This window comes from Fontibacillus forbon, from assembly GCF_046559655.1.
Lineage (GTDB): Bacteria > Bacillota > Bacilli > Paenibacillales > Paenibacillaceae > Fontibacillus.
Window position 1 is genome coordinate 459,274 of sequence record NZ_JBKGFV010000004.1, and the last position, 115,343, is coordinate 574,616.

Sequence of the window (115,343 nt, forward strand, 5' to 3'; positions counted from 1 at the left end):
CGAGGAGATTAGCATCGGCTTCTCTATGGGCATCAGCATTTTCCCGGATGACGGTCAGGATGTGCCTCAACTGTTGAAGCATGCGGAACTGGCCATGAAAGAAGCAAAAAGCGAATCGCTGAGCGATCCGCATTACTTTGATTACTATCTGGTAGACAAACTGCTGGAGCGCGTCCAAATCGAGAAAAAACTGCCTCGCGCGCTGGCGGAAGGCGAATTTGAGCTTTTCTACCAGCCTAAAATCGATCTCACTACCCACGCCCTTACCGGCCTGGAGGCGCTGATCCGCTGGAACGACCCGGAACACGGACGTGTCTCGCCCGCCTCCTTCATTCCGATTGCCGAGGATAGCGGCTTTATCGTAGAACTTGGGGAATGGGTGCTATGGGAAGCGTGCCGTACCAATAAAAAATGGCAGGATGCCGGTTACCCCAAACTGCCGGTTTCCGTGAACGTATCGGCGGTTCAGTTCAGACACCCGCAGTTCGTCCGTACCGTAGAGACGGTGCTGGAGCAAACCGGGCTGGAACCCCAGTATCTGGAGCTGGAGGTTACCGAGTCGCTTCTGAATGATCCGGTGTTGATCAAGGACCGTCTGGATTCCCTGAAACGCAGGGGTATTTCCTTATCGATCGATGACTTCGGAACAGGCTATTCATCCATCTACTACTTGAAAGAATTGCCGCTTCAGGTGCTCAAAATCGACCGGACTTTTATCCAGAATACGCCGACCTCACCGAGGGACAATTCGCTGCTTCAGTCGATTATCCAATTGGGCAAATCGTTAGGCTTGACTGTGCTGGCGGAAGGGGTCGAGACGAAAGAGCAGTTCGACTTCCTGCGTCAAAACGATTGCGATCAAATTCAGGGCTATTACTACAGCCGCCCTATTGATAGCGACACGATGGGAGAAATGCTCCGGATTAGCGTGATCTAAAGCGGATATTACAAAAAAACAGGCATCGGCGGTGATTAACCGCCGGTGCCTGTTGCCGTTTTGTGATAAATCTTGGTGAAGTCGGCTTGCCTTATGCCTATGATAGTTCATAAATAGACTTCATTTAGTAAAAGGGGGAATACCTTTGATCAGATTGAACGTGGAGGATTATAGCAAGGCTATAGAACCGTTGGAGCAAGTGCCGATCAATACCTTATTTGCCGAAAGCGTCCTTTCCGGAAAGGTTAAGGGAACCGTGTACGTGGATGATCCTATTCGTCCGGAAGCCTTTTATATCGCTCATTCCAATGGGATGTCCCTGCTGTTCGGAAATACGGAAAACCGTGCTTTTCTTGAAGGATTACGAAACTATCTGCTGAATGCAGGACAAATCCGGGAATCTGCGGAATGGCTGCAAGCATATCCGGACAACTGGAATACCTTCATCCGATCGCTCATCGGGCCCGGGCAGAGTAACAACGATACAGCATTGCGCAACACGTCTGACTTCAACCAACCCATAACGGAAAACAGCAGAATCAATTTCACGTTTGACCGGCAAAAGTATGAAGCCGCGGCCAGTCAATCTTCCGCCGAGTCCTTTCATATCATCCCTACGAACGGGGAGATCTTTCATAAATTGAATGGACGCGTCAGCCCCAATCTTTTCTGGATCGACGCGGAGCAGTTTCTCGCCGAAGGGTACGGCTTCAGCCTCCTTAAAAACGGTGAAGCGGTATCCACCGCATTTTCCGCCTACCGGAACGGAAACCAGTTGGAAATCGGCATCGAAACCGCCGAATCCGCCCGCGGTAAAGGCTACGCTTTTCACGTCAGCCTGGCTTTGATCGCCTACTGTCTGGAGCATGGCCTGGAACCTGTCTGGGCCTGCCGTAGAGAGAATGAAGGCTCTTATTATCTGGCCCAGAAGCTCGGATTCGTGCCTTCCATTAGTCTTCCGTACTATCGTTTGGAGGTAGTATAGCCGAATTAGGTAGGCATAAGCTAAGGCTCCTTATTTTCCCTGCCGTTGCAGTTGGCGCAGCTCCTTCCAGGTAATCATCTTGATCCCTTCCTGCTGAAGCGTCTCACGGATTTCGGGGTCGCGGAACAACTCGTAATCCCATTGTCTCTTTTCCCATTCGTTGTGGATGGAACGCAGTTCCTCGCCCGCCAAGGCAGGATGGATGATGATTTCCGACACCCCCGGCTGCAGGGATCGCAGCGCTCCAATCATATCCCGCTTGTAGGATTCATAGGTTTCCCCCGGTTGTTTGCCGAACGGAAGTCCGATCAAATGATCCAGGATCACGACGCCCAGGCTGTCCGCCAGCTCACCCACACGTCTTGCGATCTCGGCGGCTTCCGCAGGCAATTTATTCATATCGGGCAATGACCGCGGCATCCGGAAAGGAAGTCCGTACTGCACGCACACTTCGAATACGACGTCCAAAAAATGATTGCCGGTTGCCAGTCCGTACAAACTGCCCATGTGATTGTCCAGATGAGTAGGATCCACTCCCATGGAACGGGCCATCTCAATTTGGTTGATCATTTCTAACCGAACCTGTTCCCGGTCACCCTGCGGCTCGAAGGATGCGCAATCAGCCGGAAAGTAACCTTCCTTCGTAACCAGAGTGCTCACGTCTCCGTTACGGGTAACCGGCCCCCATTTATACCCTCCCCACTCGCTGGTAAAAGTAAGATGTACGCCCACTTGGTACTCGGGGTGAGCCGTGCTCCAAAGCGCCGCCTCTTTCGCCCAACCGCAGGGCGTCATCAAAGTAGCCGAGGAAATCACTTCCTCCGTAAACAGCTGTTGAATGGCAAGGTTCTCGGCATGGCACATCCCGAAATCGTCCGCATTGAGAATCAGCAGCTTGGCCTCGGGCTCATAGCCCAATCGTTGTCCCAGTGTCATTGCAAATCCTCCGTTCCGCCGTGATGGCATCCATTTAATAAAACGCTTTCAATTCAAGAGACAACAGCGAACTTACGTGCAAATGAAACGGATCATCTGTCCGCGAAACCGCAGAAATAGAAAAGGAAGCCTTTCGGTTATTTATCATATGTGGCATCCTTCCCTCTATTTCCTGGAATTGTTTTCGACGCTTATCGCGAAACTCCTCTTCCCTCGCTTTTTCCGGTATTAACTCAGCCAACGTTGGAAGAAGTCTTGATACCCCTTCCTCATGACCGAACTTGAAAATTTGGCGAAGGCATAATCCCGATTGTCCAAGGAAACCTTCAGCGGTGAAGCTGCCGCCATGTTGACCAGTTCAAACCAGTTCTTCTCATTGCCCGCAAAAGCATGACGGGAACTGATGTGATCGTAACAAGGATGCTCCGGCTTGACGACGATTTTCCCCATGGCAAGCGCCTCGGTCAGCGGCATGGCGAACGTATCGAATTTGGAGCAGCTCCAATACACTTTCGATGAGTTCATCAGCGCGAATATTTCATCCTGCGACAACGCAAACCGCAAGTTGACATTGGAAGGTATGTCGTATTTTTTCATGCTCTCTTTGTACCGCAATCCACCGAAAACCATAAACACTTCCTTATCCGGGTTCCGGCGGGCATATTCCAGCACGAGATCCGGTCGCCGGTTTTCCTCATCCCGGCCGATCCACAATATCCGGTTATCTACGACCGAAGCGGGATCAAAATGTCTCTCCGCCAGTTTCTCGCTGAACCCGATCGGAATCACGTCCACATCCCTGACTCCAAACACGGTATCCAGCTGTCTTTTCAAAAATTCCGTCTGCACGATCGCCTTGTCCACGATTCCATAGAACGGCTTCATCATTTCATATCCGGTCAAAGCGGGATCAGGAAAGCTGTGCGGGAACAGCACGCTTTTGGGGAGAAACATCTTTAGGAAGGTAAACCCGGATACCGTGTAAATGACATGCTCGATCTGATGCGCTTCAATTTGGTCCAGCACGACATCGTAATTAACCAGATCGCCTTTCTCGTGCTCGTAACCGGGAAGCCAATCGTGCCCGCTGACATGGCGCTCAGGGGAGATAAACACGATCTCTACTCCAAGTTCCCTGGCGATATCTCGCAATCTTTCGGCAAAAACCCGCGGTCCCTGGGATTCGGCAAACTGGATTTTTCGCATCACTAATCCGACTTTTGTCATATTGTAAATCTGCCCCTCCTCATAAATTTCCTCATTAGCGGCCTGAGGTGCTATGCCGGCTTGTCTCCTTCATCATTCACAAACAATAGCCTTGTTAAGCAACCGTTCAAATTGTCCTCAGTTTCGTTCTTTTGGGACAACAACCGGTCCCGGGGCCAGACACTGTCCCCCCGCTCCAAATCCCCTGATATGAGCAGGAGCATCCAGAGGGAAAATACCGCCGAAAACCGGCAATAATCGCGGATGAAACCTTCCCGGTTCCACTTGCGTCCGAAGTGATCACATTGCTTCAAGTAATAATCGAGTAGTATTTCCCTGTCCGGCATGCTCATCCGCTTCGGAAACAAAGGATGCGATATATCGATCAGGTGATACAAATCCCAAAACGGGGTATTCAAATGAGCGTGCTCCCAGTCGATGATATACATCCTACCGTCTGCCGCTCTGGCATAATTACCCAAATGAAGGTCCCCATGTGACATAACCCGGGGATAGGTCCGTACCAGACCTTCCGTAACTCCGCGTATCAACCAATCCATGCTCACCGATCCGCCGACTTTATTCAACGCAGCTTCGGCCTCGTCCCTCCGTGCCATCAAGTCTCCGACGATCACTTCGATCGGCGGTTTCGGTCCCGGGCCGGTTAAGCCGGACCAATGACCTTCCGGAAAAGCATGCCAACAGGCCATTTGTTCCGCCACTTCCCTGGCCAACTCCAAATCATACGAATGCCGCAGCGGTCCGAGATCCTCAAAAATCGACCAACCCGCCTCCCCTGCTCCTACCTCCGAGGAAGCGAACAACCGGGGATAAATCGGCGGAAATACATTCAGTACATGCTTGTAAATCCATGTCTCCCGATCCTTGCTCTCCCCGTTCGTCAGCGGTTTAAAAATATAGCTTGCTTCCGGAGAAAGATAGATCCGTTCCACGAACTTTCCGTTCATCCCTTTGTAAAGCGGCACTCTTTTCCATAAATTCCGCCCGTTTAAAGTACCGTCCGGCAGAACATATTCACTCCAATTCATGATAAGCTATCCCTTCGGCGGCCGTTTCCGTCCATGACATGCCCTGGGCCGATAGTCCAAATATAATTAGTTTTAGCGTACAAAAGGTTGCAAACTAATGTCAAATCAGGGACGGATGAAAATTCTTTAGAATACGCCATCGTCTGCCGATAACAAAATAGGGAGGTGTGAATATGGATATCGCAGCAGCATCCATGGCCATGAGCCAGGTCAGTCTTTCTCAAAGCGTAGGAATCCAGGTGTTAAGCATGGCCAAAAGCCAGGCGGAGACACAAGGACAGAATCTTGTTCAAATGCTGGAACAGAGCAGCGTTCATCCCAACCTGGGCAAAAATTTAGATATAAAAGTGTAGCAGCAAGCTTTAGCCCGCGGAGGTTCGTCCTTTCGCGGTTTTTTTCTTAAATGTGCGAATCTCCATGTCCATTTGCCCCAAGTCCCTCCTACTCATCTGCCATATATATAACCGAAGGGCAATAGTTGATTATATAATCGAGACGGAGGGTTCCAATGTATAAGGTACGCCATCAGAAGAATTGCAAACCGGGCAACAAAGACCTGTTCTTACTGAAACTCAGGCAGTTACAAAGGCAGGTCCAGCAGCAGGCTCAACAACAGGCTCAACAACAATCGCAAATTCAATCCCAGCTTCAAGCACAGACGCAACAACAGGCACAAATCCAATCTCAGATTCAGACACAGCTCCAGGCACAGGCGCAGCAGCAATCCCAAACACAATCCCAAATTCAATCCCAACTCCAGGCACAGGCACAAGCACAGCTCCAGGCACAGGCGCAACTTCAAGCTCAACTGCAGGCACAGGCACAGGCCCAGCTTCAAGCGCAAGCTCAATTACAAACGCAGCTGCAAAACCAGCAGGAAGCCATTACCGACACGATTACCAATTTCGGAAATCCGACGATCAATGTAAATAATAACGGAGATAGTTCAAGCCTTGTGCGGGCCTCCGCTTTTAGAGCTACTAATACCCAAGAACTCATCATCAATTCCGAGTTAAAGGTTCCGTTTCCAAGGGAACTTTTCGACCTGGCCGGTGAATATGATGCGGCAACATCCACGTTTACCCCCAAACAATCCGGCGTTTACATCATCATTGCAGCAGTGCAGTATACTCAAAATATCAGCGCGGCCACCCGAATCAGCGACGTCATAATCCGGCTTCTAGTGAACGGGACTATCGTTGGCTTGGATGACGACTTCATTCTCAACACGCCTAATTCAAGTACGTCCCAGAGCAATTTTGTAAGCGAGATTCTTCAACTTAATGCAGGGGATACGGTCGAAGTGACGTTTGCTCCCTCTCTGTTCATTCCGACCGAAGGAAGAATCCTGTCCCTCGGAACGAATACTATCTTCTCCGCGGCCAGATTGCCGTCTCCGGTATAAGGTGACTTGATATATTCACCGGTTTAACCGTTATAAAATTACAAAAACTGCCGATTCGTAATGAATCGGCAGTTTTTTTGGTGTTGTTACAGATGTGCTCCAATATTTATTATGGTTGCACTTTTGACGCCGGATCGGTTTCTTTCATTGGCTCGCCCGCCTGTGGATCAGCCTTTGGAAACTGATTTGAGGTAAACTTCCCGGACAAAGCGTACAGAGCGGAACGGGTGTCAGTAGGAATCGACAAGATGTAGATGTCATATACAGAATCTGTCGTGCTTAGAGCATTCCCCCAGATATCCTGTCTAACAGTACCTTGTTTTGTACCTGGCCCAACCACCTCGGACTTGCCGTTCGAGTATGCACCGATTGCAGTATCCAGATTCATAAACTCGCCTTGTTTTACAGCCACAATCGCATACGATGCAATATTGGCATTGTTACCGGGCTCGTAGAAGCTGACTGCAATCTCCGTGTTGTTTACTGCAACAGCACTCGCAGCATTAACCTTCTCTACCGGAACTGCTGCAGGTGGATTTACAGTCACTAGACCCGAAGCATCGGAAAGGGCATTTGTTAATCCATACCCCGACTTGGCTACCGACAAAACGAATACTTGGTAAGGAGTAGTGGTATTAATTGCGCGACCATATACATCATTCTGACTTCGTACCGAATAGTTAGTGATATTTCCTCCGGCTGGAGCAACAGAGGTATAGTTTTCCGGCGAAGTTACATTATTAGCGTCCCGTAGCGAAAAGCTTCCGGCTTGTGCCGATGGAACGACCAGAATGCGATATTCCGCGATATTGCTTTCGTTAGCCGGCTTGTTAAAGCTGACTTTGATATCGCCGGCGGTGCCGGTACTGTTAGCGGTCTCGGACCAAACACTCAACCCGGTAACACGCTGCACGTTCGAATTATCCGCCAGCGTAATTTCCGCCGACTCGGAAGACAGAGCGCTATCGCCGCTGTAATTGTTATTCTTTACGGATAGAACGAATACACGGTATTTGACGCCGTTCTGAATCAAAGCCCCATCCACGTCTCTTGCTCCGGACGGCAACGTTTGGGTCAGCGTATTTCCGCCCTTGTATACGGTGGTGAAGTACGGGCTGGCAGCTGCTTTAGCTAGCGTAAAGGCTGATGAGTTACCCGCTCTTACGACCAGAATCCGGTAGTGGTTGATATTGCTTTCATCGGACGCCCGATTGAACGTCACTTGCATATCTCGCCCATCGCCGATGTCGCCGATATCATTAACCACCGGGGTCGAAACCTTGCCTACGCTGTAGTTGTTCCCTAGCGTAATTGCCGATGAAGCAGCGGACAACGTGTTATCGCCTGCATAGCTGCCTCTGCCCACGGACAGAACGAATACGCGATAACTTACTCCGTTGCGGATGAGATCCCCGTCAACATCTACAGCGTTGGAAGCCAGCACCTTATTGAAATTCGTTCCCGTGCTGGCTTGCGTATATCTGCTGCTGGATACATTATTAGCCTTCGAAAGCGTAAAGCTTCCCGCATTAGCGGTCTTCACGACCATAATCCGATAATAGCTGATATTCGATTCATCGGACGCCCGATCATAAGAAACCAACAGGTCGCGGCCGTCATTATAATCATTTACATCGCTAACATACAGATTCGACACGGTGCCTACGCTGTAATTGTTCAACAAGGTAACGGCATTCGAAGCCGAGGACAAAGCGTTATTACCCGCATTGCTGCCGCTGCCGACCGCCATAACGAAGACGCGGTAGCTGACGCCGTTACGGATCAGGGCACCATCTACATCTCTGGATGTAGAATTCAACGGCTTGCTTTGGTTGTAACCCGTCTTGCTAATGTCCGTGTAATTCGAGCTTGATACTGCGTTTGCCCGGGACAGCGTGAAGTTCGAATAATCACTTGCTTTAACTACGAAAACGCGATATCCCGAAATCTTTGATTCGTCGGAAATCTTAGTGAAGCTCACACGTAAATCACGACCATCCCCGCTATCGCTGATATCTTCAACCAGCGTAATGATCGGTGCAGTCACCGTGCCCGCGCCAAGCGTGATCGACGACGAAGCCGAAGACAACTTGTTGGACGCGGTGCTCGTATTGCTCATGGAGAGCACGAACGACGTGTAGGCAACACCGTTTTTGATCAAATCGCCGGAAGTGTCCCGCGACGAAGAAGACAATGTTCCTGTCAGCGTAGTGCTGCTACCGGTCGATTTGTTCACCGTGGTGTAATATTGGTTGGCGTTTGCCGAAGCCAAATTGAAGCTGCCCGCATCTTTGGTCTTCACGACGAACACGCGGTAGTTCAAAATATTACTCTCCGTCGATGCACGGGTAAAGCCTACGGACATATCCCGTCCATCCCCGTAATCGCTGATATCACTGGATCTTACGTTCGTAACCGCAGCTACGGATACGCCGGTGTCCAGCGTGATCTTGGACGAAGCATTAGATAACGCGCTGCCTGCGTTGTTTTTTCCTACGGCCAATACGTAGGCAACATAGGGTTGATTGGATTGAATATTGGATCCGTCAACGTCCTTGGCACCCGAAGACAGCGTAACCGCCGGGTCAGATCCGCTTGGACGAACCGTCGTATAATTGGCCGAGCTCACTTTCAGGGCCGAGGACAGATTGAAGCCCGAAGCATTCGCCGCTTTTACTACCAAAATCCGGTAGTGATCGACAAGCGATTCATTCGAAGACCGCGAGAAGCTGACTTCCAAATCGCGTCCGTCTCCCGTGTTGCCTACATCTCGCAAAGTAACATACGAAACCGGGGTTAATGTTCCAGGTTCTTCAGAACTTCCGCCGGTGACGATCGAAACGGTCTTGGCACTGGAATTCCAGTTTACCGCCTCGCCGAGCGCTTCACTGACAAAGCGCACCGGAACCATCGTTCTGCCTTTGATGGCCTGTGCAGGCACATCAAGCGATACGGTCTGATTGTTAATCGTTGCCGTTTTCGATTTCAATTTTAAAACTACTGTCGTATTATCTTTACTTGCTGTCACCGTTTGCGTCCACTGGTTCCAGTTCACCGTTGCGTCCAGCGCTTCAAAAATCGCGCGAAGCGGAAGCAACACGCGGCCCTGCACGACCACCGGCGCCTGATCCGTTGCCAGCCGATTGCCGTCAATATACACGCTGATTGCCGGTGCGGCTTGCGCAGTGTTTGTTAGCAACATGGGAACGACCAGGATTGCCGCTAAAAGAGTAGTCCATATTTTCCTCACAGTTCCATCCTCCCTCAAATTAAACAAACCATGGATGTTTCATGACTATATGACGCATCAAGACCGATAAAAGTTTCTGCAATTTTACATCCCACCTAAAATTACCCTAAGCCAGATACTTAGAACCGGAAATTGGATTGAAACTATATCGCCCATTGATTCGTAATACCTGTAGATACACAGTTACATAAACTCCAGTAATGAGAGAGGAATCTTTTAATGAATATAAAACAGATCGTCATCGTAGGTACCATGGCCTGCGTGATTACCGTCATTCCCGGCATTTCGGGACATACATCGAATATAGCTTGCGCTGCTGCGATATCGGCCAAGTTGACGAGTTTAGATAATACGAAAGAGACCGGAAAGGACACTTTGATCGACTCCCTGGGTCTTTCCACCGACAAAGCGCTGTATGATGCTTTATTGGACGGCCAGTCGTTGTCTGAGATCGCAACATCAAATGATAAGCAAGTCGATTCGGTTATCTCACTGCAGACAACACAGCTGCAACAGCAATTGACACAGAGGTACAACGAGGGACAGTTGAGCGAAGCGTCCTATCTGCTGCAAATGGAGGAAGCCTCCGAAATTATTTCGGCAAGTGCCCACCAGCCATATCGTATTTTGGGATAACTGGATTTCCTCCAGCTATTTTCTCCGCTAACCTGCTTTAAAGTAGATTAACTGGAAAAACTACAGCTATTTTCGCTCAATTCGCCCACAAGAGGCCAAAACCCTAAAATTAGATGGAGGTTTTACAGTTAATTTCGTGAAAGTAGCCAATTCCCCAAAATTAGCTGTAGGTTATACAGTTATATTAATTGAAAAAAAGAGTTGTCCCTCAGTCATTGATATGACCACCGGGAACAACTCTTTTTTATATCCTAATGCCGCTTCGGTAGAAGCTTGACGTACTCGTCGGACAGCTTCATTAACCGGGTAATGTACTCATAGTCGCTGCGGTAAGCGGAGATGTCCGTCACCGGTTCCAGCGTGTCCAGCGATACGGCGGTGCCGTCATCGAATCCCTGGCCGGGAACGAACATGACCTCGTTGTTGAAAAACGAGCCTGTAGGCAGATAGTAACGCATGCCGATTACGTTGCGGTCGATGTTCAGCAGATCCTGGCCGAGCGCGGTAAACTTATCGTCCTTCAGGGACACCCCAAGCAGATTGGCTACCGTCGGCATCATGTCGACCTGACCTCCGGTCACGTCGGAGACGATGCCCAGCTTTTGCCCCGGAATATGCACAATGAACGGAATATTGAACCGGCTGATCCGGTCGTCATAAGGGATACCGAGCTTCTCCGTAATTTCGGCGGCCCCGGTCTCGCTCGGTTGAATGCCGAAGTGGTCGCCGTAAATCGCCAGCATCGTATGGTCCCACATTCCGGTTTCCTTCAACTGGTCGATCAGTTTCCCGATCGCGTAGTCCGTGTAATTCATTGCCGTGATATAATTGCCGAGATTCGTTCCCTTCAGGTTGTCGGGCAATTGGATTTTCACTTTATCCTCCGGCACCACGAACGGGGAATGGCTCGATGTCGTGACAAACTGGGCGTAGAAAGGCTTGCCCTGGTTTTGCAATTCCGTCAGTTTCTCTATCCCTACGCGGTACATCTCCTCGTCCGAAGCCCCGAAATCATTGAAATGATCATTCTTAAAGGACGGCTTGTCATAATACTTATCAAAGTTTAACGCCGGATACAGCTTATTGCGGTCCCAAAAAGTCACTTTGTTAATATGGAAAGTGTTCGCCACATAGCCATGCTGCTGAAGCAAGCGAGGCAAGCTTGGCAACTCTCGGCTTCCGAACCCCTTGGACATGGCCACCGCCGCCGTCGGGTAAATCGAGGTGTTGGACATGAATTCCGCATCCGAGGTGTTCCCCGGTCCGATTTGCTGGTACATATGCGGGAAGTAAGCCCCTTCCTCCGCCAACGAGTTCAACACCGGCGTTACTTCCTGGTCCCCCACCTTCAAATGAATGGGGAAGTTCTGAAACGACTCCATTTGAATCACGATCAGATTCATGCCTTGGGCGGCTCCGAAGTATTTCGGAGTTTCTCCCGCCGCTTCCTCCCGGTAAGGGTATCCCGCCTGCAGGCTTTGGATGCTTGCGATCGTTTCTTGAATATTGCCTTTTGCGATCATCTCTTCTTCTTCATGATTGCGAAGCGCGGCATCCACCTGGAAATTCAAAAAACCGATACTTTCCGCGCGAACCAGTTCGTTGTCGATTTTTTTACCGGAGCGTACAAACAGCCCGGAGATCACCACACTGATGATCAAAACACAGGCGACTCCGATTCTCCAGCCCCAGCCGGTGCGATAGCTCTGCCCCCAAGTGCTGCTCCGAAAGCTGAGCCTGCGGTTCCGGCGGTGTTCCCGGATGCGCGATGCGACCCTATATATCGCCAATACCGCAAAATCGGCAAAGAACAGGAACTGTTCCGGCCGGATCAGGGCATTGACGCTAGCCCGGATTTGCGGCACCTGGTTGAGCTCGCTCAGCACCGCATAGGTCGGCACCGTCCCAAAATGCGCAAAATACAATGTGGCCGCAAACAGCATGAATGAATAAACGAAATTAAAGCTCCAGTAGACTGGGCCTTTCTTTTTTATGGGGAAAATCAAATCCACCAGACATAGAAGAGCCAGTGCCGACAAAGCTTCGGCCGGCAAGCCTTTCCAATGAATCCCCTCATAAAAGAAGTAGCGCATCAGTCCGATTTTCAGCAGAAGCAGTATAATGGTTAGAATAAATTTGCTCTGATTGGATGACAGAGAACTCCTCATTGCTAGTTTCAACTCTTCTCTATGAAATAATGGCTTAACTAGATTTCCCGGCAAACCTCGCACGATCCGCGGATCACAAACTCGGTGGGTACAATCATTGCAGGCGGCGCAACATGCGGCGTGCGAATCATCTGATCCAGTAACTCGATCGACTGACGGCCAATTCTTCGAAAATCCTGGCGTATCGTCGTAAGAGGCGGCTGCGTATACTTGGAAATCTCGATATCATCGAATCCGATGACCGATAAATCCCGAGGCACATTCAGCCCTGCTTCCACCGCCGCTTCCATCACGCCGACCGCGCTCATATCCGAACTGCAGATCACCGCCGTGGGAAATTCGGAGCATTGCAGAAACTGCTTCATCGCCATGTACCCGCTCTCTTTCGTAAAATCGCCAAAATAAATATAATCCGATCTATAGGGCAGATCCGCTTCTTCAACGCCCTGGCGATAGCCTTCGAATCTTAGCTTACCTACATAGGAATCGAGATAACCGGCCACGAAAGCGATTTTCCGGTGTTTTAGCCCGATCAAATAACTTACGGCTTGTTTAATGCTGTTTATATTGTCCGAAGTAATATAACCCGCGCGGCGTCCCAACAAATCCAAATCAATAAACATCGTGGGAATTTCGGATTGAAGCATTTCCTCGAAATTGAGATCGTTCCGCTGAAAGCCGAAAATAAGCACCCCGTCCACTTGTCGGCTGCGGCAGTGACGGACCAGGCTGTAGTCCGGATTCCAGTCGATCTGGGCCAAATAGATCAGATCGTAGCCCGACTCTTTTAGCGATCGTTCCAAACCGGCAAGAAGCTGTACAAAAAAGGGATGCGATAATCCGGTCGTCAAAAAGAGCCCCAAAGTTTGGGAACTACCCTTGACCAAGCCCCGCGCCGTGGAATTCGGAACAAATTGTTCCTCCTGAACCACCTGCATTACGCGCTCTTTGGTTTTGGCGCTCACATTAGGATAATTGTTGATCACCTTGGAGACGGTTGAAACCGAAACCCCGGCGGATTTTGCAATATCGCGAATATTCCGAACCATAGCCCACCTTGCTTCTTCCTGAAGGTTTTTGAAATCTATTCAAGGATACTCTGTTTTTTTCAGGGATGCAACGAACCTTGCTTCATACAACAAGGCCGTCCCGAGTTCGGAAATCCAAGTTCCAATAAGAAAAACCGCCCGGAAATATCGCCGGACGGCTCTTTGCCCTATACCTATAACAACTGTATTTCTGCCAAAATTATGCCATAAAATCGCACATGGACCGCACGGATACGGTTCCCGGCGAGCCGGCGACAAAGGCTTCGTTTCCGGAACCGCTGCGGCGCCGGAACTCTACGGTAACCGGCCGCCCAGGAATCAAATCGAAGAAGTTATCCGAGAAGATGCCCTCTTCTTCGGCGTGCAGCCACACCCTTCTGGCGAGTGCGTCCGTCTTCAGCGTAAAGGCGCAGCCCTCGCTGCCAGGGACTTCTTCAACAGCGATTGCCGCCTGCGGCAGCTTCAGTTCTCTGAAGGAATCAAAGTAGAAATGCTGGCTGTCCAGCACGCGGCCGCCGCTCTCCAGACTGGCGAGCAATACGGCATTACTGCGGTCGTGCCCGTTCAGCAGCTCCGCCGCCGAGACGCGGTACACTTCCGCTGCCGAATCCGCGCCCAGGTTGACGGCCTTGGACTGTTCATGCAGCAGGGCGCCGCTGAAATCATAGAGCGACAGATGGAGTTCCGCCCGGAGCTCCTCCTGACGGTCGGACACGGCATGGAAGATGACGGCGTCCTTATCGGTATCCTTCTCCTTGCCCGCATCTCCCCCCACGACCGACAGCATGACTTCGCGGAAGCTGCGCCGCACAATATATTGCAGCGCTTTCCAGCGTCCGTAATAGTCCATTCCGGCCCAGGAAGCAACCGGCCAGCAATCGTTCATTTGCCAATACAACGTCCCCATGCAGAACGGCTTATTTCTGCGGTGCGCCTCAATCGCGATCTGAATCGCTTCGGCCTGCAATACCTGGCTCATATACAGGAACGATTTGAAATCCCGCGGCTCCGGCAAATACTGCTCCATGTATTCCTTGATGAGCTGATTGCCCCTGCCGTTCTTTTGATGGGCCAGCATCACATCCGACTCCAGTTCAAGCTGTTCTTCTGTTGCATAACGCAACACCGAAGAGAGCTCAGGGAAGGATTGGAATCCGTATTCGCTCATAAATCGCCCTATGCGTTCATTGTAATTCGAGAAGGGTTCAACCGCGTGCCATACGCCCCAATAATGCACGTCCCCTTCCCCGGTGACCTTCGTGGCATGCTGACGCTCGTCGCCGGTCAGTTCGCGCAGCGGCGATGAAGGCCAGTAAGCCACGCCTCCGCCCAAACGTTCCACGGCTTCCGGGAGCAGCTTATGGAAGACCGCCTCGTAATCGGCCCAGATATGCTCTCGCTGCTCCGGGGTATAGTTTTGCTTCCATCCCCATCCGCCATCTTCATCATAATGCGCCCAAGCCGAGTCCATCTCATTATTTCCGCACCATAAAGCGATGCTTGGATGATTCCGCAGGCGCTTCACATTATATTCCGCTTCCGCCGCGACGCTTTGCAAAAATACTTCATCGCCGGGATACATGCTGCAGGCGAACATGAAGTCCTGCCACACCAGCAACCCGTACTCGTCGCACAAATCGTAGAAGACGTCCTCCTCATAAAATCCGCCGCCCCAGACGCGCAACATGTTCATATTGGATTCGGCGGCGGAGGCAATTTCATGCCGGTAACGCTCGGCGGTGACTTCCGGAATAAAGCTGTCGTTCGGGATATGGTTCGCCCCTTTGGCAAACACGGGCACCCCGTTCAGCTCAAAGCTGAAGGACGCACCCGCAGCATCCTTTTCGCGGATTAATTTAATCTGCCGCAGACCCGTTTTGACAGACCGCTCCGCTACCTCTTTGCCGGCAGTATCCTTTAGGCTCGCGCTAAATTCATACATCTCCGGCTCGCCGAGTCCGCGACACCACCACAAGCGCGGTTCTGCAATTTCAAGCTCCAGTTCCACCGTCTGCCGTCCCTGCTGCAGAGCGACCTCTCTCTGCCAGGCCATTCCGTGAACCGCTATCGCCAAATTGCCTTGCCAAGCCTCATCGGCTTCGATTTCCGCCATCGCGGTAAGCTTCGCGACCTCTCCGCTCACCTCGTCCTGCCGGATAAACAAGTCGGTCAGCCGGGGGCCGGACCAACCGTTCAAACGCACCGGCCGCCAGATTCCACTGGTCACCAAGCGCGGACCCCAATCCCAGCCGTAGTGATACGGCGCCTTGCGTGCGAAGACGCTCAACCGGCGATCACCCAATCCGCCCAGCTCCGACTGGTCATTAGGAGCCGGAAGAGCGTAGCCCAGCTTCTCAAGTTTGGGCAAGTCCTCCGAAATCGGCGAACGAAAGACGATGTTCAAGATATTCTCATCCTGTATAACCAGTTCTTTGATCTCTGCGCTCCAGGCTCTAAACATATTATCCGCGGACAGAATAGGCTGCCCGTTCAGGAACACGTCCGCATACGTGTCCAACCCTTCGAATACAAGTTCGATATGAGAACAGGCATCCCAGCCGCCATCCAACTTAAACGTCGTTCGGTATTCCCAGTTTTTCTTATCGATCCACTGCAAATCATGCTCATTCGTTCCATAAAACGGATCCGATATTTTCCCCTGTCGCAGCAAATCGCTGTGTACCGTACCGGGGACGCGCGCCGCATTCCACTCCGTCTCGTCACAAGCCTTGAAGCTCCAATTGTTCAACTCCTGTTGTTTGCTCATATGCCCTCCATGAAAACGATGTCTTATCTCTCATTATCCCTGTTTCTCTTTAAATATCAACATTTTTGTTAGCGTTTTGTTAGATTAAGGTTAGAACAAATTACCCATTTCCTGATTGCTTTCTGTAATATAATATGAAAATACACCCTTAAAACAAGACAATCAAGGACAATAAAAAATAACTCAGCACATTTAAAGTCCACTAACAATTAGGTTACAATTTATGTGTAAGCGCTAACAAATACCATAAACGAGGGGCGATCGAAGCATGAAGAAGAGTGTGATACTCACATTTCTGATGGTTTTCGCATTATCCGCCATTCTGGCCGGCTGCGGCGGCAATAACGGCAATAACAAAGCCGGAAACGACGGAAATGCCGGGAACTCGGGCACGACCAATTCCGCAGGGGAAAATTCCGGCGGGAACAGCGGCGAAGGAACAGCCGAAAAGCTTAGCGGCAAGGTCACTTTCCTGACGAACCGCACGGATATGATCGGCAAGGAGTACGACGAATACGTCAAACGTTTTAACGAGAAATATCCCGACATTAAAATCGAGTTCGAAGCCAGCCAAACCGACTATAACCAGCAAATCAAAGTACGGATGGCCAGCGGCGAGTTGCCGGACCTGATGTTCATTCCGGACATTCCGAATTCCGATCTTCCGAAATATTTCGCTTCGCTCGATGACTTGCAGTTCAGCAGCGAGCTGACCTTCAAAGACTTCAAATCGTTCGACGGCAAACTTTACGGCATCACTACCGGCAACTCGACTTCGGGGATCGTATACAACAAAAAAGCGTTCGCGGATGCCGGTATTACGGAAGTTCCGAAAACCTGGGACGAATTCCTGGCAGCTTGTGAAAAGTTGAAACAAAACGGCGTCATCCCGCTCTCTTCCAACTTTAAAGACAAGTGGCCGCTGGGAAGCTGGGTATACGATATGCCGCGCATCATCGAGAACAACAAAGACTTCCCTAACGAAAGAATCAACATGGAAGCTCCGTTCTCCATGGATAACGGCTATGGTAAAGCGATGATGCTGCTGAGAACCTTGTCCGAAAAAGGCTATCTGGAAAAAGACATCAACTCCACAAACTGGGAGCAATCCAAAAAAGATATCGCCAGCGGCAAAATGGCCATGTACTTCCTTGGCAACTGGGTAATCAACCAAGTCATCGGCGTAGGTGCCGAATCCGACAACATCGGCTTCTTCCCGCTTCCTTATGATAATTCCGGCTCGAATCGCGCGCCGTTTAACCCTGACTTTTTCTACGCGGTGAACAAAGACAGCAAAAACCTGGAAGCGACCAAAGCTTTCCTGACCTGGATGATCGAAGAATCCGGTTATGAAGATTTCGCAGGCTTTATTTCCCCGCTTCAAGGCCGGGAATCCAAACTGTCCCAACTGGCCGAATTCCAGGCTACCGGCGTGGAGATGCAAGAAGGCGTAGCCGATGATCCGAAGGTAATCGAAATCTCGAACAAAGCACAAATCGACCTGCCTGCGATCGCACAGGAATTCGTACTTGCGAAAGACCCTCAAACGGTTCTCGACAAGTGGAACAAGGCGTGGGCCAAAGCTAAAAAAGATCTCGGTTATTAATCCTCTGGCAAAATGGGTTATCGGTGGCGATAATCCATTTTGCTTTCAATCATCAGACGCGGAAAGAAGGGATATAAGGAATGTTCAAGACTATGACCTACAATAAACAAAAAAATATCATCATTTTTACATTCCTGCTCATACCGGTAGCATTATTGCTGCTCTTCACCTATTACCCGGCCGCCAAGCTCGTTTTCTTCAGCTTTACGGATTGGGATGGTTACAGCCCGGAGAAGCCCTGGGTTGGCCTGGATAACTATAAAGAAGTATTTTCGAATCCCGATATTTTCGGGGTCTTTACGCATAACTTTGCTTACTTTGTCATGGGGCTGATCCAGAACGTCGTGGCCATTTATTTCGCCGTTGTTCTGAACGGCAGGCTGCGGGGAAGAAACGGCTTCCGGCTGCTCCTGTTCCTGCCCTATATTATGAATGGCGTTGCGGTAGCCTTCATGTTCGGCTATGTGTTTGATACTACGCAGGGTTCGCTGAACTTGTTCCTGAACAGTATCGGGCTGACCAAGCTGGGCGAAACCAGTTGGCTAGGCACCGCCGGACTCGTCAACTACTCCCTTGCATCGACGGGACTTTGGCGGTTCATGGGCTATAACATGGTCATCTATATCGCATCACTTCAGGCTATTCCGAAGGACATTTACGAGGCTTCCAAAATCGACGGCGCGAATGCCTGGCAAACCTTTTGGCGCATTACCTTACCCAACATGAAACCGGTCATCCAGTTAAACCTGTTCCTTACCGTAACGGGAGCGCTCGAAGTCTTCGACCTGCCGTTCGTTCTGACCAAGGGCGGACCTGCCGGAGCGAGCCAAACCTATGTGCAGCGCGTGGTTGAAACCGCATTCGCCTTCAACAATTACGGTCTTGCATCCGCCATGAGCATCATTCTACTGTTCTTTGTCATTGCCGTAGTAGGACTTCAGCAATTTGTGCTTAGCAGAGGAGGAAACAACAAATGAACGCGAGAAAATTTACGTTTACGGATGCGCTGAAGTACCTCACTTTGCTGATTGGGGTATTCGTCGTCTTGTTTCCTCCTTATGTGGTGATCGTGAACTCTTTCAAAGCGGACGCGGAATTCAACACGGCCAGCACCATGGCCCTGCCGAAAAGCTTTTTCAACTTCGAAAACTTTAAAGTTGTCTTTGAACGGGGCGGGCTCCTGAGCGGGTTCGGCAATACGTTGATCATTATCTGCGTAGCGCTCGTATTTAACATTATGTTTGGCACGATGGTAGCCTATGTGCTTGGCCGATTTAATTTTAGAATGAAAAAAGCGGTGTTCGGGCTTTATCTGTTTGCCACCGTCATTCCAAGCATCACGACCCAGGTAGCTACCTTCGGCATCATCAAATCGCTGGGACTGTACAATACGATGGGCGCTCCCATCATTTTGTATATCGGAGCCGACGTCATCCAGATCATTCTCTATTTGCAGTTCATCCGCAACATTCCGGTGGATCTCGATGAAAATGCCATGGTGGAAGGCGCATCGCTCTTCCGGATTTACCGGTCGATCATTTTCCCGCTGCTGACGCCGGCAACGTCGACGCTGATCATTTTGAAATCCATTAGCATTTACAATGACATGTACACTCCCTATCTTTACATGCCGAAGCAGAGCCTTGGCGTCGTAACGACTGTTCTTATGCGCTTTCAGGGCATCAACATCGCCAACTGGAATTTGATTAGCGCGGCGATTCTCCTCATTTTGCTGCCGACCGTAGTGCTGTATTTCTTCCTCCAAAAATATATCTTTGAAGGAGTTGCGAGCGGTGCGGTAAAATAGGAGGCAATCTGCAGGAAAGGACGAGGGGTTCTTTTGATTAAGCTGATCCGTAATCTATTCCGTAAATCCTGGATGATTTTTGCCAATCTGTCGATGCAGAAAAAACTGGTAGTCATTTTCGTATTTTTAATTACTCTGCCGATCACTTATGTCAGTTACTCTTCCTACCGAACCAATTCCAACTCGGTGCTCGCCAGCACGACGGCGTCGGCAGGCCAGATGACGGACAACGCGATGGATAAAGTCGACAGGTATATTGCGGATCTGAAGCGGTATACCATCCTTCCCCTGTATAACAAGGACGTTCAAAAATATCTCGACCAGAAGGGGACGGATTGGGACAAGAACTCAAGCGTCAATATGTTTCTTATGTATCTGGCGAACACGAAGGAAGAAATCTCCGCCGTCTACATGATCGATCATTACAATTCGATTTTTTACTATAACAAGCCTGGGATCAATGAGCTGTATCCTTACGAAAGATTGGAGGAATGGAGGGTTCGGACCGAGCAGGCCAGCACCGCTTCGGTACTGACCGGCACCCACCCGATTCGCGTCAACGTTTCCGAACAACGGCAAGTTTTTACCGTCATGCGTTCTATCCAGTCTGTCAGCACGCTCAAAAATATCGGAATGATCGTCATCGATGTCGACATCAGTTTGTTCGAGGGAATTATTCAGCCCCTGAATACGGTAACCCATGGAGACACGTTGATCGTGGATGACCTTGGAAAGGTCGTCTATAACAGCGATCCGGCCGAGCTAGGCAAAGATTTAAGCGGAAGCCCTCTGCTCGCCCAGGCGACTGCGCCGCGGGGCAACTTCCGGCTCGACATCGACGGCGAACCGTATATGGCGGTCTATTCCGTTTCCGAAAGCACGGGATGGAAGACGCTCGTCTATATCCCGCTCAAGGAACTGCTCGCTCCGATGAAGCAGAGCCGCAACGCTATGATGATCATGACGCTGTCGATCATTTCTTTTGCCTTGCTGGTGGCCATGATTATTTCCTATGCGCTTACCAAGCCGCTGAAACGCACGGTCCAGTTAATGAAGCAAGTACAGCGCGGCAAGCTGGATGTTCGGGTGAACGTCAAATATAACGACGAGATCGGAATGCTGGGCAGCCACTTCAACCGGATGCTCGGCCGAATCCGCGAACTGCTTCAGGAAGTTTACGAAACGGAAAAAAGCAAGCAAAAGGCGGATATCCTGGCGCTGCAAAACCAGATCAATCCGCATTTCATATACAATACGCTGGAATCCATCCGCATGCTGGCCGAACTGAACGACGACGACCGCGTCGCAGAGTTGACCTATTTATTAGGCCTGCTGCTTCGCTACAGCATTACCCGCCGCAGCGATGAAATCGTAACCGTCCGGCAGGAGCTGGAGCATGTTGAAAATTATTTGCAGCTTCTGCAACTCCGGTTTCCGGATAAAATCAGCTATCAATTTATGATTCCGGAAACCTATTACGCCTTGCCGATTATCAAGCTGGTGTTTCAGCCTATCGTGGAAAACGCCATTTTCCACGGATTGGAGAAACAAGCCGAACCTGGCGCCATCACGATAACAGCCTGGAACGAACGGGACGACGTGATGTTCTCCATCCATGACAACGGGGTCGGCATGAGCGAAGAAAGGCTGGATGCGCTTAACCAAAGCCTGACCGACGGGAAGACCGATAAATTCGGCATCGGCCTGCGCAATGTGAATGAACGCGTCAGGTTGCATTACGGGGATACTTCAAGTCTTGCGGTGAACAGTGCGCTTGGAGAAGGAACCACGGTCATCCTGCGTATCTCGGGCCTCATGAAAGCCGGGGAACCGTAAAGATATCAGTAAGGAGGAGTACGCTATGCTCAGGATCGTTATTGTCGATGATGAAACCTCCATTCGCGAAGGATTGGCGAAGATGATTGGCAAAGAGAGCGACCGGTTTCACATTGCCGGCTCTTTCTCTAACGGGCAAGAGGTGCTGGATTTTACGGCGGATTCCGAGTTTGACGTTGTCATTACCGATATCCGGATGCCCTTGGTTGACGGCCTGGAGTTGGCCCGGGAACTGAAACAAATCCGGCCGGATACCCGCTGCATTATCATGAGCGGATTCACCGATTTCGAATATGCCCGGCAAGCGCTTAGGTACTCTGCGGTAGATTATTTACTGAAGCCGATCAACAAAAAACAGCTGTTCGGGCTGCTATATCAATTGGACGATGAAAAGGAGCTGGCTTTGGGTAAAGAGCAACAATTGCGCTCAAAACTTCTCCTCACTTACCTAAGAAGCCTACCTTCCCTTTGCCAGCAAATGCCTGAACTGATCTTGCCCTTACCCCATTTTTCGGTAACGATTATTAAAGGCAGTGATTTGGAGGCCCTTCATTCCAGCATCACCCTGCTAAGGCGTCTGCCTCAAAACCGGTTTGACGTTATAGATACAAGGGAAAGGGAAATTATCCTGATTAACTATTACGAAAACCCGCCTGGACCGGAGGAAATAGCCCGTCTGGCGGAATCGCTGCGGCAGTTCCCCCATCCCGGCATCGTACAGGCCGGATCCAGCCCCGAATACACTGATCCTGCGGATCTCAGCAAGGCTTATTCTGAAGCGAGACGGGCCTGTGACCGCGGTATGTACTGCAAGGAGCCTTGGAGCTATTGCTCTTATATCCAGGAATTTGGGAAAGAGCCTGAAGTGAACGAGCTGTTTGCCCGAAACCGGGATGCACTCATTCAGTCCATGCAGGTATTGAATATTCCCCAAGCGCTTAAAAATCTGGAGTCCCAGCTTCATGAGCTCGAATTGGCAAAAGCCTCGCGCGAGGCGATACTCCGGTTTTGCGAACTGGCCTTTGAAGCCGCCGGTGCTGAATTACATGAATGGGGGAAAATCTTTGGGCCCGTCATCCCTGCCTGGTTGGAAGAACAACTCCAGTCTTGTCTAAGGTTTGATGAGATGAAAGACAGCTTTACAGGCGAGTTCTCCAAAGGCCTGCAACAAATCCGGGAGGGACGGCTTACTCAGGGTGGCAAGTCCGTAGAAATCGTCAAAAAATGGATCGCAGAGCATTACGACGAGCCGGCGGAGCTCGGTAACCTGGCCAGCATGGTATACTTGACGCCCAGTTATCTCAGCAAGCTGTTCAAGCATGAAACCGGCCTGACGATCACCGATTACCTGATCGAAGTGCGGATTCGCAAAGCCAAGCAACTGCTGCTCCATTCCAGCGAGCTGAAAATCCATGAAGTCGGCACCGAGGTCGGTTACCCCGATCCCGCCTACTTCAACAAATTGTTCAAGCGGATCGTCGGCGTTACTCCCAACGAATACAAGAAGATCAGCCATTCCTCCTAGCCTTTTGAACCGTTCATCGCTAGTGTTCGTGTATGACGGACAAATCCTAATAAAGTGTCTTCTATTAGGCGGACACTTTTCCGAAAAGGAAATTACTTGCCTTTAACATCGAAAATCAACATATTGAATCCAAAGCTTCAACACCGTCTATATATCGATCGAAATACTTCAATAAGGAAAAAGCCTTGGTGTCCACTTTTAGGTGGACATTAAGGCTTTTTTGTCTATCCGGAAAGTACATATTTAGAAAACGAAAAGGCACTGGAGTTCTGGGGGAGATTAAGTTGAGAGAGATGCCCGCTCTTGTTCTCCAGATACGGACAAAACAGAAAAGTGTCCACCTAAAAGTGGACACCAAGTGGTTTTCGGATGCACTATGCGAATGTCCATATATTGTGGAAAGAGACTATCCTAGGGCCCTAAATAAAGGATTTTTTCCGTGGACAATCCGGTATCGTACCTTTGCGAGTGTCCACTATTTGAAAGACAATCTCGCAAAAACTCCACCATACATGGACATATCGAATATCGTAATTAGACTTTCATATATCTATCTGCCCTATTTTTCACACGATATCTTTTCTCTCCACATTCCGGATCGCTAAATAGCCAACCAGGACGCCGGCCACTGCAACCGTAGCCGGGACATATATAATGGAATTCAAGGTGAACTCCGTACCGCTGCCGATATTCAAAACCGCCATAAGGAAAATTCCGGACACAATAGTTGCGGACACCGAGTACTTTCGCATTCCGAAGTAAAGCGGAACAAGACTGATGCAACTGGTCATAACCGTGCTCACCAAGAATCCGACTCCGTAGTCCACCAGCATCTTGCTCGTCAGATCCTCGTTTACTATAAGGGCGATCCGATTGAAAATATGAAATCCCGTGAAGATCAGTACCCGGGAAAGGATCCCGAAAACAAAAGTATACAGGAGGACGATCAGCATTTTTGCCTGCAGGAATTTTTTCCGGCTTAAAGGGTACATGAACAACACGGTCACGGTTTTGCTTTTGTATTCATCGATAATGAACTTTGATAACAGTACTGAAGCAAAAATGATGAATATGAACGAAGCGGAGTTCGTTAACACGTACGCCTCTTTGTAGCTTTTCAAAGGCTCGTCGTAATTCACCCCGATAAGGGAACCCATGAACACCAGAATGGCGATGAATCCGCCCAGAATGGTACCCTTGAGTTTATATTTCTTCAATTCCAGTTTCATTAAATTTATCATTTCAGGCTCCCACCTCCATTACATAACATCCTTAACCTCGACATTCCGGATAGATAAATACGCGATCAGAAGACCGATGACGCCAATGGTTGCAGGGATAATAAAAATCGAACTCAATGTAAAATCGGATCCATTGTTAGAATTCAGGATCGCTCCAATGATAATCGCGGTCACGATCGTAGTGGGAACCGAATGCTTGCGCATCCCGAAATAGAGCGGTACGAGACTGATACAGCTGGCCACGGCGGAGTTTACAAGGGTTTTAACACCTTGTTCCATAAGCAAGGAAGCCGCCGGGTCACCCGGAATAAAATGAGCATATTGATTATATAAATAAAACCCGGTAAAAATCAGGACTCGGGCGATAACCCCGAAAATAAAAGTAAACAGGACCACGATGATTATTTTGGCGGCCAAGAGCTTCTTCCGCTGGAGCGGATACATGAACAGCACGGTGATGGAGCCGCTTTTATATTCATCGATAATATATTTACATAGAAGCACCGAAGCGAAAATAATGAACGTTAAGGACACGAAGGTATCGCTGAATCCAAATACTTCTTCATAACTGGCGAAGGGGGTATCCGGTTTGTCGTAGTTCAACAGGATGATGAAAGCCATAATGATGAACGTAGCGATAAATCCGCCCTTAATGCTGCCCCGGATTTTATATTTTTTCAATTCCAGCTTCATTAAATTAAGCACTCAAGCCACCCCCGTTCAATAACGAGATAAAGTAATCTTCCAGCGAACTGTTCTTTTTGTGAATCGACTCAATCATCACATCGTTCATGATCAGCACTTTGCTGATTTCGTTCTGCGCCGCCCGGATATCGTAAACGCGAAGATTATGGTCGTCGATTACTTTGAAATTCGTTAAGCTCAAATCATTCGACAGAATAAATGCGGCCTTCTTGCTGTCGCTCACCGTAATCTCGATATATTCGGTGTTCCGCTCCCGAACCCGTTCCATCGGAACTTCTTCGATCAACCGTCCGTGATTGATTACGCCGATCGTGTCCGCCATGAGCTCCATTTCCCCTAAAATATGACTGGATATGAGCAGCGTCATCCCGTATTCTTTGGACAGCATTTTGAACAGGTCGCGGATTTCCTTGATCCCTACCGGATCCAGCCCGTTAATGGGCTCATCCAGGATCAGCAGTTCGGGCTTGGTAATAATCGCTCTGGCGATTCCCAGTCTCTGCTTCATCCCCAGCGAGAAATCCTTGACCGGTTTATGATCGATATTTTTCAAATTTACCAGTTCAAGCGCGTCATCAATCGATTTCTTGTTATAGTAACCCATATACTCGCAATGTAGCTCCAAATTCTCTCTCGCCTTAAGCTTGTCGTAAAAAACCGGATATTCGATGATCGTCCCCATCCGCCCAAGCAATGCGTACAACTTTGGAGTCAGCTTTTCCCCAAAAATCTCGATTTCGCCGCCGGTCGGTTTCACCAGATTCGTGAGCATTTTCATGATCGTCGTTTTACCTGCTCCGTTCGGCCCCAGGAAACCGTAAATCTCTCCCTGTTTAATGCTCATACTGACATCGGATACCACTTCTTTTCCCTGAAACACTTTGGTTAATCGGGTCGTTCTGACGATATGGCTCATTCCCTGACCACTCCTTTGCTTCTTGCTTATTCTTATAGCTTTATTGTAAAAGCCGATATGGTCGTATTTATTAATCAATTCTTACTTAATTCTTAAGTTCGGCGTGATCCGGAAAAAAGCCTATAGCGAGCAGACCTTTCTGCTTTCTATAAGCTTTTGTTTCGTAATTCCTGACGGATTAATACCGGAACGACTTCAGTTGCACGGTGAAAATGGTTTTCTCGTACGGTCTGCTATAAAGCGTGATATCTCCGCCCATGTTTTGCGCAAGCCTCCGGGTAATCGTCAAACCCAGACCGCTGCCCTGGTACGATTTGTTCCGGGAGTCCTCCAGCGTATACATCCGCTCAAACACCTTATTCTGGTGAATTTCCCCGATGCCCTTCCCCCGGTCCCACACGTCCACGCACACTTGGTCGGACTCTTGCCTTAAGGTCAAACCGACGACGTTCCCTTCGCTGCCGTAGCGAATCGCGTTGGAGATCAGATTATTCAGGATCCGGTCCAGGGCATTTTCGTTAGCGTAAGCATATATGGGCTCGTCCGGAATCTTGATTTCCACTTCGATGTCTTTTCCCGTAAGCACATCATAAAAGGATAGCATGTTTCTGCGGCAAACTTCATTTAAATGGACCCGCGCCAACGGCAGCGGCTGATCCCCGGATTCCAGCTTCGCCAAATCGAAAAATTGCCGGATCATCTCCATCACTTCATTGGCTTTGCGGTGCACCTTTACCAGCAAATCCGCCCGTTCTTCCGCATTCATGTCCGGATCAAGATGAATCGTTTCGATATATCCCAGAACGACGGTCAACGGTGTCTTCAAATCATGCGAAATGTTGGACAGCATCCGGCGTATCGATTGCTCGGTTCCACTCCGCTCCGCAAGAATCCGCTGATTGTACTCCAGCACCCGGTTGATATCGGTCAGGATTGACCTGAGCTCGGGATCTTCCGTAAACAGCAGCAGTTTCTCGCTGGAATCCTCGGCCAGAATCACGTTCAGCTTTTCGTGCATGCGCCGAAGTTGATGGCTTCTTTTCCTGTTGGCATAATGCTGCCTGTAGAGCAGTCCCGACAAAATTAAAATAATGCCGATCAGAACCAGCTCCGTCATTCGCGGCCATCCCACTTGTATCCGATGCCCCACAAGGTTTTCAAGTATTTCGGGTCGGAAGGATCTTCTTCGATTTTCTCCCGCAATCGGCGGATATGTACATTAATAACGTTCTCGTCACCCAGATAATCGTCATTCCAAATAAACCCGTAAATTTGCGCTTTGGTAAATACGCGGTTCGGGTTTTTAAGAAACAGCTTGAGGATTTCGGCCTCCTTGGCCGTCAGCTTGATATCCTCGCCATCTCTGCGGACGACGTAATTGTCCAGATCCACGATCAGTCCGTCCAGGTTCACAAGTGCATCCTGCTTCTCCTCCGGCTCGCGCTGGGCATATAGCGTCGCTCTGCGGATCGCCGCTTTGACCCGGGCCGTAATCTCGATCAGGGAAAACGGCTTGGCGATATAATCATCCGCCCCGAACCCGAGGCCGATCGCTTTGTCGATATCATTATCCTTGGCGGACATGATCAATATCGGAACCGAACTGGTCTCCCTCACGATCTTGATTACTTCGATCCCGTCCAGCTTGGGCATCATAATATCGACGACAAGAAGATCAAACGGTTCGCTCCGGAACCGAGCAACTCCGTCTTCGCCGTTATCGGCGGAAACCACCGCGTATCCTTCCTTCTTCAGATATCCGGCCAGCATCTCCACGATGGAGGCATCATCTTCAACAAGCAAAATTTTATGCGGCATATTCACATCACCTCTCAACTTTTCCCATTATACTATTTTTGAGAATGCTGCGGGACCCGCGTATAATAGAATTGCAAGCCGATTTAGTATTATTTACGGGTGCAGGTGATTGATTTGTCCAATTCCATCCTAACCAAAAAAGCGTTAGCCGCCTCCCTGAAACAGATGATGGAGGAAACTCCGCTGAACAAAATCACCGTCAAGCATTTGGTCGAGGATTGCGGGCTGAACCGGCAAACCTTCTATTATCATTTTCAGGATATCTATGAGCTGCTCGGCTGGATTTATCAGACGGAAGCGGTCGATACGATTGCGCAATACCGAAGTTATACAACTTGGACCCATGGCTTTCACAAAATTTTTACGTATATCGAAAACAATAAAGCCTTTTGCCTGAACACGCTGCACTCCCTGGCCAGAAATCATCTGGATACCTACCTGTATGCGGTAACGAATCAATTGATCATGGGCGTCGTTAACGAAGTCTCCTGCGACAAGCACGTCGGAGAAAAAGATAAGTTGTTTATCGCCAAATTCTATACGCTGGCCTTTACCGGGCTCGTAATCCAGTGGATGCGGGATGGTATGAAGGAAGAACCTCAGGCGATCATCGAGCGCTTAAGCGAGCTGGTGGAGGGGAACTTCGAGCGGGCCCTGCAGCGGTATGAGCAAAAAAAGAACTGACATTACATTACAAGACCTTCAGCGGGGGAACGTGTTTCTTGCAAAGGTCTTTTTTTGTTATGTTCAAATTGTCGAATCCTCCCGCAACGGGTCGATTTGCTATACAATGATCACCCGGTGTCCAAAAACTGTACATTCGCCCTTCATTGACGATGTTCCGCTTCGAAAAAAAGGACTACATTAGGGGTGTTCCTATCGAACAATACATTTGTTTTGGAGGCGACGGGTTATGACAGTGAATGTAGAAGGCAGACAGGTGTACTTTGTCGGCGGAGGCATTGCTTCGCTTGCGGGAGCGGCTTTTCTGGTGAGAGACTGCGATTTTCCCGGGCAACAAATTCATATCATCGAGGAAATGAAAATACTGGGCGGCAGCAACGACGGAGCCGGAAACGAAGTGCAGGGCTATGTCATCCGCGGCGGCCGGATGCTGAATGACGAAACCTACGAGAATACATGGGATTTGCTTAAAAGCATTCCCTCGCTGGACGATCCGCGGGTATCCGTACGCGATGAAATTATCGCCTTTGACACGGCGCATCCCACCCATTCGAATGCCCGGCTTGTGAACAAGGAGGGGCAGGTCGAGGATGTGACGTCGATGGGCTTTGATATGGCGGACCGGATTGCCATGGCGAAGCTGATTATCACGCCGGAAGAAAAAATGGGCAAGGCCCGCATCAACGACTGGTTTGGCCCCCACTTTTTCGAAAGTAACTTCTGGTTCATGTGGGCGACTACGTTCGCCTTCCAGCCATGGCACAGCGCCGTGGAGCTGAAAAGATACATGATCCGCTTTATGCATGAATTCCCGCGGATTCACACGCTCGAAGGCGTCACGCGCACCCCATATAATCAGTATGATTCCATCATCCTTCCGCTGCATAAATATTTGGAAGAGCACGGTGTAGATTTTGAGATGAAATGTACGGTAACCGACCTCGATTTCAAAGACGGCGACGGCATTACCGTAACCCGCATGCATTACTTGAAAGACGGAGCGGAAAAAGCGCTGGATCTCAGCGAAAATGATCTGGTGATCATTACGAACGGCTCAATGACGGAAAGCTCCAGCCTCGGTTCGATGACCATGGCACCGGTGTTGAACGGCAAGGGCAGCTCCTGGAAGCTGTGGGATACGATCGCGGCCAAGAAACCGGGCCTTGGCAACCCGTCTTCCTTCGACGATCACATCGACGGCTCCAAATGGGAATCGTTCACGGTGACCTGTCAGGATTCGCGGTTCTTCGACCTCATGGAGGCGTTCTCCCGCAACAAGGCAGGCACCGGTGCTTTGGTGACTTTCAAGGAATCCAGCTGGCTCATGTCCATCGTACTGGCGCATCAGCCTCATTTCCGCAATCAGCCGGAGCATGTGAAGGTGTTCTGGGGGTACGGGCTGTATCCCGACCGGGTTGGAGATTTCGTGAAGAAGAAAATGAGCGATTGTACCGGGGAAGAAATTCTGACGGAGCTGCTGCACCATTTGCATTTTGAAAAGGATATGGATGCCATTATCGCTTCGGCTAACTGCATTCTATGCATGATGCCGTTCATCACGGCCCAATTTATGCCTAGAGCGGTTAGCGATCGCCCGAAAGTCGTTCCCGAGGGCTCAACGAACCTGGCGTTCATCAGCCAGTTTTGCGAGATTCCGGATGATGTCGTCTTTACCGAGGAATATTCGGTCCGGGCTGCCAGAATTGCTGTTTATACGCTGCTCGGGATCGATAAGCCGATCTCGCCGATCAACCAGTATCATTACGATGTGCGAACCCTACTGCAAGGATTTGTTACCTCGTTCCGCTAAATGCAAAAGAGCTGCGTCCTTTTTCAGGGCACAGCTCTCTTTAATCCCTACCGTCACACCAAACCGAAGTTACCATGGTTCGCTTCATGCAATCGGCTGCTTCCGTTGAATTTGATCGTATTTCGTCTTGTTGTATTTATTAATCAATGTATCCAGAAGCAGGGATTGATTGAGTACAGCCTTATGACGCAAACCGTACCGCTCAGCCAACTGGTTTAATTTTTGTCTCTCTTTTTCGATTTTCATTTTGATATACTCCTTATTGTTCATAGCGTCTCACCCTATGCATATTTTAGTGAATGTTGCCAAATAGCGCATATCGAGACATTTTGCATATCATAAAAAATTCCAGATTTAGAAATGAAACAGGATCAGCTTTTTAAGCTGATCCTAACGAAAAGATATCCTTATCTGAAAAAGCTACTTACCGCCCGCCCCATCCATGAAAAAATGTAGTAATTGTTGGACCTGCACTGACTACAGCAAAACTAAACATAAGCATACCCGAAACCACCCAAGACATTTTCTTTTTCATTTTTCCACACCTTTCTACATAGTTCATAGTATTCCTTGCATTGAGTATCCGAAGCATAAGGACGGTGCATTTCGAACATCGCCATGCTGTTTACCAGTATGTCTTTGCTACTTAGTTTAATGGACACATTCATGCTGTATAAAATATGTTTTAAGCCCTCTTCATACAAGCCTTTTCTGAAGTTATATAGGGCATAGTCCTGAAAAAAAACGGAGTATCGAAAAAAATAGGGGGGAACTTTCGTATCATCGCCCTCTACCGCTCTTTTGGTAAACCAGTTGTCCCTACCAGTTATTCTGTATTGTTCAATTTCATTTGAGAATTTGGCAAGAACATCGTCGATATAGAATTGATGGCGATTCGCGGATTCAATTAACGTAATCAATCCCTCGACGACTTCATCCGGATGCGCTTCTAAAAAGGAGACATACTCCGGTATCTTTGAACGATTGCCACTTTTTATATCCACGCACAGATAATTAGCTTCGGCGAACATTTGTAACAGTCGAACTTCCTCAATCCCCGCCTCATCCATTGCCTCAAACCAGCTTAAATCTGCATACTTGGCAATCCATTTCCTGGACTCTTCAAACATCCCGCGGACTTCATAAGTGCCCGATTTATACAAATAAGCCTTCCCATAGTAAAAGACGAGCGGACGAACAGGATTGAAATCCGGGTCCTTCCATATCTTTCTTTCATACAATTTCCAGGCAAATTGACTTAGTTCATCCGCATAATTTTCGACTTCGTTCCAATTGAACCTAACGGCGAACACTTCGGTGAGCATTAACAATCCATCAAGGGTTAACGCTTCCGGCAAACGATAACGGTAAGGAAGGAATTGCAGAGCTGCTTTGAACCCCTTCTTTCCATCCGCTTGATAAATCTGAAAAAGCCGATAATAACTCATCGCCAGCCGCTCCGAATGATTGGATCTTTCGCTTTCGATCACAACTTCATACAAAACTGCGGCCGCTTCCTTCCATCCCTGCTCTAACATTAGCTCTGCCGTTTCGAAGATGCCCACGACCTGCTTCAAATCCTCCAGCAAACGATTCAGCACCTGCTCAATGCAATCATGCCGCTTAAGTTCGGCACAACGCAGCAAGAACGGTCTGAGCCGCCGCCAGTGCGGAGTCGGTGGAACAAAACACTCATCAACGTACAGGTCGTAAAAACCGCCCTCCGGAAGCCCCATGGCCGTAGTGATCCGATCCAATTGTCCTACGGAAATCGACCGGTTGCCATTTATAATGCCGCTTAAGGTCCCTACGTTCACTCCCGAAAGCTCTGCAAATTGATGAAGGGTTGTCCCTTCTTTCCTGATGTGGTCTTCCATTTCTGCGCGAATCGTGGTTGCGGAAATCAAATGGCGAATCACCCCCCCAAACCAATTCGGCATAAACCCTGATCATCATCCAAAATCTAGCATATGATGTATATATATGAAATTATAATCCTATATTTTACAGTCGTCAACAAGAAAAATGTAAAAAAATAAATAAAAATTAATAAGAATGTCATTACTTAATATAATTTGAGATATTACCTGCGAAATGTCAGCTTCTATTTAAAAGATTTCGTCGAATATAGTAAAAAAGAGAGGAACCGAGGTTCTCACCCCCGGTTCCTCTCTTATATCCATCAATCCGTTACCAATTCCGCCGCGCTTGCATTCGACTCTACCTGCGCCGGGTTTTTACAGCCCGGAATGACCGAGGTAACGGCTGGGTGACGAAGACACCACGCCAGCGCCCACTGGGCCATGTCTACACCCTCCGGCACTTCGTTACGGGCGATCTGCTCCACTTCTTCGAGCTTGCGCCGCGTGCTCTCCGGATCGTGGCGATGCCGCACATCGGTGTTATCAAACACGGCACCCGGCTTGTATTTGCCGCTCAAGTACCCGCTTGCCAGCGGTACTCTGGCCAGAACCCCGAGGTCCTGGCGCTGGCAGGACGGAAATACCCGTTCTTCCGGTACCCGGTCCAGCCGGTTATACACGACCTGAATGACCTCGGAATTCACCTTGGACGAGGCATCGGTCTGGTGCAGGTTGTCGTTGCTTCCGATGGAGGTTCCGAGATGGCGAATTTTCCCGGCTTGCTTCTGCTTGTCCAGCACTGTCCACAATTCGTCGTTATCGAAGGCCGCATCCGGTCCGGAATGGAACTGGTACAGGTCGATATAGTCGGTCTGGAGCGCTTTTAAGGAATTATCCAGTTGCTTGAGCACATCCTGCGCACCGTACATATCGGTCCGCGTAAACCGCTCATGAAAATGATGGCCGAACTTCGTCGCGATGATCCAATCCTCCCGCTTTCGGCGGCCGATATAGTTCCCGATGAAAGACTCGGATAAATGATCGCCGTAGCATTCCGCCGTGTCAATGAGGTTGATGCCGAGTTCCTGGCCTTTGTCGAGGATCGCATCAACTTCGTCCTGCGTGAAATTCAGGCCCCACTCTCCGCCGAATTGCCATGTCCCGATGCCGACGACGGATACGTTCAGCTCCGTTTTTCCCAATCTGCGATACTTCATTCCCTGTTCCCTCCCGCTAGTAGATGGTTTTGTCATAGTCATGGATTGCTTGTGTAATTCTCCCCAAATTGTACCACGTTCTTGGGAAGCCGCAAAAAGCGGTCACTTCATAAACCTTTTGATCAGGCTGAGCTTTTTCTCCGAATAAGGCGGAAAAATAAAGCCCGGATTGATTTTGGTGGACTTCTTCAGCACGCTTTTCTTGTGCGAAAACGCCTCGAAGCTGTACTTTCCATGATAGGAGCCCATCCCGGAGGAACCGACTCCGCCGAAAGGCAAATGAGGCGTGACCAAATGAAACAGCGTATCATTCACGCAGCCGCCGCCGAAAGTCGCCGTTTCCAACACCCGACGCTCGGTCTCCTTGCTGCTTGTGAACAAATATAGCGCCAGCGGCTTAGGGCGTAAATTTATCTGGGACACCGCCTGTTCAAGATCGCTGTATTCTAGCACGGGAAGAATCGGCCCGAAGATTTCATCCTCCATCACTTTGTCATCCCACGTGACATGATCCATCAGCGTAGGAGCCAAATACAGGTCAACACGGTCGCTTTCCCCGCCGGCAACGATTTTGGATGGCTCCAATAGTCCGGTCAAACGCTCCCAGTGCCGGTCGTTCACGATCCGCCCCAAGTCCGGACTTTGCTGCGGATTTACTCCATAAAAAGCAGCCATTTGCTCTTTCATTTTGGCGACGAGCGCCGGTTTAATTTCCCGATGGGCCACCACATAGTCGGGAGCGACGCAAGTCTGCCCGGCGTTGAGAAATTTTCCCCACACAATCCGTTTCGCGGCCAGATCGAGATTTGCATCCTTGTCGACCAGGCACGGACTTTTGCCGCCGAGCTCCAGGATAACCGGGACAAGATGTTCGGCCGCGGCCTTCATCACGATTTTTCCGACAGGCGCACTCCCCGTAAAAAAGATGACGTCAAACGGGGCGTGAATCAGCGCGGAAGTGGCCTCTTTGCCACCCTCCACCACCGTGATATATTCACCGTCAAAATTGTCGCGAATCAGCTTGGCGATCACCGCGGACACATGCGGCGCGAATTCCGAAGGTTTGACGACCGCGCAATTTCCGGCAGCGATCACCCCCACCAGCGGGTCCATCACCAGCATAAACGGATAGTTGAAGGGACCGATAATCAAAGCCGATCCATACGGCTCGGAGTAAATCACGCTTTTCGAGCCAAAATGAATGATCGGCGTCCTTACCCGCTTCGGCTTCATCCAATGCTTCAGTTTTTTTATCGTATAGCCAATGCTGTCATACATGTATCCGATTTCCGTGGAATACGCTTCGAATTCAGATTTGCGCAAATCCTTGTGCAGCGCCTCCATGATTTCCTTTTCGTGTTTGCCGATCGCGGTCTTCAGCGTTTGGAGCTGCCGGAGCCGAAACGATAGCGGCTTCGTTGTCCCGGAGTTGACCAAGTGTTTCTGCCGTTTTACCACGTCCAGGATCACTTGAGGATCGATCATTTCATTCTTCTCATGCAAAGGGACCCCTCTTTTCAAAATCAACTGTCTTTCGTTAATTATACTGCAAAACAATGTCCGAAGCCCGCAAGTTTACCTTATGTTTCCTTCGGAAATAATGGGGGGATAGCATCCGTGAGAGGAAGAACAACTTATGCGCTATCGAAGAAGAAGCGGCCATTCGGTCAAAAGCGTCAACAAGGAGAAAGAGACAGAGAAGGAAAAGACATCCGCCCGGAAACCGGCAAGTTCCTCCGATGTTTTAAGCGCAGACCTCAAGAGCAATTTGGATCACATCAGAAAGACCCTTGGCAGCAGCACGGACATTATGATCCGGGAGATTTCGCTTGATGAGGAGGAAGGCCGGAACGTCGCCGTCCTTTACACGGATGGACTGGCGGATCAGAACACAATTACCGATTCGATCATGAAGACGTTGGCACGCATGGTGAACTCCTCCAGGGAAGCCGGACAAGAAGATATTCCATCCTTCGAAGGAAGCCAAATTTTAGCGGAAGTTTCCCTGCAAAATAAGGAAATTCAGAATTTTAGTCAGTTTAAAACGTTATTCCATTCGTTATTGTCGGGAGACACCATTTTCCTGGTCGATGGCATCGAAAACGGGATCGCTCTGGGTACTCGCGGCTGGAAAGACCGCGGGGTAACGGAGACATCCGCGGAAAATGTCGTCCGGGGGCCGCGGGAAGCTTTTTCCGAGTCGTTACGTACGAATACGGCCATGATTCGCCGGAAGATCAAGGACCCCCATCTTTGGTTGGAAACCAGGCAGATCGGGCGGGTAACCCAGACGGACGTAGGTATGATGTACATCAGCGGTATCGCCAACGAGAAAATCGTCCAGGAGGTGCGCGAGCGGCTTGACCGCATCGATGTGGACGGCATTTTGGAGAGCGGGTATATCGAGGAAGCTATTCAGGATAAAACTTTGACACCCTTTCCGACCATTTATAATACGGAACGTCCGGATGTAATCGCGGCGGAACTGCTGGAAGGCAAGATCGTCATCCTTGTCGATGGGACTCCGTTTGTTCTCGTCACCCCGGCTCTCTTTGTCTCGTTCATGCATGCAGCCGAAGATTATTACCAGCGGGCGGATATCAGCAGTTTTTTGCGAATGCTGCGTTACTTGAGCATATTTATTTCCTTGCTGGGACCTTCCCTGTACATTGCCGTATCTACGTTTCATCAGGAAATGCTGCCGACCCAGCTCTTATTCGGGCTCGCCGCCCAGAGGGAACAAATTCCTTTTCCCGCCTTCGTGGAAGCCGTCCTGATGGAGGTTACCTTCGAGATTCTGCGGGAAGCCGGCGTGCGACTGCCCAAAAATATCGGCTCTGCGATTTCCATCGTAGGGACACTGGTCATCGGACAGGCTGCCGTGGAGGCCGGGATCATTTCGGCGGCCATGGTCATCGTGGTTGCCATTACGGCCATTTCCAGCTTTGTGCTGCCGGCCTTCAATATGTCCATCGCCTTTCGGATGCTTCGGTTTCCCTTGATGGCCCTTGCCGGTTCCTTCGGCCTATTCGGCATCTTCATCGGGGTCACCGCCCTTGTGCTCCATTTATGCAGCCTCCGCTCGTTCGGTGTCCCGTACATGTCACCTTTTGCTCCATTAATCCCGGACGGGCAAAAAGACGCGGTGTTACGCCTGCCGCACTGGATGATGCTTAACCGACCACGGTTGATAAGCAAGGACAACGTTACGCGCAGAAAAAGCACGCCTCCTCAAAAATCGAGGGAATAGCGGGAAAGCGAGTGAAACTTATGAAACGGATTCCGGGGTTGCTTATACTCACGCTTGCCGCAGCGTTCCTTTTGAGCGGTTGCTGGAACCGCAGGGAATTGAACGATCTTGCAATCGCGGTTGCGGCCGGGGTGGACAAGGTCGGCGACAGATACCGGCTGTCCGTCCAGGTCGCCGTTCCGGGACAGGTTGCTTCCAAAAAGGTCGGCAGCTCCCAGGCGCCGGCCACCTTGTACACCGCGGAAGGCGATACCCTCTTCGAAGCGGCAAGAAGAATGTCCCAGACCAGCCCGCGGAAAATCTATTTTTCCCATCTGCGGATGTTTATCATGGGCGAGTCGCTAGCCCGGCAGGGAATGGCCGAGGTGCTGGATCTGCTGTTCAGGGACCACGAATTCCGGACCGATTTCTTCTTCGCGGTTGCCAGAAAAAGCACCGCCGAGGAAACCCTCAAGATCATGACACCCTTGGAGTCCATACCTGCCAATAAACTGTTCAACTCCCTCCAAACCTCGGAAAGAATCTGGTCGCCTACCAAAGCGGTCACCCTGGACGACCTGATCAATGACCTTACCAGTAAGGGTAAGCATCCGGTCCTTACGGGGCTGGAGATTAGGGGAGACAAGAGCATCGGCGAAAAAAGAATCAACGTGGAAAACATTTATACGCCGAGCCATTTGGTCTATTCCGGCTTTGCCGTGTTCAAATCGGACCGGTTGATCGGTTGGTTAAACGAAAAGGAAAGCCGCGGGTACCGGCTCATCTTGGGTGACGTGAAAAGCTCCGTGAACCATATAAGTTGCGGGGATCATGGGAAGGTAGTTCTGGAATCGCTGCGGACTCGTGCCAAAGTGAAAGGAAGCCTGATTCAATCCCGGCCCCGCATAGATATCAAGTTCAGTGCCGAAGGAAACGTGGGTTCCGTAGAATGCAGCAATCTGGATTTGACCAAGCCGGAGACGATCCGGAAGCTCGAAGCCGAGATGGAGCAAAAGACGATTCAAATTATGGAAGCCGTGATCCGAAAAGTGCAAACCCAGTTTAAAGTCGATATTTTCGGTTTCGGAGAAGCCCTGCGCCGCTCAAACCCGAAAGCCTGGAAAACGATGAAGGAGGATTGGGACGAACGTTATTTCCCGGACCTTCCCGTCCATATCCAGGTCGATTACCAGATCCGCCGGACGGGGACGACCACCGATTCTTTTCTTAATGAAATAAGGGAAAAGAGGTAATCCGATGCTCAATGTGACGTTGATACTGATGACGGCCGCACTGGTTGTCTGGTTCGAGCTTCCCCGAATGCTCCGGGAGGGGGAGAAGAGGGAGTTGTGGGGATTTTCTCTATTTTTGCTGCTGGGCGTAGGGATCAGCATGGCCCAAACGTTCATCAGCAATATTCCGACGCCTATGATTTTGGTGACCGCCCTCCTAAAGCCAATCAGCGATTTTTTTGCGGCCATCGGATTGATTCAATAAAAGAAAGGGGCGGAAATCGTGAAAGTAAAAATATCTTTACGTCAGACCAGCATTTTAACGGCCCTGTTTACGATCGGCAGCGCTATTTTGATCGTTCCTTCCAGCTTGGCCGCAACGGCAAAACAGGATGCCTGGATAGCCGCCCTGATCGGAATTGGCGCAGGCAACCTTATTCTGGCGTTGCAACTGAAATTGACCCGGCTTTACCCCGTTATGAACCTGGTCCAACTATCCGAGAAGCTGCTCGGCAAGTGGCTGGGCAAAAGCGTTTGTTTTCTGCTGCTTCTCATCGTGTTCCTGGGCGGGGCCACAGCGGTACTGCAGGAGGTTGGTACCTTCATTACGATCCAAATGATGCCGGAAACCCCGATTCAGGCGATTAGTATCCTGTTCGGTGCCATCGTGCTGATGGGCGTGCGTTTGGGCGTGGAGGTACTGGCCCGCTCAGCAGAACTGCTGTTTCCCTGGTTCCTCCTTTTGTTTCTTTCCATGTCCATATTACTGTTTTCTCAAGTCAAGTGGGAAAAAGCAATGCCCATTCTGGAACAAGGGCCCGGGCCGCTCCTCCCGGCCGTAGTCTCCTTCCTCAGTATCGTATACCTGCCGAACATGATTCTGATGATGATCTTTCCGTCCTCCGTCAACCGGCCTTCCGAGGCCCACAAAGCCGTATTTATCGGGAGCATGATAGGCACTTTGGTACTTCTGATGATTATTGCCTTAACCATACTTGTGCTGGGACCTACGATTACCGGAAAAACAATGTATCCCAGCTATATGCTGGCCCAAAAAATCAACATCGGCAATTTTCTACAGCGCATCGAAGCGATTATGGCTTTGATGTGGTTCATATCCCTGTTTTTTCGCATCTCTTTATATTTTTACGCGGTCGTTACAGGCTATTGCCAAATCTTTAATATTAAAAACATTCAACCGCTGGTGCTTCCCTTCGGCTGGATCTTAATAACTCTGTCCGTTTTTATTTATCCCGATGTACTGTACGAACACAACTTTGAGGCTAGGACCTGGACCCCTTTTTCCATCATTTTCGGAATTCTTTTTCCTCTGCTGCTGCTCGGCCTCCACGGAATACGCAAAATGCGGTCCAAAGGGGCAACCAAGAAATCCAATATTTCCTGAATGAAATATTCACCAAGCCTTCAACCAACCTTCAGTTCACTTTCAGATACTCCAAGTAACATGATGGCATGAACGAGCCGCTTCCTTACAGAAGGAAGCCGGTCAGCCATTGGTTAAAGGAGTGAACGAGATCGTGAGAAGGTACACCAAAAGACGCAGACTATATCCCATCCTGTTTCTGGCGATTCTGGGGGTGGGAGCAATTATATACGGGCTTGCCGATCGGTATTTAATACAACACGTGGAGGTCGTGGTTGAGGATCAAGGCAGCACGGAGACCGGCCCGAATGCGGGAAGCGCCGGTAGCGCGGGCGGAACCTCGGCTCGGGCCGAATCCGATGACTGGAGTTATAACAGCGACAATATCCAAATTCAAATCGATCAAGTGCAGACCGGCTCAGGTTCGGACCGGATTACTTACTTTGTAGCCGACGTTACTATGAAAAATGCCGCCAGCCTGCTTTCGGCCTTCGCCGACAACAGCTTCGGGCGGAACATTACCGAGAACACCTCGGACATTGCCGCCGATAACGATGCCATCTTCGCCATCAATGGCGATTATTACGGTTTCCGGTCGGATGGCGTCATTATCCGGAACGGTACGCTGTACCGTGACGAACCCGCAAGGACCGCGCTTGCCCTGCTGGATGACGGGACGATGAAATCCTACGAGGAAACGGAAGTCGACTCCGCCTCCCTCCTGGATGAAGGAGTCATCCAGACGTTATCATTCGGGCCTGTCCTGATCAAGGACGGCGAAGTTCAGGGGAATTTCGACCATGTCAAAATCGACACCAACTTCGGCAACCGCTCGATTCAAGACGCCAATCCGCGAACGGGCATCGGCATGATTGCCCCGAATCATTATGTTTTCGTAGTGGTCGACGGTCGAAAAACCGGATACAGCCGGGGGATGACCCTGGATGAATTCGCCCAGGTATTTGCCGATCTCGGCTGTACCGAAGCGTATAATCTGGATGGCGGCGGCTCTTCAACGATGTATTTCATGGGCCGTGTCGTGAACAGCCCCCAAGGCAAAAACCGCGAGCGCGGAGTCAGCGACATCCTCTATGTAAAAGAGGTGGAATAAGATGACGATCCTTATTCCCGCCTATGAGCCGGATGAGCGTTTACTTCAGCTAATTTCGCAGTTGCGGAGAAAGTGCTTAACGAAAATTTTGATTGTGGATGATGGGAGCGGCGAAGCTTACCGCCCCATCTTTGATCTGGCGGAGGCTGCAGGCTGCATGGTGCTGCGGCATGAAGCCAATATGGGAAAGGGCCTCGCTCTTAAGACAGGCTTCCGGCATTTGCTGCAGGCGGAAACGCAGGAGGCCGTCATCTGTGCGGACAGTGACGGGCAGCATCTGCCTTCCGATATTTTACGCGTGAGTGAAATATTGAAAGAGGAAGGAAACGGGATCGTATTGGGCAGCCGCCACTTCACCGGAAAAGTTCCGGCTCGCAGCCGATTTGGCAATGCGGTGACACGTGCGGTATACGCTTTTACGACCGGCAGCAAAATTTACGACACGCAAACCGGGCTCCGCGGTTATTCTTCCGGCTTGCTGCAATGGCTGTGCGAAATCCCGGGCGCCAGTTTCGAGTATGAGATGAACCTGCTGCTGGCCGCCCATAAGGAAGGGATTTCCGTCCGGGAGGTCTTCATCGATACGGTGTATCTGGATGAGAACAAGTCCTCGCACTTCCGGCCGTTGGCCGATTCCTTGCGGGTGTACCTTCCGATCCTGCTGTTCAGCGCTTCCTCGTTGATTTCGGGTCTGTTGGATTTTGTCCTACTACTGCTGCTCCAGTATCTTGGCGGAAATCTGCTGCTCTCTGTAGCCGGGGCACGGTTGTGCAGCTCCATCGTCAACTACGCGATGAACCGGAATGTCGTGTTCCGCAGACCCTCCGGCGCATCCGTCTCTCGTTCTCTGCCCAAATACTTTATCCTTGTTCTACTCGTCCTGCTATTGAACTATGGATTCATGTATGCCTATCATACTGCTGCAGGAATCCCGCTGATCCTCTCCAAGCTGTTGACCGAAGCCACGCTCTTTGTGTTCAGCTACTGGGCTCAACGCAAATATGTGTATTAGGGATAGGATCTTCCTATCCCTCTATGAATTCCATGAGCTCTTTATTAAACTTGTCGCGCTCCTCATAGAACAAACTGTGCCCGCTGAACTCGAACCAGACGAGCTTGGCGTCCGGAATCCCTTCTTTTTGCGCCACGGCCAGCTCGGGATAGCATACCTTATCGTGAATGCCGTGCAGAATCAGCGTAGGCACGCAAATTTTGCCCAGGTCCGAGAAGAGGCTCTCATCCCTAAAGGAAATCGCTACTTTAGCGGTAGCATAACCTGCCGCGGGAAGCCCGATATCGAAAAACCAATCCCCTAACGCATTCGAAATGTTTTGGAAAAAGAACAGTTCCTTAAGTCCCCGCAGCATATTCGGCCGATCATTTAAGGTCTGATTCACGATTTGCGTCACATCTTCTTTCGGCATTCCGTACGGAAAATCCGGTCTGCGCGTTAGACTGGGCGCCGCCGCGGCAAATAGCGCCAGCTTGGATACCCCGTGTCCCTGATGCCGGGCCATATAACGAATGACCGTCGCCCCTCCGTAAGAATGCCCCGCCAACGTGAAATTCCTCAATCCGAGCGCATCGACCACGCCTTTCACATCGTCCGCCATCCGGTTCAGGTTATATCCTTCCCACGGCTTATCGGATTTACCGAACCCTCGGGTATCCATCGCAATGCACCGGTACCCTTTTCCAGGCAACACATTGAACTGATATTCGTAAGCCTTATGGCTCAATGGCCACCCATGGACAAACAGGATGGTTTTATTTCCGCCCGGGTTTATATCCTCCACATAAATTCTTACGCCAGGCTCAACCTGCACATAGTAACCCATTGTTGTATCCTCCGTTTTTCATTGATATCCCATCAAAACAAAATACGCAGGCGTAAGGAAATAGGTGAATACCCATGGGCCCCCCGTTGAATCGTACAAGAAAAAGAAAAGTACTTCGCTCCGTTTAAGGCTTGACCTGCTGGATCTGGATCAGATTCGTCGTCCCTGCCTGTCCGAGCGGAAGCCCGGCGGAAAGCACCACGGTATCTCCGGGGGTTACATAACCGGTCTTAAGCGCGGTTTGAATGGCCGACTCGAACATTTCATCCGTAGTGGACACGGATTCGCCTTGGAACGGAAATACCCCCGAAAGCAGGCACACTTTGGAGAGAACGTGTCGATCATGCGTTATCGCCAAAATCGGCGCCTTCGGGCGGTATTTGGATACCATCCGCGCCGTAAATCCGCTCTCCGTGGAAGTAATAATCGCCCTGGCATCCAATTCCAAAGCGGCGCTGACCGCGCTCTGACTGATGACTTCCGTAATGTCGGTGGCGTGCTGCGCTCTTTTCCGGTCGAATTGCTCCCGGTAATCAATCGTTTCTTCCGCCTGATGGGCCACTCTGGCCATCGTTTGGACGGACTGGACGGGGTACTTGCCGGCGGCGGACTCTCCCGACAGCATGACGACATCCGCCCCCTGCATGACGGCGTTATAAACATCGCTGACTTCGGCCCGCGTCGGACGCGGGTTGACTTGCATCGACTCCAGCATATGCGTAGCCACGATGACGGGTTTGCCGGCAAGGTTACACTTGTCGATCATTTCCTTCTGCATCATCGGAACATTTTCGACCGGAACCTCAACCCCGAGGTCCCCGCGGGCCACCATAATACCGTCCGAAGCTTCCAGGATGTCATCCAGGTGCTCGATGCCTTCCTCATTCTCAATTTTCGAAATAATCTGCACATGGCCTGCGCCGCGCCCCTCCAGAATCCGGCGGACTTCGCGGATATCGTCACCTTTTCTTACAAACGACACTGCAATCATTTCAATATCGTGCTCCAGTCCAAAGCCGATATGGCGGATATCCCGCTCCGTTACGCCCGGCAGCGTCGTCTTAATGCCCGGCAGATTGACGCCCTTGCGGGGTTTGAGCGTCCCTCCGCTGATAATCCGGCATCGGATTTCCTTGTCCGTTGCCGAGATGACACGCAGTTCCACCAGACCGTCATCGATCAAAATCCGGTCGTTCTCATGGACGACCCGAGGCATTTCCGGATAATTGACCGAAATCCGGGTGCAATCGCCTTCGACCTCCTCCGTAGTCAGAACGAGTTCCTCGCCTGAGATCAATTGACAGAAGGCTTCTTTTAGCTTGCCGATCCGCACCTCGGGCCCTTTGATATCCATCATGATCGGAATAAACGTGTCCAGTTCTCTGGCCGCCTGACGGACGCCTGCTATCCGCCGCGCATGCTCCTCAGGTTCTCCATGGGCCATGTTCAGCCGTCCGACGGTCATCCCCGCCTGAATCATTTCTTTCAACGTCTCCGGCCGGTCACACGCCGGTCCCAGTGTACAAATGATCTTCGTCCGCAACATAAAATGAAATCCCTCCTTGGTCGATTGGTGCTGGCGATGGTGTCTGTGATATTTTGACCGACTCTTAATCCTGCTGCTCGTCGAATGTCGCTAAGGATGATCCTGTCCTGCACGCCTGCCTTTCGTCTTATTTTCCCAATAATGCGAAAATGTCGGCAGCTTCTTGACCTTGCGCTTCCGCGACGGCCGGATAGGTGATCAGCCCCCCCATCACGTTGATGCCTTTCGCCAAAGCCCTATTGTCAAGCGCTGCCTTTCGACAGCCTTTGTCGGCGATCTGGAGGCCGTAGGGAGTAGTAACGTTCGTCAGCGCGATGGTGGAAGTCCGGGCGACCGCTCCGGGCATGTTGGCGACCGCATAGTGGATGACGCCGTGCTTTTCGTAGACGGGCTGGTCATGCGTCGTGATCCGGTCGATCGTCGCAATGGAACCCCCTTGGTCGATCGCCACATCGACGATGACCGAACCGGGGGACATGCTCTTGACCATCTCCTCCGTCACGAGCCGCGGCGCCCGCGCGCCGGGAATTAGCACGGCCCCCACCAACAAGTCGGCCCGGCGCACGGCTTCGGCGATATTAAACGGGTTGGAGATGAGCGTTTTGACCCGTCCTCGGAACAGTTCATCGATCTCGCGCAGCCTTTCCGCGCTCAAATCGATGATCGTCACTTCTGCGCCCAGGCCGACGGCCATCCGGGCCGCGTTGGTTCCGACAATGCCGCCGCCGATCACCGTCACTTTTCCCGGCTCCACCCCGGGTACGCCTCCCAGCAGCAGCCCTTTTCCGCCGTGGGCTTTCTCCAGAAAATGCGCTCCGATCTGGATCGACATTCGCCCCGCCACTTCGCTCATCGGCATCAACAGCGGCAGACGCCCGTCATTCAGTTGAATCGTCTCGTAGGCGACCGCCGTCACCCCCTGCCGAACAAGCGCTTGCGTCAACTCCGGTTCAGGCGCAAGATGCAAATAAGTGAACAAGATCAAGCCTGCCCGAAAGAAGGCAAACTCCTCCGGGATCGGCTCCTTCACTTTGACCACCATCTCCGCCGACCACGCCTCCGCGGCGGTCATTACAATCTCCGCCCCGGCAGCGGAATAGTCTTCATCCGCAAACCCGATTCCCCGTCCGGCCCCGGTCTCCACCAGCACCCGATGTCCGGCATGCACATAGGACACCACCGTACCAGGTGTCATTCCGACCCGGTACTCGTTATTTTTCGTTTCCTTGGGTACCCCGATAATCACTTGCGACACCGTCCCTTTAATCCCTAGACTAAGTTCCTTCTTTCCTTATTACCCGAATACTCCTAAGCCTTCTCATTTTGCATGTAATCAGTATATTCCGGCACCGCTACACATGATTGCCAAAACTAGGTTTCCCGCGAAAGAATGGCGTTATCCGGTCACCACCGGATTTTCCCGATGAGTTCCGATAGTCGTTTGCGCTCTGCAGCACCTATTGGCCAATGCTCAAGCTCGCACTTGATGCGTTCCATACTGGTGTAGCCCTTCGCCAACCCGTTTAATCTGGCTGCAATCGTCGAACTCTCGAGATCATGCGACCCGGGATACAACTGCCTTAACTTGTCTATCGCATCAGGAAATCGTTTCAGGTAATATTTCTGATGCCTTTCCTCGGCAGGATAAAAAGCAGTGTACGGCGCAATTTCCGTATCCGGCTCGTTATGACCGTTTTCTATGCGTTGACTGATCAATTTTTGGATGGCCAGCTCCTGCTCGCGATTATGGAACAACAACAGGGACAAGTACTGGCGCCCCTTATATCCATTAATATTCACCGGATTATGGTTGTCCCAGAACACCTTCAATATCTGCTCGTAAGAAATTTGTCCGGGATCGTAATCCACTTGGACCGTTTCCGAGTGATCTCCCATTCTACGGTACTCCGGCTTTTCCGTTGATCCCCCGGCGTAGCCGGTCCGGGTTCGAATTACTCCCGGAAGTTGGCCGAACAAGGCCTCCGGCGACCAAAAGCACCCCATCCCCAGCGTAGCCGTCTGCCGTTTTGCTTCCGGAACGAAGGAAGTTGGCAGGGGCATGGAGGCAGCACGACTTTGGATGGAAGCTATAGGACTATGAATGGAGGAACTGTACCTTTGCAAGGCATTTTCATCCGTTCGGGCAGTTGTTCCGGCATGGCCGTAAATGCCACAATTTCCGGCATTCTTCGGGAAGTTAGTTGACGGGTTTGACGGGTTTGACGGGTTTGACGATATTGATGGGTATGCTCGACTGGTGGGCGGCTTATTTAAAGTAACTGAATCGGAAGGAACGATTTGCTGTGACGGTAAGGGTTGCGCCGCTGGCCTTGGTGGCTGTGATTGCGTTAATGGCTGCTGCGCTTGTTGTTGCGCCTTCTCCGGCGTGTCTCTCTTCATTAACTGGAAAACCTCCCGTTAATTTAAGCAATATTCACGTTTTCATGTGATTAAATGGAAAACCTACAGTAATTTTGCGAATTTTCGCTTATTTTATATATAGCACAAAAATTAGATGGAGGTTTTCCAGTTAATTTGCCGGACCCCCCTAATAGCGAAAAAATAACTAGAGGAAACCCAGTTATTTCTTCCCATATAAAAACTGCCGAACGCTTCATGTCTGCGTTCGGCAGTTTTTTGGATTGGTTAGTTGCTCCGCTGCTTGAAGCGAAGCAACATCGTCACCGCTTCGGCCCGGGTGAGCTGCGCTTTCGGCCGCAGCAGGGCGCGTTCGTCGCCGAGCAGCAGCTGCTCCGCGATCAGCTGCCGGTAAGCTTCGGCAGCCCAAGGTTGCACTGCCTCCCGGTCCCCGAACGGAAGTAGCGGATCGGCGTCGGGCGAAACCGCGACCGGCTGCCGGCCCGGCGCGGCCAACAAGGCTCGCGCGAGGATGACCGCCATCTCGGAGCGCGTGATTTGCCGATGCGGCCGGAAGGTTCCGTCTTCGTAGCCCTCAATCAGGCCGGTCTCCATGGCTAAGACAATGGCGCCGCTGGCCCATGCGGGCCATGCCTGACGGTCCGCCGCCGCAGCGGCCGGGCTCGCGGATGCCGATGTCGCCGATGCCGCGCCGGCATCATCGCCCAGTCCGAGCAGCCGCACGAGCAGCGCGGCGAACTCGGCTCTCGTCACGCCGGCGTCCGGCCGGAACGTCCGGTCCGGATAACCGGTGACGAGGCCTTCGCGCACGGCGCGCCCGATGTCGGCCTCGGCCCAATGGCCGGCCGCGTCGGTGAAGACGGATCCCGCCGGCGGGAGACCGTCTTCCGGCCCTCCCGCGCCCGGTTCTCCGGTACCCGGACCGGAGCCGCCGCTGCCAGGACCCTCCCCGGTCTCAGGGGCGTCAGTTCCGGCGCCCTGTCCCGGGGCAGTCCCCGGGCCCGAGCCGGGACTCGGGTTCGTACCGGTTCCGGGGCCTGGGCCGGGGTTCGTGCCGGTTCCCGGATTCGTGCCCGGATCGGGGTTGGTCCCCGGGTCCGGCGGAGCGGCTTGCACCGTAAGATCCGCCGTTGCCGTCAGCCCTTCGTAAGTTGCCCTGATTACTGTGCTGCCGGGTGAAACTCCCGTGACGAGTCCCCCTTCGCTTATGATGGCCAGCGCCGGATCACTCACCGTCAGCGCACTGTCCCGAGTAACCGGAACTACATCGCCGTTAGAATAGGCGGCCTTCACTTCACTTTGTACCGTTTTCCCGGCAACTACTTTGTAAGTAGGTACGCCGAACTCCAGGCCCACCAGCAGCGGCGTGAATTCAATCACGAGCGGCTTGGCCATGAGAGCTCCCTCTTTCAAAGCGGTTACCGTCGCCAACCCGGGAATGGACGAGCTTAAACTCGCAGTATAAATCCCGTACACCCCCTCGGTGACCGTGCTTAATTGCCCCAAATCGCTTTCGAATACTAGCGGGCCCCCGCTCTCCGTCAGCGCGTTGCCCAAAGCATCGTAAACGTGCAGCGTAACCGTCGCCACGCTGCTGCCATCTGCAGGCAGCCGCGTAACGTCGGCGCTCAGGATCGAGTGCGCGCTGTCCGGGGCGCCCGCCGTGAATTTAACCTTCGCCTCCAGCCCGAAAGGCTGGCCGTTCAAGACAGCCTGCACCGTTGATGTTCCCGTCCGCCGCGAAGCGAGCTCCGCCTCGTAAACGCCAAACGACGTCTCCGTCACCGGACCGACGTCCCCGAACGAGGCGTCAAAAGACACGGCGCCTCCGCTGCGCGTCAAGGCGTTGCCGAAGCGGTCCCGCAGCTCCAGCTTCAGCTTGACGGAGCTGCTCCCGTCCGCGATCGCCGTGCTCGGCGCCGCGATTAGCGAAGACTTCTCCGCATCTGGAGCTGCGGAAGTAATGTCCCAGGCCAGCTCGCCTGGCACGGCCAAGCCGTTAATTTTGGCGGACACCGTCACGCTTCCGAGTCCGTAAGGCTCCAGCTCCGCGGTAAATTTGCCGTCCCCGGTATAAGTAACCGGACCTAACGCGCCCGGCCCATCGGCGACCATCTCTACAGTGTCGGTTCCGACCGTAACGGGGTTGCCCCAATAATCCGCGAGCTGCAAGGTTACTTCCGCCTTTTCCCCGATCGGCGACGAACCTGTAGCTCCTCCGTTCCAATAAGTACCCGACAAATTAGCCAGCGTAATTTGGGACAGCTTCGGCAGGGCCTCTTCCGTCCGATTGCCGCCAATCTGATTGAAATTGTTGCCTCCCACGGCCCAGATCGATCCGTCCGCTTTCAAGACCGAAGTATGCATGCTTCCTGCCACAACCTGTACGAATCCTTCGGCACGGCTCACCCCGTCTTCTGTCTCAAGCACAGGTTTCGGCACCGGGGAATTCGACGCAGTCTGGTCCCTGCCGAGCTGGTACCTTATGTCTCCGTAAATACCCGTATTGCCTCCCCAAGTCCAAAGGCTTCCGTCCCCAAGCAAAGCCGCGGAATGAAGCAGCCCGGCCCCGATAGCCGTTACGTTTCCGAAAGGGTCTCCGTTTTCGTCCAGCACGGGTTGTGCCCGACTTTGCATGTTGTAATGGCCAAGTCCTAATTCCCCCGTTGAATTGAACCCCCAGGACCACAAGGTACCGTCATCCTTGATCGCCAAGGAATGATAGCCCGCTGCCGCCAACTGAGCGACATGATCCAGCGGCGAACCGTCATTGACGGTTACGACGACCGGATAACTGCGGGAGGTCCCCGTTCCATCCCCGAGCTGCCGGTTCTGATTGGCCCCCCAAGCCATAACCCGCCCGGTCTTTGTCAAGGCAAGCGAGTGAAACTGCCCGGCTTGAACTTTAACAATATCGGTTAAATAAGCATTTGCTGCAGTTTTCACCTGGACAGGCAACTTCGCATAATTCATATTCCCCGATGTTCCATCCCCCGCCTGTCCGTTAAAATTAATCCCCCAAGCCCAAACCGTTCCATCCTCGGCCAAAGCCAGCGTATGTGCGTCTCCCGAAGAAATTTGCGCAATCTCGGGAAGGCCTTCCACCTTTTCTGCGTACGTGGACCAATACCCATCCGTATCTCTTCCGAGCTCCTCGTTGAGATCGGCGCCCCAGGTCCAGACGGTTCCATCCTTCTTCAGCGCGACGGAAAACTGGGCTCCGGCAGCCAGTGCGGTCACATCGCTCAACAAAGATGTTTTTCCGCCGACCTGCTGATACACCGGCATAGCAAAGTTAAAAGATTGGGTCGAGCCGGTACCCAGCTGTCCCGTATAATTGACTCCCCAAGCTCGGACCGTTCCATCGCTCAGGAGCGCCAGCATATGGTCCGTTCCCGACGCAAGAAACACCGGTTTCAAAGAAGATGCGGCCTTCGTCTCCGCACGCACCGGGCTTAATGGCGCCATCAGGGCCACGGTTGTACTGAACAATGCCGCAGCCAAGGCCAGCTTGAATATCCTCTTCCATTTCACGAAGCTGTTCTCCCTTCTCCTCTAGATTTCCATCCCTTCTATTGTAAAAATCGGCCCGAATCCTGTAACCTAACTAAAGTTAACAAAGCGCGAAAAAGGGAGTATTTTGGCGCAGAAAAAAGACCGCCGGGGTCCGGCAGCCTGGTTTCCTTATTGTCCTACTTATGAAAGGACTTTATTTCGAATTTGTCCGCGATAAAAGCGCAAAAAGAGCTATTGCATTACTATGGTACTGTTCATCCGCCTTCCCGCCCAACTCAGTATTTACTACTATCAGATCAGATCAGAGCGCCAAACACTTTGATCTAACGGACACCAGAGACGCTAAACGGCCTAAAATTACTCTTTTTGAATTCTAACGGACACCAGAGACCTTAATCCTGCCAAAACACCACATTTTGTGACCGTTTTTAGAGAATAACGTCTCCTGTGTCCGTTAGCCGTTCAAAAAGTCGGCTTCGCCTACTTTAACGGCTCCTGTGTCCGTTAGAATTTCTGCGGAGCAAAAGGGAGCTTGATTACCAAGGAAAATCCCCGATCCCGTGCATGACTTCGTCGATTTCCCGCAGTTCCTCCGCAGTTAATGGCGGTTGATGGACGGCAGCGGCGTTTTCTTCGATTTGGCTTACCCGGCTGGCCCCGATGATCACGGAAGTTACGCCTCCGTCCCGCAATGCCCAGGTTAACGCCATCTGCGCGAGGCTTTGTCCCCGGCGCTCGGCGATCGCCTCCAGTTTGCGGAGTTTCCCGATCCGCTCCGCCGTGACAGCCTCCGGCTTCAAGGTCCGCGACTTGGACTCGGACTCTTCCTCCAGTTTGCGGACATATTTATTCGTCAATTGTCCCCGGCCCAACGGGCAAAAGGCTACCGATCCGGCTCCCTCTTCCCGGAGAACTTCCTGCAACCCCTGTTCAATCCAACGGTTCAACATCGAGTAATTCGGCTGGTGCACCAATAGAGGCGTTCCGAGTTGTTTCAATATTTCCGCCGCCTGCTTGGTTTCTTCAGGCCCGTAATTGGACAACCCCACATACAGCGCCTTTCCGGCTTTCACGGCATGCGCAAGCGCGCCCATCGACTCCTCCAAAGGCGTATCCGGGTCCGGACGGTGATGGTAGAAAATATCCACGTAATCCAGCCCCATCCGCTTCAGGCTTTGATCCAGGCTGGAGAGAAGGTTTTTGCGCGATCCCCATTCCCCGTACGGTCCGGGCCACATATAGTAGCCTGCTTTCGTGGTGATCAGAAGCTCATCCCGGTAAGGCCGCAGATCCTTTTTCATCACCTGCCCGAATGTCTCTTCCGCCGATCCGGCCGGTGGTCCATAGTTATTGGCGAGATCGAAATGAGTAATTCCGAGATCGAATGCGGTCGTGATCATCGCCCGGGAATTCTCAAAAGGCTTGTCGCCCCCGAAATTTTGCCACAACCCCAGCGATATCGCCGGAAGTTTGATGCCGCTTTTACCGCAGCGGTTGTAAATCATTTGCTCGTAACGCTTGTCATCCGCATGATACGGCATATATATCAACCTGCCTTTTTTATGTCATAAAATAAGAGGGCCCGTCTCTTTCGAGAATGATTATATGCCAAGACCATTAGAATATGGAATGACCGCATGTTACTTTTATATGTCATAATGTAATATGATTTATTGGATAACTCCAAAATCAAAAAAAAGACGACCCCTTGGTTCCTTACTTAAGAGGCCATCTTTTCTTCATTTGCCCTAAATCTCGCGCAGCTTCGCGTCCAGCATCCTTAACATTGCATCCTGCTTATCATGCGGTACATTGCGATACATGTCTCCTACACTAAGTTCGAAATAGCTTGTTCCCCCGTCAAAATCTCTCAGATTCCCGGTGATGCCGATCCCATATTCCTCGTAAAGCGATATCAACACCGGCTCTACCTTGTCTTTCGGAACTTCGAAATGGACGTGAAACATATTGGATACGGGCACGAGGGGCCGGGTAGCAACGCTGTGGCACCGGTTGAATCGTTCGGCGAGCACGATGGCATCACGGTAGTATTGATCCATTTTGCCGATCCGTTCTTTGAAATAGTACCCGCTGGTCAAGATATACGGATACAGACTGATCAGATCGCCGCCGTGCCGTCTTTTCCACACTTTCGACTTTTCGGTGAAGGCCGCATCCCCCGCCAGAATCGCTCCGGCAACCCCGCCGATCGTTTTGTAAAAGGAAACGTAAACACTATCGAACAATGCACAGACTTCTGCGGCCGTTTTTTGATAGTAAGGTAAAATTTCGTACAACCGCGCGCCGTCCAGATGCAGCTTGATGCCTTTCTCCCGGCAGTAAGCGGAGATCGCTTCAAGTTCGCTGAATTCGGGCAATTGCCCCCCGATTTCTCGCTGCGGCAGTTCCAACAGCAGGCAGGCGATATCCTCCTCCAGATTCGTAACGTCTTCCAACGTGATTAAACGGTCCTTATCGGCAAGCAATACCGGCTTAATGCCATGCAGCTCCTTCAGACCGTCCTCTTCATGAATCTCCAAATGGCACAACGGATGATACGCCACTTGCTGGAGATTTTTGTCGTCGCACCAGATTCTTAAGGCAATTTGCTGCGCCATCGTCCCGCTCGGAAAAAATACCGCCGTATCCTTCCCCAAATAGCTCGCCATCTCCTGTTGGAACTCTTCAATGACCCGGCCTTTGCCGTAAGTATCGCTCTCCGTCGTTCCATCGACTTGCTCCAATACCGTCTTCAACACTTCCACGTTTCTCGGACCCTGGCCCGACAGGCGGTAAGCAGTCCGGTTAAATGTTTCCGCTAGAGTTTGTTGACCGCTCATAATAGTTTGCTCCTTTTCCTCTTCCCTTTTTCCTTTTCCCTTTTCCCGTTCCCGCTTTGAACAGAAATCCACACACAGTAACCTTATTCTATCACTTCTTCAGGCAATCGTAACAATCTCGTACCGCTGCGCCAACTCCATAAAACGTCCCATGCTCGAAATTTCCCCGGCAGTCATCTCGTCGCAAATCCCGTAATAATCCACGCAAGTCCCGCAGGCCAGTACGGGTACGCCTTGAGCGGCCAACTCCCGAAGATGCAAGGAAGCAAAAGATTGCTCCGTAAGCGCAAGCACGCCCCTGTTAACGCAAAACACCGCCGCCGGAAGCGGCTCCTGTTGTTTTAAAAGCGTAAAAAAGGTTTCCAATAGCTGCGTTCCCAGCTCCCGATCCCCATTTCCCATACTGTCCGTCGTCAAAAAGATCACTTTTTCCTTCATGCCGCTTTCCTCCGTTATTTGGATATAGTTCATTATTAAAAACTCGAGATATTTACCTGGTTGTCGGATTCACCGTAAAGATGAAAGATTTGCATTTATGTATCCCACAATGTGGTTCCAACTGGTTCGAATGATTCACCTTACCTTGCACGCTTTTTGTCTGCTGTTGCTCTGCTATTTGATTCTAGCGTTTTACCGTATTTCCTTCCACAGCGCTTAAGAAACTTTAGGATTAGCCTACTTAATTGTGGGTCATCTATTCTCCCAGTCATACTTCCTTCCGCGCGTTTAAAGTAACTGTAATGAAATGAGCGTATCGGGTGCTCCAGTAAATAAATTACTTGAATCAACCAATGGCGATTGTGGTGCTGTGGCGCGGAAAGATATAGCTGGGCCAGGTAACATTGCTCGCATCCCGCATTCCGTTGTTACGAATTTCATTGGGCAAATGACCGGCGGTTTGATGATCAAAAAAATTCTAACGGACACAGCGGACGTTATTGACCTGAAATCCGTGACTTTATAAATCTAACGGACACAGGAGACCTTAATCTCCTCGTTGGGCATCAATTTGAAGCAAATTGCTACCAATAAGGGCTCTGGTGTCCGTTAGATTCGGAAAGCAGCCGTTTTGAACACTTTAAGGGCTGTCATGTCCGTTAGAATTTTTGGCCTCTGGAGTGGATGTTCGAGCGAAACGTATGGCATTCCCGCCTGCTGACAAGCATACAATTGGGAGAAGAAGGGACAGGGTGATCTGACGGAACAACGCCTTTCCCTATATACTCCTTAAAGGACGCGATGCTTGTGAATCTCTTATCTAGCAGAACGAAGGCCTATCTTTTTCGCCGATCCTGTCTGAAAGCATCTCTAATTATCGCCGGTTCCGTCATCCAGGGATTCGGCATGGGCGTATTTCTGTTTCCGCATGCCATCCCTCCCGGCGGGGCAGGGGGACTCGCATTGCTGCTGAACCATTGGTTTTCCTTCCCCATGAGCATCGGCTTCTGGCTGATGAACTTTCTGTTTCTATTGACCGCGATCCCGTTTCTCGGAACGGTCAGCACCGTCGGCACGATCGGCGTGATCACAACCACTTCGGTGTCCGTTAATATTTTCGGCGTCTACTTCGACAGCCCGCTCGGCAATGTTTGGTTCGATCTGCTGGCCGGTTCGGTCTTGCTCGGAATCGGCATCGCCGTTTTATTAACCCAACGTTTTTCCAACGGAGGCATCGGGTTTGCGGCGCTTGCCTTGTCCAGGCAAAAGCATTTCGATCCAGGCAAAACGCTGTTCTGGATGAACGGGGCGATCTTTATCCTCACGGCCTGCGTCATCGACTGGATGATTATTGTCCAGGCCCTTCTTTGCCAGTGGATCTCCACCAGCATCGTGAGCTGGTTATACAGCACCTCTTTTCCGGCAAGACCCCTTTACGCCTGGCGCGGAAAAAGAGGCCGCTGAAGCCGCTGATTTCGCAATCGCCTGTAAAAGTGGTGCCCCTGTCCATAATCCGCCCGACGTTCAACTTCCCTTACCCGATTAGGCAAATTCGTCAATCCGTAGCTTCCGACAGCGCACCATATACTCCAACGATCCCAATAGCTTCCAACTCCATATACACACTACCTCACAGCGACTCCAACGATCCCAGTAACTCTAGCTCCATACGCATTCTACCTTCACAGTAACTCCGACCATCCCAATAACTCCTAACTCCATACACATTCTGCCTCCACAGTAACTCCGACCATCCCAGTAACTCAGTAACTCATCAATTCCTGGAACCTAGCGTAGCGGATCCACCCCCGGTTTCTTCCCGCACCAGCCCTGTACCAACTTGGTTGGAAAAATTACAACCATTCCCTGCAAACTCATGCCTTCAAGCCGCTTCATTGGATAAAATCCAGCCAAAACGGCTCAATTTGACATCAGCTGCCCAAAATCCCGAGTCATGATTGGATTTTGTCCAATCAAGTACAATAATTTTCCCGAATTCCCCCGCCTGATTGGATTTTGTCCAATGAAAAGAGAAAGGAGAGAGAATTCGGCGAAACAGCAAAACAAGCTGCCCAAGGATTCATTCTTCCATCCTTGAGCAGCTTGTTTTAGTAAAATGGTCAGCCTTTCACCGCGCCTTCGGCGATGCCGGCGAAAATGTATTTCTGCAGCAGCAGATAAATCACGATGGTCGGCAGCAGCACGATGAGAATCGCCGCGGACAGCTGGCCGAAATCCGAAGACCGCTGGCCGACGAAGGTCATTAGCGCCGTCGACAGCGTATGCAGCCCTTTCGAAGGCATGTACAGGTACGGAATATACATGTCGTTCATGATATCCACCGCTTTAATGATTGCCAGCGTGGCCGAAGCCGGCAGCAGCAACGGGAAGATGATTTTCCGGAAAATCGTGGTATACGTGGCTCCGTCGATCATGGCGCTCTCATCGAGCTGGCTGGAAATCTTTTCGATGAATTGCAGGAAAATAAAGATTTGCAGCAGATCGGTTCCCGCGTAAATCAAGAGCGGAGCAAAGATCGTGTCATACAGCCCCATCGACTTGATGATCTGAAAACGGGAGACCTCCGTCGTATAAAACGGGATGACCATCGCGACCATGAACATGGCCATAATGGCTTTTTTCAGCTTGAAATTAAACCGGTTCAAAATGTAGGCGGTCATGGAACCCAACACCGTATTCAGGATGACGCTGACTACCACGAGAACCGCGGTATTGCGGAACCCGACGAGCATATTGCCCGTCTCGAACGCCGTCTTCAAATTGCCGAACTGCCAGGACTCGGGAAGCGACAGCGGAGATGTCTTCATCAACTCGGGACCCGTCTTGAACGCGGTAAACACATTGATCAGAATCGGGAACAGGACGACCAGGCTGATCAAGCCGAACAGCAAGTAGATTCCTAAGGTGGTCCACCATTTTTGCCCTACCGAAGGCCGGTAGCCCGTGGCGGCGGGAGTTGCCGGAGCGGTCTTCATCAGTTGTCCTCCTTCCCGCCGAACAGCTTGCCTTGAAGCTGGGTGAAGATGATGATCATCAGCATCAGCATGACGGCGAGCGCCGAAGCAAGCCCGTAGTTGTTGTATTTAAACGCCGATTGGATCGTGTACACGGTAAACGTGGTACTGGCTGTCCCCGGACCGCCTTGGGTCATCAGGAACGGAATGTCGAACACCTGGAGCGCTCCGCGCACATTCAGGAACAATACGATTTCGATGACCCGGCTGATGCCCGGCACCGTAATGTATCTGAATTTCTGGAAGCCGTTGGCTCCGTCGATGGTAGCCGCTTCATAGAGATCGTAAGGCACCGACTGCAGCCCGGCCAGGAACAGGATGACGTGGAACCCGCTGAACCGCCAGAGCGATACGGCCACCAGCGAATAGTTGACGACGCCGGGATCGCTGAGCCAGTTCTGGATCAAGCCTTCAAGTCCGACCAAATCCAGCAGCGCGTTAAACGGCCCGTTGATCGGGTTGTACAGATAGCTGAAAATATAGGCCACGGCAACGCCGTTCAGGATATAAGGCATGAACACCATGGACCGGAAAAAACGGCTGGCCCGGATTTTGTTGTTCAGCAAAACCGCGATCGAGATTTCAAGCGGAATAAATACCAGATGCATAATAAAATAGAGCAGATTGTTTCCGAGCGCATCCCAAACGCCGTCGGTCTGAAAGGCGGCGATGTAATTTTTGAAGCCGACGTAATTGAACGTCTTGGAAATCCCGTTCCAGTCGGTCAAGCTGAATTGAAACAGCTTGACCGTAGGATATAGGAGGAACAGCATCAGCAGGCCGACCGGTATGGCCAAAAAGCCGAATATCACAAGTTTCTTCTGCAAGTTGTAGTTCATCTCATCCACGTCCCTCCAAGCAGCGGCATATTATTTATTTTTTCTGGCTTCGGTCCACTTGGCATTCAGGTCTTTCACGATTTCGTCCACGGACTTCCCGGCCATCATCTCTTGACCCAGCGCCTTCACGTCCAGTTGGATCGCGTTGGACAGCTCGGTGTAAGCCGCGTCGCCCGGAATGTACATGAATTTCTCCGGCTGGTTCGAGGCATAGAACGTTTTCAGAAAAGGAACGTCCGATTCGACGCCTTCAAAGGCGGTATCCAGCTGCGCACCGTTCAGATATTCCTTGTAAACTTCCGGCGAGTAGAACCATTCCATGAAAGCTTTAGCCTCTTCTTGGTGCTTGGAAGAACTGCTGATTCCGTAAAAATGGTCCGTAAACATCATCAGTTTGAGCGGCGTATCCTCGGTTTGGCGGTAAGGCATCGGAAAAGCGGCCAAATCGTCCAGATTCCCGGCTTTGGCTTCATAAGTAGGCACGAACCATAGACCGGAGGCCATCACGGCCGCCTGTTTGGAAATGAACAGGTCGTTGGCCTGGTCGGCGCCGATTCCGAGCGGATCCGGGCCCATAACGCCGGCATTATACATTTCGGCGATTTGCGTATAGCCTTGATAGAATGGGGTTCCCTCTCCGAATGGAGCGTCTTCCTTGGCAAGATCGCTCAAGTAGCTCTCTTTATCGGAGATAATATGCGGCAGAAACTCGTTGAACGGATAGTCCGGCCAAGCATCTTTTCCGCCCATCGCGTAAGGGATGTATTTGCCGTCGTCTTTGATTTTTTTGAGCAGATCCATGAACTGCGGCCAGGTGGTAGGCACTTGCAGGTTCAATTCCTCGAACACGCTTGGGTGATAGTACACCAGTTCCGGGAAGGATACCGAAGGAATGGCCAAAATTTTGCCGTCCACGGCGTAGTTTTTGGCATAAATGTTTTTCGATACGACGCCGAGATCGTCGAGCGGAATAAGCTGCTCTTTAAAATCGGCCAGCCAGTTCGGCTTCAGCTCGATCAGGTCCGGAAGCGCGTCGCCGCCAGCTCTGACCTTGATGGCCTGCAAATAATCGCTGTCGCTTTTGAACGATTCCACTTCCACCTTCACGTTGGGATTCACGCTGCTGTATTCCTTCACTTTTTCGGTCAAAAAGGTAATAAAATCGTTATTGGAGTCCCACATGGCCAGCTTTAAAGTGACCTTTTCCGCTTTCGCTCCGCTGTTTGCGGTGCCGCCGTTCTCTTCCGCCGATTTGCCGGAGCCGCCGGAGCATCCCGATAAAGCCGTCAGGACCATCGTGCAGATGAGCAGCAAGGTTGCCCATTTTTTTGTTCTCATACTATGACCTCCCGTGATTTTGGTAGTAACCTGGCCTCGGTTCGGCGGATGAAAGCGCCGCCATTCAGGGGCGTTTCGCATCGCTCAGGTTCTTTTCATGGTTCATTATAGCTAGGATGGATGCGCTTTCACTTGTTCCTTTTTATCCTTTTTTTCTCTCTTTCTATCCACTTTCGTTTATGGCGCATCCGACTCGTTATCGCAGGCTTTCCCGGTATTCCAGCGGCGTTTTGCCCGTGACCCGCTTGAATACCTTCGTAAAGTGCCCCTGGTTCGGATATCCGACCTTCTCCCCGATTTCGTACAGCTTCATGCCGCTCTTCATCATCTGAATGGACGTTTCAATCCGTTTCCGGGCTACATACTCGATAAAGGTCTCGCCCATTTCCTTGGCAAACACCTTGCTCAAGTAATTCTCGCTGATGCCCGCCATCTCGCTGGCGCCCGTAAGCGACAAAGGCTCATTGTAATGGAGATCGATCCACTGCTTCACCTTGTCCACCAGTCTCGGCACCGTCTCGGCCGCCCGGAACGCGGGATGGACGGCCCGAGCCGCCTGTCCCGCGAGGGTGAGGATGTACTCGTTGATTTCGGCAATCGAGTTCATGTACTCCACCCGGCGAACCGGCGGTTCGTCCTGATCCGTAATTTGCCGCCAATCCAGCCCCTGGGCTCTCAACAGCGAGCTAAGCTCCCAAAGCAATGCCTTGTAAGGCTGTAACGCAGCCTCAACGGACAGAAGCCGCATTTCGGTCATTACCTTCAGACCCGCGTTCAACTCCTGCTCCCATTCCGCATTCCCTTGCTCCATGTCCCGAATCAGCCGGGGAATATTCCATACCCCGTCATGCGCATGGCCCTCCGCCGCGGAAACCGGCATCGCTTCCGCAAAGAACACCTGCCCGCTCCCGCGAAAGAAACGCAGCTGCGCCAAATGCATGGCCTGCCGGTAGAGACCGGCCCAGTCCTGCCTGTTCGACGACGGATCGGCAAGTCCAACCGCGCCGTTGACATTGACGTATTGCTGAAGATGGCTTAACGCTTTTTGCATTACCTCCGTGAACAGGCTTCTGAAGGCTTGGCCGCTAAGCCGGGCGGGCACGAACACCAGCACCGCATACTCCAGCACGGATAGCGGAGCCATTACGATTTCCAGCCCGTACCCTTCGACCACCTGCCTGATCGTGTGCATCACGAACCGGGATTGCTGATCCTGGATCCCGAGCGGCCGTCCGTACACCCGGTCAAGCAAGACGCAGCCCATACCCTGGCGAAAGCCTGCACGATCGCCCCACCACATCCGAAACTGTTCCAGGCCGTCGTCGGCACCTCGAACGGAGACCGCCGGGTCCGGCTCGGCTCCACCGGATTGCACCGCCTGGAACAGCCACTGCTCCTGCTGCTTCTGGCGGATGGAACGGGCCTCCTGCTCTTTTCGTTCGCTTTCGCTCGTCTTTGCCCGAATCAAATCGACCGCTTTACGAATCACGGGCGATACCTTACTCTCCTCCAAATCGTTTTTGATCACGTAATCGCAAGCACCGTACAAAAAGGCTTCCCTCACGTACCCGTAATCGGAATAGGCGCTCAAAACGAGAACCACGATCTCTCCGCCGTCATCGAGGCCGCGAAGTTCTTTCATAAATTCAATGCCGTTCATGAGCGGCATCTGCATATCTACCAGCACCAAGTCGATGCTTTCATCTTGAATCCGTTTCAACGCTTCCCGCCCATTGGAAGCCTCGGCCGCGATTTCGCAACCGAACCGTTCCCAGGGAATCAACTCCCTCAGGGCAATCCTAACGATCGGCTCGTCATCCACCAGCAGCACCCTGATCATTCCCGCTCCTCCTTCTCCTTAGCATGGGGCGCCTCCCATAATAACGGCAGTACTACCAAGACGCTCGTCCCTTCGCCCCAAACGCTGGTTATTTCGAGTCCGTAGGCCTCTCCGTAATTGAGCCGGATGCGCTCCTGCACGTTTCTCATCCCAAGCCCGCTGAAGCTCTCTTTGCTCTTCACTCTCCGTTCCAGCAGGAAGGGAAGTTCCTCTTCCTTGATGCCCACTCCGTCATCTTCGATCGTAAAGCGGCAGCAGCCGTCACCCAATTCTCCGAAAACGGAAATGTTGCCGCGCGTTTCCCTTTCGTGCAAACCGTGAATGATCGCATTCTCGATGATCGGCTGCAGCAACAGCTTCAAAATGTAGGCCTGCCCGATTTCCGGATCCACTTCGTAATGAATATCGAATAAATCGCCGTAGCGGATTTTCATAATCCGGATATAATCGTCGAGCAGCGAAATCTCCTCGCCCACCGTCGCGTACATGCCTCCCCGATTAAACGTGGACGACAGCAGCTTGGTCAGAGCGTCGGTCATCTTCTGGATGTTTTCCGATTTGGAGATCGTCGCCATCAGTTTGATCGTATTCAGCGTATTCAGCAAAAAATGCGGGTTGATCTGCGATTGGAGCGCCCTGATTTCCGCCAGGCGTTTCTGGTCTTCCTGCTCCTTGGCTTCGGCGAACAAGCGGTCCATATTGGCGACCATTTCGTTGAATGCGTGTCCGAGCACGTAAATTTCCAGCGGCCCCGACGCTTCCAGCTGGGTCTTCAAATTGCCCGATTTGATGTAAGCCATCCCCTTAAACAGCCGGATAATCGGATTGACGATGCTGCGCACCAGCCAATAGGAAGCGATCAAAAACACGATCAGCCCGCCCACCGAGAACAGAATGATTTTGCTGAACACGCTTTTTACCTGATCGATAATTTGCTCGTACGGCACGACCTTGACATATTTCCAACCCAAATCGGACGTCGTATAGATGACATAGGACTGCACATTGTTCACGGTCTTCACGTAACTGCCCTTCGCGCCGGAAAGCGCCGGCTGCAGATATTCATATCCGCCCATTCCGTCATGCAGCGCTTGGTCGTCATTCGAGGCCATCACTTGGCCTTCCGGGCCCACTACGTAAATGTCTCCGCCGCCCCCGCCGCTCACATCCAGCCGTTCCATGAAATCGGAGGAACGAAACACGCAATAGATCATCTCGACATTGTAAAATAAGGTGCTGTATTTCGGAGACACGGCCACCGTAAAGTAATATTCGCCATCCGGTATGCTTGAAGCGCTTTCCTGAATCCCCATAAGATGAACCTTGTTTTTCCGCTCTTCGGTGTCTTCGTACCAACCCATGCGGCGTAGCCCCGCCACATCGACATCCATGTTTCTTTTGTAGGCATACGAACCTTCATCTTTGTAAAAAAACAGCACGCTCGCCACATCGGGCGTATAGTGAAAATAATTGTTCAACTGCTTGTCGAGCGCTTTCCGCAAATCAAACTGACTAAGGGCCCCGTCGTTTTTATGGATGGCTGCCGACGTCGAGATTACTTGATCGTCATTGGCAATGGCCGATACGGTATTGATGATCATGCGCGCTTTGGAATCAAAACCGTCCGACTGCTGTTCCAGCGTCTGCATCGCCTGCGACGTCGTATTGTTCAACAGAATGGAATTCAGCGACCTCACCGAATACGAAGTGACGAGCAGGATCGGAACCGTAATCATCAGAAAAAAGGATGTGTTCAAAATCTTCGAAATGCTCCAACGGTTTCGCTCAATGTATTTTCGCCAATGTTTCACGCCGCTCTCTCCTCATGCCGGTTTCTTGGATTCGATGGTCTTGACTATGCCCGCATATCATCGCGGTAACCCCAGTCTAGACACCCCTGGAACCGTTTACAATTGTTGTTTTGGTGTTTTTTTTATACTTTTTTATTCTATATCGGCAATTCGTCCCGGCACTCTTCGTCCTGCACCGTCCATGATATAACCCGAATCGGCCGACCGGGTATCCCTGCCCGCGAACTTTAAGTATAATGAAGGCAGAATCTTCAAGTAGTTGGGGGTAGAACGATGGGACTTTTTTCTTTCTTGAAAGGCCAGTTTATTGAAGTCATCGAATGGCTGGATGAATCCGCAAATTCCAGCACGATGGTGTACCGCTTTCCAGTATACGATAATGCGATCAAAATGGGCGCCAAGCTGATTGTCCGCGAATCTCAAGCCGCGGTGTTCGTGAACGAGGGACAAATCGCCGATGTGTACGGCCCCGGCACTTATACGTTGTCCACGCAAAACATGCCGCTGCTAACCGCGCTTAAGTCTTGGCCGCATGCGTTCAATTCGCCGTTCAAAGCGGATGTATACTTCGTAAGCACGACCAACTTCACCAATTTGAAATGGGGTACGACGAACCCGGTCATTCTGCGGGATACCGAATTCGGCCCCATCCGGTTGCGGGGCTTCGGAAGCTACGCCTTCCGCGTCAAGGAACCGGCCCTATTCCTGAAGGAATTGTTCGGAACGCGCAGCGATTTCACCACCGAGCAGATTTCGGGGCATTTAAAATCGATCCTGGTCACCGGCATCAGCGACTTGATCAGCGAATCCCGCATTCCCGTCATGGACCTGGCTTCTTCCTATGAGGAACTGAGCGCCCTGGGGATGGAACGCCTGCAGCCGCATTTCGAAAGCATGGGCCTGTTCCTGTCGCTGCTGCTGATCGAAAATCTGTCGCTGCCGCCGGAGGTCGAGCAGATGATCGACCGCAAATCGTCGATGAACATCGCGGGCAACCTGGACCAGTACATGAAATATCAAACCGCCGAGGCGATCCGCGAGGCGGCCAATAACCCGGACTCCGGCGCGGCCGGAACGGGGGCCGGACTTGGCGCCGGGATGGCGATGGCCCAGATGATGGGCCAGATGATGAACAAGCCGGCCGAGCCGGCGCCCGCTGCGAACGGCGGAGGCCAGGCAGCCGGGAATGCCGCAGGGAACGGCGTTCCTAAACGGTTCTGCTCGGAATGCGGCTCGCCGCTGACGGAAAACGCGAAATTCTGTTCCGGCTGCGGCACGAAAGTGTAGGGGATGGCGATGGAAGCTTCAGCACCCAAAGGAGCCGCTGCGAAGGCTCCCGTATCGTTTCCCTGCTCCGGCTGCGGCGGACCGATGCTGTTCGACTCCGAAGCGCAAAACCTGAAATGCCAATATTGCGGCCGCGAAGAGGCCATTGAAGATTCCGGCAGCCCGCCCGTGGAGTATGATCTGGATCTGACGGAGACGGATGAGGAGAATGCCGACCTGACCGATTGGGGCTTCCGGAAGCAGACGCTGCATTGCGAAAGCTGCGGCGGCGATATCGTGCTTCCCGAGCTGGAAACCGCGGCGATTTGCCCTTTTTGCGGATCGTCCAAGGTGTTGCCTCTGGAAGACTCGACCAGCATCAAACCGGAAACGGTCATTCCGTTTCAGATTTCCATGGAACAGGCCATGTCTAATTTCAAGACGTGGAAATCCAAACGGTGGTTCGTGCCGAACGCCTTAAAGAAAGGCAGTATCAACTCGCGCTTGTCCGGCTTGTATATCCCATACTGGACCTTCGATGCCGAAACCGACTCGGTTTATACGGCGGAACGCGGCGACTATCATTACCGTACCGTCACGCACACCCGGACCGTCGACGGCAAAACCGAAACGTATACGACCCAGGAACGATACACCGTTTGGCACCGGGTCAGCGGCGAGTATGACCGCTGGTTCGACGACGTGCTGGTCCCGGCCTCCAGGCGGTATGACGGAAAACTGCTTGATAAGCTGGATAACTTTGACCTGTCCAGGCTGAAAGAATACCGGCCTGAATACTTAAGCGGCTTTATGGCCGAGAAATACTCCGTGTCCCGCAGCGAGGGCTGGCAGGAAGCCAAAGCGCGGATCGACCAGGCGATTGAGGACGGCATCGAGAAGCAGATCGGCGGCGATGAAATCCGCGGGCTGCATACGCGTACCCAATACAGCGGACTTACCTACAAGCACATGCTGTTGCCGGTATGGAACGCAAGCTACGCTTACCGCGGCAAGCCTTACCGCTACATGGTCAATGCGCAGACCGGACTGGTTTCCGGCACCGTACCGCGCAGCCCGTGGAAAATCACTTTTTTCGTATTGTTCTGCGTGGCAGCGGTCCTTCTAGTAGTGTTTTTTGTATCGCAAAGCCAGTAGCGCTTATTTATCCGCTATGAAAAAAAAGCCCGGATCCTGAACGAAATCAGGGTCCGGGCTTTTGCGGTTAATTCATTTTCAGCGTATAAAATTCCAGCGTATCCGAATATTTCGAGGCTTCGGAAACAGGGTCCCGGTAGTCCGCTTCCCCGTAATACCATATCAGGGAATCTCCGTTCACCAGCGGGGTCATATTCCCCGGAAGCGGTACCCCCGGTAAAGCCTCCGGTTCTCCAAGCAGATTTCCCTGCCCGTCCATCACCGCGGCATGCAGTACCGGCTCGTTCTCGTAGCCCTCTTCTTCTCCCCACAGCAAAACGAATTTGTCATCTTGGAGCCGGACGAGGTGGGTTTCCTTGATCATGATCGGGGAATCGGATTCATGCTTCGTCAGCCAAACCGTCTTCACTTCCGACTCGGTTTGCGCCGTTTTCGGCACCACGCTCAAGAAGACGTTCTGTCCGCTGCCGGAAGGCTCAGCCCCGTATGCCCGGCTGGATCCGGCCGCCAAATAATGAGATTTGGACACTTCCAGTCCGCCCAAGTATCCGCCGGTATAATTGTCACCGGTTTTCCCCGCAAAGGTGATCAGATCGATCTCGCGGGTAATCTCTCCTCCCTGCTCCAGCTGCATGACGATCGAGCGGGGGTAGGCGTCGCCATGATCGACGTATACAATGCGGTTTCCGTCGAACTTCACGTAAGCGGCGAAAGAGTGGCTGACATGGTTATCGGGCCATTGTCCGCCTTTTTGCAGCACCGCCATCGTTTTCATATCGATCAGGAAGCTGATGTTCGATTGATGACGAAGTCCATCATCACTCGTATACCGCTGTCTTGTGGAGTGAATGGCGAGTTTGCCGCCGGAACTGTCCATCGTCAGGTTCCCGGCATCGAACGGTTCGGACACATAGACGTTCGCAATGTCTGCCTGGGCCAGCTTGTTCCAGCCGGAATCATATTGAACCACCCGGTAAACGGCCTTGGCATCGGATTGCTCGTCATTGGATTGGCCGTAAACGACGTAATAGTTGCCGTCTTCTCCCCGGTGAAAACCGCCGAACAGCGGAAGCTCCATCCGGACCGTAAATTCTTTTCCATTCCCGAGCGATTCGTCAAACTGCTGGATATGTATTTGTTCATCCTTCACTTGTAATAAGTTCAACGTACTTCCTTCTTTAAAAAGATAGCGCTTCGCCGGCTCAAACCAGTTGGAATAATAGTAATCGTCGGTGCCTGCGAAAACTTTGCCGGAGGTCACCGTAACGGATGCCTTGGAAGAAGTCATAATTCGGACGCTGTCGTCCGCTCTCCGCCAAATGACCGGAATGTTCAAGGCCTGTCCCAAATCGCGCAGCTTGAAATAGGTGCTGCCCCCGATATTATATGCGGCCAGCGGCGCTTCCGCCCCATTTACCGTGATTTTGGTTCCGGCGGCCGTTGCTTGTTTCCGTTCCATGCGGCCCGATCCGGCCAATTCGCCGCCGATGCTCTTATAGGCTTGTCCGGGCCGTAAATCAATGACATTGGCAGCACCGTCGAATTCCACCGCAAACCGCTTCTCCGTCGTTTCCAACGCTTTTGCCAGATCCCGCAGTTTAAAATAATTACTGCCTCCGATATTGTACCCCTCAAGACTTACCTACTTTCCGTTTACCAAGACGGCGGACAGCGTCGGAATGGCGGAAACCTGCCCTTTCTGTTGGCCTGCCGCAACCGCCGGCGCAGCTTCCGCCATTTCACCCGGCGCCATCCCCAGCAGGACGGATACGCCCAGCACTATACTAGCGTATTTCTTCAATTTCATCTCTCCAGTCGTCCTATGATAGTCACAAAATAGTTTACAAGTTGACTATATCATAGAAACCTAACACCCGAGACCATTACTTTATATCTAAGGCATACTGCATACAAACAGGCCCGTTTCCCTGTCTTTGCCTTGACCGGACTTGGGCCTGTTTCATTAAATAGATGGATTCAAAATAGCTTTAGGAAAGGTCATGTTTACCGTGGTGCCAAGCCCCGGCGTGCTTTCGAGTGATATCATGCCGCCGATGCGGTCCATGATCTTCTTGACGATGGCGAGACCCAGACCGGTGCCGCCGCTGCTGCGGCTTCTTGACGGGTCCACCCGGTAGAAGCGCTCGAAAACCCGCGGCTGATCCTCAAAAGGAATACCGATGCCCGTGTCCGTAACCCGGACGGCGATCTCTCCGAGTCCGGAAAACGCCGTGACGTGAACGCGTCCGCCCTCCGGCGTGTACTTTAGGGCGTTAATGACGATATTTTGCAGCACCTGTTGCAGAAATACCGAAGAAACGCCTACCAGGAACGAACCTTCGGACCGGTCGTAGGCCAGTTCAACTTCAGGATACAGGCCGTGGCCTTGGTCAACAATTTGCTGCAGAAGCTCGGCGAGATCGGTCCATTCTTGTCCCACGGAAATCGGCCTTTCTTCGAGCTCAGCTTCCATCAACAATTGCTGGGACAACAGTTGTATCCGCGCCGTCTCCGCTAAAATATAGCCTAGCGACTCTTCCAGCACCTCCGGCTTCTCCTTCCCCCACCGGGTCAGCAGCTTCGCATGCCCTTCAATAATAGAAAGCGGGGTTTTCAGCTCATGCGAAGCGTCGCTGATAAATTGCTTCTGCCGCTCAACCCCGGCGTGAATACGTTCCAGCAGTTGGTTGAACGTATCCGCCAGCACGTAGATTTCATCGCGCTGCTTCGGCAGTTCCAGCCGTTCGGTCAGCAGCCCTTCGTCCATGTCTCGCACCCTCTCTGCAATTTGCCTTACCGGAGCGATCGTCCGTTTGGCGATAATATATGACGAAAAACAAGTCAAAACAATACCGAGTACGGTTCCAAGAAATAAGAAAGTTCCGACCTGTCTCACCGAAGCCCCGTATGCTCCGCGGTCTTCCGCAATTTCCAGGGTGACCGTTCCGTAAGCGGGCAAGCTTACCTTTTGCTCCGCCTTCAACACCGCTTCACCGCTCATACCGCGATCGATCTTCGCCAGCGTATCTCCATGCTTATCGATCAGTTGCAGCCGCTGTCCTTCATGAAGACTGGACTCCAATGGATCCAGATCGGGCTGAAAAATCTTCAACCCTCTGCCCGGATGCAGCAAAGAAGGAAGAAAAGTCACATTGGTAATTCTTTGCTTCACCTCATTTAACTGGGCTTGCAGCAGCCGCTGCTCGCTGCGGGCGGACCAGTCACGGTACAGCACGAAAACCAGACTGTTAATCACGATCAATATGCAAGCAATGACAGCGGTGATCAGCAGCATCGTTTTTCTCGTAAAGGTCATTTGCCTACCGCCTCTCTTCTTCGGGATCCCGGAGGACGTAGCCCACGCCCCGGAGGGTGTGGATAAGCCTTGTCCCAAACCCGTCATCCATTTTGGAACGCAAGTAGCGGATATACACGTCGACCACATTGGTTTGTCCCATAAACTGCGTGCCCCAGACCTGGTCCAGCAGCGTTTCCCTTGAGAGCGCACGGTTTTTGTTCTTCATCAGCATATGAAGCAACTCGAATTCCCGCGCCGAAAGCTCGATGGACTGCCCGCTTCGGGTCGCCGTGTGGGCGCTGACATTAAGCTCAAGATCGCCTGCCTCATAAACGGTCGCCTCCGCGGCCCGAACCCGCCGTTTGATCGTCCTTAACCGGGCCAGCAGTTCTTCGATCTCAATCGGTTTCGGCATATAGTCATCCGCGCCGCTGTCGAGACCATTGACCTTGTCAATTAAAGAATCGCGTGCTGTCAGCATAATGATCGGAGTCGATTTTGAGGCCCGGATTCGCTTGCATACCTCGATCCCGTTCAGGTTCGGCAGCATCAGATCCAGTAAAATGTAATCATAAGTATCCGCCAGCGCCATTTCGAGTCCGCTCCGGCCGTCATGGGCCGTCTGCGTTTCATAACCCTCATACTGCAGTTCCAGCTCCATGAGCCTTGCGAACGGCTTCTCATCTTCGATAATCAGAATTTTTTCCAACGGGATTGCACCTGCCACACATGAATTTGTATATATGTACAGCCACCTCCACAAATAAGAATTCGCACGCGCCTTAGCGCTTGTCCGCCTTGCATCCTTATTGTAGTTCGGGCCGGGTTAAAGCGTCTTTATACGTTCATTAGAGTTTGATTAGAAAAATAACAGAAAATGCTTCATCAAAAAGAAATGGAACTCAGCTTTGCATCCGCTCCATGATCGCAGCCGTTACGGCCTCCCAATGCTGCTTCATCTCTTCCCGGGCAAAAGCATCCGCCAGTTTCTCCTGGTGAAAGCTGATCGTCGTTTTGCCTTCATGCGAAGGGTTGGGAATGAGCCGGATCTGCAGGGTGGACGGCTGTGCCCAGCCCTTTCTTTGCCAGGTCATGCGGAGTTGCTCCAACGGCTTAATGACGCGCAACTCTCCGAAGTTTCCTTCCCCGGTGATATACTCATGTCCCGGTTCAAGCTCCAGCGACGGCAAATCTCCCAGCCACAGCTTCAACCCTTCCGGGGAAAGCAGGAACGTCCAGGCCGCCTCCCGGGAAACGGGAAAAGTCCGGCGCACGCCGATTTGAAATCCCGCCGCTTTCGTTTGTCCTATCATTTAAACACTCCTCTCAAAAATTAAGGCGTCAGACCTCTGGCGAACAATTCGACGCTGCTATCCAAAAACTCCGTCAACGCCACGCGGGTAATGCCTTCCGATCCGTACAGGTGGGTCATGAACGCACCGTAATTCATCCACATGAACGTGATCGCCTGCGCCTCGGGCGAGGTCGGAATCAGCTTTCCTTTGTCCATCATCGCGGAAAAATAGTCCGTAAGCAGTTCCCGAAGCTGACTCGGATACTTTTGCGCCTTTTCCCGCACGGCGGATAAATCCGCTTCCTGCAGAACGACGCGAATCCACATCCGGTTGCTGTTCATGATTTCATGGTACGTTTCGGCGATGAGCCGCAAATCGCTACGCAAATCCCACTTCAGCCGCTCCGCAAAAATCGTCTCCATAGCTCCGGTATAATAAAACCGGTCAATCGCCGCGTCCAGCAAATTGAGCTTGCTGCCAAAATTGCGGAACAGCGTCATCTCACTGACCCCCGCCCCGGCGGCAATCTCCTTGGTGGAAACGCCCTTGTAGCCCTTTTCCGCCATCAGCGAGAGCGCGGCCTGCATCAGCTTATCCTTGCTGGTTAGCTTCTGCTTGTTCGTCAACTTCCGCTTATCCGTCGATTTCGGCTTACTTACCGATTTCCGCTTATCCGCAAATTTCCGCTTACTCACCGATTTCTGTCTATCCTTCAATGTCTCATTTGTCTCCATTCTCTTTCCTCCAACGATGTTAGTGATCACTAACATAATTGTATTGTACTCCCATCCTTTTCTCATGTCAAAAAAAGGAAAAGAAATTAAAAGAAGACGCCCAAATGGGCGTCTTTTTCGAATACTATACTTAAATAATCTTGTGCATATAAAGCGAAACCGTCCCACCGTTCCTCTTCCGCTACCCGTTCTTTCGTGGGCCAAAGGTGAGAGTAATTGAGAGTAATTGAGACTAATTGAGACTAATTGAGACAAAGTGGGCCAAAGTCAACGCTGGCTGATTGGATTTTTTCCAATGATCGGATGTTATGATTCCTCCGTATGAGCCTTGATTGGAAGAGTTCCAGCGAAAAAGAGATTAAAACGCCAAATCATGAGTTACTTGGAGCTTTTCATTGGAAATGTTCCAATGAAGGAGCTATTTGCGACGCTGGAGCCCCCTCCGGTTGGAGTTTATCCAATCAAGAGATGTTCCGGCAAATAATGGCTATGTTTCAAGAGAGTTTAGCCAGGCGCTTGCACACAGAAACATGAGTAACATGAGTAACATCAGTAACACCAGTAACATCAGTAATCTCATACCCGTCTCATTAGCCGCACCAGCACTCATTAGCCTCATTAGCCTCATTAGGCCTTATCAGCCTTACCACCATCAACTTCATCAGCCCTTGATCGATCCGGCGACCATCCCTTTCATGATCTGCTCTTGCAGAATGAGATAGACGATGATCGTAGGGATGACGGCGATCGCCATCGCGCCCATCGTCAGGCTGTAATCGGTGCCGAAGCCGTCCGAGAACAGGGACAGGCTGAGCGGCAGCGTTTTGAGTCCTTGCGTGTTGATGAACACGAGGGCAAAGGAGAAATCGTTCCAGAATCTGAGGAACGCAAGAATCGAAATCGTGGCGATGATCGGCGTGCACAGCGGCAGCACGATTTTTCCGAAAATGCCCCACCAGCCGTTGCCGTCGATCATCGCCGCTTCCTCAATCTCTCTCGGAATCGAGGCCATATAAGCCATGGCCAAGAAAATCGCGATTGGCAGCTCAAATGCGGTATAAGGCAAGATCAAAGCCCCGTATGAGTCGAGCAGGTGGATTTTTTTCATGATGATGAATAACGGTACCAACGTACTGTGTATCGGAATCAGCATGCCCGCGAGAAAGACGGCAACCACCGTTTTCTTAAAACGGAACGGAAACCGCGCCAGTACATAGCCCGCCAGCACGCTGAGCAGAATCGTTAACGCAACCGAAACCAGCGTGACGACGGTCGAATTGATCATGGCCCGTCCCATGTTTCCGAGATCCCACGCCCGAACGATGTTTTCCTTCATCCAGACGAGCGGCAAGCCGTAAGGCCGGTTGAAGAAGTCCTGATTACTCTTGAACGCGCTGATAAACAACCAGTACAAAGGGTAAAGCGTCACCACGGAGTAGGCGAGCAGCAGCAGCTTGCCGATCCCGGAAAATCCCTTGAGCGCCAGATTTCTGCCGCTGACGTTTCCGCTGTTCCTGTTAGGCCTGCTCCTTCTCCCGTTCACAACGCCCGTCTGCGGAGTAGTCTCCATTTTCATGTCGCTCCCTCCTTCCCCTTAACCCGACTTCTGCCGGGTTACGATGTAGTTGATGCCGATCAAGAGCGCACTGATGATCATGATCATCGTCGACACGGCCGAACCGTACCCGTACCGGTATACATCGAAGGTGCTGTTGTACATGTAGGTCGCGAGCAGCTCCGTGGAGCGGGCCGGCCCCCCTCCGGTCATGACGATGACATGGTCGAAGGCTTTGAGGCTGCCCGAGATGCACAGCACGAGGGTAACGACGACGGTTCCCCAGATCATCGGGAGCGTCACGGAAACAAGTTTCCGCCAGCCCACGGCGCCGTCGATTTTGGCGGCATCGTCGATTTCGGGCGAAATATTTTGCAACGCGGCGATGAAAATGACCAGGTACGGCCCGATATTGCTCCAGTTGATCGGAATGGAGATGGCAAGCATGTTCACCTGGGGATCGGACAGCCAGGCCCGGGTCCATGATTCAAGCCCGATCAGCTTCAGTACCGTGTTAGCCAAGCCGAACTGCGGGTGATAGATATATCCCCAGATTAACCCGACCACCACGGTGGAGAGCACCATGGGCATAAAAACGGCCGAGCGGACGAAGCGCGAGAAGAACGAATTTTTCAGCAGCAGAAGCGCAAGCAGCAACGCTACGGGAATCTGGCCGATGATGGATGACGCCACCAAGATGAGGTTGTTGCGGAGCGCCCGCCAAAAGATCGGATCCTGAAACATCTCCCGGTAATTGTCCAGTCCAATATAGGCCGCCGCGCCGAAACCCTTCCAGCTGAAAAATCCATAATAGGCCGACCAGAACACCGGCAGAATCACAAACGTCAAAAACAGCAGCAGCGCGGGGATTAAGGCGATGGCAATAAACCCCCTGCTTCGCAAAGCGGTTGGCATAAATCGAGAGCCTCCTTCCTTGAGCAAGTGCAACTAATCTGTCGTGAGATCGCCGACGCCGCCAGGAAGACCGGTTTCTCAAGGTGCCGGGATTACGTAACACGGAACCCAGAACCCGGAACCCGATCTCCCGCTTCCGGCGCGGGCAAAGCATAGCTCGCTTAAGGAGTCACCGATCTCGCCTGCGCATCCTGCACTTTTTGCGCGACCGATTCCGGGGTGCCGCCCATCATGATTTCCTGCAGCCCGTTGTTGATGACATCCGCGGCATCCGCGGACAAGTAGGCATCATAGACCGGGGTGATCCCCGTTTTTTTCACCAGGCTATAGGCCTTGTAGTACAGCGAGCTGACCTTGGCCTGGTCGATCTCCGTATCGTACATGACCATCGAATTGCTCTCCGCAATCGCCTTTTGGGCTTCTGGTCCGCTGACGGCATAGATCAGCTCCAGCGCCGCTTCCTTGGCCTTGCCTTCCGTGCGGCTGCTCAGAGCCAGACCGCCTCCGGCGCCGCCCGTAATCGTATTCGCTTCCCCCTTGCCGCCCGGAATGGCCGGCAGCACGGTCACGTCAATGCTCTTCATTTGCTCTTCCGTGGCCGAAGCCGCCAGATTGGTGAGCGTCCAGGCTCCGCTGACCATCATCGCCGCGTTGCCCTGAATGAAATACTGCTCCGCTTGCGTGTTATCGATACTATTGGCGCCTTCCTGGAACGCTTTGTTATCCACAAGCTGTTTGAAGTAGCCGAGCGCTTCCACGAATTGCGGATCGGTAAATTTGGCGTCTTTTTGCGCTACCGCATTTTTGAACCAATCAGTTCCGGTCACCCGGTCGGCCAGCGAGCCGATAATCGTCGATTGAGCCACCCATGGCGCTTTGTTTCCAAGCGCGATCGGCGTTATTCCGTTCTCGTTGAACACCTTGATCGCCGTCAACATTTCATCCCAAGTCGTCGGTACTTTGACGTTATGCTTTTCAAACAGTGCGGTGTTATAGTATAAAATCGAAGTGGCCGACATGCCCAGCGGAACTGTGTACACTTGCCCTTCTTCAAACTTGTAGGCATCGAAAGCCCCCGGCAAAAATTTATCCCGCCACTCCGGATGACCATCCAGTACTTCCGTAATCGGTTGCAACAATTTCGCATTGTAAAGTTCGGCAGAATGGCTCCCCGCATAGACAAAGAACAGATCCGGCATTTCATTCGCCGCCGCCACGGTGCTTAAACGCTGACGGTAGCCGTCCGGTGGAATCGCCTGCGCATCCAGTTCAACCTCCGGGTGCTCCTGGGCATACTGGTCGATAAAACTTCTCACGGTTTTCGCCCGCAAATCATCGCCCGCAAAGTTGTGCCAAACCGTCAGTTTTACCTTTTCCTCTTTGTTCGCCGTGCCGCCGGCCTTCTCCCCGTTTCCTCCGCACGCGGACAACAGCAGCGCAACAATCAGCAACAGCAGGCCTATTCTTCCTTTGGATCTCATCTTCAGTCCCCCTTGAATGGAATGTGATTGCATGAAAGCCATGTTGAATTAGCCTTAGTATAAAAGAGGGGGGCCTTTGCCCACAGGGGAGAAAATTCAGTCGATAGCGGGACGATTTTCAGATCTTTCGGATTTTTCCCGATATTCCGACGGGGTCAAGCCCGTGAATTTTTTAAACAGGCGGTTAAAATACTTCAAATCCCCGTACCCGATATCGCCCGCCACCTCGCTAACTTTGGCCGGCGTTTCCCGCAGCATGGCCATCGCCTTCTGCATCTTCATCCGAGTCACGAACTCGATGTAATTTTGTCCGGTCTCCCGCTTGAACATCGCGCTGAAATAGTTCGGATTCATATGAACATGCCTTGCCACCTGGTTCAGGGACAGGCTTTGGCCAAGGTGATCGTAAATGTAGGCGATGGCGCTCTGAACCGGACTGATCCCTTCAACCATGCGCTTATATGCGTGCATGATCGTTTCCAAATGGCAATGCAGCACCACTTCGGGATGCTGGGCCAGCCGGTTTAGATCAAATTCCTCTTCAAAATCGGAAAAAGAATACCCATAGCTGATCGAGGCGGCGGCACGTTCCAGCCAGCGGTGACCGGCAACGGCCAGCGAATGGGCATAAGCCCTTAGCGTGCCGGGCGTCGCCTGTCCGTCCAGCCTGATCCACTCCAGCTGCGAATCAATCCATGCCCGAAGGTCGTCATGCGCTCCTCCCCGCAGCAATAACGAAAGCTCATTCTCCTCCTCTTGGGAGCAGATGATTCGGCAGCCTTTGCGGTGCCTGACGTGTTCGTAACGGATACGCCGTTTCGGGTGCAGCAGCCAGCGATAAGAGGCCGCCTCTTCAGCGGTCTCAACCGCTCTGCGCAGATCGCCGACTCCCAGTGCCGGCTGGCCGCAAGCGGCTGATATCCGGCAGCCCAAAGACTGCTCCGCCGCAGCGATGGCCGATTCCACCGGACACCACCCGTCATGGTTTCCCTCCATCCGGACGAGGAGCAACAGCCCGTCGCCCCATGGCAGCCATTCGCAGGGAAGCCGGGCTGCCAGCAGGGTGCCGATGTCTTCCGGTTGCGCATCGGGGGATCGTACCTCTTCCGCCTCGCCCCGGCCCGCAGGCCTCTGTTCGACGGACAGCAGCCATACCTGCAATTCCTGCCCCTTCCCGGACAGCCGCAGGTCGGGATAACGCCGTGATAACTCCTCCCCGGCTTGCTGATCCTCGAGCCCTGACCCCGAAGCGAAGCCCGGCCCGTTATTCAGCAAATTCCGGAGATAGCTTTGGTTGGCCAATCGTTTGTGCGCCGTCCCCATTTCATTGAGCCGCCTTCGCTCTTCCAAGCGCTGTCCGGCCTGCTCTGCAGCCTGAAGGATTTCGTTAGGCCGGCTCGTCTTCAGCAGATAGTCGCCGACGCCTTCGCGAAGCGCTTGCTGAACGTATACGAAGTCATCGAAGCCCGTGATGATGATTAATTCCATCTCGGGAAAACGAAGCTTCACCTCATGGGCCAGATCGAGCCCGCTAAGCCCGGTCATGCGAATGTCCGTAATGATGATTTCCGGAAGCTCCAGCGGAATCCGTTCCAGCGCTTCCTCGGCGGATGCCGCCGGCTCCAGGACGGTAAACCCGTGCTCCGCCCAGGGAATCACCGTGCTTAACCCGGTGCGGATGATCACTTCATCGTCAACAATTAACACCTTCATTGCTGTCTTCCCCTTTGCGGTCTATTTTCGGCCAAGACCGTTGCTGCATGATCAAGGCTCTTCTTTGATCGGAATCGTAAAGCTGACCCGGGTTCCGCTACCCTCCGCGCTTTCTACATGCAGCCCGGAGTCCTTCCCGTAGTGAAGCAACAGCCGCTTGTGAACATTGCGTAACCCGTAGCTTCCTTGCGCGGAGCTCGGACGTTTCGATTCATACCTCGGATCTTCGGCCAACTGGCCTCGCAGCCACTCCAGACGCTCAGCAGGCATGCCCACTCCGTCGTCTTCCACGACAAACCCAAGGCGCTGCCCCTCCCGGGTGATGAAAATGTTTATCGTACCGGGCGCTTTCTGTTTCAAAATACCGTGCAGCATCGCGTTTTCCACCAATGGCTGCAGCAGCAGTTTTAACATGAATTGATCGTACAGACTATCCTCGGCATAGATTTGCAGCACGAAGCGGTCAGGATAGCGGGCGGACTGGATATTGGCGTAATTTTTAACATGCATCATTTCTTGCTGGATCGTGCAGTATTCCTGTCCATTGTTCAGACTGAACCGCAAAAAGTCGCTCAGGGAGCCGACCATGTCGGCGATTTTCGTATCCTGGTTCATGAGCGCCAGCCAATGGATGGAAGACAAGGTGTTATAGAGAAAATGAGGATTGATTTGAACTTGCAGAGCATGCATATCCGCTTCTTTTTTTAGCGATTCGCCCAGCTTGACTTCCTCATTCAGCTTCACGATCCGCGAGCTTAGCCGGTTATAGCTGATAATCAACTGCCCCACTTCATCGATCGATTTCACGGGCAGGGTCGGCAAAGGCTCGTCGGGACTGGCGTTCTTGAGGAATTTCGTTAATGAGGATAGGGGGTTCGTAATTTGCTGGATTAAAACAAGGACGGAAATAATGACGAGCAGGATGGCTGCGGTGACGGCCACGGCCGTTAAAGAAAGAAAATAGCGGTTCTGCGAGCGGTATTCCTGAGCCGGAATAATACCTACCAGTTTCCAGTCCACGCTATCCATCGTTCTGTACAGGATCGTCTTTTTGTCGATACCCTCTCCATAGTCAAAGCTTCCGCTTGTTCCATCGAGCGTACCGATTCCGGGATAGTAGTGGCCGAGCGGCAAGCTGGTCTCCAGTTCCTGGGGACCGGCAATAATCCGGTTCTCCCCGTCGAGCAGCAGGACAAAGCCGCTCTCTTCCATCGCCGCCTGACCGACCTGATGGGCGATGACCGACTGGTCCAGATTGATCTGCAGCTTGCCGATCGGCTTATACTTGTCGGTGCTGCGGACCGGCCTGGCCAGCGTGATGACCTCCCGCATCCCTTCAAAGGTCCACTGGCGGTGGACGGAAGACCACCATTTCGGATGGTTCGCGTAGTAATCGGGCTCGGTTTCCGTAATGTCGGCAAACTGCGAGCGGATCAGCGACTTAAGGGTAATGCTGCGCTTCGTATCGAGCGGCTCAATGACGATATTGGCGACATAGTCTTTGGAGAACGCCAGGCTGTTCAGAAGAAGGTAGATGGAGTTCTGCAATTTCAGGTCGCTCTTCGGCGCTTTCAAATAAGTCTGGACGCTGCTGTTGCCGATCAGAAATAGCGACATACTTTCCGCATCCCCGACCATGGTCGCCAAGTAGGCTTCCAGTTGGCGGAGCGTGTTCATTCCGGAGATTTTGGCCTTTTCTTCGGAAACGCCCTCAGCCATCTTGTAGGAGAACAATCCGAGAAAAAGCAGCGGAACCAGCGTGGCGACGATGATTAACAGAGACAACTTATGCTTGAGCGATTTCCCAAGCCATTGCTGCATACGGCGAGTTCACCCCCGAAACGTACAATTTTTTATCTAATATATCATTGGCAACGCTTTCTTGATAGAACTCAATCGAGAGATGAGCAAAAAACCGCCCGCTGCAAAGCGGACGGCTTCCAAGTCATTTATTTTCTGGTAACGGTGAATCCTTTCTCTTCAAGCAAGTTGACAATGCCGATGTCTCCGGCCATATGCGCCGCTCCTACCACGATCAGGTAGACGGAGGAGTCCTTGCCTTTCAAATAACCTTCGATTTTATCGGCCATGCCAATGTTACGGTCCACGAGCATCGCCTTGTTATATTCTTCGTTCTTGCCCATTTCTTTGACGAGTTCCAGCAGGGCCTCATCGTCGCCGGTCTTCCACATTTCAGCCATAGCTGCCACGCTGTCGTCGACTTGATCAAAATTATTCAACACGGCAAGCAGGTTGTCTTCCTGCAGCTTCTGCGAGAAGTTATTAAACATCCCGAGCTGGGATTCATACGATTCCAGTTCGATAATCGGAAGTTTACGCTCCATCGCCTTTGTAAGGAAGTAAAGGTCGATGCCGGTTTGTCCTTCATATCCTGTCTTGGCAGCCTGGAGCGAAGAAAGCGTCGATTCGACCACCCATGGTTTAAAGGCGTCCAGGGCGTTTTTGTCGAGCCCGTTTTCGGCCAGAATTTTACCCAGCTTGGCGTAAGTGGTTTCGGAAATATGATCCTTCAGCGTGGTTCCGTCCTGATAAGATCCGAGCTTCAGCACCAGCTGCTGGGTTTCCGGGTCGGCAGCTTTGGCAATATCGACTTCTACCCCCAGATAGTCGGCTTCAGTAAATGCATTTTCGATAGCGGGTTGCAGCGGGTAAAAGCTGGAGTCCGCAATGTGCATCGAGCCTAGTAAATATACCTTATTGCCGGCGTTTTCCACTTCCCACAGAAATCCGCGTCCGCCGCTGGCCGCGACTTCTTTGCTTTTCAGGATAACGGTGCGCGAGGCCTCGTCCCAATAGATTTCATATCCGGCCGCTTCTCCGATCGAACGTACCGGAAGATATGTAATGCCTTTAATCACTTTTGGCTCGGAGATCAGTGGAAGGGGCTCTCCGTTGACTACGGCTTTGTTGCCGTTTTGAAGCTCAATGGTCAGATCGCCCTTCGTCCCCTTCACTAGCTTGGCCTTGGCGTCCTGCTCAAACTTGAGATCCAAGGCTTCGAACAGTTCCTCCACAGGTACCAAGGTCGTTCCGCGATCGATTACGGGTGCATGTCCGTCAAAACCGATCTTCTCCCCGTCCACTTGCAGCGACACCGGATTGGCGGCGGCAAAGGTAGTCGGGGCTAACAAGGTTACCGCCAATAGCAGCGATAAAAATGAGGCCGTTATTTTCTTCATCTTCATTTTCCAATTTACCCCTCTCATTGGTATGTTCATAGAGTATCACGAATTGACGCAATGAAGCCAACCTGTCCAAGATACCCTGCATGTTCGGGACCAAGATTATGAACCGAAAAAACGGACCATCCCTTTAGGGATAGTCCATTTCGTATACTCTCTAATGTTTCATCCGGGGGTCCAGCGCGTCGCGCAAACCGTCTCCCATTAAATTGAACGCGAGCACGGTCAGCATGATCGATATTCCGGGAAAAATAACGGTCCAAGGCGCCGTAGCAATGAATTGCCGCGAGTCGGACAGCATTTTGCCCCATTCCGGAGCCGGGGGTTGGGCGCCCAGACCGAGAAAGCCAAGCGCGGCCGCCTCAATGATCGCGGTAGCGATGCCCAGCGTCCCTTGGACGATGATCGGGGTCAGGCTGTTCGGCAAGATATGGCACAGCAAAATGCCGCTGTTTTTCATGCCGATCGCCTTGGCGGCGGTTATATACTCCTCATTCTTCAAGCTGAGCACCTTTGCCCGGACCAGCCTTCCGTAAGTCGGAATGTTGACGATCGCGATCGCGTACAAGGCGTTTTGCAGCGAAGGTCCGAGAATGGCCACAATGGCGATCGCCAGCAAAATGCTGGGAAACGCCAGCAAGATATCAAACAGCCGCGAGATGAACATATCCCCCCATTTGCTGTAGTAGCCGGCCAGTATCCCCAACAGCGTCCCCAGCACGATGGAGCCGAGGACCGAGAAAGTACCGACCCAAAGCGAGATTCGCGCTCCGTACAACACCCGCGACAACAGATCCCGCCCCAGGTCATCCGTTCCGAACCAATGGGCGGACGAAGGAGGCTTTAACCGGTTGGTCAGTTCCTGGGCTTTATAATCGTAAGGAGCGAGCACCGGGGCCAGTAAGGCCAGCGCGATGAAGAAAATGATCATGATGAGTCCGGCCATTGCTATTTTATTTTTGCGGAAAGCCCGCCACGCATCGCTCCAGGGGCCGGAAACCTTTTCATCCGGGATCAAGGAAGTTGTGGATGGATTAGCCGTAATTTGAGCCATAGTACTGGTTCCCCCCTCACCGGTAACGGATGCGCGGATCGACTGCCGCATACAGCAGATCCACGGTCAGATTGATGACCACGAAGACGAATGCGATCATCAGGATACCGGATTGGATCACCGGATAATCGCGGAAGCTGATCGCCTCATAAATGTACCGCCCCACCCCGGGCCAGGCGAAAATCGTCTCCGTCAGCACCGCTCCTCCGAGCAGCGCTCCGGTCTGCAGACCGATGACGGTCAGCACAGGGATGGTGGCGTTCTTTAATGCATGCTTGTAGACGACGATAAACTGGGACAACCCTTTTGCTTTGGCGGTACGGATAAAATCCGAATTCATGACCTCCAGCATGCTGGAACGGGTCATCCGGGCGATAATCGCCATCGGGATCGTCCCAAGCGCGATGCTGGGCAAAACAAGATGTTTGACGACCGTCCAGAACTGGTCGAAACGGCCTGCCAGCATGCTGTCCAGCAGATACAGGTTGGTGATCGCCTCCACCGGATCACGCTGGTTCATGCGCCCTCCCGAAGGCAGCCAATGCAGTTTGAGCGAGAACACCCACTGCTCCATTAAACCAAGCCAGAAGATCGGCATGGACACCCCGATGAGCGCGATCAGCATACAAATGTAGTCGAACCAGGAGTTTTGCCTCCACGCACTGATAATCCCGGCATTGACGCCGAAGAACACGGCGAACAACATCGCGGCAAACGTCAATTCTGCCGTAGCCGCCAGGTAAGGCAGGATCTCTTGGGCAATCGGCACTTTCGTGCGGATCGACTGCCCGAGATCCCCTTTCAGCAATTCACCCATGTAAGTGAAATACTGTTGATACCAAGGGTTATTCAAGCCCAGCTGCTCTCTGAGCGCCTCTTTGGATTGCTCCGTCGCTTTTTGGCCTAAGATGGTCTCCGCAGGATCGCCCGGAATTGCGTGAATAATGGAAAATACAATGATCGTCATGCCGATTAACACGGGAACCATGATTAATAATCTTTTAAAAACGTAAGATTTCAAGGGGAGGTTCACCTGCCATAGGGATCGGGAATCCCCGATCTATTCAAAATAGATGTTGCTGTAATACTCCGTTCCGGTCGGCGCCGGCACGTAGCCTTTCAAGTTTGCTTTTGCCGCAAGCAGAGGCGTGGTATGAACGATTGGAATCCATGGCGCATCCTGCTTGATGATGACCTGGGCCTGTTTGTATAGTTCGGCCCGTTTGGCTTGATCCGTTTCGATTTGCGCCTGGATCAACAGTTCATGCAGCTCGTCATTGGCATAGTAGCTGTAGTTATTCGAAGGGATGGAATCTTTGTCAAGCAAGGCGTACAGGAAATTGTCCGGATCTCCGTTGTCGCCGGTCCAGCCGAGCATGTATAAATCGTCTTTCTCGCCGGCCTGGGCATCGTCCAGATAGGTCGCCCATTCCGGGGATTCGATTTTGACTTTGACGCCGATCTTCTCGAAATCGGCCTGAATGACCTCGGCTACCTTTTTGCCGTCCGGCATATAAGGGCGCGACACCGGCATGGCGTAGAACGTCAACTCTTCCGGAAATCCGTCCGGATAACCCGCTTCCGCTAACAATTGCTTGGCTTTTTCCAAATCGTAAGGATAATCCTCGATACTGTCGTTATAGCCCCAAAGCGATGGCGGCAGCGGATTGACGGCCGGTTCGGCCTGGCCCGCAAAGAAGGCGTCGATAATTCCCTGTTTATTCACCGCATGGCTCAACGCCTGTCTGACTTTGACATCGTCGAACGGTTTCTTCTTCAAATTAAATCCGACATAACCCACATTGTTCGCCGGGCGCTCGATCTTTTGCAAATCAGGGTTGCCCTCCAAAGTGGCCAGATCGTCCGGACTCAAATCTTCCATCAGGTCGATCTCCCCGGCCTGCAGCGCGTTGAATCTCGCGGAGTTGTCCGGTATGGAGCGGACGATGACTTTATTCAGCTTCGGCAGCCCTTCTTTCCAGTAGTTCGGGTTCTTCTCCAAGGTAATCGAATCGTTCCGCTTCCACTCTTTGAACACAAACGGGCCCGTTCCGACCGGTTCGTTCTTGAAGTTCTCCTTCTTCTCCTGGATCGCCGCCGGGCTGGCAATCCCGAAGGAGGTCATCGCAAGGTTCTGCAGGAAAGGCGCCTGCGGCTGATTCAGCGCGAACTCCACCGTCCCCGCGTCCACCGCCTTGACTTCCTTGATCACCCGCTTGCCGTCCGGGCCGAACATCGAATCGTAATAGTCGAAGGAATCGCCTTCGAACTTAAATTCGCTCTTCGGATCGGACCAGCGCGTAAAGTTGAATACGACGGCGTCGGCATTAAAGTCAGTCCCGTCATGGAACTTTACGCCCGAACGCAGCTTGAACGTGTACTTCAAACCGTCATCCGATACTTCCCAGCTTTCGGCCAGCGACGGTTGGACTTCCGTTGTTCCTTCTTTGTATTCCACCAGGGAATCGTATACCTGATGGGCGATTTTCAGCGACTCGCCATCGGTTACGATCGAAGCGTCCAGGGAAGCCGAATCCCCTCCCCGTCCGACGATCAGCGTATCCTGGGATGACTTGGACTTATCGTTCTCTTTTTCCCCCGTATTCGCATTCGCGTTTGCATTGCCGTTCGTCCCGGCTCCGTTATTCCCGCCGTTCCCATTGTCGCCGCATCCGCTGAGAGCTACCGCCGCGCTTAGCAATAAGACCAACACCGTACCGCTCCATCTTCTTATCTTCATCTTGTGGCTCCCTTCTTCCATTCACATTTTTGTTTATATAAAGCCGGCCCTTGGCCGCTATAAACCGGGTTTGGCTAGATGGCCCTATCTGCCGACAAAGTCGCGCTGAACAAATGGCAGGCCGTCTGATGTCCGCTTTCCGTTTCGGTCAATTCGGGCCGCTTGGTCCGGCAGATATCCATTGCAACCGGGCAGCGGGTGTGAAAAGCGCATCCGACCGGCGTATGTACGGGGCTCGGGACTTCCCCCTGCAAAAGAATCCGCTCCCGCTTCAGATCGGGATCCGGCTCCGGGACCGCGGAAAGAAGCGCGATCGTATAAGGATGCTGCGGCGATTCGTACAGCTGGGCGGTACTCGCGATCTCCACGATCCTGCCCAGGTACATCACGGCGACCCGGTCGCAAATATGCTTCACCACGCTGAGGTCATGCGCGATGAAAATATAGGTCAAGCCGAACTCGCCCTGCAAATCCTGCAGCAGGTTGACGACTTGGGACTGGATCGACACGTCGAGCGCGGATACCGGTTCATCGGCCACGATCAGCTTCGGCTGCAGCGACAACGCCCTGGCAATGCCGATCCGCTGCCGCTGACCGCCGGAAAATTGATGCGGATACCGCTGCAGATGGCTCTGCGTCAAGCCGACGACGTCGATGAGCTTGTGGATAATGTTCTGCCGCTCTTGCGCCGAACCGATTCCGTGCACAAGCAATGGTTCCTCCAATATCCTCCGCACGGTATGCCGCGGATCGAGCGAGGAGAACGGATCCTGGAAGACGATCTGCATGTCCCTGCGCTTCTTCCGAAGCTGTTCGGCAGGCAGAGCAGTGATATCCTCCCCTTCAAAAACCACCCGTCCCCCGCTCGGCTCGATCAGCCGCAATAGCGCCCGGCCGGTCGTCGACTTCCCGCAGCCGCTCTCCCCGACCAGGCCGAACGTCTCGCCCCGGCGTACGGAGAAGGAGATGTCGTCCACGGCTTTCACGTACTGATCTGCCTTGCGGAAAAGTCCGCTTTTCACCGGAAAATATTTTTTCAAATGCTCAACCTGGAGCAAGGGCTCCGGCTCAAGTTCTCGTCCGTGCTCGAGTTCGCTCATACGGCATCCTCCTGCATTTCATGGATCCAGCACCGGCAGCTGTGTGCGGCCCCAGTTCCGCCGTATTCCCTAAGCTCAGGAAGCCGCTCCAGACACAGGGGCATCGCGCTCGGACAACGATCCGCAAACCGGCATCCCTTCATATCCGCATGCAGCACCGGCACATTACCCGGTATGGAGAACAAACGGCTTCTCTGCTCGTTCATCCGGGGCACCGATTGGATTAGTCCTCTTGTGTAAGGGTGCAGCGGATTTTTAAAAATATCGCGAACGGCGCCTTCCTCCACGACCTTACCCGCATACATAACGACTACGCGATGGCACATCTCGGCGACAACGCCAAGATCATGCGTAATCAGCATGACGGCCGTGCCGTTCTCTTCATTCAACCGCCGGATCAAGTCGAGAATCTGAGCCTGAATCGTGACATCCAGCGCTGTGGTCGGTTCATCCGCGATGAGCAGCTCCGGGCTGCAGGAGATCGCCATCGCGATCATCACCCGCTGGCGCATTCCCCCGGACAGTTGATGGGGATACTCATCCAGCACCGCTTCCGGCCGCGGAATCCCAACCTTCCTGAGCATCTCCAACGTATGTGTGCGAGCTTCTTTTCTGCCGATTCCCCGGTGCAGCCTGACCGCCTCTCCGATCTGGTCGCCAATCGTAAACAGCGGATTTAACGAGGTCATCGGCTCCTGAAAGATCATGGAGATCGAATCTCCGCGAATGGACCTCATCTCACGTTCTTTAAGCGGAACCAGGTCCTTTCCCTTGAACAGGATCGACCCTCCGGTAATTTTGCCCGGCGGCTCCGGAATGAGCTTTAGTACCGATAAGGATGTCACGCTTTTGCCGCAACCCGATTCTCCGACGATGCCGAGGACTTCCCCGGGGTGTACCGTCAGGCTGACACCGTCTACCGCCGGAACCTCGCCGCGATCCGTAAAAAAACTGGTGTGCAAATTTTGAACCTGTAAAACGGGTTGGATCATACTGTCACAGCCTCTTTTCGCTATAAGTTGAGGATGCTCCCCTGCCTGATCGTATGCATGCTGTCCGGGAGAGACGAACAAATTGTCCATCCGGCTCCCAAACTAAGGTTCATTTATGTCCATTCTAGGTGCACAACCGTCCGCAATCGCTTCTTTAATGCAATTGAATAAAGCGGTGAATTGTAGAGTAGGATTGTTCAGGTGAAAGATAGCGACAAAGCTAGCAGGAAGAATTAGTAGATTTGTGTCGAAAGAGACTCATAAAGTCTAGTGTGAGGGATAAAAATCGATGTATTGCGACAAAAAATCGAACTTAGGTCAATTATTGTGTTAGTATTTGTGACATTGGTATCAAGATATTTATAAGTTACTTTACATTATTTTTACATTCATAGCAATAAAAAACTTTAAAATGCTGTTCTCATTGGAAATAGCTAAGATTTAAGGATAGTTTTTAAATTTTGTGTTATATAACATAACACGAAGGTAAGGAGATGAAGGAAGATCCTACTAGAATAAGTGGACAAAACCTCGTACTGCGCGCCAAAAGAAAATAGTTCGAAGCAATAGAGCAACCCCGACAAATGTTAGCGTGCCACCCCATCCTTACGACTACATTGCAACTCCTTTTCAACTAACTTGCAACTAACTTAAAACTAACCTGCTGACTACTCTTCAACTACTTTACGGACTACTTTTAACTACTTTGCGGACCACTTTTCGGCGAGCTTTCCAATAAACTTTTTGGTGAACTTCCCGCCTACTCCGATTTACCTTCCGCCCCGTTGGATTTTTTCCAATGAAGCAAACAAAGTGGGAGTAAGTAAGAAGCTTGATTGGAGAATTTCCAACGAAAAGGGCGGTATTACTAACTTTTTGCTATCCTCAGGGCAATTTCATTGGATTTTATGCAATGAAGATCCACGTGGACTTGATTATTGGTGGCATTAATTGGAAATTTTCCAATCGGACAAGTTAAATGAGTCTCTGTAGATCCCTGGATTTGGGAGTCGTGAGGTCAGTCAGCCGTAAACCAGTAAGTCTTGTACGTGTTGAGGTTGTAAAATTTGCTGAGTCTGTTGAGTCTGTTGAGTCTGTTGGGTCCGTTGGATTTGCTGACACTGCTGTTCTGCTTGGTGCGCCGATTCGCCATAATTCTGCCACAACAGAGCAGCTTGGGGTCGAACGGTAGGCTATGATGGTGAAAAAATAACGCCGCTATGCTACAATACTGGAATGTTCAACGGGAATTTACCTAGGAGGTTATTTGAATCGCCATGCTAATTATCGGTATCGCCGGCGGCACCGGCTCCGGAAAAACAACGGTTGCCCGCTCCGTCATCGAGCAGCTCGGATCGGATAAAGTTACATTCATATCGCAGGATAATTACTATAAAGACCAAGCGGATCTATCGATGGAAGAACGATTGCTGACCAACTATGATCATCCCTTCGCCTTCGATAACGAGCTGCTGATCGAGCACCTCACGCTTCTGAAAAAAGGACAACCCGCCTATGCGCCGGTGTATGATTTTACGGATTATACCCGTTCTACTTCGGAGACTGTTCAGCTTAAGCCGAACCGCATCGCAATCGTGGAAGGCTTGTTTGTGTTGTACGACGAAAAGCTGCGAAAGCTCCTTAACATCAAAGTGTTCGTGGACACGGATTCCGATGTCCGCCTGCTCCGCCGCGTCCTGCGGGACATGGAGGAACGGGGCCGCTCCATTCATTCCATCCACCAGCAGTATCTGGCAACGGTAAAGCCGATGCATGAAGCGTTCATCGAGCCGTCCAAAAAATATGCCGACCTCATCATCCCCGAAGGCGGGCATAACGAAGTCGGCATTCAAATGCTGTCTATCTTGACCGAAAAATACTTAACGGGCGGAGGAAAATGGCCGGCGATATGACTGGATTTCGACAGACGACTACGCATCGACGGACGACTGGGCATCGACAGGTCACTATGCATCGATAGACGACTGGGCATCGACAGGTCACTATACATCGATAGACGACTGGGCATCGACAGGTCACTACGCATCGATAGACGACTGCGCACCAGTACATGACTAGCCATTGCTACATCGCTGCTAAATTTTAACCCCAACCGGACCTTGCTGCCCAACCAACGCCATCATATGGCTTGCAGCATGGTCCGGTTTTTTCCGTTCTTCTTGGCCGCATAGAGAAGCGTATCCGCCTGGTCGAACAAGTCCGACCGGGTCCGGCCTTCCTGGTATTCGGCCAAGCCGATGCTGACCGAAATCCGTCGGCCGTTCATTTCCGCATGCCGAACCCGCCAAATGTTCTCCCGGGCTCTTTCGGTTTCGCGATAAGCTTCCCCTAACGTTTTCCCCGGAAAGATCACGACGAATTCCTCGCCCCCGTAGCGGCCGATAATTTCATTTTCGGAAAAGGACTCCTTTAAGGTGCATGCCACACGGTTCAGAATTACGTCCCCGACGGCGTGGCCGAACTTATCGTTAACGCTCTTGAAATCGTCTATATCAATTACGGCAAGCTGCAATGGCATCATGCAGTTGTTGCTCTGTTCGATCAACTGATCCAGATATTCATGCAGCGTCTTGTGGTTGTACAGGTCGGTCAACGCGTCGATTTTTACCATCCGGTCCATCACCGCATTTTTGACGAGCAGCTCCTGCTCGGTCCTCATCATGCGCTTGAGGTCGTTCCAAAGCTCCTCGCCTCGCTGAATGATTCCGCGCAAGATGAATAGCATCGCGATCATGATAAAAATAAACGCCGACAGTTCATATCGCCCCAGGCCTTCCCGCATCTGCGGAAACACCCAGTACAGGGTTCCAAAGGTCCCTATGTTTATGGCAAAAGCGAAGTAAAGCTCTCTTAAATGGAAATAGAACATCGAGATCATTAAGGGAAGCAGAAGAATGTATTGCAAATGAATACTCTGGTTGGCAATCAATAGGGCGGAGGCGATGCAAGTCCCGCTAAAAATAATCAGCAGCTTACACTCCACCCTGAACCGGTAGGCAGCCTCGTTGATTCCCAGCATAAGGAGCTGAATGACCGAAGGAACCAGCATCGCATGGATGATATAGTACCGGACGCGGTCAGGCTCAGTCGTCACTTTGAAGTAAAGGGCAACCAGTTCCGCCATAATCGATATGCCGAAAATAACCCAGTAGGTATTCAATATTTTTCTATGCAATGCCCGTGTATCGGATATCATTTCAAAATGCTCCTCTGCTTCATCCACTCTTCAATTTCCTCTGTGCTCATCGGTCTGCCGTAATAGTACCCTTGCATGATATGGCAACCAAGCTGCATCAAAAAGTCGACATGTTCCTGGCTCTCTACGCCTTCGGCGACGATATCCAGCTCAAGATTTTCCGCCATCATAATAATGGCGTTAATAATCGCCCGTTTGGTCGGGCTTTCCAGATTGTTCGTAAACAAGCGGTCCAGTTTGAGCGTATCCAGGGGAATACGGTCAAGCAATCCGATGGAAGAATAACCTGTTCCGAAATCGTCCATCGCAAACTTGACTCCCATGCTGCGGATGCTTTCGATTTGGGCGATAATTTCATGGATGTCGTGCAGGACCATCGATTCGGTAATTTCCAGTTCCAGCCAGAAGGGATCCAGACCCGCCTCTTGCAAAGTACTTCGAACCATTTCCTGCAAGCATTCCGTCTGAAACAAGCGAACCGAGAGATTGACGGAAACGGGCTGCATCACTCCCCGGGAATGCCATGCCCTGCACTGGAGACAAGCCTGCTTCAAGGTCCAGCGGGTCATCGGGACGATCAGTCCGGTTTCCTCTGCGATAGGTATAAATTCATAAGGCGATATCACGCCAAGTCGGGGATGATTCCACCGGATCAGGGCTTCCCAGCCGGCCAGCTCATTTTCCCTCACATTCCATCTCGGCTGATACACCAGATAAAATTGTTTATTGTCCAAAGCCAGATACAGGTCTTTCTCCAGCTCCATTTTCCGGAGTTCCTGAAGCCCCATTTGCTCGTTGTATACGCAATGCTGGTTCTTGCCCGCTCCCTTAGCTCGATACATCGCCGTATCGGCGAATTTTAACAGCACCGATCGGTCATTTTCACGTGCGGAACTGATACTGATGCCAATGCTTGCCGTTATGTACAATTCGTTTCCTTGAATGGTATACACTTTCTTGATGCTCTTCAAGATTTCTTCCGCAAGTCGCTTGGCTTGCTCCTGATCGCATGGCGCCACCGTCACTAAAAACTCATCGCCACCCATCCGGAACACTTCCAGGCCGCTATGTACGAATTTGCTCAACCGATACCCTACTTGCTGAATGAGCAAATCTCCAATATGATGACCCAAGGTGTCATTGACTGTTTTAAACTGGTCCAGGTCCAGGAAGAGTACGCCTATACTCTCTTCCCCGTTATGTATGTCAAAAAACCGATTCATTTCATTCCGGTTCGGAAGCCCTGTGATCGTATCCAGATAAGCCATTTTTTCAAGATAATACCGGTCGAAAAACAACGCGCCCCAGGAAACCAGAAAAATACTAAATATAACGATACTCACGGCAAGTAATAACATATAGTCCGATATCGGTTCCTTATGCAACACCGCATCAGAATGTCCGATAAACCGGACTGCTTTCATCCCAGTATAGTGCATTCCGCAAATGGCTAGCCCCATCAGCCAGGCGGACATCCATTTCAACCAACTCGTTCCGTAATGGTTCCGGAAGGTATGAAGCAGCAGTAGCGCCGCATAAGACGCGGCCATGGCGATGCAGACCGACAAAATCCAGTACAGAGAATCATAGGAGACATGGGCCGGCATCCTCATCGCTTCCATTCCCACATAATGCATGGCGGAAATCCCGCCGCCCATCGCAAAACCGCCGACGAGAAATTTTTTCCAATCTATCTTCCTTTGTAGAGTGAAATAAAAAGCGATTAATGAAGCAATAACGCTCACTACCAACGAGAGTAAAGTAAGCCAAACATGATATTTGACGGTCAGTTTCAAATGGAACGCCAGCATGCCGACGAAATGCGTTGCCCAAATGCCCGTGCCCATGACGAAGGATCCGCACAATATCCAATAAAAACGGGTTCTCCCCGTCTCTCTTGAAATCCTTGACGTAATCGTTAAAGCTGAATACGAAGCCAGAATCGCTATGAAGACGGATAACGCGATAATATAGGAGTTGTAGCTGCCTTCTAAATACATTGTTCTCACTCCCGCTCTCATGATGTCTGCCGTGGTTGTCTGTAGTGATTATAATATGACAATAAATCAAATGAACAGAAGAATCTTAATATTTAAGGATAATAAAGGAGGGATTACCGTGAGAAGCGAGCGGGAAATGATGGACATGCTTGTCGGCTTTGCTGCCGGAGAGGATCGGATACGGCTTGTAACGCTGGAGGGGTCTCGTACCAACGAGCATATTCCCCGCGATGACTATCAGGATTTTGACATTTCCTATTTTGTGACCGATATGGATGCTTTCAAAGAAAACGATCAGTGGTTGGGTCGCTTCGGTCAGGTCATAATGATGCAAAAACCCGAGGATATGGAACTCTTTCCCCCGGAACTAGGGAATTGGTTCTCTTATATCATTCTTTTTGAAGATGGTCGCAAGCTGGACCTGACATTGATTCCGATCAGCGAAGCTGACGATTATTTTGAAAAAAACGACGGTCTGGTAGTGGTTCTGCTCGATAAGGATGACCTCGTAAGAAGGGAAATCCGCCCCAATGACAGGCAATACTGGATCAAGAAGCCGACCGCGCGAGAGTTCGATGATTGCTGCAATGAATTCTGGATGGTATCTACCTACATAGTAAAAGGGTTGGCGAGGAGTGAAATCCTGTTTGCCATCGACCATTTAAACGAGATTGCCCGGCCCAATTTGCTAAGAATGATGGCATGGGAGATTGGATCGAGGGAGGGCTATTCCTTCAGCTTGGGGAAAAATTATAAATTCATCGAACGTTACCTTCCCAAAAAAGACTGGGAAGATTTGTTGACGACTTATTCGGAGAATAGCTCCCGGAACATGTGGAAGTCCCTGTTTACGTGTTATGAATTGTTCAGGAAATACGCGCAAGCCGTGGCAGTGGCTCTCGGTTACGAGTATCCGGATTACGACAAGGCCATTACCAAATACACCGATAATATATATGAAACTATTAAAGATAAATAAACCGAATCTCACTAAATAACCCGGTACCGGATTCATCCGGTGCCGGGTTTAATTAGCTTGTAATCAGATGCTCCGCAGCAGTTCGCTGACGGTCACCAATTCATACCCTTCCGCGGTCAGTTCCGTTACGAGAATACGGACGGCCTCCACGGTTTGGGACCGGTCGTCATAACCATCGTGGAAGATTAAAATACTGCCCGGTCTCACCTGCTCCCGGCTCTTATCGACGATATGCTCCACGCCCGGCATCTCCCAGTCGGTCGCTTCCCCGTTGACGGCGCCGATCACTGGATATCCCATCTCGCCGACGATCCCGGCAACCAGTTCATTATAGGCAAAATAAGGCGGTCGGAATACTTTCGGCCCGGTTCCCGTAATCTTCTCGATCAGACTGTCCGTTTGGATCAGCTCATCTTTGATTTCCTGCTTATGCAACTCCGGTAAACCAGGATGCGTAAAGGTATGATTTCCGATCTCATGCCCTTGTTCATAAGCAAGCTTCACCAATTCGGGATGCAATTCCATTTGACTTCCGATCATAAAAAAGGTCGCTTTCGCCCCGGCTTCGGAGAAGATCTCCAATACTTGGGGAGTATAAACGGGATTCGGGCCGTCATCAAACGTGAATGCAACCGCTTTCCTTTTTATGTTTACTTCGTGGATAAGTTCGACATTGGGCATGGTATGGACATCTCCTTTATTAACCTTTTACGAACGCTGTATAGGAAAGGATAATACTAAGCTGCGAGTCCGTCAATCGACTTTTTGATAAAGTCTAAAGGGCGGAATCGGCAATCCGTTGCCTCTGCTTCGTGCCGGATTTATTTTCCGGTCTTCAGTACGTCTTCCTGTTTCTTGGCGAACTCTTCCGGGGTTACCGCGTTGCCGAGAAGCGCTTGAATCAGGTTTTGGTGTTCTTCCGAAGCGACAGGCTTCATTTGAATGTCCAGATACAGGATCACCTTGTTTGCGTTATTGAGTTCGTTCAGAACGTCGATGAACATTTTCGGCAAATCCGCGCTGGAGGTGTCCACCTTCGTACCCGGGATAATACCCGCATCGGTCACGGACAATTCTCCCCACCTTTTTACGAAGAAGCTGACGAATTTCTTGGCATCTTCCTTCACCTTGGAGTTTTCGGATACGAACAAGCCTACTCCGACTCCCCCGACCCAATCATTGATATTCCCCTTTCCTCCTTCGATGGTCGGGAATTTGAAGAACCCGATTTTATCTTTAAATTCCCGGGGGATATCCGGACTGGTCGTATAATTCGGGACTTCCCAGGTCCCCATAGCATACATGGCGACTTTTTCATTCATGAATTCGGATTTGGCCTCATCGTTTGACAATCCATTAAATCCTTTGATAAATGCGTTGCTGTTCACGAGCGCTTGCACTTCCTTGGCCGCTTCGGTCAGGCTCGGATCGTTGAAAGTACCGCTCGCGATCGCCTGATCCAGTACGTCAGGGCCGCCGATCCGGTCGGCCAGGTACATGTACCAGATCGATCCTGTCCAGGCGTCCTTGGAGCCCAGGGCGATCGGGGTCACTTTATTGTCGTTCAGCGTCTTGACGATATTCTTCAACTCCTCATAGGTTTGAGGCGGCTGAAGATGATACTTTGCGAAAATTTCCTTGTTATAATAAACCGGAACAATGTTCAGCTCGACTGGAAGCGCATATGTTTTGCCGTCTACGGCATAAGCCTCCGTTGTACCGGCTACGAACTTGTCCTTCAGTTCGCCAAGCAATAGATCGTCCAACGGGGCAAACATGTTGCCTTTCACATACGGCTCTATGAACCCTGCCGCCCAAGTGAAGCCTACATCCGGCAGATTGTTCGAGGCGGAAAGTACTTTGATCTTGTTTTTGTACTGCTCGTTTTCCTGAGCTTCGGTTTCGACTTTAACATTCGGATAAGCCTGCTCATATTCGCCGATAATTTGCTTAACCAGCTTGTTCTGTGCGGAGTTGCTGCCGTCCGGCCACAAATGCATCATCTTGATCGTCACTTTTTCACCGGTCGAGTCGGCGGCATTGCCGTCGTCTCCTCTGGACGTATTGGCGCTGTTGGGGCTGCTGCTCTTATTGCCGCCATTGCCGTAGTCGCAAGCGGCCAAAACCAGTGTCAACGCAAGTAACAGCAGTGCGGCCAATAACGCCTTTGTTTTCATTTAAGCCGTCCCCCTTTTTCATCATCGCAAAAGATGTATGCGCTTTCCCTCTTAAGCCAGTGTAGCACCCCGGCATAGACGGGCATAAGGGCACAGCGTTTAGGAATTGTTCCACTTTATTTGGGTATTATTCCACTTTCTTTAGGTATTGCTTTCAATAATTAAACCTCGGGGGTTTGACTTTTGATTTCGCTTCGGTAAAGCCCGGGGCTATGACCCTCGTATTCTTTGAACACCTTGTTAAAATACTTGGTCGTCTGATAGCCGACGCGCTCCGCAATTTCCGCAATGGGCAGCCTTGTTTGGAGCAGCAGTTCTTTGGCCTTCTGGATGCGGAGCCGGGTCACGTATTCGATGAACGTCATCTGCATTTGTTCTTTGAACAGGACGCTGAAGTAACTCGGATTCAAATGAATGTGTTCCGCGACTTCGCGCAGGCCGAATCCCTGATCCAGATGGGTCTCCACATAGCGAATCGCCTCCTTGACCTGCTCGCTGACCGGCTCCTGATCCTCGGTCACCTGAATCAGCTTGCGGTCCACGATCCGTTGCATCTTGCTGATCCGGCTGCGTTCCTCACCGACCTCCAGCGCGCGTTCCACCGTATCGATCAGCTTATCCTTTCGGATCGGCTTCAGCAAATAATTGACCACGCCGAGTTGAATCGCCTGATGGGCATAATCGAATTCGGCGTATCCCGAAATGAGGATCACCGCAGGCTTATAGGCCATGGAGGACGAGTCCAGCAGCTTGACCAAATTCAATCCGCTGATTTCCGGCATGCGGATATCGGTAATGAGCAGATGAACCGGTTCGCTCTTCAGTATATTTAACGCATCATGGGCATTGTCCGCCGTTTTGACCTCATAGCGGCTACCGGACCACGCTTCAAGCATATTTTTCAGTCCTTGTCTGGTCCGGGGCTCATCATCGACAATCAAGATCGTTTTCGTATTTAACATATCAAATTTCTCCCGTCTGGATTGGAAGTCTCAGGCTAACGGCGGTTCCTCCGTGGTTGCCGCTCCGGATGGACAAGCCGGTCCGCTCCTCTTCGGAATCGCTGCCATAATAAAGCCTTAACCTCTGCTGCACATTGAAAATCCCCATCCCCGATCCCTTCGCGGATGGAATCTTCCCCGTTTGAAGCGCGTTGACAATGGTGCGAAGCATTTCGTCGTCCATGCCCTTTCCGTCATCCTCTACCGTCACCACGAGGTGCATGTTATCATCCGCAAGCGTTACGGTAACGGACACGCTCCCCGCACCGATTTTGCTCTCGAAGCCGTGAAGGATCGCGTTCTCGACTAACGGCTGGATCAGAAGCTTCGGCATTTTCACGGAGGCATAAGCGGGAAGCGATGAAATCGACCAGGTCATCCGCTCTCCCATTCGCATTTTCATAATTAACAGGTATCGCTCGATATGCTCCAGTTCATCCTCCAGGGTGACCCACTCTTCCTTATTCGGCCCGGTAATCGTATACCGGAACAAATCCGCCATCGCCACCACATATTCGGCGAGTTCCTCCTCCTGCCTCTCCTGCAGCGCCCAGTACAACGCTTCCAGCGTATTGAACAGGAAATGGGGATGGATTTGGGCCTGAAGCGCCTTGAGCTCGGTCCGGCTTTGGATGATTTCTTTTTCGTAGACCAGCTCGATCAGTTCATTCATATGCTCAACCATCTGATTGTACGTATGATTCAACTCGTTGATCTCGATCGTGGACGAAATTTGGGTAGCAATCGGTTTCAGTCCGCCCAGCCGGGCGCTCCGCATCGTTTTTATCAATTTGAAAATCGGTCGCGTAATGATCGTGGACATCAGAAAGGACAGTACGATAAACAACAGCGTGCCGATCCCTGCCGATACGAATATTGCCGTACGCAGCACGGAAATTCCATCCGTAATGGCGCTGACCGGGGTCAGGATCAGAAAGGTCCAGCCCGTGACGACGGACTGCTGCTTGACCAGCATGTACTTTTCTTTACCGATCGAAACCCAGGGCTCGTCGGCTTCAATCAGTGGCTTGATATTAACGGCCGAGAACCGTTCGTCATTGGCGGCGATCAGGGTATAATTCTGGCCGACGACCAGCATGGCTTCTTTACCGGCCCCGCCGGAAAGCGATTCGCTGATTTTGAACGCCTCCCTGTCCATCCGGACAAGCAGATACCCGCCCGGCATAAACCATTGATCAATCAGGCTGATGCTGCGGATGGCCAGCACCGTATTCGGTTCCATGGGATCGATCCCGACCCATACGATTCGGCCCTTGCTCTCCCTGGCCTTTACGATCCATTCAAGGCTGACCTTCTTGTCCAAGCTGCTTCCATCCAGCGGAAACAACCGCCGGTTCTCGCTGCTATACATTTCCACCGAGGTAATGCCGTCCGCGTAGGTCTGGACGATTTTCATGCTCGCAAGCAGTTTCTGCCGCTCCGAGAACGTCGCCAGCTTCCCGTTGCGCTCGTTGAGCAGGAGCTCCTGGACGTACTGGTCCGTAGCGACCTGAGTGGTCAGTGAATCGATCTGATTCAGCACCGCCTCAAGCCGGCCGTTGGCCTGGATCGCCGTCTGCTGGATATGCTTTTCCGCATTGTTTTTCAGCAGCCGGGACACCGAGTCGAAGGTGATAATCCCGACCACGAACAAGATGATCATCATGACAAAAAGAAATCCAACCAGCATCTGATTTTTGAGCGTATACCATCGGTTCAACCGGAGCCGCATTATGAAGCCGCCTTTCCTTCCTCTGCTCTAACCCGTTAATGCATTCGAGTTAAACTAATTCTAGACAATCAGCGGATGTCCTTTTTTCGGAAAGGATTCAAATGAAAAACCCCATGCCGAAAGGCGGATTTGGAGGTCGCTTTTTAGCTATGATCATGTTATCTTTTACGTAAAAATGAAATAGGCATTCGCGCGGAGGAATGAAATGACGATATATATCGCACTGCTGCGGGGCATTAATGTCGGCGGCAAAAACAAGATCAAAATGGCCGAATTACGAACGGCGCTCGAAAACATCGGGCTGACCCGGGTGCAAACTTATATTCAGAGCGGAAACATTCTTTTTGAATCGGAAAAGGACGAGCCGACCCTTCGTAAAGAGATCGAGCAAATGATCGAGTCGGTGTTCGGAATCTCGCTGATGGTGATTCTGAGGACGGACCGGGAAATGAAAATGATCACCCGGCAATGTCCCTTTTCCGAGGAATTGCTGGCGGAGGCCGCTGCCACCTGCGTGGGAGAAAGCCTTCATGTCGCCATGCTGCCGGGGGCGCCGGAACCAGCCGGCATAGAGAAACTGGAGTCCGTGAATTACGGGGACGACCTGTACGTCATCGCCGGCCGGGATGTATATTTGCTGTTCCGGGGAAGCATCCGCGACTCCAAGCTGGCCGTAAATCTCCACAAATTGGGAGTCCAAGCCACGGTCCGGAACTGGAATACGATGAACAAGCTTGTGGAATTGGCGGACGGTATGACCACGTGACGGCAGGAACGCTGGATTGCGCGTCCCCGGCCCACTGGCCATGGCGCGGCTTCGCCAATATGACAAGTAACTGTATACCTCCGGCGTGGCTATAACCCATCCGATAAGTAACTGTGCACCTCCAGCCTGGCTATAACCCATCCGACAAGTAACTGTACACTCCAGCCTGGCTATAACCCATCCGATAAGTAACTGTGCACCTCCAGCCTGGCTATAACCCATCCGACAAGTAACTGTACACCTCCGGCGTGGCTATAACCGATCCGACAGGTAACTGTACACTCCAGCCTGGCTATAACCCATACGACAAGTAACTGTACACCTCCAGCCTGGCTATAACCCATCCGACAAGTAACTGTACACTCCAGCCTGGCTATAACCCATCCGACAAGTAACTGCGCACCTCTAGTGTGGCTATAACCCATCCGACAGGTAACTGTACACCTCCAGCGTGGCTATAACTCATCCGACAAGTAACTGTGCACCTCTAGTGTGGCTATAACCCATCCGACAAGTAACTGTACACCTCCAGCGTGGCTATAACCCATACTGCAAAAATGCAGGATTTGGTGAGGATTTAGCCATCAAAAGAGAAAATTCCTGCAATTGTGCAGCAATTTCACTAAATTCAGTTCCCATGGTCTGTTTGAGCCCTTTATTCCTGTATTATTGCAGAAATTCTATTGGAAAGAGTCTCTGTAGCGAAAAAATGATGCACTTTTGCAGCTTTTCTATGCCAAGCCTGGCCTACAATATAAGTAACTAAGCATCTCCAGCCAATATGATAAGTAACTGCGCACCTCCGGCGTGACTCCAAGCCACACGACAAGTAACTGCACACCTCCAGCGTGGCTCCAACCCATACGACACGTAACTGCACCTCCAGCGTGGCTCCAACCCATACGACAATTAACTGCACACCTCCGGCGTGACTCCAACCCATCCAACAAGTAACTGCACACCTCCAGCGTGACTCCAACCCATACTGCAAGTAACTGCGCACCTCCGGCGTGACTCCAAGCCACACGACAAGTAACTGCACACCTCCGGCGTGACTCCAACCCATACGACAAGTAACTGCACACCTCCGGCGTGACTCCAACCCATACGACAAGTAACTGCACACCTCCGGCGTGACTCCAGCAATACTGCAAAAATGCAGGATTTGGCGAGGATTTAGCCACCAAAAGAGAGAATTGCTGCAATTGTGCAGCAATTTCGGCTAAATCCAATTGCCATGGTCTGTTTGAGTCCTTTAATCCTGTATTTTTGCAGCAATCCCCTTGAAAAGGGTCTCGTTTCGAAAAAATGATGCACTTTTGCAACTTTCATCCACAAGCCACCCAGCCTGCCCGAGCCAAACTGCATACCCGCTTACTTAGATAGCCGGTATCTCACCGGGCTAAACTACTAAACCTAAACGAAAGCAAAAAGCGAAAGCGACCCTACGGATAGGATCGCCCTTTTCATGAGTGTCTACTGCTGTCTACTTTGGTAAAGTCCCCATCAGTTCGCTTTCGTAGATTATATTTGTGTGTTCATATCCAGACAATATTGCTATCAGTCTGTCGCTTATATCATTTATTACCTACCTATATCAGTTTGTGCGCATACCACTTTTTGCCGCGGAAACGCCACAGGAAGAGGGCCCCGCGCACGCCCCATTCGCAGTTCATCGCCAGCCAGACTCCCATAATGCCGAAGCCGAGCACAATGCCGAGAACGTAGCCCAGAATAACCCGGAACAGCCACATCGTCATCATCGACGTGATCGAGGTAAACCGCGAATCACCCGCGGCCCGCAGCGCGGACGGCAGAATGAAGCTAATGGACCACAGCGGAACCTGGGCGATCGTATTGACCAGCAACACCAGGAAAATATCGTGCACAATTTCCGGAGGCGGATTGAAAATGCTGACCAGCGGGCGGAACAATGGCATCAGGATCAGCCCGATCAGCAAAAGCGAGGCGGACCCCAGCCAGAGAAAAGATTTGATAAACTTCCGGGCATCGGCGATATTGCCTCGCCCGATGCATTGGCCAACCACCGTTACAATAGTTAGGGACAAGGCGCTTGCGGGAATTTGAAACACCATGGCGAGCGAACCGGTAATCGCGTTGGTCGCAATGGCATAAGTGCCGAGGCTGACGATAAACACCTGAGTCAGCAGTTTACCTCCGTTGAAAAACATCTGCTCCGCCGCAAACGGCACGCCGATGAACATGATTTTGCGAAGCATGGACAGCGGAATATGAAACAGGTCACGGAACCGCAATTGCAGCGTAGCATCCAATTTAAACAAGTAATACAACGCGCAGGCGGCCCCAACATAGCGGGCGATATTCACCGCGAGCGTCATCCCGAACACGCCCATGTCCAGAATGTTGATGAACACCACGTTCAACAACACGTACAGAAGATTCATAATCAGCGACAGAGCCAGCGAGGCCCGCGTCTTCCCGACTCCCCGGAGCGCCCCGCAAACGGCCTGCACCACCGCAATCCCGACGTAGGAAATACTGCTGCCGATCAGGTACACCCTAGCACTGTCCAGCACATCGGTCGAAGCAGAACCGAACAGCACATTCAAAACGGGGTTGTGAAAGCCCATGATCAGAAGGCCGATCCCCAAAGCCAGCATGGACACGGACGTGACCGAGCTTGCCGAAGCTTTGGAGACCATCAGGTCGTTGCCGCTGCCTTTATACTGCGCTACTACCACGGTCCCGCCGGTAGCGACCGCAACAAATACGTTGATCAGAAAAATATTCAGCGAATCCACCATATTGACCGCGCTCACGGCGGCCACGCCGGACGAACTGATCATGGCGGTGTTCACCAGATTAAGCCCGACGATAAAGGCCTGATCAATCAGAATCGGAATAAACAAAGCGATAATTTGCCGGTAATCCATCGACTCGCCGGTAAAATATTTGTCCAGCCAGCCTTTCTTTTGCAGTCGTAACCGAAGCTGCATCAAGGTCATCACATTCTTTTCTGTATAATGTAAAAAACCCTTCATCCGAAGAGCTTTTAATAAGTGTATCGGTATAGCTGCGCCGGGATTGAACCTCCCGGACAGATTATAAGACGGAATATCAATGCCTGCTTGAAGATATCATTCGCCGCCGATTCTGTCAATGAAATGGGCCGCTCAAATCGACCCGGCACGCTTTTTCAACCCTCTCAATTTCACTACATTTGTAAATTTAACTTCTATATATCGGTAAGACACATGCGACACGAGCAGGGACAAGCCCAACGACAAAAGCGCATAAATGCTAAAAGAAAGATCATTACTCCCTAAGAATCCACCGATTCTTGGAACGATGATTTTTAAGGGAAACATTACCATGGTATGCCACATATACAAGCTGAAACTGATTTTGCCCAAATAGCGCATCAGGCCCGTACGCAGGAACAAAGACAGAAAGCCGTATTCCATGATGACCGGAATAAACAACAGGAAGCTGAGGACGAGGGCAACCGCAATCGGAAATGCCATCACATAGTAGGAAATATAAATGGCCGCCAATAGGATAACCCCGTTGAAATAAAACCATTTGACCGGCTTCCAGCGTTTTTTTATCCCATTTTGACCGAAATATAAAGCGACTCCCACGGCAAAAAACGAGAAGTCCTTACGATAGTAAATAATGACCGCTACAGCGGCAACCATCAGGGCATAAAGCAGACCTTTTCCTGCCTTAGGCAGCTTGGAATTCCGGGATACCAACCAGAACATGCCTGCAATGATATAGAAGAACAACTCGTAACTCAATGACCAGGCAACAATTTGAGCGATCGGCAACGGGAACATCCCCGGCAAAAGCAATGCATTCGAGAAGAATTGAATGAGATACTCGCCTGCTCCGATCCCATCCATCCATTTATAGCCGATCACCGGCCCGACCATAAAAATGATCAGATGAATGGCAAAAAATACGGGGTATATGCGTAGTAACCGATTAACAGCAAACTCTCCAAATGTCCTTTTATTCAGTAAACTTTGCGTAATTAAATAGCCGCTGATGACAAAAAACAGATTCACGGAAATGGGTCCCGCGTAATTGATTAAATATAAATAGTTCTCTTTGGGAATCTCGGGAATATAGCCCTCGAGCACGGCCGAGACATAGATATGATAAATAACGACAGACAGGGCAAGCAGGCCTCTTAATCCCATCAAAGTATAGTTTACGTTCTTCAAGCCTCTGTTCCCTTTCTATTAAAACTTGAAATACGTCTTCGTAATTCGTATTCGTGAGCGTTTTTTCTCTCCTTGTTGTATTCGACATTTCCGACAGGAAACCTCCCTCTTCATCCTCATTCAACCAGCAGTTGAGTTCCAGCCGAGTTACTCGTCCTAAGATACATAGCGTTTCTGCCACCTATGTTTATAATGAAGATAACGACGTCGAAATCTGATTTGGGAGAAGAAACCGGATGAATAACGGGGATAAAGTAGGCAAACGAATCGCCATGCTTCGCAAGGAAAAGAAGTTCTCGCAAGAGGAGCTCGCCGCGCAGCTCCATGTAAGCGCACAAGCTGTTTCCAAGTGGGAAACGGGAAAATCGCTTCCCGAGACGGCCACGCTGCCCTTGCTCTCCATGATCTTGGGACATTCCATCGACAGCATCCTCATGCCGCAAGAATTAATCATTCTCTCCGCATGTTATACGGATGGACAGGAGAGCCATGAAGTCACTCACTTCGTGAATCAGTTTGTTGTCGGAAATCAATTGACGTTTCCCGTAAGCGAACAGACCCTTCCATTTAAAATTCAAAGTGACCGGATCAAGGTGCTGCTCGTGAAATACGAGACTCCCTCCGGGGTTTATTCCGATTATGCTTTAAAAGGGGACACCTTGACCATCGGGATCGACGCGCAAACTTTCATGGCCAAGGACGGCGAACTGGACTTTATCTTTGCGGCCTACGGCAATGAAACGGCTTATCTGAACGTGATGAAAAAAATGACGCATCTCCAGTATTTCCGGTGGGATGATTTTCAGGCCAATCATGAGCTATTTCCAAGCCTCATCGACAATGAAGGGCAAGACTATTTGCTGCTGATTTACCGGAATGCCGAAGGCCTTCACGCCGTCAGCTGCCAGGAGGGTGAGCGCATCCGCTACAGCCCCGATCGAATGTCTTTGTTCCGGTACGACGATTCCAGCGAAAGTTACATTATCGAACAGGTTGACCGGCTCGGCTTCGGCAAAGGAATGGACTGTTCCTGGGGCGGTGCGATGTACCTGTCCCTGAAAAGTATGGGGATTCAAACTTCGTATGAAAAGGTCATGGGCGTCTCAGGCGCATGCTGGAGAATCGCTTTTACGCCAGCCTGGGACTACAGCTCCGCCGATGCCTTAGTGGCTTACGATTATGCCGTTCCTGCCTTTGCCGCCTATGGCTATCAACCGATCTGGGCGGATCGGATCAGCCAGAAACAACGGAAAGCGGAGAAAGAACAAGTATTGGCCAGCATCCGTAAACATCAGTTGCCTGTTGCCATCAACCTGCGCGTGGCGCCCGAGTGGGGCGTCATTACGGGATATCTTAATAACGGAAGCACATTGCTCTGCCGATCCTATTTTGATGACGAGACCTTCCGGGATCTTCATGACGATCCCGAATTCCAGGCCTCCATGGAAGAAAGCAAAGGGTATCTTTATGTCGATCAGTGGCCCTTCGCCATGGTACGGTTCGGGGATCAAGGCCCGGTTCCTTCCGGCTTCGACAATCTGCTCCGCTCGCTGTATGCCAAAGTAGACTCGATGAGCCAAACCGACAACCGGGGCTACCGGATGGGATACGCCGCTCTGGAGACGTGGAGAGAAGGACTGCTGGATGAAGCGTGGTATCAAACGGCGAAGGATTCGGATATTTCCCGGAGGCTTAGCGTCAATCATTTTTGCATGATGGCCCTGACCGACGCCCGGAAATGCGCGGCCGCTTATTTGCGCGATTCCCTATCCATCCCTCAAGGGGAACATGTCTCTCGGCAGCTCTCGGAAATGGCCGAAATTTACGAAACGATGCATTCGCGGCTTTCGGCTTTTTATGAAGCGATGCCAAGCGATGATACCTTGAAAACCGCTCCCTCGGTCCAGCAGGCTTGGTCGAAAGAGCAAAGAACCGAACAGGCACAGCTGCTGGAGTGGATGGCCAACTTGGAGAGACAGGGAGACGAGCTGGCGAGGCAGGTTCTGGAAATTTGCGATAACGGGCTGGCTAGCAGCAAGCGTTAGCCCATGGGCTAGTCCCAAAAAAGGGGTTATCTCCGCACCTTATCCTCATCCGGTGCGGGGATAACCCCAATTCATGCGCACAAAAATTATTTTATGATCTCTTCCAGCTTGTTCATTAATTCCCGCAATTGATTAATCGACGTAACGATCTCTACTACATGCTCCTGCTGCACATGTGAACTTGCCAATACCTGCTCAACCGATGCTGCGGATTGTTCCGTGAAAGCGGCTACCGTGGTAATCTCCTGGACGACAGTTTCAGAAATCATGCGTAAACGTTCATTCATTTCGCGGACCTGTTCCGCTTGTTCCAGGACCCCGGTTGAATTCGACTCGATTCCGGCAAATAGCTGTTCCGCATTCATCGCCGATTCTTTACCCGCTTCCACAACCGTACGGCCATGCTCCACTAAATCCGTCGCCTGCCCGATGCGGCTTTGAATCGATCCGAGAATGACCGAGATGTCGGTAGATGCCTCCTGGGCATGCTGGGCCAACTTCCGAATTTCGGTAGCCACTACCGAAAAGCCCTGCCCATGTTCTCCGGCTCTCGCCGCTTCGATGGAAGCATTCAAAGAAAGCAGGTTCGTCTGGTTCGCAATGTCCTTGATGAGATCCACGATGCTTCCGATCTTCCGGTTTTCCTCATTTACTTCTCCCATAACAAGGGAGGTACTGAGAACGATATGGTCGATTTCATGGATTTTGCCGGCCAATTCATCCATTTTGAATTTGCCTTGAATCGTGAACTCGGAGGTAGCCTTGGATTGTTCACTCATTTTAACGGAAGCCTGGCTTGTGGCACTTACATTCTCATCCACACGATGGATAGCCTCCGATATATCGGAAACGCTGGTTGACCCAGTTTCGATGCCGACCGCGATTTCATTGAAGGCGGATACGACCTGATTGGATATTTCCCCTGTATGGGTGGCATTCTCCTGCAAGCTTATGATCGAATGACCCAGCACCTCCACCGTATTCTTAACCTCTACCAAGACTTCTTCTGTCCGGTTTTGCGCAACCGCAGACTCCGTCGCGCTGGCTTCCGCCTTCCTTCTCATTTTGGCGCCAATCAGGCTCTGTGCCATCAAAGCCGTGAGGGTGACGATCAAATAGCCATTCAAGTTAATATCTTTCTCAGCCAACAGAAACTCTTTGGTCTGCAAAAAATAATTCGACATCACGATAGCAAGTAGGCCGCTAAGCAGCAATGGACGATAATTATGGTAAATCGAAATGAGGGCTAGCGTGAAAAAAATAAGTAACAAGCTGCTGTACCCCGTGCTCTCATTAATAAAAAAGAAAGCGATCATGCTCAGTCCTATCGATACCAGGTACATGATGTAAGGGACGGCTATTTTTCTCCAAATCAGAACAACGCACAGCAGCGCGACCGGCAGACCGGATATAGCCAGCGTCTGTCTTATGTGGGGAGCCGACATGGCAATCCCAAGCAGAAGAGTCCCCCATAGTAACCAAACCATTAACTTGTTCCTTTGGTGCAATTCGATTAATTTCTCTGACATCACGATCACTCTCTCTCTGAGCTGTTTTATCCTACGGGGTTCCGGTATTACTTGAACACTTTAATTCGACATATTAAGACAGATTCCTCCACCCTATTTTGTCATTGACACCATTCCTGAACCAGCCTGTATAATGAGAAAGCTTATTCAAGGTGTACGTCATTAATTTATAGCAAGGAGTACTGTCCATGTGGTTTGTATTTGCCCTACTCACCGCCTTCGCCTGGGGAGGCGCGGATCTGTTCTATAAAAAAGGGAGCGACAGCAACGACCGGTTCAGTCACATCAAAATCGTCATTATGGTCGGCCTCGTGATGGGGATTCACGGTATCTCGTACATGCTCATTCAAGGAATCTCGTTTGATCCCGCCGACATGTTCCGTTACCTGCCCGTATCCGCGCTGTACATCCTGTCGATGACGATCGGTTATATCGGACTCCGTTATATTGAATTATCCATCGCTTCGCCCGTGCAGAACTCTTCCGGCGCCGTCACGACCATCCTGTTGTTCCTGTTTTTCACGCACAGCTTGAATGCCGTTGAAATTTTGGGCATCACCATTATTACCGCCGGCGTGGTCGCCATTGCCGTTCTGGAAAAGAGAGCGGAGCACGAAGCGCTTCAGGCCAGCAGCACGAAGATAGACAAAAAATATCAAATCGGCTTTATGGCGATCATTTTTCCGATTCTCTACTGCATTATTGACGGGCTCGGGACTTTCGCCGACGCGATTTATCTGGATGAGATGAGTCTGATCAGCGAAGACGCAGCCTTGCTCGCTTATGAGTTCACCTTTTTCATTTGTGCCGTACTTGCTTTTACATACCTCAGGTTCATTAAAAAACAGCGCTTCAACCTCTTCACGGAACGCGTGAAAGGGTATGCCGCCATTTTCGAAACGATCGGACAATTTTTCTATGTATTCGCCATGTCCAGCAATGCCATTATCGCCGCGCCGCTGATCGCTTCCTACAGCATTTTTTCGGTGATCCTGTCCCGGATTTTCCTTAAAGAGCGGCTAAGCAAAAAGCAATATGCGGTCATCATCATCGTCATTGCCGGGATTGCCTTGCTGGGGATTGCCGACGAATTGTAGGCGGTTTGAGCCCTATTCTGTAAAAACGAAAAAGACACCTTAACAGGTGTCTTTTGGTATGGAGTCAAGGGAGTAGCGGACTCGTTGAATTATCTGGCTCGTCTTTCCTCGCTCACATCGTTATAGAATTTAATCGCGTAAATGGCACAAATGCCGACGATTACATAAACGACCCGGGATAACATGGCATCCTGCCCTCCAAAAATGGCTGCCACCAAATCATATTGAAAGAGACCGATCAGCAGCCAGTTAAGCCCACCCACAATCAATAAAGTGAGTGCCACAACATTTAATGTTTTCATCCACGCCAACTCCTCATAAATTAATCTTTTACTATAAAAATTCCCAATTCGAACCAAAATTATGCATCGTCGCGTTTTTAAAAGATTTTCCCGCCGCAAACTGTAACAAAACGGACACCATGTGGCGTCCGTCTGTAAAAATGCGTATGAAACCAACTCCTTATTTCACGCCGCAGCCCGGTCTCTTCCCCTGCGACAGCATAACGTTAATGGTCTGAATCAATTGCGGAAGCTCGCTTAGCGTAGTCAAAGTAAAATCCGCTCCATGGTTCATAAAGGACTGCTTCGTTCTGCCGATCGCCGCTTCTTACTCGCAGAGACGCGATTCGGCGAACCTTCCATGGATGAGCGCATGATCAACCACCTGGAGCAGAAAGAAGCCATCGCCCGAAAATGCAGCGAGCTGATTCATGATGGCGATTGCATTTACATTGATAGCGGATCGACGACCTTCCAGATCGCCAAATATATAAAGCACAAAAAAAAGCTGACCGTCATCACCAATTCCATCCCCGTCATCAACGAGCTGGTACATAGCGATGTTGAGCTTATCATCATCGGGGGGAAAATCAGAAGCGAGGAGCAATCCGTCGTGGCTTTCGACTATATTTTCAACTTTCATGAGTTGAATGTCCGGAAAGCCTTTATCTGCTGCAGTGGCATTACAATGGAGCGGGGGATCTCCGACTATAATCTCGAGGAAGCCATTACGCGCAAAAAAATGATCGCGCAGGCCAAAGAAGTCTTTATCGCTGCTGACAGCAGCAAGTTCGGCAAGGATGTCACCGTGTCCATAGCGCCGCTTGATCAAATCGATGCCATCGTGACCGACGCCAGCTTGGACAGAAGCTTCCTTCCCAAGTTCAAGAAGCTGACGACCAGTCTGATCCTCGCCGATGAATGACAAAAACCCAGTACCGTTCGGGCGGCACCGGGTTTTTTCGGGGTTTTTTCGGGTCATTTCATATACTGATTTACCAGCTCATAACATCTTTCCTTCGTCACCCGGGCTTTGGTCGACACTAATTGCAAACCCTCCATGGTTCCGCCTTTGAATTCCGCGGCTTCCTTCTCCGCGATTTCATCTCTTTGCTTAATCCATTCCCGCTGCTTCTCTTTTAAATCATCCATCTCGTTTGCGGAAAGCTGCTGCTTTAGCTCGCCGTATATCTCATTCAGCGCCGTATCCCAACGATTGAAAGTTTCCGCCGCGGCCTCGGTCATCGATGCCGTGGTTCCTTCCTCATTCAATTCTTCCAGATCCGCAAGCCCCGCTTCGATCTCATCCAGCTTTTCAAGATAAGCTTCCTTGGTTCCCGTAACTGAAGTACCGGAATCAGCAGAATTGTCGCTGTCCTTGTCGGTTGCAGGCGCTTCGGTTTGAGGCTGGTCGTGCTGTACAGGCTGGTTTTCCTTTATAGGCTGTTTTTCCTCTTGCACCGAATTTTCCGGCTGCTTCACATTTGCGCCCTCATTCCCGGCGTTGCCGCAACCGGCCAAGAAGCTGCACGTCAATAGGGTCAATATGATTAGTTTTTTCATCTGCTCCTCCTGTCTCTGCAATTCCTGGATCTTTGTGATGATACATTATTGAAACGAAGACCTCTTTCCAAAAGTTGCATTATTTTTGTCTATTTACCTTAAAACGGTCCTTAAGAATCAGAAGGCAGGACAAATAAACAAACCATATCCGTGCCGATGCAATAAAATACCTTATCAATGACGAGGGGTGATGGATATCAAATCGTTTAAGGCTTTCTTGAATGGAAGAAACGAAGTGCCTCCCGTAAGAACGATTGCCACGGGAAATGCTACTTTTCGGCTGAACCGTACCGGTGACCGGTTATTTTTCTGCCTTATCGTCCGAAATATAAACCAGGTAACCCAAGCCCATCTTCATCTTGGTCGTAAAGGCGTCAACGGTCCTGTGGTCGCTTTTCTGTTCGGTCCGTCAAAATTCGGCATCTCCGTGAAACGCGGAGTTGTTCGGGGAACCCTTACCAGCAATGACTTGGTCGGCCCTTTAAGCGGAAAAACGATCCGCGATCTGATCCGCGAATTCGAAAGAGGCAATTCCTATGTCAATGTGCACACCATTCAACATCCCGATGGAGAAGTCCGCGGCCAAGTCATCAAGTGTAAATAATAAAAAAGCACTGACCTGCGAGGTCAGTGCTTTTTTTCGTTTTAGTTTACTATTGTAAATTTTTCCGCTAGTCTAGACTGAGTTCCCGTTGAAAACGCTCACGCCTGCGACGATGCTTCATCGGTAATGATTCCTAAATCGAAGGGGGCAAAAATCCATGAACAAGATCGGTCCTGATCCGAATGCCGTCTATCCTAATGAAAATATCAAACAGATTTGCTATATCAAAAATGTGATTACCCGGCCCAACATTATCGTAGGGGAGTACACTTATTATGACGACGCCGATGGCGCCGAGAATTTCGAATCCCATGTCACTCACCACTACGAATTTCTGGGCGATCGGCTGATCATCGGCAAGTTTTGCGCCATCGCCAAAGGCGTTGAATTTATTATGAACGGCGCGAACCACCGGATGAACTCCGTAACTACGTATCCTTTCAATATCATGGGACATGGCTGGGAAAAAGCGACGCCCTCCCTCGACGATTTGCCGTTCAAAGGCGACACGGTCATCGGCAATGACGTATGGATCGGTCAAAACGTAACGGTGATGCCGGGCATCCATATTGGTGACGGGGCGATCGTGGCGGCCAATTCGGTCGTGACCAAAGATATTCCCGCATACCATATTGCGGGCGGAAATCCGTCACGGATCATCAAGAAACGTTTTGACGACGAGTTAATCGATCATCTCCTGCACTTGCAATGGTGGGACTGGCCCGCAGAGAAAATATTTTCGAACTTGGATATCCTCTGCAGCGCCGACCTTGAATTGATCAAAGCGCTGGAATAGCAGCTATGCCCATACTTCTTGCAGCGCGGAACGGAACAGTTGATCCAGCCGGTCATCCAAATGGATATCCGCCGTCTTAAGGCCGGTTGCCGCCTGTTCAAAATACGCGATCCGCTGTTCCGTATACTCGTTAATCCGATGCAGCCACGATTCATTTTCCAGCCCTGCGCCGGATTTTTTGTGGTCCAGCAGCCTCAGGACAACTTCCTTCAGTTCGCTACCCGCTGGCATTAGATCTTCAACCATGATTTCGAACACCATGGGCGGCATTTTGTCGTATTTCACGATCCAACCGCACGCTAACAAGGGCCTAAGCACATTAAGGTACTTCTTGATTTTGACCTCTTCGCCTGACAAACAGTCCCTGTAGTTTCTTTTTGCCATATGAAGATAATGGTACATACAGGAGCGGGGAGAAAACGATAAAGGAGACAGATCACGAATCTGCCTGGCAACCGAATACTTCTCATAATATTGAATCGGCGATTGTAACCATTCGAGCAAGGGAGGATTGGATTTACGGAATAGCAAGAGCGCCTTTTTCAAATCCCATCCGTGGATATCAAGCTGATTGCTGATGGGCCTTTCAATGACATCCCGAGGCTCGAAAAGGGACAAGTACGAATCGACGGGCCGCAGATACAAGAACCGCACATCATAATCGCTGTCTTTGGACGGAACCCCCCACGCCCTGCTTCCCGCTTCACAAGCAAATAGAATACGCACCTGCTCCTCTTGTTCAATTCGTTGCAGCTCGTTCCTAATAACAAGATGCATTTCAGACAATTGCGCCATCGCGATCCACTCCTTATTGCCGCCTTGGGATTGTTGCTATTCATTTTATTATATCCCGATCAACAGCTCCTCCTCATTCAAAACAAACGAAAAAGCACCTGCCCTCTCAACGAATCGGAGAAAAGCGGGTGCTTGGGTGCTTTTGAATTATAATTGCATTTATCTGCGACGGCGTTGTTTCGTAAAGCGGGTATAGATCACGAGCGCGACGATCATCATGGCAATAAAACCGACGTTTTCTGCCGGCCCGGGCTGCATGCCAAACAAAATGCAAAGATTCATAACCAGCGTATTTGTAGCCAGCGCGGACACGATCAACACGATCGGACGCCATATATTAAATCCTCTCATTAGTTGCAACTCTCCTGATTCAGTTTCTTACAGCCGGACTAAACTCCCGCCTAAAGGCTGTTGGTATCATTATACCTTATCCATGGGCGGACTTCCATTCGGCTCTAGCAGGCTACTTTTCACTGTCGGCGGCTTACCAGCCGACTCTATCGGGGCAGCTTTTTGCTGCTAGAAACATGCCGCTTGAAGGGCAACCTTTTACTGCCGATGGGCTACTTTCGGCTTCCTCGGGAGCCGCTTTGCCGCCAACGGGCTAGTTTTGGCTTCTTCAGGCGTCTCTTTGCTGCCAACGAGCTGCTTTGGCTTCCTCGGGAGCCAACCCTTCACGTTCTAACGGACACCAGAGCCGTTAAATTGCTCATAATGGTGCATTTCAAAATCTAACGGTCACCAGAGCCCTTAATCATGCCTATTCGGCAGCTTTTGTGCACTTTTCGGCAGATTAAGGTCTCCTGTGTCCGTTAGCCGTTGGAAAGCGAGAATTTGCCTCCTTTAACGGCTTCTGTGTCCGTTAGAATTTCCATGGAACGGATGAGCCGATGAGAGATCAGAAAACTTTTAGAGTACGGAAGTATCGTTGGAGATCAGAAGAACCATAAGAGATCAGAAGTAACCATAGTGCTCGGGGGTAACATTAGTGCTCAGAAGTAAATTAGTGCTCAGAAGTAACATTAGCGCTCAGAAGTAACATTAGTGCTCAAAAGTAACATTACTGCTAAAGGAGTAACATTATTGCTCAGAAGTAACGTTAATGCTCAGAAGTAACGTTAATGCTCAGAAGTAACGTTAAATAACTAAGCTGTGCACAATTAGCCCGAATCCAAGCATGACTAACCCATACCCATCCTCAATCCGCTTTCGGGTCCGGTGCGATTCCACCCATTCCATCCATTAAAAAAGAGACCCCGAAGAGTCTCCCGTAACGAATGCCGCTGATTATACCTGTTTAAATTCGATCCAGTCGATCTGCATACCCGGCTTGATGTGCTCCAGCTTCAGCTCATAAAGCCCCGCTTCCAGCTCAATTTTCACCAGCTTCTGCTTGATCCATTGGCCTTCGGTTCCGTTCGTCTGAATGGTCGTCATCACTTGCCCGTTCAACGTTACATTGCAAGCACTTTGAGCCAGCTCGGGTTCCGGGGACATGATGTTGACGATGATCCGGTAATGGCCGGCTTGATCAGCCTTGAAAAAGGCCGATCCCGATTCAACCGGGGTAACCTGGGCATTTTGCGACAGCTCTTGCACTCGTTCCTGGACTTGTCCCGCCGCAAGCGAGGAGTTGGCCGCGAATTTATGGACGGTTTCCTCGATCACTTGTTTACGCGAGAATACCGGAGCATTCATCAAGAATTGACAAATATTCATGGCCGAGCGCTGCAGTTCGCCGCGGGTCAAGGTTCCGTTTTCCAAGGATTCCAGGGTATTGTCGTTATATGCATTGATTTCTGCACCATAGTTGCTGACTACCATGTATAAGTCATTCTGTGCTCGAACCATCCAGTTCGTATATTTCCGGTCCGGGGCTCCCCCATGAACCACGTCGTTCATAACGGCCCACCAGTCGGTCATCACAATGCCTTTGTAGCCCCATTCTCCGCGCAGAATCGTCGTGTTCAGATCATAGTTGGACGCCGCCCAATGTCCGTTAACCGGATTGTACGATGTCATGATCGAATTGGCGCCGCCCTGTTTTACTGCCATTTCAAAGCCTTTCAGGTAAATCTCGCGAAGAGCGCGCTCGGAAACGATCGCATCCACCTTACTGCGATACTTCTCCTGATTATTGCAGGCGAAATGTTTCAGCGTGGCGTTAGAGCCGCCTTTCATGATACCGCGGGTGCATGCCGTAGCAAAAATCCCCGTAAGGAGCGGATCTTCGGAAAAATACTCGAAGTTGCGGCCGTTAAGCGGGCTGCGGCGGATATTGAGGCCAGGTCCTAGCAACGTGTCCACGTTGTTTCTCAGCAGCTCTTGACCTTCCATCACGTACAGCTCTTCCACCAATTCCGCGTTCCAGGTAGCGGCCAGCAGCGTACCAATGGAAACCTGAGTCGCCTTCTCCCCGCTGTCCATCCGGATTCCTGACGGACCGTCCGCGGTGCAACCCACCGGGATCCCGTAGCCGAACAAGCTATCGCTTACGCCGCCGAACGCCGATGCCGTACCCGGCGTAACCAGCGGGCTGCTCATGCCTTCTCCTCTGACGATCGTAGCCAGATCCTGATCATTGAGCTGGGCGATGAACGTTTCCAAGCCGACTTTTCCGTCTGCCACGTCTTTCAATTTATACCCTTGGTCTCCAGTCTGCTCCAAGGTTTGCGGAAGGCGATTCTCAATCCGTTCCGCCAAAGAAATTTTCCGCTTCGGCGCTTCTACGAAGGTAAGTTCATACGTGCCGTCTTCTTTGCGCGCGCCCGGCTTCATTCGGGTAAAGCTTTCCGTTGGTGCGAGCGCCTCTTCCAACTGCTCCACGACTTGAAGGGATTCCACGACATAACCGCGTTGCCCCTCGACGGCGATTTCCACCAGATTCTTGACGCTACTTCCTGCATATATCCGGTACGTTCCCGCTTCCAGCACGTAGGCGGAAGGATACCCCGTCACGCCGGCATCATCGTAGGAAGCCATGGAGTGCACAGGAAAGCTCAAGATCAGACGCTGCGATTCGCCCGGCTGCAACTCCTTCGTCTTGCCGAAGGCAGCCAATGCTTTGGCCGGTTGGCCCAGCTTTCCTTGAGGAGCTTCGTAGTAGACCTGAACGACCTCTTTTCCCGCATAGACGGTTCCCGTATTGGTTACATTCGCGCCAGCTTCAATATAGGTCTGACCTTCTTTGGTAAACAGTTTGGCTTCCTCAAGCTTGATATCGAACTGCGTATAAGACAAGCCGAAACCGATTTCGAATTGGACGCGGTCCGGGCAGAACGTTTCGAAATAGCGGTAACCTACGTAAATGTCTTCCTGATAAAAGTTTTGGTGTTCGTTGCCGTAATTTCGGGTCGACGGATAGTCCTCGATCGAATAAGCGATCGTATCGGTAAGCTTGCCGCTCGGCGTTACATCCCCAACCAGCACGTCGGCAATCGCATTGCCGCCTTCCATGCCGCCATGCCAAGCATAGATCACGCACGGTATCGGATGTACATAACCCGCCTCGTTCATCCAGCTCATATCGATAATGTTCGATACATTCAGGACGACGACCGTTTGCTCAAAATAGGCCGTTACCTGCTTCAGCATCTCTTTTTCTTCCGCCGTTAATTGATAGCTGCCCGGCTCATTGGCATTGTCCTGGTCTTCGCCCGCCGTGCGGCCGATTACGATGATTGCCTTGTCGGATTTGTTTCTTGCCGCTTGCACCAGTTCGGGCGTTAATGGCATTTCCTTTTGGTGCCACGGCTCTGCCGCCCAGCCGCCTCCACCGTTATCGAACGGATTTTGCTCAATCCACTTCTCATAAACGGCTGCCAATTCTTCGTTGACCGTAATATTTTTTTTGCCGCGAAGGCCGCCCAGCAGGTTAGTTGTGTAGGATACATGAACGCTGCCGCCCGAGCCCGTACCGCTACGGTAATAATTCACTTGGGTTCTGCCGAAAATCGAAACGCTTTCGCTTTTTCGAATGGGTAGAACTTGTCCTTCATTCTTTAACAATACCGCGCCTTCCGCGGCAACCGTTCTGCTGAATTCAGCAAAACCTTCTAATGGAACTCCCAGTTTCTCTGTGCTCAATTTGTTCTCTCCTTATGCCGTTAAAAACGTTTTTATTCTTATATATTAAATTACCCTATCTCTTTATGAATTTCCAATCTTTTTGCGGAGCGCTGGCGTGACCCCCGGTAAAGAACCGATTCATGCCGCTTTAGAGAGCACATCCATCAAGTTGGGTCCTGTGGCTCCAGTAGGGGCGTTCGTAATAGGAAACTGTAAATATCCTTATTCTATACGGGATAATGGAAGCGATAAACCGATCATCCGAATTACGTTGACACACTGCAATTATCAAGGGATAATAACATCGTAAATAAAATTAACACTGTTAACCGGAGTGATTATATGGGTATCAAAGAACGGCGTGATATTGAAAAAGCAGTAATGAAAAAGAAAATAAAAAATGCCGCTATTGAGCTTATTGAACAAGGGGGCTATGAAAAATTATCAATAAGAAAGATAGCCGCTAAAATCGAGTATTCCCCGACCACCATTTACCTTTACTACAAAGACAAAGCAGAGATTATTACGGATATGTCCGACGAGCTTTATAGAAAAGTTGAAAGCAATGCGGCTGCCATCATAAATGGCGACGCTACACTTTCGATAGATCAGCGAGTGCATAGCATTTTGAACGTCTTTATTATGAGCCTTTGCGGTGAGCCGGAAATGGTAAAAGCTATTATGTACAGTGGAACGACTGCCATATTTGCGAATGAAAGTAAAGATGACAAGCCTTCTAATTCGGGAATAGCTATGCTTAATAATTTCTTTGCTGACGGGATAGCGCAAAAAGTTTTGAAGCCCAATATAACGAACACTTCATGGATGATTATTAGTGCATTACTCGGTTTCGTTTTGAGTGCCGTAGAAAATCAATTATATAAAATGGATGATTTCGACCAGCTTGTGGACGATTTCATAGAAATCCTGATGGGGGGAATTAGACAGTGAACACACCGAAAAGCGCATTGTCAAAGGCTCTTAAAATAGTTTAGCAACGGGATAACTCAAAATATATCCAAATTAGAGCCTGATAATCTATTAGGCACAGCATTTTACACAATGAGGTGGAATATATGCTTTGGATAGTGATAGTCATGATTGCGCTGGCAATCATAGCGATGTATTTGGCAATACCCGGCGGCAGACTTTGGAAGCAATATCTGACAGATGTAAAAAATTCTTTGACCGAAACAAAAAGCCAAATAAGCACACAAAATATATTTACGGAAGATTATGTTGCCATGCTGCCTGCTCTGCTCCGTCAACACATCATTAATGGGGGCTATATGGGAAAGTCCTTTATGGATAACATGCTGATATATTTTCACAACACAAAGTTTCGTATGTCGGCGGGAAAAGAGCCTATTAAGATTAAATACATGCAGGTCAATTTTGTAAATAGACCTGACCGGCACGCTTTCTTGACAGGACGATTTGCGGGGGTTCCATTGCAGGCTAAAGACAGTCTGTTGGACGGAATCGGCTCTATGACAGGTGTACTTGCCAAGCAGTTTCAGCTTTTCCGTTCTACCGGGGCAGAAATGGATCAGGGGCAGTTGATCACGGCGCTGGCAGACGCAGTATATATGCCGTCCTTGTTTTTACAGGAGTACGTGTCATGGACAGCCGTTGACGACCACACCATTGAAGGTGAGATTGAATGGAAGGGTGTTACTGCTAAGGGAAGATTTACTTTTGACAATAATGGCAACATTATACGTTTTGATACCAATGACCGATATAGGGACGAAAATGGGAAAGGCAGCTCGTTGGTGCCGTGGTATGTAACCTATTCTGATTACATAGAACAGAATGGTTACTTTCAGCCGGGAAGCGTTAGTGTAAATTGGATGCTCCCGGATGGTGAAGACACATATTTTGAGAGCGACCACATTGAGGTTCATTACTCCATAAATAAAATCAATTATATGACTTAATTACTTGGATTCGCAGCCATAGGCTAAATAGTCACAATAACCGTCGTAGCTGCCGTCCCCCATATCGAACTTGATCGCTCCGCCTTCGATAAGCTCGGCCACGCTTTATTCCGGGAACCATTGCCCCAGCTTCTCGTTCTCCGTGAGAAATGACCATACTTGCGGGATGGGAAAGTTCAAGCTGCGTTCGAAAGTTGCGGTATACCTGTGCTCACCGTGCTCTACTTTTTGAATAACCGCTATGCTCACA

The 115,343-nt window shown here is 51.1% G+C and carries 93 protein-coding genes (1 of these 93 running past the window's edge); 31 read left to right on the forward strand and 62 right to left on the reverse strand.

All coding sequences use genetic code 11. From position 1 onward, the window contains the following. Nucleotides 1-937: the 3' portion of a putative bifunctional diguanylate cyclase/phosphodiesterase gene (locus ACLB09_RS17730; RefSeq protein ID WP_410771186.1), read on the forward strand. Its footprint begins 791 nt before the window's first position; only the last 937 of its 1,728 coding nucleotides appear in the window; the start codon falls outside the window, past its left edge; it ends in the stop codon at nucleotides 935-937. Nucleotides 938-1,082: 145 nt separating this feature from the next. Further along, nucleotides 1,083-1,922, forward strand: coding sequence for a GNAT family N-acetyltransferase (locus ACLB09_RS17735; RefSeq protein WP_410771187.1), 840 nt, complete (start codon nucleotides 1,083-1,085; stop codon nucleotides 1,920-1,922). 30 nt (nucleotides 1,923-1,952) lie between these two features. Here ACLB09_RS17735 and ACLB09_RS17740 read toward each other — a convergent pair whose 3' ends face one another. The 3 genes from ACLB09_RS17740 to ACLB09_RS17750 form a co-directional block, all read right to left on the reverse strand. Beyond that, nucleotides 1,953-2,858, reverse strand: a complete 906-nt coding sequence (locus ACLB09_RS17740; RefSeq protein ID WP_410771188.1) for a polysaccharide deacetylase family protein — start codon at nucleotides 2,856-2,858, stop codon at nucleotides 1,953-1,955. 228 nt (nucleotides 2,859-3,086) lie between these two features. Continuing rightward, nucleotides 3,087-4,085, reverse strand: a complete 999-nt coding sequence (locus tag ACLB09_RS17745) for a glycosyltransferase (RefSeq protein ID WP_410771189.1) — start codon at nucleotides 4,083-4,085, stop codon at nucleotides 3,087-3,089. 50 nt (nucleotides 4,086-4,135) lie between these two features. Then, nucleotides 4,136-5,113, reverse strand: a complete 978-nt coding sequence (locus ACLB09_RS17750; protein WP_410771190.1) for a phosphotransferase — start codon at nucleotides 5,111-5,113, stop codon at nucleotides 4,136-4,138. Between the two features lie 173 nt (nucleotides 5,114-5,286). Here ACLB09_RS17750 and ACLB09_RS17755 point away from each other — a divergent pair, with 173 nt between their 5' ends. Together ACLB09_RS17755 and ACLB09_RS17760 are read left to right on the forward strand one after the other, a co-directional pair. Next, nucleotides 5,287-5,466, forward strand: coding sequence for a YjfB family protein (locus ACLB09_RS17755; RefSeq protein WP_410771191.1), 180 nt, complete (start codon nucleotides 5,287-5,289; stop codon nucleotides 5,464-5,466). A 155-nt stretch (nucleotides 5,467-5,621) separates the two neighbouring features. Then, entirely contained in the window at nucleotides 5,622-6,518 is an 897-nt protein-coding gene (locus ACLB09_RS17760) for a complement C1q domain-containing protein (RefSeq protein ID WP_410771192.1), read from the forward strand. Nucleotides 6,519-6,627: 109 nt separating this feature from the next. Here ACLB09_RS17760 and ACLB09_RS17765 read toward each other — a convergent pair whose 3' ends face one another. After that, entirely contained in the window at nucleotides 6,628-9,768 is a 3,141-nt protein-coding gene (locus ACLB09_RS17765; protein WP_410771193.1) for a stalk domain-containing protein, read from the reverse strand. A 219-nt stretch (nucleotides 9,769-9,987) separates the two neighbouring features. On the opposite strand from ACLB09_RS17765, the gene ACLB09_RS17770 reads away from it, so the two are divergent. After that, nucleotides 9,988-10,404 carry a hypothetical protein gene (locus ACLB09_RS17770; RefSeq protein ID WP_410771194.1) on the forward strand — a complete coding sequence of 139 codons (417 nt, stop codon included), beginning with the start codon at nucleotides 9,988-9,990 and terminating at the stop codon, nucleotides 10,402-10,404. Between the two features lie 251 nt (nucleotides 10,405-10,655). Here the strand turns inward: ACLB09_RS17770 and ACLB09_RS17775 are convergent, their stop codons facing one another. The 3 genes from ACLB09_RS17775 to ACLB09_RS17785 form a co-directional block, all read right to left on the reverse strand. Further along, nucleotides 10,656-12,572: an LTA synthase family protein gene (locus ACLB09_RS17775; RefSeq protein WP_410771195.1), complete on the reverse strand. Its 1,917-nt coding sequence runs from the start codon at nucleotides 12,570-12,572 to the stop codon at nucleotides 10,656-10,658. A gap of 38 nt (nucleotides 12,573-12,610) precedes the next feature. Further along, entirely contained in the window at nucleotides 12,611-13,621 is a 1,011-nt protein-coding gene (locus tag ACLB09_RS17780) for a LacI family DNA-binding transcriptional regulator (protein ID WP_410771196.1), read from the reverse strand. A 199-nt stretch (nucleotides 13,622-13,820) separates the two neighbouring features. Beyond that, complete coding sequence (locus ACLB09_RS17785) at nucleotides 13,821-16,388, reverse strand: beta-mannosidase (protein ID WP_410771197.1); 2,568 nt, start codon at nucleotides 16,386-16,388, stop codon at nucleotides 13,821-13,823. A 268-nt stretch (nucleotides 16,389-16,656) separates the two neighbouring features. On the opposite strand from ACLB09_RS17785, the gene ACLB09_RS17790 reads away from it, so the two are divergent. The 5 genes from ACLB09_RS17790 to ACLB09_RS17810 all read left to right on the forward strand — a co-directional run bounded on the left by ACLB09_RS17790 (nucleotide 16,657) and on the right by ACLB09_RS17810 (nucleotide 23,162). Continuing rightward, entirely contained in the window at nucleotides 16,657-17,994 is a 1,338-nt protein-coding gene (locus tag ACLB09_RS17790) for an ABC transporter substrate-binding protein (protein ID WP_410771198.1), read from the forward strand. Nucleotides 17,995-18,086: 92 nt separating this feature from the next. Beyond that, nucleotides 18,087-18,971 (forward strand): carbohydrate ABC transporter permease, encoded by an 885-nt coding sequence (locus tag ACLB09_RS17795; RefSeq protein WP_410771199.1) that lies wholly within the window; start codon nucleotides 18,087-18,089, stop codon nucleotides 18,969-18,971. Next, nucleotides 18,968-19,801 (forward strand): carbohydrate ABC transporter permease, encoded by an 834-nt coding sequence (locus tag ACLB09_RS17800; RefSeq protein ID WP_410771200.1) that lies wholly within the window; start codon nucleotides 18,968-18,970, stop codon nucleotides 19,799-19,801. The genes ACLB09_RS17795 and ACLB09_RS17800 overlap by 4 nt, the downstream gene beginning before the upstream one ends. 33 nt (nucleotides 19,802-19,834) lie before the next feature. After that, the gene (locus ACLB09_RS17805) at nucleotides 19,835-21,637 is read left to right on the forward strand and encodes a cache domain-containing sensor histidine kinase (protein WP_410771201.1); all 1,803 of its coding nucleotides are present in this window, start codon (nucleotides 19,835-19,837) and stop codon (nucleotides 21,635-21,637) included. A 25-nt stretch (nucleotides 21,638-21,662) separates the two neighbouring features. Next, complete coding sequence (locus ACLB09_RS17810) at nucleotides 21,663-23,162, forward strand: response regulator (protein WP_410771202.1); 1,500 nt, start codon at nucleotides 21,663-21,665, stop codon at nucleotides 23,160-23,162. Nucleotides 23,163-23,728: 566 nt separating this feature from the next. On the opposite strand, the gene ACLB09_RS17815 is transcribed toward ACLB09_RS17810, so the two are convergent. The 5 genes from ACLB09_RS17815 to ACLB09_RS17835 form a co-directional block, all read right to left on the reverse strand. Next, nucleotides 23,729-24,403, reverse strand: a complete 675-nt coding sequence (locus tag ACLB09_RS17815) for an ABC transporter permease (RefSeq protein ID WP_410771203.1) — start codon at nucleotides 24,401-24,403, stop codon at nucleotides 23,729-23,731. A gap of 18 nt (nucleotides 24,404-24,421) precedes the next feature. Then, complete coding sequence (locus tag ACLB09_RS17820) at nucleotides 24,422-25,108, reverse strand: ABC transporter permease (protein ID WP_410771204.1); 687 nt, start codon at nucleotides 25,106-25,108, stop codon at nucleotides 24,422-24,424. Further along, complete coding sequence (locus tag ACLB09_RS17825) at nucleotides 25,101-26,024, reverse strand: ABC transporter ATP-binding protein (RefSeq protein WP_410771205.1); 924 nt, start codon at nucleotides 26,022-26,024, stop codon at nucleotides 25,101-25,103. Before ACLB09_RS17825 ends, ACLB09_RS17820 begins: the two co-directional genes overlap by 8 nt. Nucleotides 26,025-26,202: 178 nt before the next feature. Beyond that, nucleotides 26,203-27,141 carry a sensor histidine kinase gene (locus ACLB09_RS17830; protein WP_410771206.1) on the reverse strand — a complete coding sequence of 313 codons (939 nt, stop codon included), beginning with the start codon at nucleotides 27,139-27,141 and terminating at the stop codon, nucleotides 26,203-26,205. Continuing rightward, a complete protein-coding gene (locus ACLB09_RS17835; RefSeq protein WP_410771207.1) occupies nucleotides 27,138-27,842 on the reverse strand; it encodes a response regulator transcription factor in 705 nt (234 codons plus the stop codon). The genes ACLB09_RS17830 and ACLB09_RS17835 overlap by 4 nt, the downstream gene beginning before the upstream one ends. Nucleotides 27,843-27,947: 105 nt before the next feature. On the opposite strand from ACLB09_RS17835, the gene dhaS reads away from it, so the two are divergent. Beyond that, complete coding sequence (gene dhaS / locus ACLB09_RS17840; protein ID WP_410771405.1) at nucleotides 27,948-28,526, forward strand: dihydroxyacetone kinase transcriptional activator DhaS; 579 nt, start codon at nucleotides 27,948-27,950, stop codon at nucleotides 28,524-28,526. Between the two features lie 229 nt (nucleotides 28,527-28,755). Beyond that, nucleotides 28,756-30,336 (forward strand): oleate hydratase, encoded by a 1,581-nt coding sequence (locus ACLB09_RS17845; protein ID WP_410771208.1) that lies wholly within the window; start codon nucleotides 28,756-28,758, stop codon nucleotides 30,334-30,336. Nucleotides 30,337-30,420: 84 nt separating this feature from the next. Here ACLB09_RS17845 and ACLB09_RS17850 read toward each other — a convergent pair whose 3' ends face one another. The 4 genes from ACLB09_RS17850 to ACLB09_RS17865 form a co-directional block, all read right to left on the reverse strand. After that, complete coding sequence (locus ACLB09_RS17850) at nucleotides 30,421-30,582, reverse strand: aspartyl-phosphate phosphatase Spo0E family protein (RefSeq protein ID WP_410771209.1); 162 nt, start codon at nucleotides 30,580-30,582, stop codon at nucleotides 30,421-30,423. Between the two features lie 242 nt (nucleotides 30,583-30,824). Continuing rightward, nucleotides 30,825-32,243, reverse strand: coding sequence for a helix-turn-helix domain-containing protein (locus ACLB09_RS17855; protein ID WP_410771210.1), 1,419 nt, complete (start codon nucleotides 32,241-32,243; stop codon nucleotides 30,825-30,827). 275 nt (nucleotides 32,244-32,518) lie between these two features. Continuing rightward, complete coding sequence (locus ACLB09_RS17860) at nucleotides 32,519-33,415, reverse strand: aldo/keto reductase (protein WP_410771211.1); 897 nt, start codon at nucleotides 33,413-33,415, stop codon at nucleotides 32,519-32,521. 102 nt (nucleotides 33,416-33,517) lie between these two features. Continuing rightward, nucleotides 33,518-34,900 (reverse strand): aldehyde dehydrogenase, encoded by a 1,383-nt coding sequence (locus tag ACLB09_RS17865; protein ID WP_410771406.1) that lies wholly within the window; start codon nucleotides 34,898-34,900, stop codon nucleotides 33,518-33,520. Between the two features lie 151 nt (nucleotides 34,901-35,051). On the opposite strand from ACLB09_RS17865, the gene ACLB09_RS17870 reads away from it, so the two are divergent. The 6 genes from ACLB09_RS17870 (at nucleotide 35,052) to ACLB09_RS17895 (ending at nucleotide 41,383) form a co-directional block, all read left to right on the forward strand. Next, nucleotides 35,052-36,665, forward strand: a complete 1,614-nt coding sequence (locus tag ACLB09_RS17870; protein ID WP_410771212.1) for a spore germination protein — start codon at nucleotides 35,052-35,054, stop codon at nucleotides 36,663-36,665. A gap of 20 nt (nucleotides 36,666-36,685) precedes the next feature. Next, complete coding sequence (locus ACLB09_RS17875; protein ID WP_410771407.1) at nucleotides 36,686-37,897, forward strand: Ger(x)C family spore germination protein; 1,212 nt, start codon at nucleotides 36,686-36,688, stop codon at nucleotides 37,895-37,897. A gap of 4 nt (nucleotides 37,898-37,901) precedes the next feature. Then, nucleotides 37,902-38,141, forward strand: a complete 240-nt coding sequence (locus tag ACLB09_RS17880) for a hypothetical protein (protein WP_410771213.1) — start codon at nucleotides 37,902-37,904, stop codon at nucleotides 38,139-38,141. Nucleotides 38,142-38,159: 18 nt separating this feature from the next. Further along, nucleotides 38,160-39,281, forward strand: coding sequence for a GerAB/ArcD/ProY family transporter (locus ACLB09_RS17885; protein ID WP_410771214.1), 1,122 nt, complete (start codon nucleotides 38,160-38,162; stop codon nucleotides 39,279-39,281). Nucleotides 39,282-39,414: 133 nt separating this feature from the next. Continuing rightward, nucleotides 39,415-40,371: a phosphodiester glycosidase family protein gene (locus ACLB09_RS17890; RefSeq protein ID WP_410771215.1), complete on the forward strand. Its 957-nt coding sequence runs from the start codon at nucleotides 39,415-39,417 to the stop codon at nucleotides 40,369-40,371. A 1-nt stretch (nucleotide 40,372) separates the two neighbouring features. Then, nucleotides 40,373-41,383 carry a GtrA family protein gene (locus ACLB09_RS17895; RefSeq protein WP_410771216.1) on the forward strand — a complete coding sequence of 337 codons (1,011 nt, stop codon included), beginning with the start codon at nucleotides 40,373-40,375 and terminating at the stop codon, nucleotides 41,381-41,383. A gap of 13 nt (nucleotides 41,384-41,396) precedes the next feature. On the opposite strand, the gene ACLB09_RS17900 is transcribed toward ACLB09_RS17895, so the two are convergent. The 8 genes from ACLB09_RS17900 to ACLB09_RS17935 form a co-directional block, all read right to left on the reverse strand. Beyond that, a complete protein-coding gene (locus ACLB09_RS17900) occupies nucleotides 41,397-42,209 on the reverse strand; it encodes an alpha/beta fold hydrolase (RefSeq protein ID WP_410771217.1) in 813 nt (270 codons plus the stop codon). Nucleotides 42,210-42,333: 124 nt separating this feature from the next. Beyond that, nucleotides 42,334-43,755 carry a pyruvate kinase gene (pyk, locus tag ACLB09_RS17905; RefSeq protein ID WP_410771218.1) on the reverse strand — a complete coding sequence of 474 codons (1,422 nt, stop codon included), beginning with the start codon at nucleotides 43,753-43,755 and terminating at the stop codon, nucleotides 42,334-42,336. 127 nt (nucleotides 43,756-43,882) lie between these two features. Further along, nucleotides 43,883-45,001: an alanine dehydrogenase gene (gene ald, locus ACLB09_RS17910; RefSeq protein ID WP_410771408.1), complete on the reverse strand. Its 1,119-nt coding sequence runs from the start codon at nucleotides 44,999-45,001 to the stop codon at nucleotides 43,883-43,885. 158 nt (nucleotides 45,002-45,159) lie between these two features. Continuing rightward, a complete protein-coding gene (gene msrA, locus ACLB09_RS17915; protein ID WP_410771219.1) occupies nucleotides 45,160-45,879 on the reverse strand; it encodes a peptide-methionine (S)-S-oxide reductase MsrA in 720 nt (239 codons plus the stop codon). A gap of 522 nt (nucleotides 45,880-46,401) precedes the next feature. Continuing rightward, the gene (locus ACLB09_RS17920) at nucleotides 46,402-49,668 is read right to left on the reverse strand and encodes an RCC1 domain-containing protein (protein ID WP_410771220.1); all 3,267 of its coding nucleotides are present in this window, start codon (nucleotides 49,666-49,668) and stop codon (nucleotides 46,402-46,404) included. A gap of 518 nt (nucleotides 49,669-50,186) precedes the next feature. Then, on the reverse strand, nucleotides 50,187-51,191 hold the full coding sequence (locus tag ACLB09_RS17925) for an aldo/keto reductase (protein WP_410771221.1): 1,005 nt from the start codon (nucleotides 51,189-51,191) through the stop codon (nucleotides 50,187-50,189). A gap of 207 nt (nucleotides 51,192-51,398) precedes the next feature. Then, the gene (locus ACLB09_RS17930) at nucleotides 51,399-52,490 is read right to left on the reverse strand and encodes a threonine aldolase family protein (RefSeq protein WP_410771222.1); all 1,092 of its coding nucleotides are present in this window, start codon (nucleotides 52,488-52,490) and stop codon (nucleotides 51,399-51,401) included. 99 nt (nucleotides 52,491-52,589) lie between these two features. Next, a complete protein-coding gene (locus ACLB09_RS17935; RefSeq protein ID WP_410771223.1) occupies nucleotides 52,590-52,928 on the reverse strand; it encodes a DsrE family protein in 339 nt (112 codons plus the stop codon). 801 nt (nucleotides 52,929-53,729) lie between these two features. Between ACLB09_RS17935 and ACLB09_RS17940 the strand changes: the two genes are divergently transcribed. Next, nucleotides 53,730-54,392 (forward strand): YitT family protein, encoded by a 663-nt coding sequence (locus ACLB09_RS17940; protein WP_410771224.1) that lies wholly within the window; start codon nucleotides 53,730-53,732, stop codon nucleotides 54,390-54,392. Nucleotides 54,393-55,048: 656 nt separating this feature from the next. Here ACLB09_RS17940 and ACLB09_RS17945 read toward each other — a convergent pair. From ACLB09_RS17945 to ACLB09_RS17965, 5 genes are all read right to left on the reverse strand, one after another. Beyond that, entirely contained in the window at nucleotides 55,049-55,924 is an 876-nt protein-coding gene (locus ACLB09_RS17945) for a carbohydrate ABC transporter permease (RefSeq protein ID WP_410771225.1), read from the reverse strand. After that, a complete protein-coding gene (locus ACLB09_RS17950; protein ID WP_410771226.1) occupies nucleotides 55,924-56,802 on the reverse strand; it encodes a carbohydrate ABC transporter permease in 879 nt (292 codons plus the stop codon). The genes ACLB09_RS17945 and ACLB09_RS17950 overlap by 1 nt, the downstream gene beginning before the upstream one ends. A gap of 30 nt (nucleotides 56,803-56,832) precedes the next feature. After that, nucleotides 56,833-58,140 (reverse strand): ABC transporter substrate-binding protein, encoded by a 1,308-nt coding sequence (locus tag ACLB09_RS17955; RefSeq protein WP_410771228.1) that lies wholly within the window; start codon nucleotides 58,138-58,140, stop codon nucleotides 56,833-56,835. 196 nt (nucleotides 58,141-58,336) lie between these two features. Beyond that, nucleotides 58,337-59,980 (reverse strand): response regulator, encoded by a 1,644-nt coding sequence (locus ACLB09_RS17960; protein ID WP_410771229.1) that lies wholly within the window; start codon nucleotides 59,978-59,980, stop codon nucleotides 58,337-58,339. Then, the gene (locus tag ACLB09_RS17965; RefSeq protein WP_410771230.1) at nucleotides 59,977-61,791 is read right to left on the reverse strand and encodes a sensor histidine kinase; all 1,815 of its coding nucleotides are present in this window, start codon (nucleotides 61,789-61,791) and stop codon (nucleotides 59,977-59,979) included. The genes ACLB09_RS17960 and ACLB09_RS17965 overlap by 4 nt, the downstream gene beginning before the upstream one ends. Nucleotides 61,792-62,064: 273 nt before the next feature. On the opposite strand from ACLB09_RS17965, the gene ACLB09_RS17970 reads away from it, so the two are divergent. Further along, nucleotides 62,065-63,078 (forward strand): SPFH domain-containing protein, encoded by a 1,014-nt coding sequence (locus ACLB09_RS17970; RefSeq protein WP_410771231.1) that lies wholly within the window; start codon nucleotides 62,065-62,067, stop codon nucleotides 63,076-63,078. Nucleotides 63,079-63,087: 9 nt separating this feature from the next. Next, nucleotides 63,088-64,212, forward strand: coding sequence for a TFIIB-type zinc ribbon-containing protein (locus tag ACLB09_RS17975; protein ID WP_410771232.1), 1,125 nt, complete (start codon nucleotides 63,088-63,090; stop codon nucleotides 64,210-64,212). A gap of 67 nt (nucleotides 64,213-64,279) precedes the next feature. On the opposite strand, the gene ACLB09_RS17980 is transcribed toward ACLB09_RS17975, so the two are convergent. From ACLB09_RS17980 to ACLB09_RS18060, 17 genes are all read right to left on the reverse strand, one after another. Further along, a complete protein-coding gene (locus ACLB09_RS17980; protein ID WP_410771233.1) occupies nucleotides 64,280-65,788 on the reverse strand; it encodes a hypothetical protein in 1,509 nt (502 codons plus the stop codon). A 66-nt stretch (nucleotides 65,789-65,854) separates the two neighbouring features. Next, nucleotides 65,855-66,019 carry a hypothetical protein gene (locus tag ACLB09_RS17985; protein WP_410771234.1) on the reverse strand — a complete coding sequence of 55 codons (165 nt, stop codon included), beginning with the start codon at nucleotides 66,017-66,019 and terminating at the stop codon, nucleotides 65,855-65,857. A 156-nt stretch (nucleotides 66,020-66,175) separates the two neighbouring features. After that, on the reverse strand, nucleotides 66,176-67,528 hold the full coding sequence (locus ACLB09_RS17990; RefSeq protein WP_410771235.1) for a sensor histidine kinase: 1,353 nt from the start codon (nucleotides 67,526-67,528) through the stop codon (nucleotides 66,176-66,178). A gap of 4 nt (nucleotides 67,529-67,532) precedes the next feature. Then, entirely contained in the window at nucleotides 67,533-68,219 is a 687-nt protein-coding gene (locus ACLB09_RS17995) for a response regulator transcription factor (protein ID WP_410771236.1), read from the reverse strand. Nucleotides 68,220-68,412: 193 nt separating this feature from the next. Beyond that, a complete protein-coding gene (locus ACLB09_RS18000) occupies nucleotides 68,413-68,823 on the reverse strand; it encodes an SRPBCC family protein (RefSeq protein ID WP_410771238.1) in 411 nt (136 codons plus the stop codon). Nucleotides 68,824-68,843: 20 nt separating this feature from the next. Further along, nucleotides 68,844-69,539, reverse strand: coding sequence for a TetR/AcrR family transcriptional regulator (locus ACLB09_RS18005; protein ID WP_410771239.1), 696 nt, complete (start codon nucleotides 69,537-69,539; stop codon nucleotides 68,844-68,846). 661 nt (nucleotides 69,540-70,200) lie between these two features. Then, nucleotides 70,201-71,109, reverse strand: a complete 909-nt coding sequence (locus tag ACLB09_RS18010; RefSeq protein ID WP_410771409.1) for a carbohydrate ABC transporter permease — start codon at nucleotides 71,107-71,109, stop codon at nucleotides 70,201-70,203. A gap of 24 nt (nucleotides 71,110-71,133) precedes the next feature. Then, on the reverse strand, nucleotides 71,134-72,009 hold the full coding sequence (locus ACLB09_RS18015; RefSeq protein ID WP_410771240.1) for a carbohydrate ABC transporter permease: 876 nt from the start codon (nucleotides 72,007-72,009) through the stop codon (nucleotides 71,134-71,136). A 161-nt stretch (nucleotides 72,010-72,170) separates the two neighbouring features. Beyond that, nucleotides 72,171-73,490, reverse strand: coding sequence for an extracellular solute-binding protein (locus ACLB09_RS18020; RefSeq protein WP_410771241.1), 1,320 nt, complete (start codon nucleotides 73,488-73,490; stop codon nucleotides 72,171-72,173). A gap of 96 nt (nucleotides 73,491-73,586) precedes the next feature. Next, complete coding sequence (locus ACLB09_RS18025; RefSeq protein ID WP_410771242.1) at nucleotides 73,587-75,203, reverse strand: helix-turn-helix domain-containing protein; 1,617 nt, start codon at nucleotides 75,201-75,203, stop codon at nucleotides 73,587-73,589. Nucleotides 75,204-75,254: 51 nt separating this feature from the next. Continuing rightward, nucleotides 75,255-77,024 carry a cache domain-containing sensor histidine kinase gene (locus ACLB09_RS18030; RefSeq protein ID WP_410771243.1) on the reverse strand — a complete coding sequence of 590 codons (1,770 nt, stop codon included), beginning with the start codon at nucleotides 77,022-77,024 and terminating at the stop codon, nucleotides 75,255-75,257. 128 nt (nucleotides 77,025-77,152) lie between these two features. After that, the gene (locus ACLB09_RS18035) at nucleotides 77,153-78,409 is read right to left on the reverse strand and encodes a TraB/GumN family protein (RefSeq protein WP_410771244.1); all 1,257 of its coding nucleotides are present in this window, start codon (nucleotides 78,407-78,409) and stop codon (nucleotides 77,153-77,155) included. Between the two features lie 154 nt (nucleotides 78,410-78,563). Next, nucleotides 78,564-79,460 (reverse strand): ABC transporter permease, encoded by an 897-nt coding sequence (locus ACLB09_RS18040; protein ID WP_410771245.1) that lies wholly within the window; start codon nucleotides 79,458-79,460, stop codon nucleotides 78,564-78,566. 16 nt (nucleotides 79,461-79,476) lie between these two features. Continuing rightward, entirely contained in the window at nucleotides 79,477-80,481 is a 1,005-nt protein-coding gene (locus tag ACLB09_RS18045) for an ABC transporter permease (protein WP_410771246.1), read from the reverse strand. 39 nt (nucleotides 80,482-80,520) lie between these two features. After that, entirely contained in the window at nucleotides 80,521-82,200 is a 1,680-nt protein-coding gene (locus ACLB09_RS18050) for an ABC transporter substrate-binding protein (protein WP_410771247.1), read from the reverse strand. 74 nt (nucleotides 82,201-82,274) lie between these two features. Continuing rightward, the gene (locus tag ACLB09_RS18055; protein ID WP_410771248.1) at nucleotides 82,275-83,300 is read right to left on the reverse strand and encodes an ABC transporter ATP-binding protein; all 1,026 of its coding nucleotides are present in this window, start codon (nucleotides 83,298-83,300) and stop codon (nucleotides 82,275-82,277) included. After that, on the reverse strand, nucleotides 83,297-84,292 hold the full coding sequence (locus tag ACLB09_RS18060; RefSeq protein ID WP_410771249.1) for an ABC transporter ATP-binding protein: 996 nt from the start codon (nucleotides 84,290-84,292) through the stop codon (nucleotides 83,297-83,299). Before ACLB09_RS18060 ends, ACLB09_RS18055 begins: the two co-directional genes overlap by 4 nt. A 1,277-nt stretch (nucleotides 84,293-85,569) precedes the next feature. On the opposite strand from ACLB09_RS18060, the gene udk reads away from it, so the two are divergent. After that, nucleotides 85,570-86,205, forward strand: a complete 636-nt coding sequence (udk, locus tag ACLB09_RS18065) for a uridine kinase (RefSeq protein ID WP_410771250.1) — start codon at nucleotides 85,570-85,572, stop codon at nucleotides 86,203-86,205. A gap of 227 nt (nucleotides 86,206-86,432) precedes the next feature. Here udk and ACLB09_RS18070 read toward each other — a convergent pair whose 3' ends face one another. Then, complete coding sequence (locus ACLB09_RS18070) at nucleotides 86,433-87,509, reverse strand: GGDEF domain-containing protein (RefSeq protein WP_410771251.1); 1,077 nt, start codon at nucleotides 87,507-87,509, stop codon at nucleotides 86,433-86,435. Next, nucleotides 87,506-89,509, reverse strand: a complete 2,004-nt coding sequence (locus ACLB09_RS18075; protein WP_410771252.1) for a bifunctional diguanylate cyclase/phosphodiesterase — start codon at nucleotides 89,507-89,509, stop codon at nucleotides 87,506-87,508. Before ACLB09_RS18075 ends, ACLB09_RS18070 begins: the two co-directional genes overlap by 4 nt. Nucleotides 89,510-89,627: 118 nt before the next feature. Between ACLB09_RS18075 and ant(6) the strand changes: the two genes are divergently transcribed. Next, a complete protein-coding gene (ant(6), locus tag ACLB09_RS18080; RefSeq protein ID WP_410771253.1) occupies nucleotides 89,628-90,488 on the forward strand; it encodes an aminoglycoside 6-adenylyltransferase in 861 nt (286 codons plus the stop codon). 63 nt (nucleotides 90,489-90,551) lie between these two features. Here ant(6) and ACLB09_RS18085 read toward each other — a convergent pair whose 3' ends face one another. The 4 genes from ACLB09_RS18085 to ACLB09_RS18100 form a co-directional block, all read right to left on the reverse strand. Further along, entirely contained in the window at nucleotides 90,552-91,169 is a 618-nt protein-coding gene (locus ACLB09_RS18085) for a polysaccharide deacetylase family protein (RefSeq protein WP_410771254.1), read from the reverse strand. 140 nt (nucleotides 91,170-91,309) lie between these two features. Next, on the reverse strand, nucleotides 91,310-92,665 hold the full coding sequence (locus tag ACLB09_RS18090; RefSeq protein WP_410771255.1) for an extracellular solute-binding protein: 1,356 nt from the start codon (nucleotides 92,663-92,665) through the stop codon (nucleotides 91,310-91,312). A 161-nt stretch (nucleotides 92,666-92,826) separates the two neighbouring features. Then, a complete protein-coding gene (locus ACLB09_RS18095; protein ID WP_410771256.1) occupies nucleotides 92,827-93,627 on the reverse strand; it encodes a response regulator transcription factor in 801 nt (266 codons plus the stop codon). A 1-nt stretch (nucleotide 93,628) separates the two neighbouring features. Then, nucleotides 93,629-95,398 carry a sensor histidine kinase gene (locus tag ACLB09_RS18100; protein ID WP_410771257.1) on the reverse strand — a complete coding sequence of 590 codons (1,770 nt, stop codon included), beginning with the start codon at nucleotides 95,396-95,398 and terminating at the stop codon, nucleotides 93,629-93,631. Between the two features lie 205 nt (nucleotides 95,399-95,603). Here ACLB09_RS18100 and ACLB09_RS18105 point away from each other — a divergent pair, with 205 nt between their 5' ends. Next, nucleotides 95,604-96,164: a DUF1697 domain-containing protein gene (locus ACLB09_RS18105; RefSeq protein WP_410771258.1), complete on the forward strand. Its 561-nt coding sequence runs from the start codon at nucleotides 95,604-95,606 to the stop codon at nucleotides 96,162-96,164. A 1,176-nt stretch (nucleotides 96,165-97,340) separates the two neighbouring features. Here ACLB09_RS18105 and ACLB09_RS18110 read toward each other — a convergent pair. The 3 genes from ACLB09_RS18110 to ACLB09_RS18120 form a co-directional block, all read right to left on the reverse strand. Then, a complete protein-coding gene (locus ACLB09_RS18110) occupies nucleotides 97,341-97,496 on the reverse strand; it encodes a hypothetical protein (protein WP_410771259.1) in 156 nt (51 codons plus the stop codon). A 260-nt stretch (nucleotides 97,497-97,756) separates the two neighbouring features. Continuing rightward, nucleotides 97,757-99,142 carry an MATE family efflux transporter gene (locus ACLB09_RS18115; RefSeq protein WP_410771410.1) on the reverse strand — a complete coding sequence of 462 codons (1,386 nt, stop codon included), beginning with the start codon at nucleotides 99,140-99,142 and terminating at the stop codon, nucleotides 97,757-97,759. Nucleotides 99,143-99,319: 177 nt separating this feature from the next. After that, on the reverse strand, nucleotides 99,320-100,375 hold the full coding sequence (locus ACLB09_RS18120) for an acyltransferase family protein (protein ID WP_410771260.1): 1,056 nt from the start codon (nucleotides 100,373-100,375) through the stop codon (nucleotides 99,320-99,322). A 236-nt stretch (nucleotides 100,376-100,611) separates the two neighbouring features. Between ACLB09_RS18120 and ACLB09_RS18125 the strand changes: the two genes are divergently transcribed. Beyond that, nucleotides 100,612-102,420: a helix-turn-helix domain-containing protein gene (locus ACLB09_RS18125; RefSeq protein WP_410771261.1), complete on the forward strand. Its 1,809-nt coding sequence runs from the start codon at nucleotides 100,612-100,614 to the stop codon at nucleotides 102,418-102,420. A gap of 86 nt (nucleotides 102,421-102,506) precedes the next feature. Here the strand turns inward: ACLB09_RS18125 and ACLB09_RS18130 are convergent, their stop codons facing one another. Beyond that, complete coding sequence (locus ACLB09_RS18130; RefSeq protein ID WP_410771262.1) at nucleotides 102,507-103,949, reverse strand: methyl-accepting chemotaxis protein; 1,443 nt, start codon at nucleotides 103,947-103,949, stop codon at nucleotides 102,507-102,509. A gap of 188 nt (nucleotides 103,950-104,137) precedes the next feature. Between ACLB09_RS18130 and ACLB09_RS18135 the strand changes: the two genes are divergently transcribed. Further along, the gene (locus tag ACLB09_RS18135) at nucleotides 104,138-105,046 is read left to right on the forward strand and encodes an EamA family transporter (RefSeq protein WP_410771263.1); all 909 of its coding nucleotides are present in this window, start codon (nucleotides 104,138-104,140) and stop codon (nucleotides 105,044-105,046) included. Nucleotides 105,047-105,135: 89 nt separating this feature from the next. Here ACLB09_RS18135 and ACLB09_RS18140 read toward each other — a convergent pair whose 3' ends face one another. Further along, on the reverse strand, nucleotides 105,136-105,348 hold the full coding sequence (locus ACLB09_RS18140; protein WP_410771264.1) for a DUF378 domain-containing protein: 213 nt from the start codon (nucleotides 105,346-105,348) through the stop codon (nucleotides 105,136-105,138). Nucleotides 105,349-105,613: 265 nt separating this feature from the next. Between ACLB09_RS18140 and ACLB09_RS18145 the strand changes: the two genes are divergently transcribed. After that, a complete protein-coding gene (locus ACLB09_RS18145; RefSeq protein WP_410771265.1) occupies nucleotides 105,614-106,252 on the forward strand; it encodes a DeoR/GlpR family DNA-binding transcription regulator in 639 nt (212 codons plus the stop codon). Nucleotides 106,253-106,305: 53 nt separating this feature from the next. Here ACLB09_RS18145 and ACLB09_RS18150 read toward each other — a convergent pair whose 3' ends face one another. Beyond that, nucleotides 106,306-106,890, reverse strand: coding sequence for a lysozyme inhibitor LprI family protein (locus tag ACLB09_RS18150; protein ID WP_410771266.1), 585 nt, complete (start codon nucleotides 106,888-106,890; stop codon nucleotides 106,306-106,308). A gap of 190 nt (nucleotides 106,891-107,080) precedes the next feature. On the opposite strand from ACLB09_RS18150, the gene ACLB09_RS18155 reads away from it, so the two are divergent. Beyond that, nucleotides 107,081-107,494 carry a CHRD domain-containing protein gene (locus tag ACLB09_RS18155; RefSeq protein WP_410771267.1) on the forward strand — a complete coding sequence of 138 codons (414 nt, stop codon included), beginning with the start codon at nucleotides 107,081-107,083 and terminating at the stop codon, nucleotides 107,492-107,494. 157 nt (nucleotides 107,495-107,651) lie between these two features. Then, a complete protein-coding gene (locus ACLB09_RS18160; protein WP_410771268.1) occupies nucleotides 107,652-108,290 on the forward strand; it encodes a Vat family streptogramin A O-acetyltransferase in 639 nt (212 codons plus the stop codon). Between the two features lie 3 nt (nucleotides 108,291-108,293). On the opposite strand, the gene ACLB09_RS18165 is transcribed toward ACLB09_RS18160, so the two are convergent. The 3 genes from ACLB09_RS18165 to ACLB09_RS18175 all read right to left on the reverse strand — a co-directional run bounded on the left by ACLB09_RS18165 (nucleotide 108,294) and on the right by ACLB09_RS18175 (nucleotide 113,171). Then, nucleotides 108,294-109,085, reverse strand: coding sequence for a nucleotidyltransferase domain-containing protein (locus ACLB09_RS18165; RefSeq protein ID WP_410771269.1), 792 nt, complete (start codon nucleotides 109,083-109,085; stop codon nucleotides 108,294-108,296). Between the two features lie 159 nt (nucleotides 109,086-109,244). Continuing rightward, nucleotides 109,245-109,436 carry a hypothetical protein gene (locus ACLB09_RS18170; RefSeq protein WP_410771270.1) on the reverse strand — a complete coding sequence of 64 codons (192 nt, stop codon included), beginning with the start codon at nucleotides 109,434-109,436 and terminating at the stop codon, nucleotides 109,245-109,247. 936 nt (nucleotides 109,437-110,372) lie between these two features. After that, nucleotides 110,373-113,171 (reverse strand): glycoside hydrolase family 3 C-terminal domain-containing protein, encoded by a 2,799-nt coding sequence (locus tag ACLB09_RS18175; RefSeq protein WP_410771271.1) that lies wholly within the window; start codon nucleotides 113,169-113,171, stop codon nucleotides 110,373-110,375. Between the two features lie 324 nt (nucleotides 113,172-113,495). Between ACLB09_RS18175 and ACLB09_RS18180 the strand changes: the two genes are divergently transcribed. Further along, the gene (locus tag ACLB09_RS18180; protein ID WP_410771272.1) at nucleotides 113,496-114,104 is read left to right on the forward strand and encodes a TetR/AcrR family transcriptional regulator; all 609 of its coding nucleotides are present in this window, start codon (nucleotides 113,496-113,498) and stop codon (nucleotides 114,102-114,104) included. A 125-nt stretch (nucleotides 114,105-114,229) separates the two neighbouring features. Next, nucleotides 114,230-115,093, forward strand: coding sequence for a DUF6544 family protein (locus ACLB09_RS18185; protein ID WP_410771273.1), 864 nt, complete (start codon nucleotides 114,230-114,232; stop codon nucleotides 115,091-115,093). A gap of 105 nt (nucleotides 115,094-115,198) precedes the next feature. Here the strand turns inward: ACLB09_RS18185 and ACLB09_RS18190 are convergent, their stop codons facing one another. Continuing rightward, complete coding sequence (locus ACLB09_RS18190; RefSeq protein ID WP_410771274.1) at nucleotides 115,199-115,342, reverse strand: SRPBCC family protein; 144 nt, start codon at nucleotides 115,340-115,342, stop codon at nucleotides 115,199-115,201. Between the last annotated feature and the right edge of the window lies 1 nt (nucleotide 115,343).

Coding starts and splice junctions, on each gene's coding strand:
- ACLB09_RS17740 (WP_410771188.1), bottom strand. CDS start 2,858: ATGACACTGGGACAACGATTGGGCTATGAGCCCGAGGCCAAGCTGCTG.
- ACLB09_RS17745 (WP_410771189.1), bottom strand. CDS start 4,085: ATGACAAAAGTCGGATTAGTGATGCGAAAAATCCAGTTTGCCGAATCC.
- ACLB09_RS17750 (WP_410771190.1), bottom strand. CDS start 5,113: ATGAATTGGAGTGAATATGTTCTGCCGGACGGTACTTTAAACGGGCGG.
- ACLB09_RS17755 (WP_410771191.1), top strand. CDS start 5,287: ATGGATATCGCAGCAGCATCCATGGCCATGAGCCAGGTCAGTCTTTCT.
- ACLB09_RS17760 (WP_410771192.1), top strand. CDS start 5,622: ATGTATAAGGTACGCCATCAGAAGAATTGCAAACCGGGCAACAAAGAC.
- ACLB09_RS17770 (WP_410771194.1), top strand. CDS start 9,988: ATGAATATAAAACAGATCGTCATCGTAGGTACCATGGCCTGCGTGATT.
- ACLB09_RS17775 (WP_410771195.1), bottom strand. CDS start 12,572: ATGAGGAGTTCTCTGTCATCCAATCAGAGCAAATTTATTCTAACCATT.
- ACLB09_RS17780 (WP_410771196.1), bottom strand. CDS start 13,621: ATGGTTCGGAATATTCGCGATATTGCAAAATCCGCCGGGGTTTCGGTT.
- ACLB09_RS17785 (WP_410771197.1), bottom strand. CDS start 16,388: ATGAGCAAACAACAGGAGTTGAACAATTGGAGCTTCAAGGCTTGTGAC.
- ACLB09_RS17790 (WP_410771198.1), top strand. CDS start 16,657: ATGAAGAAGAGTGTGATACTCACATTTCTGATGGTTTTCGCATTATCC.
- ACLB09_RS17795 (WP_410771199.1), top strand. CDS start 18,087: ATGACCTACAATAAACAAAAAAATATCATCATTTTTACATTCCTGCTC.
- ACLB09_RS17800 (WP_410771200.1), top strand. CDS start 18,968: ATGAACGCGAGAAAATTTACGTTTACGGATGCGCTGAAGTACCTCACT.
- ACLB09_RS17810 (WP_410771202.1), top strand. CDS start 21,663: ATGCTCAGGATCGTTATTGTCGATGATGAAACCTCCATTCGCGAAGGA.
- ACLB09_RS17815 (WP_410771203.1), bottom strand. CDS start 24,403: ATGATAAATTTAATGAAACTGGAATTGAAGAAATATAAACTCAAGGGT.
- ACLB09_RS17825 (WP_410771205.1), bottom strand. CDS start 26,024: ATGAGCCATATCGTCAGAACGACCCGATTAACCAAAGTGTTTCAGGGA.
- ACLB09_RS17830 (WP_410771206.1), bottom strand. CDS start 27,141: ATGACGGAGCTGGTTCTGATCGGCATTATTTTAATTTTGTCGGGACTG.
- ACLB09_RS17835 (WP_410771207.1), bottom strand. CDS start 27,842: ATGCCGCATAAAATTTTGCTTGTTGAAGATGATGCCTCCATCGTGGAG.
- ACLB09_RS17845 (WP_410771208.1), top strand. CDS start 28,756: ATGACAGTGAATGTAGAAGGCAGACAGGTGTACTTTGTCGGCGGAGGC.
- ACLB09_RS17850 (WP_410771209.1), bottom strand. CDS start 30,582: ATGAAAATCGAAAAAGAGAGACAAAAATTAAACCAGTTGGCTGAGCGG.
- ACLB09_RS17860 (WP_410771211.1), bottom strand. CDS start 33,415: ATGAAGTATCGCAGATTGGGAAAAACGGAGCTGAACGTATCCGTCGTC.
- ACLB09_RS17865 (WP_410771406.1), bottom strand. CDS start 34,900: ATGATCGATCCTCAAGTGATCCTGGACGTGGTAAAACGGCAGAAACAC.
- ACLB09_RS17870 (WP_410771212.1), top strand. CDS start 35,052: ATGCGCTATCGAAGAAGAAGCGGCCATTCGGTCAAAAGCGTCAACAAG.
- ACLB09_RS17875 (WP_410771407.1), top strand. CDS start 36,686: ATGAAACGGATTCCGGGGTTGCTTATACTCACGCTTGCCGCAGCGTTC.
- ACLB09_RS17880 (WP_410771213.1), top strand. CDS start 37,902: ATGCTCAATGTGACGTTGATACTGATGACGGCCGCACTGGTTGTCTGG.
- ACLB09_RS17895 (WP_410771216.1), top strand. CDS start 40,373: ATGACGATCCTTATTCCCGCCTATGAGCCGGATGAGCGTTTACTTCAG.
- ACLB09_RS17900 (WP_410771217.1), bottom strand. CDS start 42,209: ATGGGTTACTATGTGCAGGTTGAGCCTGGCGTAAGAATTTATGTGGAG.
- pyk (WP_410771218.1), bottom strand. CDS start 43,755: ATGTTGCGGACGAAGATCATTTGTACACTGGGACCGGCGTGTGACCGG.
- ACLB09_RS17925 (WP_410771221.1), bottom strand. CDS start 51,191: ATGCCGTATCATGCGGATGACAAGCGTTACGAGCAAATGATTTACAAC.
- ACLB09_RS17930 (WP_410771222.1), bottom strand. CDS start 52,490: ATGAGCGGTCAACAAACTCTAGCGGAAACATTTAACCGGACTGCTTAC.
- ACLB09_RS17935 (WP_410771223.1), bottom strand. CDS start 52,928: ATGAAGGAAAAAGTGATCTTTTTGACGACGGACAGTATGGGAAATGGG.
- ACLB09_RS17940 (WP_410771224.1), top strand. CDS start 53,730: ATGCTTGTGAATCTCTTATCTAGCAGAACGAAGGCCTATCTTTTTCGC.
- ACLB09_RS17945 (WP_410771225.1), bottom strand. CDS start 55,924: ATGAAGACCGCTCCGGCAACTCCCGCCGCCACGGGCTACCGGCCTTCG.
- ACLB09_RS17950 (WP_410771226.1), bottom strand. CDS start 56,802: ATGAACTACAACTTGCAGAAGAAACTTGTGATATTCGGCTTTTTGGCC.
- ACLB09_RS17955 (WP_410771228.1), bottom strand. CDS start 58,140: ATGAGAACAAAAAAATGGGCAACCTTGCTGCTCATCTGCACGATGGTC.
- ACLB09_RS17960 (WP_410771229.1), bottom strand. CDS start 59,980: ATGATCAGGGTGCTGCTGGTGGATGACGAGCCGATCGTTAGGATTGCC.
- ACLB09_RS17970 (WP_410771231.1), top strand. CDS start 62,065: ATGGGACTTTTTTCTTTCTTGAAAGGCCAGTTTATTGAAGTCATCGAA.
- ACLB09_RS17975 (WP_410771232.1), top strand. CDS start 63,088: ATGGAAGCTTCAGCACCCAAAGGAGCCGCTGCGAAGGCTCCCGTATCG.
- ACLB09_RS17985 (WP_410771234.1), bottom strand. CDS start 66,019: ATGAAATTGAAGAAATACGCTAGTATAGTGCTGGGCGTATCCGTCCTG.
- ACLB09_RS17990 (WP_410771235.1), bottom strand. CDS start 67,528: ATGACCTTTACGAGAAAAACGATGCTGCTGATCACCGCTGTCATTGCT.
- ACLB09_RS18000 (WP_410771238.1), bottom strand. CDS start 68,823: ATGATAGGACAAACGAAAGCGGCGGGATTTCAAATCGGCGTGCGCCGG.
- ACLB09_RS18005 (WP_410771239.1), bottom strand. CDS start 69,539: ATGGAGACAAATGAGACATTGAAGGATAGACAGAAATCGGTGAGTAAG.
- ACLB09_RS18010 (WP_410771409.1), bottom strand. CDS start 71,109: ATGGAGACTACTCCGCAGACGGGCGTTGTGAACGGGAGAAGGAGCAGG.
- ACLB09_RS18015 (WP_410771240.1), bottom strand. CDS start 72,009: ATGCCAACCGCTTTGCGAAGCAGGGGGTTTATTGCCATCGCCTTAATC.
- ACLB09_RS18020 (WP_410771241.1), bottom strand. CDS start 73,490: ATGAGATCCAAAGGAAGAATAGGCCTGCTGTTGCTGATTGTTGCGCTG.
- ACLB09_RS18025 (WP_410771242.1), bottom strand. CDS start 75,203: ATGAAGGTGTTAATTGTTGACGATGAAGTGATCATCCGCACCGGGTTA.
- ACLB09_RS18030 (WP_410771243.1), bottom strand. CDS start 77,024: ATGCAGCAATGGCTTGGGAAATCGCTCAAGCATAAGTTGTCTCTGTTA.
- ACLB09_RS18035 (WP_410771244.1), bottom strand. CDS start 78,409: ATGAAGATGAAGAAAATAACGGCCTCATTTTTATCGCTGCTATTGGCG.
- ACLB09_RS18040 (WP_410771245.1), bottom strand. CDS start 79,460: ATGGCTCAAATTACGGCTAATCCATCCACAACTTCCTTGATCCCGGAT.
- ACLB09_RS18050 (WP_410771247.1), bottom strand. CDS start 82,200: ATGAAGATAAGAAGATGGAGCGGTACGGTGTTGGTCTTATTGCTAAGC.
- ACLB09_RS18055 (WP_410771248.1), bottom strand. CDS start 83,300: ATGAGCGAACTCGAGCACGGACGAGAACTTGAGCCGGAGCCCTTGCTC.
- ACLB09_RS18060 (WP_410771249.1), bottom strand. CDS start 84,292: ATGATCCAACCCGTTTTACAGGTTCAAAATTTGCACACCAGTTTTTTT.
- udk (WP_410771250.1), top strand. CDS start 85,570: ATGCTAATTATCGGTATCGCCGGCGGCACCGGCTCCGGAAAAACAACG.
- ACLB09_RS18070 (WP_410771251.1), bottom strand. CDS start 87,509: ATGATATCCGATACACGGGCATTGCATAGAAAAATATTGAATACCTAC.
- ACLB09_RS18075 (WP_410771252.1), bottom strand. CDS start 89,509: ATGTATTTAGAAGGCAGCTACAACTCCTATATTATCGCGTTATCCGTC.
- ACLB09_RS18085 (WP_410771254.1), bottom strand. CDS start 91,169: ATGCCCAATGTCGAACTTATCCACGAAGTAAACATAAAAAGGAAAGCG.
- ACLB09_RS18090 (WP_410771255.1), bottom strand. CDS start 92,665: ATGAAAACAAAGGCGTTATTGGCCGCACTGCTGTTACTTGCGTTGACA.
- ACLB09_RS18095 (WP_410771256.1), bottom strand. CDS start 93,627: ATGTTAAATACGAAAACGATCTTGATTGTCGATGATGAGCCCCGGACC.
- ACLB09_RS18100 (WP_410771257.1), bottom strand. CDS start 95,398: ATGCGGCTCCGGTTGAACCGATGGTATACGCTCAAAAATCAGATGCTG.
- ACLB09_RS18105 (WP_410771258.1), top strand. CDS start 95,604: ATGACGATATATATCGCACTGCTGCGGGGCATTAATGTCGGCGGCAAA.
- ACLB09_RS18110 (WP_410771259.1), bottom strand. CDS start 97,496: ATGAAAGTTGCAAAAGTGCATCATTTTTTCGAAACGAGACCCTTTTCA.
- ACLB09_RS18115 (WP_410771410.1), bottom strand. CDS start 99,142: ATGCAGCTTCGGTTACGACTGCAAAAGAAAGGCTGGCTGGACAAATAT.
- ACLB09_RS18125 (WP_410771261.1), top strand. CDS start 100,612: ATGAATAACGGGGATAAAGTAGGCAAACGAATCGCCATGCTTCGCAAG.
- ACLB09_RS18130 (WP_410771262.1), bottom strand. CDS start 103,949: ATGTCAGAGAAATTAATCGAATTGCACCAAAGGAACAAGTTAATGGTT.
- ACLB09_RS18135 (WP_410771263.1), top strand. CDS start 104,138: ATGTGGTTTGTATTTGCCCTACTCACCGCCTTCGCCTGGGGAGGCGCG.
- ACLB09_RS18140 (WP_410771264.1), bottom strand. CDS start 105,348: ATGAAAACATTAAATGTTGTGGCACTCACTTTATTGATTGTGGGTGGG.
- ACLB09_RS18145 (WP_410771265.1), top strand. CDS start 105,614: ATGGTTCATAAAGGACTGCTTCGTTCTGCCGATCGCCGCTTCTTACTC.
- ACLB09_RS18150 (WP_410771266.1), bottom strand. CDS start 106,890: ATGAAAAAACTAATCATATTGACCCTATTGACGTGCAGCTTCTTGGCC.
- ACLB09_RS18155 (WP_410771267.1), top strand. CDS start 107,081: ATGGATATCAAATCGTTTAAGGCTTTCTTGAATGGAAGAAACGAAGTG.
- ACLB09_RS18160 (WP_410771268.1), top strand. CDS start 107,652: ATGAACAAGATCGGTCCTGATCCGAATGCCGTCTATCCTAATGAAAAT.
- ACLB09_RS18165 (WP_410771269.1), bottom strand. CDS start 109,085: ATGGCGCAATTGTCTGAAATGCATCTTGTTATTAGGAACGAGCTGCAA.
- ACLB09_RS18170 (WP_410771270.1), bottom strand. CDS start 109,436: ATGAGAGGATTTAATATATGGCGTCCGATCGTGTTGATCGTGTCCGCG.
- ACLB09_RS18180 (WP_410771272.1), top strand. CDS start 113,496: ATGGGTATCAAAGAACGGCGTGATATTGAAAAAGCAGTAATGAAAAAG.
- ACLB09_RS18185 (WP_410771273.1), top strand. CDS start 114,230: ATGCTTTGGATAGTGATAGTCATGATTGCGCTGGCAATCATAGCGATG.